This is a genomic window from Cerasicoccus sp. TK19100 (assembly GCF_027257155.1).
Classification (GTDB): domain Bacteria; phylum Verrucomicrobiota; class Verrucomicrobiia; order Opitutales; family Cerasicoccaceae; genus Cerasicoccus; species Cerasicoccus fimbriatus.
In genome coordinates, this window is record NZ_JAPWDU010000001.1 from 230,685 (window position 1) to 346,027 (window position 115,343).

General features: G+C 53.3%; 87 protein-coding genes and 2 tRNA genes (2 of these 89 cut by a window edge). 35 read left to right on the top strand and 54 right to left on the bottom strand.

Annotation, left to right across the window (positions count from 1 at the left end):
* Both O3S85_RS00935 and O3S85_RS00940 read left to right on the top strand, forming a co-directional pair.
* Positions 1-1,062: the 3' portion of a right-handed parallel beta-helix repeat-containing protein gene (locus O3S85_RS00935; protein ID WP_269537143.1), read on the top strand. Its footprint begins 1,044 nt before the window's first position; 1,062 of the gene's 2,106 nt are visible here — the last part of the coding sequence; the start codon falls outside the window, past its left edge; the stop codon is at positions 1,060-1,062.
* A 3-nt stretch (positions 1,063-1,065) separates the two neighbouring features.
* On the top strand, positions 1,066-2,778 hold the full coding sequence (locus tag O3S85_RS00940; protein ID WP_269537145.1) for a right-handed parallel beta-helix repeat-containing protein: 1,713 nt from the start codon (positions 1,066-1,068) through the stop codon (positions 2,776-2,778).
* A gap of 30 nt (positions 2,779-2,808) precedes the next feature.
* On the opposite strand, the gene O3S85_RS00945 is transcribed toward O3S85_RS00940, so the two are convergent.
* The 4 genes from O3S85_RS00945 to O3S85_RS00960 form a co-directional block, all read right to left on the bottom strand.
* Positions 2,809-4,491, bottom strand: coding sequence for a right-handed parallel beta-helix repeat-containing protein (locus O3S85_RS00945; RefSeq protein WP_269537146.1), 1,683 nt, complete (start codon positions 4,489-4,491; stop codon positions 2,809-2,811).
* A 211-nt stretch (positions 4,492-4,702) separates the two neighbouring features.
* Positions 4,703-5,380 carry a helix-turn-helix domain-containing protein gene (locus O3S85_RS00950; protein ID WP_269537147.1) on the bottom strand — a complete coding sequence of 226 codons (678 nt, stop codon included), beginning with the start codon at positions 5,378-5,380 and terminating at the stop codon, positions 4,703-4,705.
* A gap of 260 nt (positions 5,381-5,640) precedes the next feature.
* Positions 5,641-6,510: a PEP-CTERM sorting domain-containing protein gene (locus tag O3S85_RS00955; RefSeq protein ID WP_269537148.1), complete on the bottom strand. Its 870-nt coding sequence runs from the start codon at positions 6,508-6,510 to the stop codon at positions 5,641-5,643.
* 83 nt (positions 6,511-6,593) lie between these two features.
* The gene (locus tag O3S85_RS00960) at positions 6,594-7,265 is read right to left on the bottom strand and encodes a type II secretion system protein (protein ID WP_269537150.1); all 672 of its coding nucleotides are present in this window, start codon (positions 7,263-7,265) and stop codon (positions 6,594-6,596) included.
* Positions 7,266-7,554: 289 nt separating this feature from the next.
* Between O3S85_RS00960 and O3S85_RS00965 the strand changes: the two genes are divergently transcribed.
* Complete coding sequence (locus tag O3S85_RS00965; RefSeq protein WP_269537152.1) at positions 7,555-9,261, top strand: glycoside hydrolase family 16 protein; 1,707 nt, start codon at positions 7,555-7,557, stop codon at positions 9,259-9,261.
* A 174-nt stretch (positions 9,262-9,435) separates the two neighbouring features.
* On the opposite strand, the gene O3S85_RS00970 is transcribed toward O3S85_RS00965, so the two are convergent.
* From O3S85_RS00970 to O3S85_RS01015, 10 genes are all read right to left on the bottom strand, one after another.
* Complete coding sequence (locus O3S85_RS00970) at positions 9,436-11,502, bottom strand: golvesin C-terminal-like domain-containing protein (RefSeq protein ID WP_269537153.1); 2,067 nt, start codon at positions 11,500-11,502, stop codon at positions 9,436-9,438.
* A 1,937-nt stretch (positions 11,503-13,439) separates the two neighbouring features.
* Complete coding sequence (locus O3S85_RS00975) at positions 13,440-16,037, bottom strand: alpha-mannosidase (RefSeq protein ID WP_269537154.1); 2,598 nt, start codon at positions 16,035-16,037, stop codon at positions 13,440-13,442.
* Between the two features lie 643 nt (positions 16,038-16,680).
* Complete coding sequence (locus O3S85_RS00980; protein ID WP_269537155.1) at positions 16,681-17,400, bottom strand: hypothetical protein; 720 nt, start codon at positions 17,398-17,400, stop codon at positions 16,681-16,683.
* The gene (locus O3S85_RS00985; RefSeq protein ID WP_269537156.1) at positions 17,390-21,223 is read right to left on the bottom strand and encodes a hypothetical protein; all 3,834 of its coding nucleotides are present in this window, start codon (positions 21,221-21,223) and stop codon (positions 17,390-17,392) included. Before O3S85_RS00985 ends, O3S85_RS00980 begins: the two co-directional genes overlap by 11 nt.
* A gap of 229 nt (positions 21,224-21,452) precedes the next feature.
* A complete protein-coding gene (locus O3S85_RS00990) occupies positions 21,453-23,117 on the bottom strand; it encodes an alpha-amylase family glycosyl hydrolase (RefSeq protein WP_269537157.1) in 1,665 nt (554 codons plus the stop codon).
* A gap of 54 nt (positions 23,118-23,171) precedes the next feature.
* Positions 23,172-25,775 carry a VWA domain-containing protein gene (locus O3S85_RS00995; RefSeq protein WP_269537158.1) on the bottom strand — a complete coding sequence of 868 codons (2,604 nt, stop codon included), beginning with the start codon at positions 25,773-25,775 and terminating at the stop codon, positions 23,172-23,174.
* 95 nt (positions 25,776-25,870) lie between these two features.
* Entirely contained in the window at positions 25,871-26,830 is a 960-nt protein-coding gene (locus O3S85_RS01000) for a vWA domain-containing protein (RefSeq protein WP_269537159.1), read from the bottom strand.
* A complete protein-coding gene (locus O3S85_RS01005) occupies positions 26,827-27,375 on the bottom strand; it encodes a hypothetical protein (RefSeq protein WP_269537160.1) in 549 nt (182 codons plus the stop codon). The genes O3S85_RS01000 and O3S85_RS01005 overlap by 4 nt, the downstream gene beginning before the upstream one ends.
* 5 nt (positions 27,376-27,380) lie before the next feature.
* The gene (locus tag O3S85_RS01010) at positions 27,381-28,256 is read right to left on the bottom strand and encodes a DUF58 domain-containing protein (protein ID WP_269537161.1); all 876 of its coding nucleotides are present in this window, start codon (positions 28,254-28,256) and stop codon (positions 27,381-27,383) included.
* Positions 28,253-29,260: an AAA family ATPase gene (locus tag O3S85_RS01015; protein ID WP_269537162.1), complete on the bottom strand. Its 1,008-nt coding sequence runs from the start codon at positions 29,258-29,260 to the stop codon at positions 28,253-28,255. Before O3S85_RS01015 ends, O3S85_RS01010 begins: the two co-directional genes overlap by 4 nt.
* 151 nt (positions 29,261-29,411) lie before the next feature.
* Here O3S85_RS01015 and O3S85_RS01020 point away from each other — a divergent pair, with 151 nt between their 5' ends.
* Both O3S85_RS01020 and O3S85_RS01025 read left to right on the top strand, forming a co-directional pair.
* A complete protein-coding gene (locus O3S85_RS01020) occupies positions 29,412-32,558 on the top strand; it encodes a glycoside hydrolase family 2 TIM barrel-domain containing protein (RefSeq protein ID WP_269537164.1) in 3,147 nt (1,048 codons plus the stop codon).
* 187 nt (positions 32,559-32,745) lie between these two features.
* Positions 32,746-33,792 (top strand): LacI family DNA-binding transcriptional regulator, encoded by a 1,047-nt coding sequence (locus tag O3S85_RS01025; RefSeq protein ID WP_269537165.1) that lies wholly within the window; start codon positions 32,746-32,748, stop codon positions 33,790-33,792.
* A 63-nt stretch (positions 33,793-33,855) separates the two neighbouring features.
* Here O3S85_RS01025 and O3S85_RS01030 read toward each other — a convergent pair whose 3' ends face one another.
* From O3S85_RS01030 to O3S85_RS01045, 4 genes are all read right to left on the bottom strand, one after another.
* On the bottom strand, positions 33,856-35,775 hold the full coding sequence (locus O3S85_RS01030; RefSeq protein WP_269537166.1) for a glycoside hydrolase family 16 protein: 1,920 nt from the start codon (positions 35,773-35,775) through the stop codon (positions 33,856-33,858).
* Positions 35,776-35,973: 198 nt separating this feature from the next.
* Complete coding sequence (locus tag O3S85_RS01035; RefSeq protein WP_269537167.1) at positions 35,974-36,720, bottom strand: PEP-CTERM sorting domain-containing protein; 747 nt, start codon at positions 36,718-36,720, stop codon at positions 35,974-35,976.
* Positions 36,721-36,845: 125 nt separating this feature from the next.
* Positions 36,846-39,227, bottom strand: coding sequence for an FAD-dependent oxidoreductase (locus tag O3S85_RS01040; protein WP_269537168.1), 2,382 nt, complete (start codon positions 39,225-39,227; stop codon positions 36,846-36,848).
* 37 nt (positions 39,228-39,264) lie between these two features.
* Positions 39,265-41,166, bottom strand: a complete 1,902-nt coding sequence (locus O3S85_RS01045; RefSeq protein WP_269537169.1) for an FAD-dependent oxidoreductase — start codon at positions 41,164-41,166, stop codon at positions 39,265-39,267.
* 222 nt (positions 41,167-41,388) lie between these two features.
* Between O3S85_RS01045 and O3S85_RS01050 the strand changes: the two genes are divergently transcribed.
* The 4 genes from O3S85_RS01050 to O3S85_RS01065 all read left to right on the top strand — a co-directional run bounded on the left by O3S85_RS01050 (position 41,389) and on the right by O3S85_RS01065 (position 49,098).
* Entirely contained in the window at positions 41,389-43,203 is a 1,815-nt protein-coding gene (locus O3S85_RS01050; protein WP_269537170.1) for a sodium:solute symporter family transporter, read from the top strand.
* 9 nt (positions 43,204-43,212) lie between these two features.
* On the top strand, positions 43,213-46,533 hold the full coding sequence (locus O3S85_RS01055; RefSeq protein WP_269537171.1) for a sugar-binding protein: 3,321 nt from the start codon (positions 43,213-43,215) through the stop codon (positions 46,531-46,533).
* Between the two features lie 144 nt (positions 46,534-46,677).
* Positions 46,678-47,949, top strand: a complete 1,272-nt coding sequence (locus tag O3S85_RS01060; protein ID WP_269537172.1) for a glycoside hydrolase family 30 protein — start codon at positions 46,678-46,680, stop codon at positions 47,947-47,949.
* A 114-nt stretch (positions 47,950-48,063) separates the two neighbouring features.
* Entirely contained in the window at positions 48,064-49,098 is a 1,035-nt protein-coding gene (locus O3S85_RS01065) for a vWA domain-containing protein (protein WP_269537173.1), read from the top strand.
* Positions 49,099-49,988: 890 nt separating this feature from the next.
* On the opposite strand, the gene O3S85_RS01070 is transcribed toward O3S85_RS01065, so the two are convergent.
* Positions 49,989-50,555 carry a helix-turn-helix transcriptional regulator gene (locus O3S85_RS01070; RefSeq protein ID WP_269537174.1) on the bottom strand — a complete coding sequence of 189 codons (567 nt, stop codon included), beginning with the start codon at positions 50,553-50,555 and terminating at the stop codon, positions 49,989-49,991.
* Positions 50,556-50,820: 265 nt separating this feature from the next.
* Here O3S85_RS01070 and O3S85_RS01075 point away from each other — a divergent pair, with 265 nt between their 5' ends.
* The 8 genes from O3S85_RS01075 to O3S85_RS01110 all read left to right on the top strand — a co-directional run bounded on the left by O3S85_RS01075 (position 50,821) and on the right by O3S85_RS01110 (position 56,847).
* Complete coding sequence (locus tag O3S85_RS01075) at positions 50,821-51,048, top strand: hypothetical protein (protein ID WP_269537175.1); 228 nt, start codon at positions 50,821-50,823, stop codon at positions 51,046-51,048.
* A complete protein-coding gene (locus O3S85_RS01080; protein ID WP_269537176.1) occupies positions 51,049-51,312 on the top strand; it encodes a hypothetical protein in 264 nt (87 codons plus the stop codon).
* Positions 51,313-51,342: 30 nt separating this feature from the next.
* Complete coding sequence (locus O3S85_RS01085) at positions 51,343-51,810, top strand: hypothetical protein (RefSeq protein ID WP_269537177.1); 468 nt, start codon at positions 51,343-51,345, stop codon at positions 51,808-51,810.
* A complete protein-coding gene (locus O3S85_RS01090) occupies positions 51,807-52,262 on the top strand; it encodes a hypothetical protein (protein WP_269537178.1) in 456 nt (151 codons plus the stop codon). The genes O3S85_RS01085 and O3S85_RS01090 overlap by 4 nt, the downstream gene beginning before the upstream one ends.
* A gap of 103 nt (positions 52,263-52,365) precedes the next feature.
* Positions 52,366-54,918, top strand: coding sequence for a coiled-coil domain-containing protein (locus O3S85_RS01095; protein ID WP_269537179.1), 2,553 nt, complete (start codon positions 52,366-52,368; stop codon positions 54,916-54,918).
* A 55-nt stretch (positions 54,919-54,973) separates the two neighbouring features.
* A complete protein-coding gene (locus O3S85_RS01100; protein WP_269537180.1) occupies positions 54,974-55,564 on the top strand; it encodes a helix-turn-helix domain-containing protein in 591 nt (196 codons plus the stop codon).
* A gap of 95 nt (positions 55,565-55,659) precedes the next feature.
* Positions 55,660-56,109 carry a hypothetical protein gene (locus tag O3S85_RS01105; protein WP_269537181.1) on the top strand — a complete coding sequence of 150 codons (450 nt, stop codon included), beginning with the start codon at positions 55,660-55,662 and terminating at the stop codon, positions 56,107-56,109.
* Positions 56,110-56,334: 225 nt separating this feature from the next.
* Positions 56,335-56,847 (top strand): hypothetical protein, encoded by a 513-nt coding sequence (locus O3S85_RS01110; protein WP_269537182.1) that lies wholly within the window; start codon positions 56,335-56,337, stop codon positions 56,845-56,847.
* Positions 56,848-56,890: 43 nt separating this feature from the next.
* On the opposite strand, the gene O3S85_RS01115 is transcribed toward O3S85_RS01110, so the two are convergent.
* The 5 genes from O3S85_RS01115 to O3S85_RS01135 form a co-directional block, all read right to left on the bottom strand.
* Complete coding sequence (locus O3S85_RS01115; protein ID WP_269537183.1) at positions 56,891-57,433, bottom strand: hypothetical protein; 543 nt, start codon at positions 57,431-57,433, stop codon at positions 56,891-56,893.
* Positions 57,434-57,445: 12 nt separating this feature from the next.
* The gene (locus O3S85_RS01120; protein WP_269537184.1) at positions 57,446-57,589 is read right to left on the bottom strand and encodes a hypothetical protein; all 144 of its coding nucleotides are present in this window, start codon (positions 57,587-57,589) and stop codon (positions 57,446-57,448) included.
* Positions 57,590-57,867: 278 nt separating this feature from the next.
* Positions 57,868-59,052: a tyrosine-type recombinase/integrase gene (locus O3S85_RS01125; protein WP_269537185.1), complete on the bottom strand. Its 1,185-nt coding sequence runs from the start codon at positions 59,050-59,052 to the stop codon at positions 57,868-57,870.
* A complete protein-coding gene (locus tag O3S85_RS01130; protein WP_269537186.1) occupies positions 59,049-59,438 on the bottom strand; it encodes a DUF2513 domain-containing protein in 390 nt (129 codons plus the stop codon). Before O3S85_RS01130 ends, O3S85_RS01125 begins: the two co-directional genes overlap by 4 nt.
* A gap of 56 nt (positions 59,439-59,494) precedes the next feature.
* A tRNA-Pro gene (locus O3S85_RS01135) sits at positions 59,495-59,571 on the bottom strand.
* A gap of 115 nt (positions 59,572-59,686) precedes the next feature.
* Between O3S85_RS01135 and O3S85_RS01140 the strand changes: the two genes are divergently transcribed.
* The 3 genes from O3S85_RS01140 to O3S85_RS01150 all read left to right on the top strand — a co-directional run bounded on the left by O3S85_RS01140 (position 59,687) and on the right by O3S85_RS01150 (position 62,648).
* Positions 59,687-60,373, top strand: a complete 687-nt coding sequence (locus O3S85_RS01140; RefSeq protein WP_269537187.1) for an acyltransferase — start codon at positions 59,687-59,689, stop codon at positions 60,371-60,373.
* 76 nt (positions 60,374-60,449) lie between these two features.
* Positions 60,450-61,976, top strand: coding sequence for a sulfatase family protein (locus O3S85_RS01145; RefSeq protein ID WP_269537188.1), 1,527 nt, complete (start codon positions 60,450-60,452; stop codon positions 61,974-61,976).
* A gap of 3 nt (positions 61,977-61,979) precedes the next feature.
* Entirely contained in the window at positions 61,980-62,648 is a 669-nt protein-coding gene (locus O3S85_RS01150) for a 3'-5' exonuclease (RefSeq protein ID WP_269537189.1), read from the top strand.
* Positions 62,649-62,665: 17 nt separating this feature from the next.
* Here the strand turns inward: O3S85_RS01150 and gyrA are convergent, their stop codons facing one another.
* The 4 genes from gyrA to O3S85_RS01170 form a co-directional block, all read right to left on the bottom strand.
* On the bottom strand, positions 62,666-65,125 hold the full coding sequence (gene gyrA, locus O3S85_RS01155) for a DNA gyrase subunit A (RefSeq protein WP_269537190.1): 2,460 nt from the start codon (positions 65,123-65,125) through the stop codon (positions 62,666-62,668).
* A 102-nt stretch (positions 65,126-65,227) separates the two neighbouring features.
* Positions 65,228-67,735: a DNA topoisomerase (ATP-hydrolyzing) subunit B gene (gene gyrB, locus O3S85_RS01160; protein ID WP_269537192.1), complete on the bottom strand. Its 2,508-nt coding sequence runs from the start codon at positions 67,733-67,735 to the stop codon at positions 65,228-65,230.
* A gap of 194 nt (positions 67,736-67,929) precedes the next feature.
* The gene (locus tag O3S85_RS01165) at positions 67,930-68,127 is read right to left on the bottom strand and encodes a hypothetical protein (protein ID WP_269537193.1); all 198 of its coding nucleotides are present in this window, start codon (positions 68,125-68,127) and stop codon (positions 67,930-67,932) included.
* Positions 68,128-68,133: 6 nt separating this feature from the next.
* Complete coding sequence (locus tag O3S85_RS01170) at positions 68,134-68,961, bottom strand: mechanosensitive ion channel family protein (protein WP_269537194.1); 828 nt, start codon at positions 68,959-68,961, stop codon at positions 68,134-68,136.
* Between the two features lie 52 nt (positions 68,962-69,013).
* On the opposite strand from O3S85_RS01170, the gene O3S85_RS01175 reads away from it, so the two are divergent.
* Positions 69,014-69,427, top strand: coding sequence for an RrF2 family transcriptional regulator (locus O3S85_RS01175; RefSeq protein ID WP_269537196.1), 414 nt, complete (start codon positions 69,014-69,016; stop codon positions 69,425-69,427).
* Positions 69,428-69,738: 311 nt separating this feature from the next.
* Here O3S85_RS01175 and O3S85_RS01180 read toward each other — a convergent pair whose 3' ends face one another.
* Positions 69,739-70,203, bottom strand: coding sequence for a quercetin 2,3-dioxygenase (locus tag O3S85_RS01180; protein WP_269537197.1), 465 nt, complete (start codon positions 70,201-70,203; stop codon positions 69,739-69,741).
* Positions 70,204-70,286: 83 nt separating this feature from the next.
* Between O3S85_RS01180 and O3S85_RS01185 the strand changes: the two genes are divergently transcribed.
* Entirely contained in the window at positions 70,287-70,514 is a 228-nt protein-coding gene (locus O3S85_RS01185) for a hypothetical protein (protein ID WP_269537198.1), read from the top strand.
* Here the strand turns inward: O3S85_RS01185 and O3S85_RS01190 are convergent.
* The 8 genes from O3S85_RS01190 to O3S85_RS01225 all read right to left on the bottom strand — a co-directional run bounded on the left by O3S85_RS01190 (position 70,511) and on the right by O3S85_RS01225 (position 80,075).
* Entirely contained in the window at positions 70,511-71,326 is an 816-nt protein-coding gene (locus O3S85_RS01190) for a hypothetical protein (RefSeq protein ID WP_269537200.1), read from the bottom strand. The genes O3S85_RS01185 and O3S85_RS01190 overlap by 4 nt on opposite strands.
* Before the next feature lie 818 nt (positions 71,327-72,144).
* On the bottom strand, positions 72,145-73,944 hold the full coding sequence (locus O3S85_RS01195) for an assimilatory sulfite reductase (NADPH) flavoprotein subunit (RefSeq protein WP_269537201.1): 1,800 nt from the start codon (positions 73,942-73,944) through the stop codon (positions 72,145-72,147).
* 94 nt (positions 73,945-74,038) lie between these two features.
* Entirely contained in the window at positions 74,039-74,743 is a 705-nt protein-coding gene (locus tag O3S85_RS01200; protein WP_269537202.1) for a hypothetical protein, read from the bottom strand.
* Positions 74,744-74,768: 25 nt separating this feature from the next.
* Positions 74,769-75,194: an acyl-CoA thioesterase gene (locus O3S85_RS01205; protein ID WP_269537203.1), complete on the bottom strand. Its 426-nt coding sequence runs from the start codon at positions 75,192-75,194 to the stop codon at positions 74,769-74,771.
* Between the two features lie 276 nt (positions 75,195-75,470).
* Positions 75,471-76,688 (bottom strand): porin, encoded by a 1,218-nt coding sequence (locus O3S85_RS01210; protein ID WP_269537204.1) that lies wholly within the window; start codon positions 76,686-76,688, stop codon positions 75,471-75,473.
* Positions 76,689-76,691: 3 nt separating this feature from the next.
* Positions 76,692-78,467: an adenylate/guanylate cyclase domain-containing protein gene (locus O3S85_RS01215; RefSeq protein WP_269537205.1), complete on the bottom strand. Its 1,776-nt coding sequence runs from the start codon at positions 78,465-78,467 to the stop codon at positions 76,692-76,694.
* 3 nt (positions 78,468-78,470) lie between these two features.
* A complete protein-coding gene (locus tag O3S85_RS01220; protein WP_269537206.1) occupies positions 78,471-79,121 on the bottom strand; it encodes a hypothetical protein in 651 nt (216 codons plus the stop codon).
* A 42-nt stretch (positions 79,122-79,163) separates the two neighbouring features.
* Positions 79,164-80,075 carry a glutathione S-transferase family protein gene (locus O3S85_RS01225; RefSeq protein WP_269537207.1) on the bottom strand — a complete coding sequence of 304 codons (912 nt, stop codon included), beginning with the start codon at positions 80,073-80,075 and terminating at the stop codon, positions 79,164-79,166.
* A gap of 117 nt (positions 80,076-80,192) precedes the next feature.
* Here O3S85_RS01225 and O3S85_RS01230 point away from each other — a divergent pair, with 117 nt between their 5' ends.
* Positions 80,193-81,284, top strand: a complete 1,092-nt coding sequence (locus O3S85_RS01230; RefSeq protein ID WP_269537839.1) for a DUF481 domain-containing protein — start codon at positions 80,193-80,195, stop codon at positions 81,282-81,284.
* Positions 81,285-81,342: 58 nt separating this feature from the next.
* Here the strand turns inward: O3S85_RS01230 and O3S85_RS01235 are convergent, their stop codons facing one another.
* A complete protein-coding gene (locus O3S85_RS01235; RefSeq protein ID WP_269537208.1) occupies positions 81,343-83,379 on the bottom strand; it encodes a PEP-CTERM sorting domain-containing protein in 2,037 nt (678 codons plus the stop codon).
* Positions 83,380-83,670: 291 nt separating this feature from the next.
* Here O3S85_RS01235 and ilvD point away from each other — a divergent pair, with 291 nt between their 5' ends.
* The 4 genes from ilvD (at position 83,671) to O3S85_RS01255 (ending at position 90,047) form a co-directional block, all read left to right on the top strand.
* Positions 83,671-85,383 (top strand): dihydroxy-acid dehydratase, encoded by a 1,713-nt coding sequence (gene ilvD / locus O3S85_RS01240; RefSeq protein WP_269537209.1) that lies wholly within the window; start codon positions 83,671-83,673, stop codon positions 85,381-85,383.
* A 148-nt stretch (positions 85,384-85,531) separates the two neighbouring features.
* Positions 85,532-86,893, top strand: a complete 1,362-nt coding sequence (locus tag O3S85_RS01245) for a GH1 family beta-glucosidase (protein ID WP_269537210.1) — start codon at positions 85,532-85,534, stop codon at positions 86,891-86,893.
* A 21-nt stretch (positions 86,894-86,914) separates the two neighbouring features.
* Positions 86,915-88,606, top strand: a complete 1,692-nt coding sequence (locus O3S85_RS01250; RefSeq protein WP_269537211.1) for a hypothetical protein — start codon at positions 86,915-86,917, stop codon at positions 88,604-88,606.
* Between the two features lie 136 nt (positions 88,607-88,742).
* Positions 88,743-90,047, top strand: coding sequence for an amino acid permease (locus O3S85_RS01255; protein ID WP_269537212.1), 1,305 nt, complete (start codon positions 88,743-88,745; stop codon positions 90,045-90,047).
* On the opposite strand, the gene O3S85_RS01260 is transcribed toward O3S85_RS01255, so the two are convergent.
* Positions 90,044-90,841, bottom strand: coding sequence for a phytanoyl-CoA dioxygenase family protein (locus O3S85_RS01260; RefSeq protein ID WP_269537213.1), 798 nt, complete (start codon positions 90,839-90,841; stop codon positions 90,044-90,046). The two genes, O3S85_RS01255 and O3S85_RS01260, sit on opposite strands and share 4 nt — an antisense overlap.
* A 57-nt stretch (positions 90,842-90,898) precedes the next feature.
* On the opposite strand from O3S85_RS01260, the gene O3S85_RS01265 reads away from it, so the two are divergent.
* Positions 90,899-91,804 (top strand): AraC family transcriptional regulator, encoded by a 906-nt coding sequence (locus O3S85_RS01265; protein ID WP_269537214.1) that lies wholly within the window; start codon positions 90,899-90,901, stop codon positions 91,802-91,804.
* Here the strand turns inward: O3S85_RS01265 and O3S85_RS01270 are convergent.
* From O3S85_RS01270 to O3S85_RS01295, 6 genes are all read right to left on the bottom strand, one after another.
* Positions 91,749-92,744: a glycosyltransferase family 2 protein gene (locus O3S85_RS01270; protein WP_269537216.1), complete on the bottom strand. Its 996-nt coding sequence runs from the start codon at positions 92,742-92,744 to the stop codon at positions 91,749-91,751. The genes O3S85_RS01265 and O3S85_RS01270 overlap by 56 nt on opposite strands.
* A 7-nt stretch (positions 92,745-92,751) precedes the next feature.
* Positions 92,752-93,711: an AEC family transporter gene (locus O3S85_RS01275; protein WP_269537217.1), complete on the bottom strand. Its 960-nt coding sequence runs from the start codon at positions 93,709-93,711 to the stop codon at positions 92,752-92,754.
* A gap of 54 nt (positions 93,712-93,765) precedes the next feature.
* Positions 93,766-94,557: a peroxiredoxin-like family protein gene (locus O3S85_RS01280; protein ID WP_269537218.1), complete on the bottom strand. Its 792-nt coding sequence runs from the start codon at positions 94,555-94,557 to the stop codon at positions 93,766-93,768.
* Positions 94,558-94,596: 39 nt separating this feature from the next.
* Positions 94,597-95,754 carry a glycerate kinase gene (locus tag O3S85_RS01285; RefSeq protein WP_269537219.1) on the bottom strand — a complete coding sequence of 386 codons (1,158 nt, stop codon included), beginning with the start codon at positions 95,752-95,754 and terminating at the stop codon, positions 94,597-94,599.
* Between the two features lie 69 nt (positions 95,755-95,823).
* Complete coding sequence (locus O3S85_RS01290) at positions 95,824-96,897, bottom strand: response regulator (protein ID WP_269537220.1); 1,074 nt, start codon at positions 96,895-96,897, stop codon at positions 95,824-95,826.
* A 116-nt stretch (positions 96,898-97,013) separates the two neighbouring features.
* Entirely contained in the window at positions 97,014-98,384 is a 1,371-nt protein-coding gene (locus O3S85_RS01295) for an MFS transporter (RefSeq protein ID WP_269537221.1), read from the bottom strand.
* Between the two features lie 165 nt (positions 98,385-98,549).
* Between O3S85_RS01295 and O3S85_RS01300 the strand changes: the two genes are divergently transcribed.
* The gene (locus tag O3S85_RS01300; RefSeq protein ID WP_269537222.1) at positions 98,550-99,038 is read left to right on the top strand and encodes a hypothetical protein; all 489 of its coding nucleotides are present in this window, start codon (positions 98,550-98,552) and stop codon (positions 99,036-99,038) included.
* A 30-nt stretch (positions 99,039-99,068) separates the two neighbouring features.
* Here the strand turns inward: O3S85_RS01300 and O3S85_RS01305 are convergent, their stop codons facing one another.
* Positions 99,069-99,482 carry a response regulator gene (locus tag O3S85_RS01305; protein ID WP_269537223.1) on the bottom strand — a complete coding sequence of 138 codons (414 nt, stop codon included), beginning with the start codon at positions 99,480-99,482 and terminating at the stop codon, positions 99,069-99,071.
* 125 nt (positions 99,483-99,607) lie between these two features.
* On the opposite strand from O3S85_RS01305, the gene recF reads away from it, so the two are divergent.
* The 4 genes from recF to O3S85_RS01325 all read left to right on the top strand — a co-directional run bounded on the left by recF (position 99,608) and on the right by O3S85_RS01325 (position 104,022).
* The gene (recF, locus tag O3S85_RS01310) at positions 99,608-100,693 is read left to right on the top strand and encodes a DNA replication/repair protein RecF (protein WP_269537224.1); all 1,086 of its coding nucleotides are present in this window, start codon (positions 99,608-99,610) and stop codon (positions 100,691-100,693) included.
* A complete protein-coding gene (locus O3S85_RS01315) occupies positions 100,693-101,451 on the top strand; it encodes a sulfite exporter TauE/SafE family protein (RefSeq protein ID WP_269537225.1) in 759 nt (252 codons plus the stop codon). The genes recF and O3S85_RS01315 overlap by 1 nt, the downstream gene beginning before the upstream one ends.
* 60 nt (positions 101,452-101,511) lie before the next feature.
* Positions 101,512-101,585: transfer RNA gene (locus O3S85_RS01320), tRNA-Gln, on the top strand.
* Positions 101,586-101,862: 277 nt separating this feature from the next.
* Positions 101,863-104,022, top strand: coding sequence for a sulfatase family protein (locus O3S85_RS01325; protein WP_269537226.1), 2,160 nt, complete (start codon positions 101,863-101,865; stop codon positions 104,020-104,022).
* Positions 104,023-104,066: 44 nt separating this feature from the next.
* Here the strand turns inward: O3S85_RS01325 and argF are convergent, their stop codons facing one another.
* From argF to rplM, 7 genes are all read right to left on the bottom strand, one after another.
* Complete coding sequence (gene argF, locus O3S85_RS01330; RefSeq protein ID WP_269537227.1) at positions 104,067-104,996, bottom strand: ornithine carbamoyltransferase; 930 nt, start codon at positions 104,994-104,996, stop codon at positions 104,067-104,069.
* Positions 104,997-105,000: 4 nt separating this feature from the next.
* Entirely contained in the window at positions 105,001-106,197 is a 1,197-nt protein-coding gene (locus tag O3S85_RS01335) for an aspartate aminotransferase family protein (RefSeq protein WP_269537228.1), read from the bottom strand.
* Between the two features lie 10 nt (positions 106,198-106,207).
* A complete protein-coding gene (argB, locus tag O3S85_RS01340; protein WP_269537229.1) occupies positions 106,208-107,119 on the bottom strand; it encodes an acetylglutamate kinase in 912 nt (303 codons plus the stop codon).
* 9 nt (positions 107,120-107,128) lie between these two features.
* Positions 107,129-108,358: a bifunctional glutamate N-acetyltransferase/amino-acid acetyltransferase ArgJ gene (gene argJ / locus O3S85_RS01345; RefSeq protein WP_269537231.1), complete on the bottom strand. Its 1,230-nt coding sequence runs from the start codon at positions 108,356-108,358 to the stop codon at positions 107,129-107,131.
* Positions 108,359-108,366: 8 nt separating this feature from the next.
* The gene (gene argC, locus O3S85_RS01350; protein WP_269537232.1) at positions 108,367-109,404 is read right to left on the bottom strand and encodes an N-acetyl-gamma-glutamyl-phosphate reductase; all 1,038 of its coding nucleotides are present in this window, start codon (positions 109,402-109,404) and stop codon (positions 108,367-108,369) included.
* Positions 109,405-109,618: 214 nt separating this feature from the next.
* Entirely contained in the window at positions 109,619-110,020 is a 402-nt protein-coding gene (rpsI, locus tag O3S85_RS01355; protein WP_269537234.1) for a 30S ribosomal protein S9, read from the bottom strand.
* A 14-nt stretch (positions 110,021-110,034) separates the two neighbouring features.
* Positions 110,035-110,460, bottom strand: a complete 426-nt coding sequence (gene rplM, locus O3S85_RS01360) for a 50S ribosomal protein L13 (protein WP_269537237.1) — start codon at positions 110,458-110,460, stop codon at positions 110,035-110,037.
* Positions 110,461-110,713: 253 nt separating this feature from the next.
* Between rplM and O3S85_RS01365 the strand changes: the two genes are divergently transcribed.
* A complete protein-coding gene (locus O3S85_RS01365; protein WP_269537239.1) occupies positions 110,714-113,623 on the top strand; it encodes a hypothetical protein in 2,910 nt (969 codons plus the stop codon).
* On the opposite strand, the gene O3S85_RS01370 is transcribed toward O3S85_RS01365, so the two are convergent.
* Positions 113,620-114,399 (bottom strand): hypothetical protein, encoded by a 780-nt coding sequence (locus O3S85_RS01370; RefSeq protein ID WP_269537241.1) that lies wholly within the window; start codon positions 114,397-114,399, stop codon positions 113,620-113,622. The genes O3S85_RS01365 and O3S85_RS01370 overlap by 4 nt on opposite strands.
* Before the next feature lie 175 nt (positions 114,400-114,574).
* On the opposite strand from O3S85_RS01370, the gene O3S85_RS01375 reads away from it, so the two are divergent.
* Positions 114,575-115,343, top strand: partial view of a phosphoenolpyruvate carboxykinase (GTP) gene (locus tag O3S85_RS01375; RefSeq protein WP_269537242.1) — the 5' end (the start) only. 1,043 nt of this gene lie beyond the right edge of the window; only the first 769 of its 1,812 coding nucleotides appear in the window; its start codon is at positions 114,575-114,577; the stop codon falls past the right edge of the window.

Genomic DNA, 115,343 nt, shown 5'->3' on the forward strand with positions numbered 1-115,343 from the left:
TTCTTCAATCTAACCAATTATGGTGTTTCAGGCGGACATTATACGAGTTTTGAGAGCTCTGCGCTAAAGGTGCTGCATTGTCAGTCTCTGATTCCCGATGGCCAATGGTTTGGCGGCAATGCGGATGGGTTGCACGTGCGCTCAAGCGAAGTTGGCCCTTGGGTGGAGAAATGTAATTTTGAAGGTATAGGCGATGACGCCATTGCGATCTACGCCAAGGGCGTCTTTATTCTCAAGCAGGAATCGCCTACAGAGCTTCGGGTTGATCTTCAGTTTTGTAATTTGAAGGCTGGCCACTCGGTTCGCATTTTCAATCCACGCGATGGAACCACGGTTGTTGAGGAGGCGAAGGTCGACTCTATTGAGCTGCAAAACGCTGGTTCCGGCGGCGTTGAGAAGGAGCATTTTCTACTTACCTTGACTAAGCCGATCAAGCAGCAACTTGAAACCAATCGGTCGGACCCATTGCTCAACGATCAAATCTTTAGCCTCACTTTAGTGAACCGCGATTTCGCTGTGCGGAATAATCGTTTCTCCCGCATTCGTCGTTTTGGGACTGTCGTGCGTGCAATTAGTGGCGTTATCGAAAAAAATGACTACGCCTATATTTCCAATGTGCCGATTGTTCTACGCAACGAACCTGATCTTTGGCGCAATGGCCTGAGCAGTCAGGATATCTACATTCTGAACAATACGATATCTGATTCGGGCTTCGTTAGGGGCAGGGAAGGCAAAGGTCAAATCGAAGTAATTATGTACAAGATGGCCCACGCCTTGGCGGATGGCCGTGGGCATGAAAACATCCTTATATCTGGTAACCGAATCAATAACTGGCAGGAGTACGGTATATCCGTACAGAATGCTCGGAATGTTCAGATTTTGAATAACTTGCTGACGAGTGATTTGAACGACTTCGACAACGATCGCAGTCACTTTGGCATTTATGTGAATAATGCCGAAGAAGTCATAATTGAAGGAAACCGTATCAATGATTCCAGGCGACTAGATGCTGTGGTGGAAGTCAGTGAGAATACCGATAGAGTTATTATTAAGGAGAATTAAATCATGCCTAAGCTTATTGCTTTTCTTAGAGAGTTTCTTGTGTCACTGGCGCTTTTATCTGGCGCTTGCCTGGGTGCGGAGTCGACTGAGTTGCACGTCAGAGATTTTGGAGCGATTCCGAATGACCAGCTCAGTGACACAGCGGCGATACAAAAAGCCATCGAAGCGGCGATAGAGCAGAAAGCCGAACGGTTGATTTTTGAGCCGGGAACGTATCGTTTGTTGGAAGTCGTATCTGTGACGGGATACGGGCACGACAACTACTTGGTGATTAATGGTGCGAGGGATCTTGAGCTGCTTGGCGCAACGGATACGGCAGGGATGCCCGCCACCCGCTTGGAGAGGGCCATCACACTGAATAATGATTCAAAGCCGCCGATCCAATTGCGTATCCACGACGCCAAAGGATTAGCTTTAAGGAATTTTATTTTGAGCAATGATCCACCCATGGGCTCGACTGCGCGGGTGGTCGCCGTGGATAAGGAGAATGATACGGTCACGGTTGAAGTGCTGCCATCGTTGCCTGCCTACGACGGCATGCGAGCTGCTTCAGCTCATGCCTGGGAACAGGATTCCGGAACACTTAAGCGTTTCGGAGCTAGACCTTCGGAGGCGACACTCACGATTGGGCTAAATGTTCAGGCGTATTGGTCGGTTGTCCCTAATTCAGATGGCCGTTTGCTGAAGATGACGGGGCAGGGGTTCAGTGACTACCTTGAGCCGGGAGACTTGGTTAGCTGGCATCATAAATCGAGCGACGCGTTTAATCAGATCGAGATGATGTACTCGGAAGATGTTGTCCTGGAAAATATCAATCTTCCAAATGTCAGTAACGCTGGCATTCTGGCTGGATACAATCGCAATGTCACCCTGAGGCAGATGCGGTTTATGCCGGAAAATGGAAATCTGGCTGTTGGTGGTCGCGATGGCGTTCACTTCAGTAACACTGCTGGAGAGTTATTGGTCGAGGACTGTTATTTCAAGGGGTTACGCATGGACCCGCTCGTCATTCGTAAAAGCTTTGGCGTGATCAAGGAAGTGAAGTCGGATAGAGAAATTGTTATCGAAACCAATCTTAAGCCCGCTGGAAAAATCCCGGCAGGCGACGCGTTGCGGTTTTGGATTGGAGCGGAGCCACAGGATCGCAATGTAGCGAAGGTCGAGACGATCGGGGAGAAGCGCTATCTTTATCGTGTTGAAGGTGGATTGCCAGATGGCGTCGCTTCCGGAGATGTCATTAGTTTTCAGACTTATACCCTCGATAGAGGGATCATCCGCGACTGCGTTTTTGAAGGAAACTTTGGCAGTGCGATTGTGAATTTTGAAGAGAATGTCATCATCGAGGACTGTATTTTTCGGGATAACTCTTATCAGATCAAGCTAGGCGCAAACTATGTTTCCGGCGCTTTCGCGAGGAATATCGTTTTCCGCAATAACCTGTGTGAAGACGTTAGTTGGGTCGACATTGCGCGTCGCGGACAGCCGGCGATTTTGCTGATTCACTCACTGAATCGCTACTTTGAGAATCCCATGTATAATCAGCATATTGAAATTTACGGGAACACTTTCAAAAATCCTCATGGCTATCCTGATGCGGTGGCGATCGATGTCCGCAATGCTACGAACGTTCATATCTTTAACAACGTCTATGAGGGGTTTGAGCAGTCGGTGGCGGTTGATAAAAAATCTACTCGAGCTATTCGAGTGGATGATTAGTTTCTCGAAAAACGGCTAAAGGCTCAAAAATTAGGTTTCGTCGATATGGATTGAGCGCGTAGTGTCTTTATCGATCCGAACACGTTCATCAATATTCTCGTATTGATTATTCCAAATTCTCACATCGCGAGCGGTCATCAGTTGAATGCCAATGGTCGAGTTTCGAAAGTGGTTTTCCGTAATTTCAATGTCATGATTAAGCGGTAGGTCGAAGCCAAAGGAATGCACGCCGATGCAGCCTGCGGTTCCATACCTTGGGAAAAATCCGCAGTTATCGAATTCGCATTGTGCGATATGGATGTTCGTCGCATGGCCTCCCTCGGAGTGGGTTGGCATTTCCGCGCCCAGCAGCACTCCGGGGTTCATAATGTTCTGGTAGCGATTATTGAGAATGGTCAAGTTGTCATAGCGAGATAGATGACCGGCTCCCGCAATGTTCATGAACTCAGAATTTGTGCATGTGTATTGATCGGCTTCCCATCCGCGGGCAGAGCATATGGTGTCTTTTCGGACGAACTCAGGAATGGGACACGTGAACTGAACTCGATAGAGATGCCCTCTTGTTTCGTTCTCGACGACTGACTCCAACCTGGCGGATTTTACGATGCGAGTTTGTTGCGAGAGTTGATCATAAAACTCAATCACGCTGCCGGGCAGGATCGGCGCGTAGGTGTACTTGCAGAAGAAAATCGCTTCGTTCGCATCGATGTGACTCTGGAAGTGAAGCCAGTTGCTGTGCATGTTTTGCCCGTCCATACGTACGCCATGGACTTGAAAGTCATCCACGGTAATGCGTCCGCTGCACTTAAAGATTTTCCAAGCGTCCCGAGGACCGGTAAAAAGTCGGTGGCCATCGGGGCGAAAGTGAACAGCATTGGCTGTGATGTTTCGACAGCTTTCAGTAAGCATGCAGAAACCGTTGCTGTTGTAAGTGCGTAGATTCTGTAAATGAAGGTTATCGCATTGGCTGATGTAAATCTGGAAATCCGTTTTGGCTCCTTGATGCCATGAGAGGTATTCGCCGCAGTTAACCATAGCGTGCATGCGTGCATCGCTGATCTTCAAGCGGTCCTGGCCAGCAGATTTCCAGTTAGCGCTGGCACCTTGCCCGTAGGTGATGCTCTCGCCGGTGAGCTTTGCGCCATTGTCCGTGAAACGGTTAACGCAATACGCACCCATATTGTCCCAACTCGGGCAGCCCGGCAAGACTTCGACGATTATGGCGTCGTTTGTTTTTTGGGTTACCAGACCAGCGGAAGTAAAAGCTGGCTCGCGGGTGAACGCCAAGTTTTGCAGCCTTAGCTCAGGGCAGTGTTCACACCAGAGTATCGCCGGTAGAAAGTCATCGTTTTTTAAATCGTTCCAGCCGACCAGAGTGGTGGCTGGTTTCCCGGTTTGGTCGACGGCACCATGGAGGGTGAATGATGGCAAGTCATCGAGCAGGATGTGGCAGTCCTTTTTTTGTTCGATGTCACGGCTTCCGGCGTCGTGGATAATGCCGCCTGTTGCATGGGCGATGCTGCTCTTTAGAATGTAGCGTCCTGCTTCAAAATGTATGCGGGTAATGCCTGTCTCTTTCGCCTCCCTAACCGCCTGCCGTATTCCCGGCGCTGAATCAACGTCTCCTGGTCGCGTGTAGTGACTGATGTCGATATATGTAGGGCAGATTGTTTCTGAAGGGGCGGTCGTTGTAATCGGTTGCGATGTATCCATTGCACAAAAATTGCTATTATTGCACTATTGTATTTGCTTTATTAGCAAGACGTCAACCGGCAAATGCCAGTATTCTTGGCTGGGTAACCCTTATATGGGAGGGCCAGTGGTTGCTTTGATAAGCAGTTTTTGCCCCGTATTTACGACATTAATGGCGCAAGTATATTCCTTCGCGGTTTTAGAACTGCGCTAGTTGAGGGGGGGGGGCTCCTTAATAGATGGGCTTGTCGTGAGCCTTATTGGATTCAGAGCTAAGCTCTTGGAGAATTTCCTCTTTGCATTGTAGTAGACGAGGAAGATATTTTGAGACCGTCTTGGGCGATACCTTTGGCGAACTGAAGCCGATGGCCGCCATAAAATTAACTTCAATGCTAATCGCCAGCGTATTATCATGGATGGCGTATTCGCATTCACGAACTTCGGAAAGCTTTTCCTGTAGATGCTTTACTGAGTCAAATTTCGGGATATCCCGGCCCGTATATAATTCAACGACTGTCTCATCCGGGAGTAGGGCAAGCAGTGCAATGCCCAAGCCGGAAACTGTGGCTGGCCATACGTCCAGGCTGCTGATTGCGGTGGTAAGAGGCTCATCGGGCTTTGCGTGGTAAAGGAAGGAGACGGATCGATTCCACAGGAGTCCCATGGCGGTAGTCATATTTAGCTCATTGTGCAAGCTGGCCATCGGACCTATCGCTTTGTAGAAGCCCGAAGCATGCATGGTTTGTGTCGCTAACACAGGCACCGCGGGGCCGGCGGCGTATTTTCGCTTGTCTGTCCAGTGAAGCATACCGGATGCGGCTAAGGTCCTTAACAAGCGATGCACGCGAGTCGTTTCCATATTCAGCTCCGCAGCGACTTGGGCGACGCCCACCGGTTCGGAGCGGCTCAAAACCGCCTGGAGGCAGAGTATGCCATCGATGAGGCTTTTATTCGGCTGTTTGGGTAATGCGACCATCTTCTTTCGATCTATCTTTACGGGAATATGTCTTTTGGCAACGTCATCTCACGCTTTGTCTCGAGATCCTGCTTGGTGGGAGAGGATGGTTGTCTCCATCGAGTAAGATTAGCATGGGGAATCAAGTATCTCTGGAAAAACGATAAAAAGCCGCCCTGTGCAGGCGGCTTTGTCAAAGTAAAAATGGGCTCGTTTTAGCGGCGCCGACGGATGGTTGCAATGCCCAGAGTCAGGGCACCTAGCATCATTGCATAGGTCGCAGGTTCAGGGATGGTTGATCCAGTTACCTGGAAATAGGAGTCCGGGTCGTTGCTGAAAAGCAGATTATCGAGCTGCGCGTCATTGTTGCCGCCAACGGTTAGGCGGGTTAGGCCGGGGGTTACCGAGCTGGCAATGGAAGCGCCAGCAATGTCGGCTGTTCCCAGGTTGTCGACATCAGGGTTAGCCCAAATGTCGATCGTGTCGGTGTCGAAGTCCAGTCGAGCGAGAATTAGATTATTGCTATCGGCAACAATGACACTGCTGGCGGTGACCTGACTGTTTCCTCCCATGCCGTTGCCTGTGTAGTAAAGATTTCCATCGGAACCGGCACCTAGAATCATACCATTTCCAAGGGAAGCATTGAGGTTGGAGTTGTTAAAGGCAATGGCGGCGAAAGAGCCGCTACCAGCCGATGGCACATTAACGAGAAAAGATATCCAGGCCTCGCCGCTGTTTACCGTTGACTCAAGGTCGCGACCTACTGCGCGGCTGTTGGTTCCGGTGAATGGGCTGGCTGTTGACAGCTCAAACAGCACCTTGCGCGGGCCTGCTCCAGTGCTTTGCGGCCGATTGTAATTGGTGCCGCTTGGAGCGGAGAGATCATCGGAAATGACATCCACCAAAGTTGTAGAACCACTGTCCCAGACGCTGCCTCCTGCAAAGCCAGATCCCGTAGTGTTAGCGGGACTTGTGTTCAAGGTAGTGGGCACCGTGGAGACGCTATTGAAATCAGCAATTGTTGTGAAGCCGAAGCTAACGCTGGTCGACGCCAGTATGGAGAGGAGTGCTGGGGTGATTTTCATAGTATTTTGGTTTTTCGTGGATTAATTGATGGGTCTGTTATACGCGAATTGGGATGGTGAAAAGTGTTTGGGCAGCATGACGATCAGTAGGCGCGTTTTCCTTTCCAGAAAGGTCCGTGAATCTCTTCAACGCGTGGATCGTCGGGCATAATCTCTTCGACGTGGCCGTCGAGGAAAACGACATTGTTATGATCGTGACGCTCCAATGATTGGACCTGTGTTGGGAGCATAGCGGCAGTCATGCTGCTGGTTGTGTAGGTGTCTGAGAAAATTGCGGTTAGCGCTGGGTTTTCGATGATTGATATGGGGAGGTTCCACTTGTTTGGTTTATTACCGTTGTCGGTCTCGACTATTTGGATGTAGGCCAAGCGATCATTGATGGCGTATCCTCGGGCATTTATGACATCATGGTCCATTGATGGGCATTCAAAGACGGTGTTCATCAAGCCTTCCGGGAACGCCTCGCCGCTTTTAATTTCTGGCACGCTATCCGCGCGATTTGGGTAAATATAGGGGAAAAGGGTTTCGACGAAGGTGTAATCCAACTGCGGTAAGGTGGACTCGTTCTCCTGAACATAGCTTATGGTCGCAAGGCCAAGTTGGCGAAGGTTAGAGGCGCATTTTGTATTATGCGCCGAGTGTTTAATATTGCCAACGACTGGGATGAGGATGGCACCGAGGATTGCGATGATGGCAACCACGGTGAGTAATTCCACCAGCGTGAATCCTTGTTTAACTTCTTTGATTTGGGGCATTTTAAACGTAGAGGTTAACCGTTAAAGTAGAAACTAAATATTGCTATAATAGCAGATAATGGGCGTTGTCAATACTTCTTTCGAGGCTTTAGGTGTTTTACGGGAAGCGAGTAGCAATCTGTTCTCAAAATATATTCGCTTCTTCTATAGGTAAACATTCGTAGCGACGGATTAGCCGCTTTTGTGAAACAGATTTCTAAATATAATCTTGCTTTAATAGCAATATTAATTTCAATTTTATGTCATGACCCTTCCAAATGTTACCTCTCGAAGAGACCGCTTTAAGCTTATGATCCTGGGTGTCTCCATGCTCCTGCTTGGTGCCGCCTGTAGTAAAAATGAGTTGCCGCCAGTACCTCTTGCCAGTGCTCCACCTGATGCTGGTAGGGCAATGGACGCAGCGCTAGATGGAGCTGAGTCGACATCACCGCAACCGATCATTAATCCAACGGGGGAGGAGCTGGTTTTGGTGTTCGAAGATGATTTTAACACCGGAGAACTGGATCTCGATGTATGGGTGTCGCGTGAGTATGGTGAAGCGGGCATCAAAAATGACACGCTTCGCGGCCCTGAAAATCTGGAGGTCAAAGATGGCAATCTCTTGCTCCATGTTCGAAAGGAGGAGCGTGAACATAAAGGTAAGACTGCGCAATGGACTGCCGGTTATGTTTACATGCGTGAACCCCTGCCGCTCAACAGTTACGTTGAGGCACGCTTTAAGCCGGGTGACGCTAGCGGAGTTAATAACGCCTTCTGGCTAGCTTGTGTGAATGTGGATGGCGCGGGTGAGACGCGTGATAAGTACGAAATCGATATTGTTGAAACTCGTCGAGACACAGAGCTTGAGAATACGGGCCGCGGGCATCTTGCTTGGCACGACTGGAAAGGCTATCGATACATCTTTAACGAGGACGGCAAGCACAGCCATATCGCCCAGGGAACGAATATAAGACACACGTGGGATGATTACCATGTCTGGGGGCTCTGGTACGGTGAAGACGAGACCATCTTTACCTTCGATGGCAAAGAAGTCTGGCGCGGTAAATCACACTTTCAGTATGTCGACCAGTGGTGGACAGGGATTGGCAAATTTGATCGATGGCATCCTGATTATGAAAAGGAGGCCTATGGAAATCATGGTCAGGATGATTGGGTCTATCGTGGCGGCTATAATGGCGATAGAATGAAGGTCATCTTTAGCAACATTCCCTGGGATAGCCCTTGGACGCCGCTTACCGACGAGGCTGATGGCGATGTCATGTCGGTGGATTATCTGAGAATCTTTCGTCCGCGGCGGATGCTGAATCGTAAGCCGGAAGAGGTGGTTATTCTGGCGGATCAGCAGCGTGTCCAACTGATTGGGGATACGCAGCAGCTGTCATCCGATCTTGTTACGCTCGGAGAGGGCGCTTCGAGCGAATTTGATTTGGCAAAGCCTGTCGCTATCGAGGGGCGTCTTCCGCACTACTTTAGTTTGGAGGTCAAAAAAGAATCTCCGACGGACTTCTCAGTCCAATTCTATAATGCCATCAAGGCGATGACGCTCTCTGCCCGCGTTGATCGTGACAATGATCTGGCCATCGGTTTGCGTGACCGGCCTGTGGGCTGGGATAACAAGTCAGAGGATTTTAAGAGCTTGGCATCGACGAAGACTGCCTTTCCATCCTCTGAAAGCCAGACGCCGTTCTTCGGCAATGGTGAGGATTTTCTATTGGTGATCCGTGTGACTCCTGGCGCTGCAAATGAGCGGGATAGCGTCAGCATGATTGCTTATCCGCTACCGCTTCCGGCAGAAATCCAAGAGCCGTATTTTTATCCCAATATCGACGCCGAGGGTAACACCAACATGACGAACGGTTGGCCGATCAACCAGAAAAGACAAAGCAAGGCGATGCTGCATTCAGTTGCGGTCGTAAACAATGGGCCTGGTGAGATAACGATAGGGCAGTTTCGCTCGGGCAATAACTTCCACAGCGTCCTACCCAGCGGGCAATAGGAGGATACTTTTGAGACAGATATCATGCAGGTAAAGCGCGAGAGCCTCTGTCGGGATTTACTATTCAGCAATAGCGCTGTGGAAGACTGAATGTATTTAATTCTACCGGGGGGGTAGAACAAAAGGGTAGTTCTCCGGGCTTAGCATATGCTTCGCCCGGAGAACTTTTCTGCTTTATTGTTGAACAAAGCGTACGGCGTCGGCGCGTAAGTAGCCACCCTGTCCCTGATTGGAGATCGTGTAGGAGGCCTGGCCGGTATAGGGATAGGTTCCCAGGTAGCGCCACCCGCTGCCACCGGACGTGAAGTCGACGCTATACTGAGCCAGTGTGCTGTCGCTCTCGACAGAAATCAATGCGTTGGAGTCGGCATTGGCATGCTCGACCACATAGATGTAGACATCGTAATTGGATGACTTGGGCGCGATAAAGGTCCACTCAGCTTTTGCGCCGCTCCACCAGGCATAGCGGGTATTGGAGCCATTATAGCCTTGGAGTGAGCTGTTGTTGAAATTGCCCGAAACTTCGGAGTAGGTCGTCGTATTACGAGTATTATCGATGATTATTTCGTTGTTCGTGACGGTGTAGTTGCTTGCCGTCGAGGTGTCGAATTTCATTCCCTTGAAGACATTCTCAAAGGTGTTTCCATTGAGTGTGACGCCGTTGATGTGCGCCAGGTAGATGGAGGGAATAGACGCATCGTAGAGCTGATTGGTAAATAGATTATTTGAAATGACGGCATTTTGCAGACGATCTTCGGTGGCGACATTGTGTGCGTTGTAGAGGATAATGCTGCCAGCGGGTTGGCCCCATTTGCCTAGCCATCCACAGCTGTCGAATGTCGAATTCAAGATTTGGATGTTGTCACCGGTGATTCCTTCTGCGGCGTGTGCGCCCATATGAATCGCTTCAAACATGATTTTGCGGTGCGATGTGTTCTCGACGGTTACATCATTGGTCAGAAGGATCATTGAAGCTCCGGCAATGCTCTCGAAATTGCTGTCGGAAATATTGACAGAGCTAGGTGCCAGGCCGCCAACATGTAGATTGGTCCCGGGTTGGGCGAAGCTTGGTAGGTTGGCATTAAGCGTCACCGCATAGTAGCTTTCGTCATTTTGCATATCGTATTGATAAGCGTTGTTTACGTTGAGGTCGGTCCACTGTCCATTGGAGTCAACGAAAGTCAGGATGCTATTGGCGGCGATTGGTTGGCTAAAGGTGTTCATTTCCACGGCCATATTCAGGCTATTGGCACCAGTAATATTGAGAATTCTGGCGTAAGGAGTGCGAACGACCAAGCCATCCCAGCGAACGCCGGTGATGTCCAGGTTAGAGATATTCACTGCGCCGGTGCATCGCGAGATATGGATGCCGTCTCGTGGCCCAACTGGCAACTGATTACCTGAAGGTCGCATCGTGATGTCGGTCAAGGTGATGTCTGAGCAGGCACCGAAGATTATGGCCATGTTTACGGCATTGCGGATCGTCAGATTCTCGAACGTCACGCCATCAGTATTCACAGCTTGCAATTGGTGCTTCCCATCCCATCCGTAGTGCCAGGAAATGAATTCGCCTACTTCGATATCGTTGTAGAAATCGAGTCCGGTTGGATTGTTCAGGTCCATAATCCGGTTAGTTGCGTCATGGATGGTCCAATCACCCGGGGAAGTTGTGTAGGTCAGGCTTTCGACACCTTCTTTGAGGTCCTGTGTGTCAGGGTTCCAGGCATTGGCTGAATAGCAGGGCATGTCAGCATCCATTGGGAGCCCTGGGAATATCGCAACCCGAATGCCTTGAGTTCCATCGGAAAGGGTATATTTTTCCGTAATCTCTCCGGATGTACAAAGGTGGGGGGTGTTGTCGATGATGAAGTTTTTCAGAGTTATGTTACTGCCGTTATAAATATAAGCCGTGCGAGGAGGACTGGCCATTTCTTCAACCGTGAGATGGCGAAGTAGCGTGGTGTCGGGCCTCCCGGCGGAAGTCACTGCGCCTTGAAGGGTGACATTGTGCAGCGAGCTGATCTTTAAGTAACGATCTGGTTCCGGGTCTGGAGTGATGAGATCATAAACGCCTGGGGCAAAGATGATCGTATTGTTGTTTCCTTGAGCTATCGCGTCATTAATTGCCTTGGTGTCATCGATTCCGTCGTCTGGTATCGCGCCAAAGTTGCTAACATGCAGTTGCAGTGCGAAGAGGGGAATGCTGACTAACGAAGATACGAATAGGATTAATTTTTTCATTTTTTGTGGGTAGTTTTGCGATGGGGTTTGGTTTAGTTGGGGTTGTTAAGGCCATGGGATTGCTATTATAGAAATTGCGGGGCGTCAATAATAATTGCTTTAGTAGCAATTTGAATTGGGGTCTCATTGGCTAGAGCCTTACTCGCGAAGCATGCCTCTAATCGGATGAATGCAGGGATTACTGACTACTTTTCCCTATACTGCCTAAAATTCATCGACTTCATGAATGGATGGATTGCGACTTCCTCGCGGTAGCGCCAAAATTGATTATAATAGAAGGAAAAGTATTGCTGGCGAAGCCTTTGGTGCTTTCCGGTTCTCTGAATATTGGAACCGCATGAACAATCTGGGTCATTCGATCTGCATATAAACAGTTCGCCAGATTCTGGAACGTAACCGTATTGATCCAGCGCTAGGGCGTTGGAAAAAAAACGCGGTGGGCCGACTTCATTGCACGTCACAAAGATGTTTTTTGGGCTGCGATTTCTTCACTGTCGAAGCTTGGAACGGTTTTCATCTAGCAACCTATTATGTACTTTTTCTCATTCACCTGGAAAGTCGCCGGGTGATTTTCGGTGGCATGACTGAGCATCCAACTGGCGAATGCTGCGAGCAACAAGTCAGAGAACTGACTGGCTCCGATGGACCGCTTCACGGCCTTGGCCTCAGGGCTACCTCATTCATGATCGCGGAAGTAATTTTACCAGAGCATTTGGTAAGGTCTTTCGCAGTGTGGATATCCGAGCGATTAAGCTTCCGGCGCGTTCGCCGAACTGGAATGCCTTTGGCGAACGGTTTGTCCGATCGATCTAGCATGAATGCTTGAATCAGCTAATCCTGATCGGTGAAGGTTCCGTGCGCCGAGCGATTGAGCAGTATATTATGGAGCATTATCACTCAGAACGGAATCATCAAGGATTGGACAACAAGATTCCGTTTCCTTGCTTGGAGCATGAGCGATCGGTGAACGGCGAGGGTAGGGTGGTCAAGAGTTCCTGCTTGGGTGGACTGTTGAACTACTACCAGCGCCAAGTTGCGTAGTTTTTCTCTGCTTAGATTGCGCTTGAATAGTAAGCAAGTTGGCTCAGATTGCTTCTTATTGCTGTACGGATTCTGCTAAAATGCTTAATTTCGGCGGCGATTTGTAAGAGATGGCTGTCGAGGAATGATTTTTTGGATGAAAGTGTAGTGATTTACTAGAAGTCAGGCAATCTTCAGGCACCTATGGCTGTTGGGATTTGCGGTCTTTCTATCCCCCATGAATATCCAGGTATTACGGGCAGGAAAAAGCTAGGGTGCGGTTATTTATGGCATTAAATAACCATAATATTTTTCGCCTAGAAAATTTCATGCTGGAATATCAATTCTATAAGACGTTGCCAATCATGTAGTTTAGCATTGCTCGATGCTGGTGTGCGAAAGGGGGACTAACCCTAAGCAAAAGTTCGCAACTGATCCTTTATGGTCGGGCTGCGGAGATGTATTTCATAACCGTTTTGTACAAACTTTATCCCCTCAGGCGAGTCGATGGTGATCTATTTCATAACATCAACTCTAAGCCATTTTGTCGCAATTTCAGCTTTTCCCATCATCTGTGTCTGTTGTTGACTGAAGGTGAGGGCATTTTTTGTTCAAGGGGATATCGCGTGGATGGTCGCGCCAATAGCAATTTTGAGCCGAGAGCATTGGAGTTGAAAGATACGGCGGGCATGGTTGGTAATCCGGGACTGCGCCACGAGGAGGGCTAGGTGATTGGTCGTTCAGTTTAAAGCAGGCGAGATTAGCTCCTGAAAAACCTGTAGGGTTGGTTAGTCGAGGAGCTGTTCATGGCGCATATTTTACTTTGGCCCGGCAAGCAGTTGGCATGCTCTCGGCTATGGTTGGTCCGTAGATTCTTTTGAGTAAGTTCGGACGGGGTTCGATTCCCCATTTAGATATTACGTTTTGGCCACCAAGAGACTGATCACTTGGTAGGGACCGAAAGTAATGGCGCCTTTGCAGGGCTCTGGGGTCGTTTCGCTGAGATTGGTTAATGAAGTATTCCAGCCAGGCTGTGTCGTTACCTTAACTTGGCCGCGTTGGCCAGCGACTTCATGCAGGCGAAGAATGAAGCCTCCGTCGTCGGTGGGTTTAACCCAGCAGGGCACCAAGGTTTCGCCACCTTCCAGTGACTGAATCGCTGGCTCGATTGGAGTGCCTTTGTAGGAGAGCGGGGAAGTGAAGAGCGTCTCAGCTATCGAGGCTGGTTGCCGTTCACGGGAGAGCCCGGAATCATAGCGCCCCAAGGAGAGTTGTATGAAATGTTTGCCAATATCGCTATAGGGAGAGTCAATCGTTAGGCGCGTAAGGTGTGGTGGCCAAGCAAAGGCGTGGTTGTCAAACCCGGTTACCCGTGGACTCCTCACTAGGCTTATGCCTATTTGACCATTGCGCACAGTTGCGCCGTATTTGCTTTCTGTTACAGCGAACAAGCCTTCGCGTTCACCGTCGTCATACACGGCCAAGTGGCGGCTGAAGGGCACTTCCCACATGGCTTCGGCGGTCAGGCCATTGGGCGCCTGCGCGCGTTGCACCGAGCCAAACGGTCCGCCAAAGCGTGCATACGTGGCGGCATAAGCGGTTGGGACCAAGAGCTTGAGCAGCTTTTCCGGTTCCTGCCAATCGAGTTCGATTTCGAGGTGTAAGAGCGGACTGCCGGACTCAAGCAGGAACTTGACGGTCGCCTCACTTTTGTCGCCGATTTTGCGTTTGACGGCAAACCCAGATCGAGGTCCGTCATGGATTGTCGTGATGGCGGCCTTGCTTTTGCAGAGGTTTCCTTGGGACAGCACATGACGATCGATGTCCCATGCTTCAAAGTTTCCAGCTTTGTCTGCGTACAGCATGAGTTGGCCGAGGGGGCCAGTCAACGGAACAGTAACACCTTCCCATTCCAGTTTATCGACCCAGCCAAAGGCATTGAGATGAAAGCTCGCCAGACCGTTGGAGACGTTTCTACCTTTCACACGGACTGCATCTGGAATCTCCAGCGCCACGCTGTCGAGAGTTGAGCCCGACAAGGGCGGCAGGTTCACGTAGGTTTCTTTTTCATTTTCTGGATCGCGTACCCATTTGCGGACGGTGACCGCATGGGGGTTAAATAGGCAAGCCTGGCCTTTGCCGGACAAAGTTTTCTGGGCCTGCTTGAGTTGGTTCTCGGCGTGTCGGTCGAGTTCCGGCAATCCTTCCAGATAAACATCCCAGACAGAGCTGCCCGGAATGTAGTCATGGAACTGAGCAAAGATGAGCCGCTTCCAGGCCTCATGCATATTCCAGCGCGAGCCAGTGGCGGCTGCAACGGCTTCGGCGATTTGCATGGAGCGTTCCAGATTACGGAAGCTGCTCTTGAGGTTGCCATGCGTCGTAAAGGTGCCGCGGTGATATTCGAGATAGCACTCTCCCTGGTGCACCGGCAGACGGTCGCGAGCGGACTCCAGGTTCTGGAAAAACGCTTCGGGCTGGCCCCATTCTATCTTCGGCATACCCGGTAGTGAATCAAGACGACGAGCCCGCTCCAGCATCTCAGCGGTCGGACCACCCCCACCATCTCCGTAGCCAGTTGGCAGAAGGAAATCCTCATGAACATCCGCTTGTTGGTTGGCGTTCATGGGCGCCTTAATGTTATCGATGGTCATGTGGGTCACATAGCCAGACTCCTGCGTAACGTGTGCGAGAACCTCAGAGCCGTCGGGACTGCGCCAGATAAAGCTGCTGTAAGGAAACAGATTAATCGCGTTCCAGGTCATCTTAGTGGTGAAGAAAAAGTCCACCCCGGTCTGCTTCATGATTTGCGGCAGGCATGCAGCGTAGCCAAAGACATCCGGCAGCCATGTCAGCCGTGCCGGTTGGCCGTTGATTTCTAGAAAACCTTTTTGGCCAAGGACAAAGCTGCGGGCAAGGGCTTCGCCGCAGGCCATGGTCGTGTCCGACTCAACATACATGGCTCCTGTGGCCTCCCACTGATTTGAATCGATGCGCCCGAGGACGCGTTGGTATAGCTTGGGTTCGCGGCGCGCCACCGCTTCATAACTAGCAGGCTGACTATAAGCGAAGCGAAACTCAGGGTATTCTTCCATCAGCCGATCCATCGTCGCGAAAATGTTGACCGCTTTCAGCTCGCCCATACGCTCTGGCCATATCCAGACCAAGTCCAGGTGTGCATGGCCAGTAAGCACGCAGCGGGAAAAGGTCTTATCCATGCGGAATTGTTTGTAAACTTTAGCCAGCTGTTTTCGCATGGCTTTGAGGCCAGAGTTTTCCCAGACGGTCACGGCTGTATCCATTTCGCGGAGTAGACGTCGATATACCGGTGAAAACTTGTCTACAGGGGGCTGTTGTCCAGCCTCTTTGAGGGCGGTGCCGACCGCTGCATTTTCACGCATGCGCTGATCCAAGGCGAGGTCGAAAAGGCATTTGAGATCATTGTAAGCCTCCCAGGCCAAGTCGTTCCTCTCTTCGATGAATGCCCCCTCGAAATAACTGCCTTTCTCATCCATGCCATTGGCCTCGGGGTGCCAAATGGCGCTTTGAATGCAACTGGACTGTTCCAGACTACTTGCGTTCCCTTCGGTAGCCGACAATGGCGGTGAGCGACGTTGAAGCCGAAGTAGGGCTGGTCATTGAGGTAAAGCGTAGCTTCCCCTTGGTCCAGCCATGCGAGCCAGGTATTGCTGCCTGCAGTTTCCGGCAAAGTTACCTTACACCAACGTTGGTCAAATAACTTCCCCCAGAAAGAGCAATTGCTTACGGGGGTGAGTGGTAGTTTCTTCGCCTCCAGTAAGGGCATTTGCTCCGCTCTTGGTTTGCTTGCCTCTACCCGCACAGACTGGACGTTAATCCATATCTCAGCTTTTAACCGTTTGATTGCCGCGTTGATGCGGTTGGGGATCAGTTGTGGAAGGTGGTGTTCAGATAACATATTAGAAAGTAATTAAAATCTATTGCTTGGCATTGAGTGAAGCCCAGAGAACAATGAAAACGGTAACGACATATCTTTTGACGTAATGTTTTTGGTGTTCCCTTTACTTTGATGCCCTAATTTACGGCTTGGCATCTGCCTCCGGAGTGCTCGGCCAGAGCCTTCATATTCTACTAGAAGCCATGGGAGTTGAAGGCAGTAACATTTGACGCATGATCGATCTATTCAGTAGGGTTTGCAATAGTGTCTGTTATTACCAGCAGGCTCAGTGGCTTCGCTACAATCTCTTTCCCTTCATCTTCAGGTGCCGTAGCCAGGGAATTTGACTCGGCGATGAGGACGTTAACCCGTGTGGATGGGCGCACTCGGATGGCATTCATTGCTGCCAGTTTCCATCCCTCACTATTCTCCATTTCCAGAGCAATCTTAATGCCGACGCCTTTGCCCTCGGCTGAGACTGTGAGGGATTCACCGGCAGGTATAACTTGTGTATTGCCGTTCGTATTTAAAGCTAGTTTCCGATCAACAAGATTAACCAATCGCGCCTGTCGAGGACCAGGGGTGTCGGGGGCATCTGGAAGTGCAAGAGCCTCAAACCGTCCAGCCGAATTGCGCCAGACAACGACGAGATTTTTCATGGGTAAAGGCAGTAATTGCACTTCTGCAAATGGCACTTTTTTCGGCATACCTTTTTCATCCTCACGCTCGATATAAAACACCAGTTGCCCATCTCCATTTATAACTTGCTCGCTAGATAGGATTCCTCTCATCAAATCCATGCTAACGTATTCGTTGCCATTTTTATATAAGGCATCGGGTATCGGCATATTCCATGCAATCGCGCGAAAGCGATAGCCAGACTCTTGAGGCGCTGCCAATAGCAGTTGGTTAGCCCCTGAAGCAAGAGCGACAAGTAAGGTTATCAAAAGTTTAAACTTCATCGGGTGAGAGCCAGCGAATAGCCATGATTTGGAAACGTCGTCCGTAGTTCTGATTTTCCACTCCGGCATCAGACGGTAATACAGTTGGGCGGACAGAGTCATCGACATATTCCGGGATACGCTGCACGACAGCCTCGCACCAGGCGCGCCCCTCAATTTCATTGGTAAAAGGGTTTCTTACATCACCGTAGGTCCGGATTATAAAAGTATCGGATCGTGCTGAGAGGGCAGGGGCCAGCGATTCCAGAATGTCTGCTTGTGTCAGCCACCCAGGTGCACCCTGATAGCGTCCAATCCCGGAGCCTGTTCCCGTCGGCATCAGGGAATGGTCGACGTATATTTTAGCATTCTTATAAGGACTGAGTGGCGCCGCTTCGCGCAAAGGTTCATTGATGTCGGTTTGGTCAATTGCGCGTTGCAAGGCTCCAGATATACTCAAATCGCTAATTGGATCCCCGAAGTCAGCCGCAGGGGTAAGGACGCGATTTACAAACTGCCCGAGTGATAGAAATGGGCCACGTGCTTTTACTTGGGCCACAATGTTTGTAGCCAATGCATCGATTTGGTCGTCCGTTAAAGCGCGATAACCATCGTAGGTATTGTCTTTGCTGGCTACAGACTCACTCAAAACAGCCTGAGCTAGACCTGATTGCCTGATAGATCGAGCGAAGGGAGTCCAATCTGGATTCGGTGTTTCTGTCGGATTAGCGGCCAGACCACGCAATCCCGATAAAACTGCTTTCCAAGCTTCAACAGAGGTGGAATTGACATTGAAGCTGCCTTCGTTTTTCAAAAAAGCAGCGGGGGCGCGTCCATTTTCTCCAGGTAGTAAAGCACTGGGGTCTTGGATAAGGACTGAGGCGTCACTGGCTCGAAGCTCTCCCAGCGTGGGTGTGTCCATTACCCAGGTAAGGCGCTGATTTGCTGATAATGGTGCTGGACGAGAATCACTACCGCTTGCCGGACGTATGCCAGAGAAATAGAAAGAGTCCCATAAAGCAGCATTCAGCAAGTAGCTAATGTCGTAATACTGAATTAAATCGGTTTTGGGCAAATCCGGAACATAGCCGGGGTAGCGCATGCTGTCTCCCGGCTCGCTGTCACGATTATAGTAGCTGAATCTCTGGGCGCTCCAATTTTCATCAGGCTCCGTGCTGCTGTCTTCCCGCGGAACCATAAATGAATACCAGGAGTTGCCAACGGCATTACCTGTTTGCAGGCCCGTCGATAATGTTTCGTCATCCGCTGTAAGGTCTACATGTTGGAGCTGGCCAATGGAGAGGAAGGCAATTTCTTCAGGGGATTGTGCAGCAGGTTGATCCCGTAGAATAAGCTGCCCTGAAGGAGCAATACGAGTTGAGCCTTCTCCACCGATTTCTTCTTGTCCCCATGCTGCCTGAAGGGGATTAGAAGGATCAAAGTCGGTACTAAAGGCTGTCTCTGAGGTTAAATAGCGGTCTTGTCCTGTCACTGTAGATTCCCTTGAAGACTTGTACCTTTCGCTCGATGTGCCGTCATAATAACGTGGAGAGCTGGTCACGACTCCGGTGAGGTTTAGGCCGCCATACTGGGTGATTGTTGGTTTTGTCGAAAATGAACTTTGACCAAAATCCCGGTAGTAATGCACACCACTGATAGGCTCAGGAACTTGAGCGAAAATGTCTTTATAATACGTATATCTAGGCACTCCCGTGCTTCCTACATCATCAGTATTGCTGTTGCCGGCGGTAAACTGGGATAAGGGTGATTCCGGATTGTTGGGGAGCGTGAGAGTGAAATCTATCGTTGCACCGTAGGCGCCGCGCTGAGATGTTATATTCAGACTACCTCTATAAAAACCACCTGCTTCATAGCTCCACAGGTTTGGATCGTTTACATAATATGAATCGCAGTTTTCGGTATAATAAGTTGGAAAGGAGTCAGTCATTTCTTCTAGCGGAATCACCTTCATCGTAATCGATTTACCGTTTTCGATGATAGTTTCACTAGGTAATGTTGAGCCTTCTGCGATACGATAGGCTTTGGCTTCGCCTGGGGCAAGTTTGAGCTGATTTGGGGGTATTTGAAAATAAACCCGATCGAGCAATCCAGGATGAGAGGCATCGGGATCAATAGGAGCATTTGCTCCATAAGGCGCTCGAAACTTAAGTATGGGATAGTAGGCATGAAAAAAATGGCTGCTCTTGTAGGGACCCTGCAAATCTGCCTCGTCCTCCAAGGCAGGTGAGTGCTTACTACGCGTGCCTTGTTTGCGCTTAAATACACTGCTAATGTCGCGTATTTCCTCACCGTTAGCATCATAACCTTGAATGGGAGAAATATAGTTCAATATGAGGCCGAGTTCTTCTCCCCAAAAGCTGTTGTCATAACGAAAAGGATGATGGGCTATCCGCACGTTGAGCCCATTTGAGGCGACCAAGGGACGGCTATAGGGGTTACCAATAACGATGGTAAATGTAGTGGCAATTTTTGGTCCCTGCTCCACGGCAAACATGAGTCGTGTATCAAGTATGACCGGTGTGATGGCTGATTGAACAACGACAGGATCTGCATCGACATCGACCGCAGGGCGAACCTCCAGAGTAGTGGGCTCATTATACGCGGTTTGGTAGAATGACTTGACTTGATCCCATTTGGGTCCAAGCCGGGGGCTTAGATTTAAGCTGGTGTATCCAAGGCCCCCTTGGCTGGGCTCTTCTGAAAACAGCGAAGGTTTAGCCGCATAGCGACTGCCGGAAAACTCGGAGGTGGGTATTTCGCCATCAGGCAGGATATTGCGGCCGTCTAGAAAGGTATCTCCCGATTGGTCATCAAGATGGAAGCTGAGGTCACGACGCAGTCCGCCGAATTGAGTATCGGCCAAGACAGTGCTCGAATAGGGCGTATAGTCATGGAAGTGGCTCAGTATGCTCGTGGTTTCGACATTGGGCATTGCCAAATACAATGACTCCAGGGAGTGCGTTCGACCAATTGCCAAATAGGCTTCATCGGTTTCCGTGGCAGTGGCAATTGGGTAGTTGCTATCGCCGATTCCAGTCATACGCTCAATACCGTTGCGCTGGCTGGCAAGTAAACGATAGCGACTTTCACGGCTTTCTTTGGTGTTTTCTGCATCGGGGGTAACCTGTCCGATATAGGGGTCGGTAAGATTGAAGCGGGCTTTAACTCCCTCATCTCCCACCCACCAGGCATAACGGTTCGTGCTTGCTGTTACATCGTCTTGGCTGAACTCGACCAGTGGAGCTACGACGTAGCCGCTGACATCGTCTCCCACGCTTCCAGGCCCGACCAGCAGCTTCGCAGGCGCAGTGCCTAATTGCAGGTCGGCTTCTGCCCTCACAGAGCTATCTAGGGCGCCTCCTTCCACTTTGCTGACAGCAAGTGCGGGTGTATAGGTCTGGGGAATTGCACCTGAGGGAGATAGTATTCGGCCATTGGGGTTAACATCTATCTGGGCGCTATTTTCATTGCCGCTTACCAGCCAGCCCAGGAGGACCGATTCTGTCTGCTCTGTGAAGATCGAGATAGGCTCCTTTTTATGGCCCCATGCCCCCGTCCAGTAGCGAGTCCCATCGTTAACGTAGCCCAGTCCATTGTCCGCTGCATTCGCCTCCGTCAAAGCGGTTGCTTCTTCTCCTAGGCTTGCTGTGGCGGTTGTGCGTTGATCGGGGCCGGCCTTTTGTTGAAGCTGCCCGAGCGCAACATTCAGCGCAAAAAGGGCATTTTGGCGGGCCTGCTTTTCTTTTAAACTGACACTTGCTGTTTGGATTTCTACCTGAACCAGCATCGCCAGGGTAACAACCAGCATAAAGATGAATGCCATTAGGGTAATCGATACTATCAATGCGAAGCCTCCCTTTCGTTTCGAATAGAAGGGCAATGCAACTTTTGAAAATCTCTCCAAGCGTCTTCTCATTTCAGGGGTATCAACAACTCTATTATCGGCGGGGTATGCTTATGATGAACATCCCTACTACAGCTTATTTAGCAAGAAGGCTGCTGCTTTATATAAAGTTGAGGCAGCTTTAATCGATTTCTCTGTTGTTAAACCATTACTTCGAAATCTGAGCCAAGTCAGCCTCAAACTTTGGTGTATTCGTGACTAGCTGCACAGAAAATAAACCATAAGAAACGCTATCGCAGACTACTTCCACCTTATGCTCTTTCGGTGTTATCTGGATGCCACCTTCCCATAGACTGGAAATCTGACTAACATCCATCTCGAGACTGACACGAGTTGTTCTTTCGGCAGGGTTAATGACGACCATAATCGTCTCGTTTTCAGCCTTCCGCAAATAGATGAAAGGATAGAGGTTTTTCTCACCGTAGAGGACGATAAAGTCGGCTTCAGAGCCTAGAGCTGGGTGCTCACGACGCAGTTTTGCGAGCGCCCTGGTATGATTCAATAGTGAGTCTGTAGTTTTCTCCTGCTCAGCCACACTTGGTCTAGATGATGAGGCGTCCAGTGGCAGATAGAACAACTCTTCAGGGGCCGAAGAAAAGCCTGCCTTTTTAGTTCCGTCCCATTGCATGGGTGTTCGTGAACCTACCCGGCCAAATCCACCTTCCTTGGATGTTAAACCGGAGATATACCGCATACCGATTTCATCCCCGTAATAAAGATAGGGGATGCCTGGCATGGTCCAGAGGAAGGCATAAATGACTTTAAGCTCCTCGATGGTGCGATGACAGCTTATACGGGTTAGGTCGTGGTTACCCGTGGGGAGTGATATATAGCCGAAGTCACGCGTCTCCGTAAAGTGCTCAATGTAATGGGTGAGAAAGCGGGTTATATCACCTTTGCCTTCACGGTCAAAGAAGCTATGTCCATAGCGTGTCCCCGGGGTTAAAAAACAATCACGCTTCTTTTCGTCGCGGAAGAGTGAGTTGTAAGCCTCCGTATTGAAGTGAATCATGAAATCCAGGTGAAAGCCTGCTTGCAGCGCATGCTTGGGAAAGGACCACTCGGCAATGAGCACGCAGTCTGGATACTCCTGGTCGAACATAGCCCGGACATCCTGCCAAAATGCTATCGTTCCCTTCATTTCCGGGTCCGACTTGACCAGTGACGATGCCATGTCTACCCTAAAGCCATCTGCGCCTGCATCCATCCAAAAGCGCATGATATTTTTCATTTCTTCGCGGAGGGCCAGGACATCGGGATGATTGGTGGGAAGCTGCCAGGGCTTATCTGGGTCAGGCTCCTGAAAGCCATAATTAAGGGCTGGCTGAAAATGAAAATAATTAGGCATGTAAGCCGCATTTCGATCGCTGTAGCCGCGCACCAAAGGTGCGCCATTATGGCTTTCAGTCCAGACGCTGTCGGTCCAGATATACCAGTTAGAATATGCGTTCTGCTGGGGGCTGGCGGATGCCTGAAACCACGGATGCTGGACGGACGTGTGGCCAGCGACGAGGTCGAGTGTGACCTTCATCCCGCGCTTATGGGCCTCTTCAAAAAGGCGTAGCATATCATCATTGGTTCCGTAGCGCGGATCCACTTTGCGGAAATCGCTGACATCATAACCCGCGTCGCCAAATGGCGAGACGAAGCAGGGGTTTAGCCAGATTGCATTGCAGCCGAGTGATTGTATGTAATCGAGCTTTTGGATAACACCTGGGAGATCTCCAATCCCATCACCATTGGTATCCAGAAAACTTTGCGGATAAATTTCGTAGAAAATAGCGTCTTTTAGCCATTCGGGTCCCTTTTTCATATGTAACTGAGTTGGAGTTTAAATATAGTTATTAAAGTTCTTCGGAATATGCTCCTACCAATCGCGGCCATCGTCCGTGGCAGTTCGGGAAGATCCATTAGCGCCGTATTTTTTGCGAAGACTCGCGAAAGAGCCCATCTCCGGCGGGGGTGGTGCGCCTGCTTCGGAGCTAGGCTTTGGACTATTATTACCTGATGCATCAGGCGATTTCTCCGCTGAGGCTAGCTGCTCAGATAATCGCTTGTTTAGCTCTTCACGTAATGAAAGAAGCTGTTCCTCCGCTTTCGATTTTAATGCTTCGGATTGCTCTTCTTCATAACCTAAGGCTTCTGCGTTAGCGAATCCGCTGCTGGCTTTTTCCAAGTGGGTGATCGCTTCTTTAATCTGCTGGTCGGCCAAAGTTTCAGGATTAGCGGCCGTATCTTGAGCCTCACCCTCGGAATCCATGGCGTTGCTGGTGATTTGTTCAGCTTGAGCAAGCTCTTTAGTCGCCAAGTCGTGGAAACTTTCTCCCAGTTGAGGCTCAAGCTCAGCTAGCTGTTCGTTTGCGTGTTCGTTTTCCGGATTCACGCTGAGGGCCTTTTGATAGTTTTCGAGTGCTGTCTGTAATAGCACGGTTGCCATGGTTTCATTTTCCATACGCGCATATTCATCCGCTGCCCGGTCTCCACGATTGATGGCATCTTGCTCCATCTGCTGCAGAATCTCTTCGCGTAAGGGCTCGATTTCGGAATTCTCGGCTGTGAGAGATTCAGCGCGATCCAGCACTGGAAGTAATCGGTTAAGGTTATCGAAATCGCTTTTTTTCTCCAGAGTGCTCTCTACGGAATCGACCAGTCTCTCAGCTAACTTCTTCTTCGCCTCCAGCAATTGTTGCGCGAGCAGTTCATCTTCCGGCAGCAGGGCAAGGGCTTTTTCAAGCATCTCAATGGCCTTGGTTTGTTCGAAGTCTGCTTTGTTGCTATTCTTTTCCTTCCATAATGTTTCTGCGCGATTCTCCAGCTCCTGGGCCGATTCGATGAGATTCTTCGCATACTCCGTCGCAATTTTTTGCTTTAAAGAAATCGCTTCCTTGTTGTCCGGATCGCGCAGGAGCAGAGGGTTTATGGCTTGGAGAGCGAGACCGAAGCGAAAGTTTTGCTGAGTCCTGTCATTGGAGGCTAAACCGTAGCCAAGTTGCTCTCGTGCAGAGGAGATGGCGACGCTTTCAAAGCGCTTGTAGGTCTCCGTCCGGTTGTGCTCGACCTCCTTTTTCAGACTGCTATCGACTAACCTGTCATAAGTGCTCAGTGCTTCATCCAGCGCGGGAACCGCCCGATAGCCTTCGTTTTGCTCAGCCATCCGCACTTGGGCGTTACCGAGTTGAAAGCGCGCTTTTTCACGTATAGATTTATCGGGGCAGGCATAAAGGCGCGTGAACTGAAACGTCGCCTTATTGTAGTCTTTTTCTCGATAGGCAAGGACACCCAGATTATAAATCGCTTCCCAGTCTTGAGGGTTGGCCTCCAGCCTCTCCTGCATCTCTGCCTCGAGTGGAGAAGGTTGGTTTTCATTCACGGCGATTTCTTCGCCTCGTGCCACTGACACACAGATGACTGCCATCAGAATGAGCAGGAGAGGATTGCCCAAACTTTGGAGTCGATTACGTAATGGAGAGGGGCGTTTAGAATTTTGCATAGGGGCGCCATCTTCGTTAGAGGTTGTGTCCTGCGGAAGCATCACTGGCAGCGCATTCACAGGCTGTAAGGAATAGGCCTTTCTTGGTCGCAGGTAGGGCTCTGTTAGCAATAACAAAAGCCCTAAACCAAGGGGGATGGAAAACCACTCGTTGTACTCATCGGCAATGATTTGACGGGAGTTGAGCGCCAGCGGCCTTAGCTCTTCTCGATACAATGCCACGAGTGCATTGTCGGAATCATCCAAATGAGTATAGATGCCGCCTCCTTCCTGCGCCAGAGATTTGAGCATGGTTGCGTCCAATCGCGAGTAGACGATGCGTTTCATTTGATCGCGTTTTACTGGGCCGCCGACCTTTCCAGTGCTGTCGAGCATACGGACTTCACCTCCCTGCGCTGATCCGACGCCTACCGTGTAGGTTCTAAGCCCTTGCTCTTGATATGCTTTTTTCGCAGCGGAGATGCCATCTTCCTGCAACTGCTCCCCATCGGATATTATGATGAGTATGGGTGCCTCGACCTCTCTCTTAGAAAAGGACTCGGCGGCCAGCTCGATGGCTCGTTTGAAATTGGTGCCGCCTTGACTGACCGAGCGCGTCGTGGCTTTTCGGACCATTTTTTCAAAGATGGCTAAATCATGAGTTGGCGGGATTTGCACAAAGGCATCTCCGGCGAAGAGGATAAGGCCAACACGATCGCCCGCCAGCTCCTCACGCCAGGCGAGTAGCTTCTCCTTGGCCTGAGCCAGGCGATAGGGCTCCGCATCCTGCACCAACATACTTTGCGAGACATCCAGCGCAACATAAGCCTCGATGCCTAGCGAGGAGCCTTCCGCTTGCTTGGGCCCGGTTAAGGGGCGAGCCAGGGCAATGCAGAGAAGGGCCAGGCCCAGGCTCACCAGCAATGCCGAATAGACGCGGAAGCGCTCCATGCTCCACGGCAGGGCAGCTTGCTGCTCGCGGTGAGTCAAAAATGCCGCCATGCGTTTGCGCCGCGTTTTGCGACTCAGGGCATACAACCCGCCCCCGATTAGCAGGATAACCGGTATTGCCCAGAGCAAGTTTGGATGCAGAAATATCATGGGAGTCGGAGTAACAGGGTGTTGGCTAGACCGAATTCCACCAGCCCCACCAACAGGGCCAAGGTGGTGAGCCAAGGGAATAGCTGTGTGTGCAAGCGGTATTGCTTTTGCTCGATGCGGCTCTTCTCCATTTGGTCTATCTGACGGTAAATCCCCATAAGGGCAGAGCTGTCCGAGGCGGTGAAATGCTGCCCGCCCGTTTCATATGCGACCTGCTTCATCAGGCTTTCTTCGTTCTTCATTTTCAGCAGTTCACTCGTGCTGATGATACTCAGTGTGTGCACGCGTATGCCTTTTTTTCTGGCGAACTGTGCTGCTTCCAGGGGCGAGCGACCGGCGTTGTTGCCACCATCGGAGACGACGATCATGACGCGTGATTGCTCTGCGCTGTCCTTGAGGAGCTCGATGCCGCCAAACATACCTTCCCCAATGGCAGTGCCGCCTTGCGGGGTCGATTCCTGGAGCATTTCGGGAAGCCAGCCAGCGTCCAGGGTTAATGGACTGAGCAAAAACACTTTGCCGGCGAAGGCGATCATGCCCGTGCGGTCGTCGGGCCTTCCTTCGACGAATTCTCCCACTGCTTTGGTTAAGGCCTCCAGGCGAGTCACCTTTTTGCCCTCAAGCAAGAAGTCTTTATATTTCATTGAAGGAGATATGTCGCAAACAAGTGCCACATCGATACCGTATTTCTGCTGCTTTTCCGAACTATGCTCAGTGCGTGGCTGGGCGAGGGCAACGATGACAAGCACGGCGGCGAGCCAGCGGAATAGCATCAGGAGTTTACCCGGTCCGAACTTAGGCTTTTGTGCTGCGGCTGCCAGAAGGGCAGTGGACGAGTATTTGAGGGAGGTTCTGCGTCCCCTGCCACCTAATCTCCAGGCGAGAATGGGAAGAAGTAATAACAGCGATAATGCCCAAGGCTGCCCAAAGCTAAAACTGGATAACCACTCGCTCATGCCTGGCCTCCCGCGGTAGAGAGATTATCAGCTTTTGCTCCGGTGCGCTGGAACTCATAAACAAAGGTATAAGCCTGTTCGTGCAGTTCCAGCTTGCGCTCTTCAGCCAGGTCGTGCCGGGCAAATTTGGCGAGGTCACAGGTGAAAAGAAAATGCTGTAGACTCTCGCGTAGTGCTTCATTTAAACGGTCATCATAAACCATTTCGGCCATGAACTCCTCGGTCGACTGGTGTGCCGCGGGTATGGCGAAACGTTCCTCGATGAACACGCGTAAAATTTCTGAAACGCTCAGGGAAAATGCGTTTGAGGACATGGCCTGATAGCTCTCTTTTAATTCGGCTAGTCGCTTCATGGCGTCAATCGCAGGATTAACAGGCTTCTTCATCGTGGTGGGCCCAGGCATCGCATGGCGTTTGTGTAAATGCCAGTAGACCAACCCTGCTATGAAGATTATGGTTAAGCCGATGCCCGCGGCCCACCAGTTGGGGCCGTTACTCGTGCTGCTTTCCAGTAAGCTGGTATCTTCTATTAAATCTATCGGCATGGTTGTTAACGCTTGGCCAGGCGGCGGTCGAAAAAGCTGCGCAGCGTAACGTGATAATGCGTGCCAGCCTCAATCTCTAGATAGTCTGTTTGTGCGCGTTGCAGGCGTCGCTTTTGCGTCTCGAGCTTTTCCTCGATACTCCTTGTGAATCTTTTCCGGACCTTTGGGTCGTTGGTATTGATTTCCACAATTTGTCCGCTTTCGGAGTCTTCCAACTGGACCCAGCCGACGCGGGGAAGCACGCGCTCGCTGGCATCATAGGTCACGATAGCAATGGTATCATGGCGGATACCGCACATCTTCAGTGAGCTCTCGTAGCTGTCGTCCAGAAAGTCAGAAATAACAAAGACTACGCCTTTGCGGGTAAAAACCGTATTCACGTAATCTAGGCCTGCCTTAAGAGCCGTTTTCTTACTATTAGGCTCAAAGAAGAGAATCTCTCGGATAAGCCGAAAAACGTGCATACGCCCCTTACCTGGTGGGATGAATAGCTCGACTTCGTCTGTGCAAAGGACCAGAGCGATTCGGTCATTATTCTTCAGTGCGCTAAAAGCCAGCACGGAGGCAATTTCCGCTGCCAGTTCGCGCTTTGACTGTGGGCCAGACCCAAACTGACCTGAGGCACTGATATCCAGCACCAGCACCAGTGACAACTCCCGCTCTTCGCGGTAGCGGCGAACATGGGGAATGCCCGTGCGCGCCGTAACATTCCAATCAATGGCGCGCACCTCATCCCCGGCCTGGTATTCGCGGACTTCTTCAAAGTCGATGCCTCGCCCCTTAAACATGGAGTGGTAAGAGCCAGCCAGCATCTCCTCGGCCAGCTTGTTTGTTCTCAACTCAATCTGGCGGATACGTGTGAGGTATTCACGAGGGATCATGGCACCGGCACCTTATTCAGAATCCACTCTACGATTTGAGTTGCGGTTATGCCTTCTGCATCTGCTTCGTAGGTGCGAAGAATGCGGTGGCCCAGCACATCAAAGGCAATGCTGCGAACATCCAGAGGGGTGACATGGGCACGGCCTTCAATGAAGGCATGTGCACGCGAGGCCAAGGTAAGATTGATGGTTGCGCGAGGAGATGCGCCATAGCGAATCAGTCCGGTGAGTTTGGGATCAATCTTTTCCGGACGACGAGTTGCGGTAACCAGTTCGACGATGTAGCGCTTAATATTGTCATCGATGTAAATCTGGTCGGTAAGCTCCCTTAGCTGGACCAATGTCTCCATCGTCATGACGGGCTTCACTGCGACCTTCGGCTTAGAGCTAGCCATCATTTCCAGAATGCGTAGCTCTTCATCATTGGAGCCGTAATCCACCTCTACCTTCATCATGAAGCGGTCCACCTGTGCCTCAGGCAGCGGATAGGTGCCTTCCTGTTCTACCGGGTTTTGTGTCGCCAAAACGAGGAACGGCTCTGGCAGGCGGAAGCTTTCTTCACCAAGAGTTACTTGATGTTCCTGCATGGCCTCCAGCAGTGCGCTCTGGACTTTCGCAGGGGCGCGGTTGATTTCGTCCGCCAGGAGGAGGTTGGCGAAAACAGGGCCCTTTTTGGTGAAGTATTTATGCTCCTGTGGATTGTAGATGAGCGTTCCTACAATGTCGGAAGGTAACAAGTCCGGTGTGAACTGTATGCGGCTAAAGCTGGCCTGCAGGCAGCCTGCGAGCGCCTTGATCGTCGTTGTTTTTGCCAAGCCGGGAACACCTTCCAGGAGAACGTGGCCATTGCTAAGCAGGCCGATGAGAAGCCGGCGTATGAGGTACTCCTGACCTACTACCATGCCTTTCATTTCCTGTAAAATAGCAGGAATCCATTGAGACGCTTCTGCGATGCATTCTTCTAGATTGTCAGACTCTAGGGTATTACTTTGAGCATTTTCCATTAGGTAACTGAATTAAGCTAAACGTTTTAATAGGGTTTATGTTGATGTCAGAAGTGCTGGGAAGAGACAAGGGGCAGGGAGCTTTATATAAAGTCAGCTTGAAGTGGAAAAGATTTGCGACCCAAGCTCTTCTTAAATCGATTTCTCAATTGTGATAAAAGATACACTTTCGGTTGAACTGCTCCAAATCGGGGCACTCAAGACGTGGATTTCCCCGGAACTGACTTCAATCAACCGGCTACCCATGCGCTCAACTCTTTATCCCTTCGCTTCAGTGAATGAAGCTCGATTGGGAATACGCGAGGATTCGCCTTGGTTTAGGAGCTTAGACGGCGAGTGGGACTTCAAGCTGGTCGATTCGCCGGAGCAGGTGCAAGTTTCCGATCTCGCGCCAGATATCAACCGTTCATCCTGGGGAAGCGTGGTTGTTCCAGGGAACTGGAGCATGCAGGGCTACGGCAAGCCGCATTACTCCAATATCGTTATGCCGTTTTCCGATGAGCCGCCGTATGTTCCGGCAAATAATCCTACGGGTGTGCATGCACGTTGTTTTGAGATCCCATTGGAGTGGGAGGGACGGCGCATTATCTTGCACTTCGGCGGGGCTGAGAGCGTTTTATATGTTTACGTCAATGGACAGGCTGTGGGTATGGGAAAGGATTCACGGCTACCTTCAGAATTCGACGTCACCGAGTTCGTAAACGTCGGTGCTTCTAACACGGTTGTCGCGATTGTGGTCCAGTGGTCTGATGCTTCCTTTATCGAGGATCAGGACCAGTGGTGGCTCGGAGGGCTGCACCGCGAGGTATTCCTCTATTCGACTGACAGTGTTTACATCGCGGATGTTTTTGCCCAAGGAAATCTGATCAATGATTATAGGGACGGACATTTTAAGCTGACCGCCCGTATCGGCTTTCCACGCAAACCCCTGGATGGATATTCAGTGGAGGCGCAACTGCATGACCCCGATGGAAATGCGTTATTTGCTGAGCCATTGATATCTCCGGTGCCGATTGGCCCTCGTGATCGTTGGCCACGCATGGAAGTCAGTTTTGAAGAGCAGATCCATGCACCGCAAATGTGGTCAGCGGAATGCCCGCATTTATACTGCGTTGTCCTTACATTGAGAAATCCTTCTGGAAATGTCATTGAAGTAACCTCTACCAGGATAGGCTTCCGTTCCATCGAGGTTTGTGACCGCAAGTTACTCGTCAATGGCCAGCCTGTGCTCATCAACGGCATGAACCGCCATGACCATGATGATCGTCGAGGGAAGGGGCTCACCCGTGAAACCATGCGTCTGGATGCACTGCAGATGAAGCGGTTCAATGTGAACGCGGTGCGCTGCGCCCATTATCCCAATGACCCTTACTGGCTCGACCTCTGTGATGAGCTGGGCTTTTACGTTATCGACGAAGCCAATCTCGAGTCGCATGATTATTTTTTACAGCTTTGCCAGGATAGGCGTTACGCCGCTGCTTTTCTGGATCGTGCCGTGCGCATGGTAGAGCGCGACAAGAACCACGCTTCGATTATTCTCTGGTCTTTAGGCAACGAAAGCGGCTATGCCTACAATCATGACATCATGGCTGGCTGGATTCGCAGTTATGACCCAAGCCGGCCATTACATTACGAAGCGGCGCTATGGAATATTCCAGGCAAGCGAGTAGGGAAGCCGGAGCACGACTTGGCCTTGGGGGATCATGCGACCGATATCGTATGTCCGATGTATCCGACGCTTGAACGTCTTATCGCCTGGGCTACAGCGGAGAACCATCCCGACCGCAGGCGCCCGATGATCCTTTGCGAATACTCCCATGCGATGGGCAACAGCAATGGCTCACTGGCAGACTACTATGACCTTTTTGAGAAGTATCACGGGCTTCAAGGCGGCTTTATCTGGGAATGGATCGACCATGGAATTCACTGCAGTACTGATGATGGGCAAGACTACTGGGCCTATGGGGGAGATTTTGGCGACACGCCAAATGACCGTAATTTCTGCTGCGATGGCATTGTTTGGCCAGACCGTGCTCCGCACCCCGCATTGTTTGAGTTTAAGCATCTCGCCCAGCCAGTTAAAATGCTGAACTACAAGGATGGGCAACTGGCAGTTAAAAACTGTCAATACTTTGCCGGCCTCGAAAGATTCAAGGGTAGATGGCGCATTGCTGTTAACGGTAAAAACGTCGCCGAGGGTCAATTGCCCACGCTACAAACAAGACCTCAAACAGTTGAAATAGTACCCTTGGATTTGCCTGAATACACTCTTACCGCAGGAGATGAGGCATTCTTACATGTTTCTTTTGTCACTGCCGAGGATGCCGCTTGGGGGGATGCGGGTCATGTTGTTGCCTGGAACCAGATTCTACTGCAGAGGAAGCCAGCAGATCAGCGGCCAATAGCGAATACCCGTGATAGTCTTAACATTGAGGAAAAGGATTCCTGCATTACGGTAGCAAACACTCAAATAAGACTCTCAGTGAATCGTGGCACGGGTGTTATCTCAAATGTTTCGTGGCAGGGCAACGAGTTGGTTAGTCATGGGCCATGTTTGCAGATCTGGCGTGCGGCGACGGACAACGATGGCATTAAGGGCTGGACCGGCCAAGAGGACAAACCCTTGGGGCAATGGCTTAAAGCAGGTCTGAATGCGGTTAACCTGAAGCTTGTTCATGTAGAGGTAAACTATGTGGACGATGGTTGTGTTTTGATTGACCTCAGTCATACCGCTGCCTGCCTTGCCTCTGAGTCGGCCATAAGGCATCGACATCAATATCTGGTCCAACCTGATGGCCAAATCTACGTAAACAATGAATTCGATGTGGACTCTTCTTTACCTGCGTTGCCACGGCTTGGTGTCAGGTTAACACTGCCTGAATCTTTTGAGAATGTGCAGTGGTATGGTCGCGGTCCTTACGAAAATTACAGCGATCGCAAGCGCTCGGCCATGATAGATGCCTACAGCGATACCGTTTCTGGCCTCTATGTGCCGTATATCTTGCCACAGGAAAACGGTAACCATAGCGATGTTCGTCGTTTGAGTTTTTCCAATGGTGTAAACTCTATTACGATAGAAGGAGATCCGGCCTTTGAGTTCTCGGCAAGCCACTTTACGGCTGAGGATTTATTTGCGGCGTCTCATACGCACCAACTAAAGCCCAGAAGCGAAACGATTCTCAATCTTGACTTCATGCAGTCAGGTATTGGCACTGGCAGTTGTGGTCCAGTGACACGACCCGAGTATCAAGTTCACCCTGGTAGCTATAAATGGAGTTATCTACTAAAATTCTCATGACGGATAGAGGTCATGGGCTCATTGTTTATTCTGATATCAGTATTTTTATCTGAAGATCAGTAAAATCATTTCACAAATATTCGTTTGAAAGCATAGTGCAGGAGTAAGAATAGTCTTTTCGCTTTACATAAAGTATGCTGTGATTAGCTTATTCTATCCGGTGATCTAAACTTTAGCTGCGGGGAAGATGAAAAAAAACATAAGCTTGGGAGACATCGCACGCGAAGCTGGCGTGACCCGCTCGGCTGTGAGTTACGCTTTGCGTAATTCTCCGGGTGTCAGTGAGGCCACACGTAAACGGATACTCGATATTAGCGAGCGCCTCGGTTATCAGCCGGATGCCCGTATGGCGTCTTGGATGGCCAGTGTTAGAAACACCAAGAATAAAGGCTTACTGCCTATCGCCTGGCTGAATACGGAATACAATACGCCGAGCTGGCGTAAGCTTAATTATCTTTCCCCGTTTTACAAAGGCGCAGAGGAACGAGCCGATGTTATGGGCTATCGATTGGAGGAGATTTGGACCCATGCTCCAGGCATGAACGTTAAGAACATTTCACGCATTCTCTATCAGCGCGGTATTACGGGTGTAATCGTAACGTATCCCGCGGGCCGTTTTAACTTGGACTGGAACCTGTTTGCCGGGGTTGCGATTGGAGGGGGATTACTTTCACCGCGCCTTCATCGTGTTATGGCCGACCATTATCAAAATCTTCTAATCGCTTTGAAGATGCTTAAGCGACATGGATATAGGCGTGTGGGTATTTGTCTGGAAGAAGATGTGGATAAGTTTACTGCTCATGCTATTCGAGCTGCCGCTAATTATTTTTATACGACGAGTACCAAGGCGCACCGTGTTCCACCTCTATTCTACGTTCACAAGACTGACGAAGAGTGGCAAATCGCTAAGGAGGATATCGTCAAATGGATCAGAAAATTTAAACCAGAGGCAATCATTTGCCATAATTTTCGTATGCCAGAAGTGATCGCTGAAGCCGGTTTGCGCTTGCCCCAAGATGTAGGCTTGGTGCATCTGGCAACCGACGATGACGTGGAAGGATGGGCAGGTATTTCATCCAATAAGCGGGTTATTGGCGCTACAGCAATAGACTTGCTGGTCGGTATGATGCTTAATCGTCAGTTTGGTGTCCCGAAACATGCCGTCGATACCAGTATCATTGGCGAATGGCATGAAGGTAATACTCTGTTACTGCCCAATCCCGCCAAATCCTAATCGATTAAATTGGCTTTAGTTTTGATCTGCCTCACGGGACGGGAATATTGCCGATTCCCGTAGTTACTTGCTTTCAATAATTTGAATACCCGAAACTCCAGACCAGTTGCCTTTGAGCTTGTCCTTCCATTCGAGTGAAAAAGAGCGGGCTGTATTTCCTTTAAAGATAACAGTGTTCTCCTTTTCAACAGCATTCAAGGATTCAGCGTTTGAGGTGGTGTATTTACCCTTCGTCCAACTGACACGATAGAAATATGTGCCAATGCGGTCTACTTCTCCATCATCATGCGCGGTAATGCTTACAGAACCTGATCCGGTATTTACACCTGCATTGAAGTAAACATACACATTGTATTTCTCGTAGGGAACATCAGTGATTTTAAGCACCCCCTTGCCACGGAGGACTGCGGATTGAAGTGCGAGATCTCCTTTTTCAAATCCCCATTTTTCCGCTTTCTCCAACGTCCCCTCACTCGTTTTCCAGTAAGCTTTTGTATTAGGCAAGATGTCACCTTTTTCATTCTTCAATCCAGTGGATTCACCGCTTGAGCCTGTCAGGTTATTCCAATTTTGCTGGGAGACTCCGTTGGCACCTGCGATCCCTTTTTCTGAAAGCTTGGTGGAGTCTTCCCCGTCTATGGAAAAATTCAATCCTATACCCGATGTTTGAAGAGTAGGCGACGGGTCGAAATTTGGTTGATAACCTTTTTCCACGGGTTCCTTGGCATACACCCGCACATAGTCTACCCACATATCCGTACCTTCGTTGTAACGAGAAAGGTCTATTGGCCAGCGGCTGATACCGCTGATTGCATAGTTAATTAAAAAGTAATGTGGGAAGTCCCTTGATACATTATTCGTAGGGTGGCGAAAAACTTCGATATTATCAAAATAGTAAACGGTGTCTTCAAGACCAACGTAGACTGCATAAGTGTGAAAGGTGGTCGACCAGTAAGATTTCCCGCCCAGATTCATAATGTCCGGTCGTATGTGATGCTTCTTCTTCGGTTTGCCATTTTCATCCGTCTGCTTCCAGGCATGACTGACAATGGAATAGGAGGGATGATTCGGATTCCCTTTACCCAAGCCACCATAGCCTTCGATGATATCCAATTCATCCTGCTCTTTATTCAGACCGGGAGCCAATGTCCAAAATGCCGGCCAGGTGCCAATGGCGGATTGTGCGGTAAAACGGCATTCGAAGTAGCAAGGTGCTTTCGCCCAAATACCTTCAAAGTTTTTATTCACTGAAGCGATGATGCCTGTTCTGCCTTTGGGAGACTTGGCATCTTTGCGCGCTGCAATGCGCAGCCATGTGTCTCGCTGTTCAAATGGCTGGCCGTCAGCCATGGGGGAGGTAAACTTCCAGCCGCTGAAGTCCCCACCACCGGGCTTGTGCGCATGATAGGTGGTTCCTATGCCGTCACTGGATATGGATGGTTTTTCGTTGAAATCATCTTCAAAAACTAATTGTAGACCTTGGGCTGCCGGGGGGACTTGCTCGGGAATTCCTTGGTTCCACTTCACCCCATTGGTATTGAATAGCTGTAATTCAAAAATATCTTTCTTCCCGGAGTCATTACGCGCATAGATGCGTACGTTCATCGGCCCATAGGGGAAGTTATCGGCATTAAATTGGAATGTACCATTTCCTGACGCATCTAGCTCGATGCCATCAGGGGTCAAGTTGGCGTCTTTACCCCAAGGCTCTTCTGATTGCATTTCAGGCTGCTGCCAGCAATAAGCCGATGCCGAAGTCATGCCTTTGGCTTGGAACTTAACTGTTACAATACCTGATACATCAGAGCGTAATTCAGGTTCGGACACGCGAATGGCTTGCACCCAGTTTTCCGCACCTTCTTCTACATTTCCATAATTGAATTCTTGGTAGCCGTCTACCATTGCGGGTTTATCATTAGCTTGGGCAAATGATATTATAGGTAGGGCAATCAAAGCCGTTAATATGAGGTTATTTTTCATCATTTCGAAAGGGTATTGGATGTAGTAGTAGCATCCAATTAATAAAGCTTTTTACGAGTAGGTAGCTTTAAATTACGATTCCTACTTTCATGAAATGCTTATAAGCTATAGGGCTTCGTATTCTGGAAACCCCCATTCACAACCAAATCCAGCTTCAGCTGGATTTGGCTGCAAATTAAACGACTGTAGATGGTTATCGTGCTATGAACGGCACGCTTTCTTGCGACGTAAGAAGACTAAGCCGATTACGGCCAATCCTAATAGCGAAGTATAATAAGCGGGCTCTGGCACGGTAACCGGTGTGGCTTCGATATTTATATTGTCAAAGCGGTTGATTTGTACTGAATTATTGGTGCCGTTGTCATACACACGCACTTGAAAGGCGATTGAAGAAATGGAGTCGAAGGCGGAATCGCTGACATCCACGACAATATTTTGATAGTAAGGGCTCGACTGGTTTGCGGGTATGCTCACAGTCCCGTTGTTTAGGCCAGTATCCGTATTGCTTAGTGAAAGAACTGGGTTTCCTGAGCCAAAACCACCTACGCTCGACTGAATTACCAGATTGGTAGTGAATCCTACTGTGCCTGTAGTGGCTCCAAAATTCAGAGTGAAGCTATCTAAATCTAATACCTCGCCCGCATTGGCAGCCGAGAAGGTAAACTGGAAATAGTAGGAGTTGTCTAAAGCCGACTCCAATGTATCGCCGGTTGTAGTCCCGCCTCTAAGAAAGGCGTTATTTGAGCTGCTTGAGAATCCTATCTGACTGGTATCTCCGCCATTAAAAGAAAGGAAATTTGCTGCAGATACTGAGCTGGCATCGACGCCGGTTACGGTGGGTGCAGGGCTACCGCTGATGAATGGATAGCTTATAGTAGCCTGTGAGAATACTATGGAGGGTGTGCCAATCAAGGCACCCAAGACTAAGGCGATTTGTGTTTTATTCATATTTTGAGGAGTATGGGGTGGTTTTAAAATATATTTAGACTATATCAGGTAACTTGATTTTTAAGTGGAAGTGAGCTTTACATAAAGTTGATTTTTTCCCGTTGAAGAGCATTTTGCCTAATCTATCAGGAGTAGCATCGCACTTCATAAACTGCTGCAGAGGGATCGCCATTGGTTGATTGAACGACAATCTTAAGTTTATTGGTATTTACTGGTGTGTCCAGCTTATGTGACCTGTGCCGCTGATAATTGCCCTCTACTTCGACAATTGTCTCCCAACTATCATCGATTAGGGCCAATATCGTATAGTCTTTGGCGCATTGTGGGTCACGGTAAAGAGTGGGGGTCATGTGGTATTCCCTGAGCAAGTGGCCGGAAAAAGTCAGTATGATCGTCGAAATCGTCTGTGGCGCATCCCAGGCAAGCTCAATGTATTGCGGCAATGTTTCCTCTGGAGATGAGCGCCAAAGGTGCGTGGCATCATAAGGCCGTGATCTGCCACTAAGCACATTTTTAGCTTCGTAGCACCGTTGCGCTGGGCTAAGGCGAAATGCCATGGAAATCCCACAGCCATGCCGCCGAAGTTTTTTCTCGCTCATGGCGATTGCGGCCGTTTGGCCTGATTCTACAGCGGGGCTGGCATGCCAGGCAACTTCGGGGTTTTTCGTTAAAGTCAGCCTTATGAAGCCCTCTTTCAATTTTCCATTTTCTTTGGAAAGGTTGACCGTTATCGGCACCCATTGATTTTCACCGCTCGAAACTTTAATATTACCTTCACTAAGAATGTGGCCAGTGTCTGCCCGGTAATCCCATATAGAGTCTACTCCTTCAACTTTGTAGGTAATTTGCTGCTCTGATGCGGATTTATTGGATAAAAGGACTTCAATGGTGTTTAGTTCTTCAGAGCCCACTGCAATCCAGTGCGCCCGGTTTTGAATCAACTCATCAACGAGCTTGGCATTGGGGCTACCTTTGAGTCCATTACTTACATAAAAAGAATCAGGGCCTACGCCGCAATTGACTGCTTCGCTGCTGGCACTGGCCTGTGCCGCACGTGCCAAATCCAATGGGTCCGCATTGGTTATATTTGGCAGATAGCATCCGTCTCGCAACAAATCCTGCTGCACAAGCTCGATGCGTTTATCAGCTATTACTCCCAGCGAGGCATTCTCACGGATGGCTCGTGCAGCGGCGGTGCCACAGGCCTGGCCCATGAGCGCTGTCGTTCCCATCACGCGGACCGTTCCCAGGGCGGCATGGCTGGCTGAGACGTTTCGGCCAGCCATCATCAGATTATCCACGTCTTTTGATATACAAATATTGAGAGGAATACTGTAGGGCCCAACGTAACTCTTGGCCATGTATTCAGAGTCGGCATACTCGCTTGCGCTTGCTTCTTCACTGGTGGCGGCCAATAATCCACCCGGCGTATGCAAATCAATAAACCAGCCTCCGTAGGCGATCTCGTCCTTAAAGACAGTATTACTCTGGATCTCGTTTTCGGTTAAGAAATAGCGTCCAATGACTCGTCGGCTTTCCCGCTTTCCAGGGACTTGCCCGATCCAGTCCAGCGCGAAATTCTGAGCGATATCCTTGAGTTTGGGGTCGTGATTTTTTATCCAATCCCAGATGCCCAGGCAATGACGAGTCAGCTCATGGCGAATGTCTTCGGCTTCGTAGATTGTATGCCAGGGCACCCCGATTTCAATCCACCAGTAGCCGCAATTAATTTGATAGGGGATGCGTCCCTGCTCATAAAAATAAGCCGGATCTTCATGTTTAACGGCCCATGTCGGCGGCTGATAGGGGACTGGTCTCCCCATGTCTTTGGCTTTAAACATGATGGAATTCCCCATCGTGTCTTTGGAGGCCTTTAAAGGAGCATGTATCTCGCCAAACTCACTTTTCGACTCCGTGCCCATGCGCCATTCGCATCCGGCCTGGTCTGCCACCAGTGCATCACCAGTGCAATCGATGAATACTTTTCCTTTAATATAAAGCTCTACCTCGGCATTGGCCACATAAGCCACCACTGAGTCAATTTCTCGGCTGGAATTGCAGGCCTTGCGGAGTGTGTAACCTAAATCCTCTTCGTTGCTATTATGATTCTTCGCAAGGTCCGAACCACGTGAGCCATCTGCCATGATGACGTCTTTCACCGTGGTATTAAGATAGCAGGTCAGGTTTTCCGTTTCCACAGCCATGTCATAAAGCACCAAGTCCCACACGCTATTCGTCCAACCGTTTTCCATGATTTCCTCGTGGTTGCGGGCTCTCTCTTCGATAATAGCCTCCGACAAGATGCCAGATTCGCGGGCATAAGCATGGAACTGTGCCGCCCCATGGGTGGTGACGCGCACTTCGGATGAGCTATTACCGCCAAATACCGGACGGTCTTGGATAAGGCAAGTGGAGCTCCCATGCCGGGCGGCTGCAATCGCGGCGGAAAAGCCTGCTAGGCCACCTCCGCAAACGACTACATCATAGCTTTTGCTGTCCTTTTTCATTAAGAAAATCTCTTACGTTTGTCAGCTGAATTTCCGACTACCAGAGCAGGGCGGGGTCCTGAACATCATGATCCGCGTCTTGGTAGTCAGGCCATTTGCGTTCGATGGCGGCTTCAGGCCAGCCGATGCGGTCCATCAAGCACAGCATTTGATGCATGAGGTCCACTTTGCGGGAACCATGGTTGATCGTGTTGATATCGCGTAATACCGTTAGGTCTTTGCCTGCCTTCTTAACGGACTCGAGCACTTTGAGCATCATGGGTCGGTGGCGGCAGCAACTTTGGGGAAGATCGACACGCAAATGATGTGGATTTCCGGGCCAGATGCCAGTGAGAGCCAGTAGTTGCGCTGCCTCGAATGCAGGATGGTTTGTTGGTAAATCTTCATACCAGTATAGGGGTATTCCGACTTCCAGTAATCGCCTCTGAAACGCAAAAAGCTGTTTGCCCTTCAGGTGGGGATGGGAAGGCTTTTCCTCTAGACAGTAAGCCGCCAGCTCACCAGCAGCTTCACCGATAGCCCATTCTGTATTGTGCAGGCGGTAGGCTCCGTTGGAGATCTGAGTCACGCCTATGCCTTTATTGGCCACGGCAAAATTTTTAAGGTCAGGGCTGACCAGAGCCCCCAGGGGAATCTGATAGGGGCGGGTCATTTGCACCAGGCCACCGCCCCCAGCAGACCGATTGTGAATATCAATCATGTAAGCTCCAATGCCCACTGAATTGGGGAATTGGCGGGCACGGGCGGTCTGATTAAACTCCGTGGAGAGGTCATCCTCTACCACGACCTCGCAGGCTCGCAGTCGCCGGCCTTCTCGCACATAGGGAGCCTGTGCAATGCCGTCGGGTGTGCCTGTGGCTTCCGGCATGGGACGAATCTCCGGATAACCAAAACCGCCATCGTCGCGGGGCGCTTCAGTCTGGAGCCAGTACAGATACGCCAGACTGAGTTTGCGTGCCTGCTCCAGGTGTTTATGGCCTTCTGGATTATCTACGAAACCGCCCTCGCGATAATCGTTGCTGGAAACATTGATGACGGCTCGACTGGTGGCCAAAGCCGGATCATCAAAATTTTTATCATCGACCAAGCAACGATAATACCAAAAAGGAACGATGCGCTGTCCGGTAACCTTACTGAACTGCAGTTCGAAAAAGGTGCCTGGTTCTGCTTCGCGAGCGCCTAGATTGCCATAACCAAAAGGCTGTGTGTCGCGGAGCAATTCATAATCCTGAGGCTTATCGATCGTGAAATTACCTCCGGGGACAAACTCCACTGCGATACAATAGGTGAATGATTGAATTGCATTCTTATTGGCCTTCTCTGGTGCGTGTTTTTCGCCGAAAGTCTCCTTGGCTTCCTCGCCCAAACCATAATCCAGGTCAAGTAACGGATAGGTGTCACCCGTTTCTGTGCCATCTAGGAAAAAGTCACCTTTGAGTCTAACTATACGCGCTGGCTCATCCAGGCTTTCGCAATCAATGGATATGACTCGGTCTTGATCTCGCTCGGCGGTAACGGGTTTAAATCTCGGAAGGATCGTCAGCAGGCCCTTTTCAAGGCCCGGCGCGAGCATGTCCATGATTACCTTCAGGGCGACATGAGATTCTGCCGTGACGGGTGTGCAGGCCGCATTTCCAGCGCAGAGGTGAAGCTGAGATTCACCCAGGGGAGAAAGCTTGAAATTTTCTCGATAATAGTTGCGCAACCGCTCGCGAAAGTTCGCATAGCGGGCATTCATCTGCGTTTCGCCAACGGGATCGTAGAATTCATCCATGACGCAGAGGGCTTGGCTAGTCGCCTGCCCGCCGATCCAATGGAATTCATCGGTCATGACAACGCGAAGACCGCGTTCTAATAAAGCTAGGGCAGACGCGACGGCACCAAAACCGCCACCGACAATAACAACGTCGGCCATGTATTCGTTTTCAGGGACTTGCATAGGGATTATCGCAACAGAACCCGGATTTAGGCAACGACTTGCTTAATCCTGAGGTGTTTAAGCTGAATTTATCGGTGTCAATCTAGCTATCTTAACTGAGGCTTCAATATTCTGGTAGCTTTATATAAAGTAACCCAGTGATTGAAGCAAGCGGTTAGAATTCGGATAAGACTAAACGCTGCGTGACACATACTTCGCTACGCAGCTTTATCCCCTAGCTTCATGGTCTTATTTGATTCTTTTATTCTTGTTTCGGTGCTTGCGATCATTCTGGTGGCAGGCTCACTTTTTTCCAAGCGAGCGAGTAAGGACTCATCCTCTTTCATGCTCAGTGGACGAAACCTGCCTTGGTGGCTATCTGGCATGTCGCTTTCTGCCAATGATTTCAATGCGGATACGCCGATTCATAACTCACGCCGGGCAAGAGAGCTTGGTATTGAGGGAACGTGGCTATACTGGAAAATACCTTTCGGGCAATGTCTGGCCGCTATCTTCACGAAATGGGCGCGCCGTAGCGGTATTCAAACTCCGGTGGAGCTAATGCAGGCCCGCTATGGTGGTAAGATCGGTAAATTCATGAGAATTTGGAAGGTCTTCTATTCCACTTTTTTTCAAGGGAGTTTTGGATTGGCAGTAGGATTACTCGCATTCCAAAAGCTGGCGCGAGTATTAGTGGACTACCCTGACACCGCTCAATTTGTTGGCATCAATTGGAATCTGGATGTGCTCATCATGGTCGGGGCCGTCCTTGTGGCCCTGTCTTACTCTGTCACTTCCGGTTTGTGGGGGGTTGTGACTACGGATTTTATTGAATTCTTGGTGGCATTGAGTTGCACTTGGATTCTTACCTTTATCGTCCTCAATCACATTGGCGGCGGCGAGATACTTTATGAGCGTCTCACTGAAACCGTTGCCAGCACAGACAGTGGATTACTGGATTGGACTCCAACACTGACACTGGCATTGGTAATCTTTTTGTTTATTCAGCCGCTCGGCATCGCAGGAGAAGGTTGTACGAATCTTCGCATCCTGGCTACACGTGATGAGCGCCACGGGATGCTCGCCCAGCTCTGGCAACCCTTTAGCAATCTGACTCTTCGGAGCTGGCCCTGGTGGATTGCCGGGATGGCTTCGATCTATCTGGTAACCGATGTCGCTGACCCAGAGTTAGCCTATCCGGAAATGATTCAAAGGTTTATGCCTGTTGGATTGAAAGGCTTAATGGTGGCAGGCTTTGTTTGCGCCTTTATTTCTACCATTGATACTATTTTGCACACTTCCTCCTCCGTGTTTCTAAATGACTTCTATCGAGCGTATGTTAAGCCGGAAGCGAGCGAGAAACATTATGTTTTGGTGATGCGTATCGCCATTCTGATCTTTGCCGCTCTGGGGATCTTTCTGGCTACTCAAATGCAAAGTGTGCTGGGAGTTATCTTCTTCACATGGAAGGTCGGCGGTGCTATGGCAATTATGGCGGGTCTTCGCTGGATATGGCACCGGGTTAATGCCTGGTCCGAACTTTTTGTCATTATCTGCTCGCTACCAATCACCTTACTCATCGAGTTCGACAATCAGATTTTTCAGTGGTTGGGCTTTTCTCAAAGTCCGACAGACATGCTTGAGGCCTGGTTTGGGCTCTCTGCCGGGGCAAATGCGATGGAGGGTAGATGGGCCGTAGAATACATACTGGGCTTAGTCATCATCATGTCGATCGCCGTTCTATTAATGTATGTTGCGCCGAAAGACGATCCTCAGCATGTGGCCGAGTTTTACAAGAAGGCAAGGCCTTTAGGTTGGTGGAAACCGATCCAGAAAATCGCTGGTGTAGGCCCGGTGGATTCTTGGCGTGTCGATGGAGGTATATACTTATCTTCCTCGTTCGGTATCCTGCTTTCTACCTTGGGTGTTGGCATGGTCTTTTTTCATCAATGGCTGTATGCCGGTCTGCTTTTGGGGGCGGCAGCTATATTATTCGTAATTATGTTTAAGCTGATACCTCTCAGCGTTCATACAGAACTTGATGCTCCCTCCAAATAATTTTTGGCGATGAAAATATACATGCCGCACGCTTACGCGTTTCTGTTCGCGCTCTGCTCAATTATTAGGGCTTACGCAAGTAGTGAAGAATGGATACATTTCGAGGACTTCGAGGCAACGCAGAATATGGCGACTACACTGGAGAGTGTTGGAACGGTGAAAATTGCGCCAGATCGGGATGACACGGGACATGTTCTGGAATTGTCGAAAGATGAGAGTAACTTGCGAGAACCTGCCTCCGCCACGCTTCCAGCGTTTCCTGTCCAGCCCGGTAGCTTGGAGATTAGTTTTTCCGCTCAAAGCGATCTGACCTCGTGGGATAACTCCTACAACGGCATCCTTTATCTACAGTTTCTCACTGATACGGATGACCCTCTATCGACTTCCGAAGTGGGTGCATGGTTTAAAAACAACCCCTGGGAGCGAAATGAGCGAGAATTGGAAGTGCCTGAGGGAGCGGTGAAAGCACGCTTTATCGCAAAAATTAATAAGGAGACGCCGGGCTACTTTCGCTTGGACGACTTGGGCGTTAAATGGAAGGCCACCGAGAGACCGGCCGATGGTTTGCGGCGCATGATGTTCACCATGGAGCAGTTGGGTCACTTGCTCTATCCTGAAGATGCCCGGATCGCTGAAGTCGAAGTGTGGTCTGGCAAAGAACTGCCCAAGGAATTGACCAATATTGGATTTACCGTACGTGACTATTGGGGGGGCGAGCAGAATGTGCCAATCATCAATAGGCTTGAGCCCGATGGAATGATAGAAGAGGAAGGAATGTTCAAATACAAGACGCTGGTGGATTTATCGGATGTTTCCCTCGAAATCGGTCGCTACTACGAATTGCACGGGGAAATTCTTCGCGACGGCGCCGAGCCTTTCACCAACTATACGAGTTTTGCTATTCTGCCGGAGGCTGCCGCCAATTCCTATAAGCCTGAAGATATCCCCTTTACCAGCCGAACCTGGGACCAGCGGATGGTGGAAAGTCCACCACTGACGAAGCGGCTGGGTGTTCGCATTTGTAATGTAAGGGTAACTTTTGATCCAAGTAAAGAGGAGTTGAAAGCCTACTTGCTTAATGAGGTTCATGACCTCGATATGGCCTCAATACCCGGTCCCTCGCCTGCATGGTATGTCGAGCAGCGACAGCCAGGTTGGGAGAAGTTACTGGCAAATGACGGATTGCTCATTCGTGAAAAGGTTCAGGCGTTTTTTCAGGAGTACGGACACTTGCAGCCCATGGTATTTGTTCTTGGTAATGAACCTCATAATAAAGGTGAAGCTGTCGCACAAGATGTAGAAGCATACCGCATCGTCTATGAAGAGATAAAAAGGCATAACCCGGATATTACTGTGGTGGGCACATCCATTGGCACGAATGAAGAGTATTTCAAAGCAGGCTTTGGAAAATGGTGCGATGCCTATGATTTTCATTCCTACGAGAGCCCTGAAAATGTGCGTAAAATACTGGAGGTTTCCTATCCGGCGATGTTCGAAAAATATGGTCACTCGAAGCCGATCTGGTCAACGGAGCTAGGTATGAATAGTCAGGGGATGGCGCGTAGCGTTGTGGCCGGTTTGCTCTATAAAAACTTTGCCAACTTCTTTGCCGGGGGTGGGGCAAATGCATCCTGGTTTGGGCTTTTCTATCCGGACCCGGAGGGCAAAAACCACGACACCTTCGCCTGGGCTCATAATATTTTCGATTGTCGCTATAACAAATATGCGCCCAAGCTGGATGCGATAGCATACTATAATGCCGTTAATGGAATTGCGGTTAAAGAGTTTATTGAAGATCGAAAGTATGATCGGGATGAGCAATTGTTTCTCTTCCGCGACATGGAAGGGGCTTCATTGATCATTGCCTATTGCAATACCGGCGAACGCGATGTCCGCATTCCCTTGCCAGGGGCCAAGGATGCAGAAGTAATCCGCATCGATGGAACCCGAGATTCTCTTTCGTCCAATCAGAACGGGATTAGCCTAACCTTGAATGAGAGTCCAGTGCTGGTGTTTTATCAGGATGGGCCAGACAAATTGCCTGAGCATTTAGACATCGCCTCCGTTACGTTTGGCCAGATACCAGAGAGGATTGCTATTGATGGCACGAACACATTCGAAGTTTTGTTAAATGGGGCGAAGGCAGACACAGTGTCGCTCCAATTGCCTCCATTTTGGGAAGTCATCGATCGCAAGGCGGATGCAGAACGCATTCTCTATCGCGTTAAAGCCTACGAAGAGAGTACTGCGAAAGAAGCACGTATTGATTTGGTGATGAAGGATGCGAACGCCGCTCATCCTGGCGTATTGTTGTCCCGACTTATTCAACTGGAGAAGAGGCTATCACTGGAGCTCGAACCAATCCCTGCCGTTGATAAGCGTGGTCCGGCGATACGGTTGAAAATTACTAACAATAGCTCCAAGGAGCAAGTTATCGATTGGAATCTAAAAATTACAGGTGAGCAGACTCTGAAGAGCGGCGAATATACCCCAATTAAGGCGAGCCTGGTGTGCATTGCAGATACTGATTCAGGCACAATTCAAGTACCAGCAAGAGAGGTCGCTATTGTTGAGGTTGCGCTAGAGGGCGTACAGCCGTTGACCGTCTATCAGGTGAAAGCGAGTGTACAAGGTAGAGATGGGCAGTCCGCTTTTGAGACGAGACCGATGGCTGGATTTGTGCCCGTTTATAAGACTGGTAATCCTGTCACGATCGATGGGGCATTGGATGAATCCGCCTGGGAGCACGCGTCAGTTGAAGTGTTGGATCAATCTGACCAGTATTGCAGCTTAGTGCGGGAGGGGCGTGAATCCAATGCTTGGCAGGGACCACAAGATTTATCTGCAAAGATACGCTACTTGTGGGATGAGGATTTCCTGTATGTGTCTGTTCAAGTCACTGACGATATCGCTGGCCCTCTGAATTTTGCCGATAGCAATTTGTGGCGTATGGATGGCTTGCAATTCTTGGTCGACCCGGCACGTGGTCAACTAGAGAAGCCTGGCAAATATGAATACAGCATCAGTCGAGGCGCTAAGGGCGTTCAAGCCTGGTGTACGCTTTCTGCATCGTCGGATGTCCCGACTGGTCCCGTGTCCAGTATCCGCGCGGGAGTCCAGAGGGACCAAGATCAGTCCATGACAACTTATGAAATTGCGATACCTTGGCCCAGACTCGCGCCTTTTGAACCAAAGGCATACCGAGACCTTGGCTTAACGTTGATCATTAATGAGGATGATGGTAACGGCAGGGATGCCTTTATGACCTGGTTCGGTAATGCTCATAATAAGAACATAGACACTGTGGGGGACTTGGTTCTGCTGCCTTGATGCCGACTCTACTTCTTCGTTCTCAAACTATTCACATTTAAGTCAATGCCCATGAAACATTCCCTTGTTCCTAATTCTTGGCGAGCCTGGCTGACCTCTCCTGGTCCTTCTGCGCATCGGCTTACCGAGTTGTCTCCCATACCAATGCTCGAGCGTAACGGGTTTCAGCGCGAATCTGTATACTTGGATATAAATCAATCTTTTCAGGAAATTATTGGTTTCGGAGGAGCGATGACAGAAGCAGCAGCCGACACTTTGGCCAGACTTGCTGTTGAAAAGCAGGATTCTGTCCTGCGTGAATATTTTGATTCCGAAGTAGGGCATGGCTATTCGTTTTGCCGTGTCTCTATCAATAGCTGCGACTTCGCACTAAGTAACTACGCTTGCGCGGATTCTCCTGGTGACACCGAGCTGCTAAGTTTTAACATCGATCATGACAAGCAGCAGATTCTACCTTTTCTACGTCGTGCCTATGAGCTTTCAGGCGGTATGCTCAAAGTGCTTGCCTCGCCGTGGAGTCCACCGGCTTGGATGAAGACTAATGGAAAGATGAATCAGGGAGGGAAGCTCAAACCAGAGTTTAGAGAAGCTTGGGCGCTTCACTACGTGCGCTTTGTTCAGGCATATGCAGCGGCTGGAGTGCCCATTTGGGGCGTTACCGTTCAAAACGAACCTGATGCAACCCAAACCTGGGACTCATGTGTTTATTCTGCTGAGGAGGAGCGGGACTTTGTTCGCGATTACCTGGGGCCTGCGTTCGAAACCGCTGGTCTTGAGGTGAAGATAATCATTTGGGATCATAACCGCGATCAACTTGTCCATCGGGCGGGGGTAGTCTATTCTGATCCCGCAGCGAGTCGACACGTTTGGGGAACGGGATTCCATTGGTATGGACAAAACAAATTTGATAACGTGCGCCTGCACCATGACGCTTGGCCGGACAAGCATTTGATCTTCACTGAAGGTTGTCAGGAGTGTGGCACTCATCATGGTTCTTGGGATCTGGGAGAACGTTACGCTCGCTCAATCATTGCAGATATCAATAACTGGACTGAAGCTTGGATTGATTGGAACCTCCTGCTCAACGAATACGGAGGACCGAACCATGTGAGCAATTTCTGTAGTGCGCCATTGATTGCCGATAGAGCTACTGGCGTTGTACACCATGAGTCATCTTGGTATTATCTAGGTCATTTTTCACGTTTCATTCGGCCTGGAGCCAAGCGTATTTTGAGCGCCACAACAAGGGATGATCTTCACGCACTGGCAGCAAGAAATCCCGATGACTCAATTGCCGTCGTCCTGATGAATCCAGAGCGCATCCAAAGAACCATTTCAATCGAAACAGCGGATACAACGGCCACCATTGATATACCAGCACGCTCCATTCTAACCTGCTTGTGGCGACCTGCCTGACTTGTTGAGTTTACCTTCAAGCATTAGCCGCTCCTGTAGGGCCAAGCGACTATGTGTTTGAATTACGAATGAATTTAATGTAATTGATTAGTTCAGTGATACCCTTAAATCCCGATGCCAAAGAAACGAAAAGTTGTAAACTTACCCCTGGTTGAAATCATTCTAGCCAGTTTAATCATTCATATAGTTGGTCTGCTCATCTTAGGTGGAATTACTATTTATAATAAAATTGACGTGTCCGAACCAGAGCTAGAGGCACCGCCGATTTTGGAGTCCGTGACACCCCCAAAGCAAATTCCTGTACAGCTTGCAGACACGAAACCACCAGCGCCTTCAACCAAAGTTTTAGCGGTGAATCCGCAGTTGATGCCGCTTATGGAAATGGATTTTGATATGCCCGTGATTGAGCAGCGCTCCAGTGTCGCAGGGCGTGGTTTTGGTTCTGGAGCAGGTTTAGGTGGCGGTGTTGATCTTTCTAAACTGGCATTGGGCTTTAGTGGTATACAGGACAAAAGCGAAAGTGTCTGTTTCATCGTGGACTACTCACTCTCGATGAAGGATAAGATTAAAGGGAGCGAAGTGACGCGCTTTGAGCTGCTAAAAGAGCAGCTAGTTTCAAGTCTTTCCAGTATCGATGACCAAATGATGGTAAGTCTGATCTTCTTTTCTGGTCCGGCTTGGATTGCAGGACAGAATGAGAAAGCTGTGCGTGGTCAGTACAGCAACATTTCCAACGATTGGCACAGTCATCGTCCCAAGGACTTTGACTCATTGGCTAAACCGGAGTGGCGTCGCTTGGGCGGCGGTTATCGAAGCGAGCTCATAGACATTGTTCAAAACGAGAAAATGTCTGGCGGCACTGTTTGGCAGAATCCTCTGCGGTTGGCGCGTACGCTAAAGCCGGCGCCTGAAGTCATTTACTTCCTTACGGATGGCGCCACTAGCGAAGAGGATGTGGAAGAGACCTTGAAGCTCGTTGATGAGTGGAAAAAGGAAAACCGCGATTTACGTATCCATACCATTGCCTTGGGTGAACCAAAAGCAGCGAGCGCCATGAGGCGTATTGCAGGGCGCACCGGCGGCAAGTTTCGCCTGATCGAAACTTTGGATGACATTAAAAGAGTCGATAACAAACATGGTGACAGCTAAAATTTAATTTAGGGGCTGGCAAAGCTAAGGACAGAGGAGGAAGTATCGTCAATGACAGTCCGGTCAATAACGCTACTGCGCATTGTCTTTTCAACATGCTCTATGTCTTAGGCGCGGAGATGGATTCTACGGCCCAACCATTAGGCATCGTTGCAGAATCCTACCGCGCAAATGATATCGAAAATTTCGATACTGCCCGTTGCCGAATGCGCGTTGGAGTTGACGTTCAAGTTCACTTCTACACCACACACGCAAGCCGACGTCGTCTGGTCCGGTATTCTGCTACGAATTTGAACATGGCCGTATTGATTATCTCTTGGGCAAGAGTATTATCGGACATACGCACGATGGTCAGACCATTGACTATGGAGCCCCAATGAGTCCCCACTAAAGAAATGACGATTGTGCGCTCAAAGATCTCTCGTTCATTTGCAGTAGGATCATTGCTCAGCTGAATCCGCCCAAATGCATGCGCTTTACGTTGAAGCATTCCAAAGTTGAACAGTTATACCATTTCCTGAAGAGTGCGTGGTAAAAGAACTAGACTCAAACTTGGCCCCATCATTGTAGTGGACAAGCTAGATGAGCAAATACAGTTAGCACACGACTCTCATCCGTGCTATCGGAGCTTCTTCCTTGGATGGCAGAATGGCATCGATTCAGGAATAACCCGTGTCGATTCTGTAAACTCGACCCCCAGCATGCAGTAGGGGAGCAAGTTCTACGCTAAGCTCGCATTTAAATGGTCGGGCTGCAGGGATTCGAACCTTCTTTATGGCGGTTTTACAAGGGGCTGATATACTGCAAGTTATGGAATATTAGCGATTTGCGAATCTGCCAAAATTCGCGAAAATCGGTGAAATTTAGCAAGGGTAGGCGGAGTTTAGCACTTATTTATCACTCGTGAAGTTGCCACTTTGGTTCCAGTAGACTGATTTTAAGAGAGTTTCGGTCATGGACCCTTGTTTGGTCCCATCATTCGGAAAGCCCTCGCTGAAAAGTGTGTTTAGATAACTAAGAAAATTATCACCGCCTAGTAGCTCGATAAGATTATACTCCGTTGCAATACTTGATAGCGAATGTAGCACTGCGGCATACACTGCGAGACCTTGATTTGATTCGAAGCCCGCTTTGGTGATTTGTGTAGCAAGTGCTGAAACATTCTCATGCAAGGTTTTTAGGCTGTTGCTGTCTTTGCTGCTTTCCTCGATCCAAAGTTTATAACTTTCTTCAGAGTAAGGCCGGCCTCTCCAATCCTTTTCTAATAGTTTGATCTTACCTTTTTCAGACTGAACCCAAACGCCTAGATTTGCCTGGATGGCAAATGCCAAGCGTGGAGATAGGTCGAGACGGCCGCCCTCTATATGACGAATGGTCATTATGGATACACCTAGCTTGTCGGCTAAGTCGACCTGGGTTAGCCCGCATGCATTTCGAATGTTTTTGAGCACTTTCACTAGGTTTCAGTTCATGACGGTTATTTTTACTTTGACAAGCGCATATTTAACCGTCAGTTCATGACGGTATTATGGTTAAGCTCATTTCCGCAAAGCAGTTATCCGAAAGTGAAATATTCCCAGATGATCCGCGGCCATCGCCTGCAATGATCTCTGACATGGCCCGGCGCCGCCTAATTCCATCTGTAAAGTTGGGTCGTTACCGTTACTTCGACCCTCAAGAAGTCGAACAGCATATCAAAAGTAAGCTTACTGTCCGCGCTCGATGACCGATCCCCATCAAGAACTATTGGATGCGGCGCAGAAGCTGGGTGCTACCTTAGGCAAGCTGACACAGGCAACCCTCATCCACCTTGCAATGCCGTCGACCGAATCACGGCAGGAAGTCGTTATTCAGCAGGCTGACTTTCTCACCAGCTTCAAGGCCTACAACCAATCGGTTGAAACTCTCCAGGATGCAGAGGCCTCGATTAGCAAAAAGGAGCTAAATTAGATGTCAGGGAAATATCAGAAAATCGCTGATCTTGGTAATGAGGTTATTCAGTTATCTGCCAAGATCCAATCGGCAACCCGTGCTTTTGTCTTCGATCCATCAGAGGACACCGGGCAAGAGCTGAATCAGGTTCTAGCTGAATATGGGGAGCGGCTTGAGCAGTTTGAAAGTCAGTATGACCAGGCTCTGACAGTTAAAGTTGCTGAGACCCTGAAAGAGCAGGGGGAGTCAAGGGAAACCATTCGCAAAGCCTTTCGAGTATAGAACAAATAACCCGTATCACAAACAAACAAAATGAATATCGAAGAAAAACTGAAAGAGGCACTGACCGAGAATAACCGCTTGAGGGCAGCTATTGCCGCAGATCGAGTGAGTAATGGAGATACTCCCAAGCCTGCACGAAGCTTCAAAACTCTTACTGAAGCACAGGCGGAAATCACCTTGCTTCAAGAAGCGCTCTCTGAAGAGAAGATGGCCACTGAGAAGCTTAAGGCGATTTCATTTGCCTTGGGTATTTCTGAAGAAGCCGATATCAAGGCTATGAGTGCTGAAGAGGTTAAGGGATACCTTTCAAAAGCAATCGAGTCCAAGGCCAGTTCCCAAGCTCAGCAAATCTGTGCGCAGCAGGGGATTGACTATGAGCTACCCACCCACGCCAGTGAAAAGCCGACAAACTCTCAAGCAGAGCAACCGAAGGCATCTAACCCACGTGACCGCGCCGCCGCAGAGTTCACGAAACAAGTTAAAGCGATTCACCAATGAACCCGATAGCAAAATTATTCGATCCGAATAACCTCGCCGATGTGAAGGCTGCGAAGAAAAAACTTCAGAAGGCTGAGGAAGAAGCGCAGCAGGCGGAGCGTGCTGCGCAGGCACTTGAGCAAGAGTATGATGCATTAAGCTCTAGAGTCTCCGAGCTCGAAAAGGTGCATAACATTCTAGTTGATAACAAAGCTGAACTACAAAAGCGGCTGAATAGCATTCAAACCCTTAAAGGCTGTGCTTGGCGGAATGAATCGAATGCAACTCTTGGGTTTCATGTGCATAATGAAATCCTTGCTCAACGTTGCGGCATTATCGAGAGCATTTATACCAGAGCAGCAGCTTTACGAGATGCGCTTGAAGATGCTGACCATTACATTGCAGAGTCTGAGACTGAGCTATCAGACGCAAAAACCGAATTAAAGGAATTTCTTAGCAGGCATAAAAAGTGATTGTTCGATGGCATGTTGAGATTGATCGAGACACATAGGGCCCGCTTTCCGCCAATCGGAGGCGGGCCCTTCTACATGAAGCACACACAAAACTTTTCAGATTATGGCAACAAGCAGAGTAGATATTTTAATGAAAATGCGGGCTGATCTTAAAGAGATCAAACAACTGCAAAGAGAGGTCACTAATACCAATCAGCAATTCAAGTCCCTTAGCTCTGTTCTGCGTAGTGGCCTGGGCTTTGCTGGCTTGGTTGGAGGGATTGGCCTTACTACGGCCGGTATTACCAGCCTGATTCGAAGCTCAATTCAGCTCGGATCGAATCTTGATGACACAAGCAAGAAACTTGGTGTTTCAACCGATTTCCTACAGGGCTTCTCATTTGCCGCCCGGGAAACAGGTACCAGCACCAGAGCCGCAGAAATGGGCCTACAGCGCTTTATTCGGCGTCTGGCTGAAGCATCCACAGGCAAGGGTGAATTGCTGCCGATCTTGGAGCAATACAACATCCAGGTTCGCAACACTGATGGAGTCACCAGAAACGCAATTGACGTGCTCGGTGATCTTGCGGAAGTCATCAAATTTGCTGAGACGCCAGCAGAGCGATTGCGAATTGCTTTCAAGGCCTTTGATTCTGAGGGCGCCGGTCTGGTGAATGTCCTACGCGATGGCAAAGAAGGTTTCGACCGCTGGATTGAATCCGCAAAGGAAGCAGGGCAGGTAATGGACCAAGAAACGATTAAGCGGCTTGCAGAGGCAGAGAATGCCTTGGAGCGCTATCAAACTGACCTGACTATCATTGCGGGCAAGATCGTTGCATCCCTTCAACTTTCCGGCGAGCAGATGGGAGAGGCATACTCTCTGATTACAGATGGCAGCTTTGAGCAAGGCTGGATTCGCTTAAACCAAGCACTGGGACAGCTACCACAGGACTTCGGAGGCGTTCAAACGGCAACTGACGCAGCGACAGACGCAATGGCTGCACTCAACACAGAGACGCTCGTCACGATTGAGACGGCTGAGGAGGCCGCCAAGAAGCTCAAAGAGCTTGAGCGAGCTCAGGAGGGCCTTGCTAAGGCTCGTGAAGAGCTGAGCCAGATTCGCCGTTATGGTATGGAATCCCCCGGCCAGAGAGTCGACCGCCTACGCCGCTCTGCAATCATCGACACACTGAATGCTGATGTCCGCCGAAATTCCGGAAATGAAACTGAAGCCATCCGATTTGAAACCGAAGCAGCAGAAAAGCGGGCAGAGGCATTGAAGCTCGAACATCAGCTACTTGAGCAAAAGGAGCAGCTCACCGGAGAGTTTCGAAATGCCCAACTTGAAGAGCTTTCGACCGCACAGCAAATTCAGGTTGTCGAAAAGGAGTTGGTTGAAAATCAGCGCCAGGCCAAGTTGGCTATGGGGCTTGAGTCTGGCCAGCAGCTCGAACGTCTACTGTCTCTCGGCAAGCAACGTTTGGCGCTTGAGGGTAAATTGAAAGTCCTCAAGGAAGATGAGACTCGCGCAACGGACTCCCGAGTTCAGGCAGAAATTGACGTCACCCGTGAGCAGATTGAGCAGGTTCGCCAGCAAAAGGAATTGGCAGCGATCCGCGGCGACAATGGCACAATTGAAACCCTCATTGGCCAGGAGCAGAATCTCATTGATGAGCTGATTGGCAAGTATGGGGCTTTGCGTGACAGCATCGTTGAAACGGATCCTGCCGGGGCAGCAGCGCTGACAACCCGCATCGAGGGCTTGAAGGTCGAACGATATCGGGCAGGAGCCTCAAGCAACACTGGCGGGGTTACATTCGCTCAATCAGCTCAAGAGCAGTATTCCCGCTATCAGAACGAATACGGCGATTATGGAGTTAGCGCAATCGGCGGCGCCCGGGCGGCACTGCAGAACTATGTCGCAGATGTTGGCCAGCTTGGGCAGGTATTCAACCGCACGACTTCACAAATTGCCACAGGCATGGAAGGGTCGATTCAGCCCGCGCTCGATGGCCTGATTAATGGAACGCTGACTTGGGAAGATGCGCTAAGCCTGGTTGGTAGCTCGATGGTCACAACCCTTGTGCAGGCCTTCACAACGATGGTCACTCAAATGGTTGTGCAGTATATCGCTAATCAGATCCTCATGGCGACAAGCGCAAGTGCCACTCAAACGGCGCTAGCAACTCAGATGGCAGCTTTGGGGGCTGCAGTGAATGCCTCATGGGCCCCGGCTGCAACCTCTGCCAGTATCGCAACCTATGGAAGTGCTGCAGGTATTGGGTCTGCTGCATATCTCGCTTCGCTGGCCTCGACCGTAGCAGCAGCAAGCGCAGTGCAAGGAGCCGGCGCCATAGACATTGGCGGATTCTTTGGCGGCTTCCGTGAGCGTGGCGGGCCGGTAGAAGCTGGCGTGCCCTACATCGTAGGTGAAAAGCGCCCTGAAGTCTTTGTTCCAAATGTGCCAGGCAACATCGTTCCTTCACTGAGTGAGTTTGTTACTGACTACAGTGGTGGTGGCAGTGGCACCTCGACCAATGGAAAGCCAAGTGAAACGAACATTGCTCTGATTGGCATGGAGTCAGAAATGCGCCGTTTCATGGAATCTGCTAAGGGGCAACGAATTGTTTTGGATGCGATGAACCGCAACCGCACACGCATGGGCGTATTTGGCTAATAATGAAGGCTGCCCGTCGCCAACGTTAGCAGCCTTCAAAGTATCTCAATCGATAATGGATGATGTGTTAAAAGAGCAGATCGGGTCAAGGGGCAACTATACCATGACGCCCAATGATTTGATCTCGAACCCAAAGCTAAGCCCCAAGTCTAAAGTGGTTTGGCAGTATATGGCGTCTAAACCTGCCAACTGGCAATTTAGTGCACAGCGCATATCGAAGGCCATAGGCATAGGTCGTAAGGCTGTCTTGGGTGCCATTGCTGAGCTTAAAGAGTATGGCTGGCTTGACTCCCAAAGATGCGGCGACGGCAGAGTAAATTATGTGCTTCAATACCCCCAATCCCAAAAAGGGACTGTGGATGTCCAAAACGCCACGGTGCCAAAAAGCCACGGTGCCAAAACGGGACCGCTAAGTAATATAGATGTAGAAGTAAAAAAGAATCAGAATAAGAGCGCCTTCGGCGCTTGGCGGCAAAGAGAAGCGAGGGTAGATTATAAGACTGTAGATATAGTGGATGTAGCAGAGCCTGAAGACTGGAGAGCAATAGCCAAGAAGCTTTACCCGAATGAGAAGGCTATAGACAAATACAGTAACTGGAATGACACCCCATACTGGCTTAAAGAAGAAATCATAGGTGCAGCCTAAAAAGGAATCTATTAGGCTTACAGCAGCTACGCAGGTTCCTCGAAAGAGCGTTATTTTCTCACGACACTTAATTTTTCAAAAAACCACACAAAGCAATGAAGACAGCAGATAGCATGAATCAAGCAGTGGCCCTAAGCCAGGGACTGTTCACGAAGTTAGACCTTCAGGAGTTGAAAGAATCCGGTTGTCCTGGATTCCGTTCAAACCGGGTTTACCTGCAAGAGGTAGTCGATGACGTTTTTCTTACGAATCGATCATCAGCCATTCGAAACAAGCTGAAAGATCGACTTCAGCTTATCAGTGTTGATGCCTTAATGTATGAAAAGCTGCAGTGCCTTTGTGAGGGTGTCTCAGGCTTTCAGAAGGCCGCTAGAATTGAGCAAGAGCTTGAGCGCCGCTCAGGGACGCCAGAGCCTTCCGAAGACGCCCAGACGCTTTTTGCTGAGATCGACCAACAAGCAAAGGCGCTGGCTGCGCAGATCGAAAAGCTAGACCAGTTGCTTCAACAGGTCTACAAGGTAACAGAGGGAGAGGTTTCATTGTAGCAGTAAGCTTATTCCTGTTGACTTTGATCACGTACTGAGTGAATGATTTTTACATGGCCGTGATAAGCCTACCAGAATCGAATGAACGAGACACTGAACTTGACCCCGCGTCAGACGGGGGAGGGCCTACTCGTTCGGGCCCAATTATCACCCCCCGTCGGCGGGGTCTCTCCATGTCAGTAGAGGCCGTGATAAGCCAAGGCTGGCAGCAACAGAAAGAACGAAATGAATGTTACCGCCGACAAAGTCCGCCCAGGTAGAAAGACGAAATTAATGTCCCTGTCATCTGGAGGGATGACGTGGGTTCGAGTTAAGCCCCCGATAACACCAAACACAGAGGAAATGCTGATTATTGCTAAAGGGCTAAAGCGTGAGCTTTTGGCGATTATTGAGCCAGCTTTTGATGTTATGCCAGGATTGTGCCTTCGGGCGCTTAAAAATCTTTTACGGGATCCACAGGCCCTACAGGAGGCCAGTCAAAGGCGCTTTGATTTAACTTTGGCTGATATTTTGGCAAATGGCTGGGGCTATGGTGGAGAGATTTCAGATGAGGATACTGAGGAAAGTATTGGTATGCATCATCAATCAAGATGCTACAATGCAATGCAGGATGCTTTGCCTCTGCTCTTGCTGATAGATAAGTTGCCTTTTGAGGTCATCGAAGCCGAAGCAGCAATCACATGGAATGAGAATCACCCTATGATGGAGCCAAAGAAAATTTGGCAATCGGAAGTCTAGGAAGCTCTTCTAAATGGATTCTCGAGCCCGGTTCGCCGGGCTTTTATATTACAAGAACGAAGAGGGCAATTGCTGCAATCAGCAGGTGGAGGAATGTTAAATAAACCTGAATGCAAAATACATTGATCATTCCCTTCTCTGACAAAAAGGGGTCGGATAATCCCTTTAGGTAGTTCTTCTTCATCGTAGACTTTAGCGGTCCCCAAAATGGAGAAATCAACTCTTCCCCTAGCTCTTGTGGGGATATGCTAATGTTATTAAGGGAAATTTGACCTTGTTGAGATTGAAGGCCTGCCTGGATCGATTCAAGGCTTCGAACCCTTGCGCCTATCGAAAGACAGGAAATGTGAGCTCCGAAGCCAAACATCAATGAGAATACCAGCAGCGAAATTGACCATTTAAGCGAAGCAGTTCCTGCGAGCTCAATGATTGCAGGCGTATTTGAAAGGATGATTGCTATCATCGCTGCAACGCCAGATAGAGTCCACTTCGTATAGCCCTCGATGCTGGTGTTGTTTTTTGCGATAGTTATCCAAAAGAAGGATAGTAGCTGGCCCTCGTGGCTGTTCTTCTGGATGTTTGCCATACTTGAAATTGTTTATATATCGCAAAATTGAGAATCGACCGTGCTGGGAAGGTTGGAGAGGACGCTTATGTAGAAATCGTTCAGAATGTAGTTGTAGGTTTTATCGTCCAGTCGATCAACTGTCTCAGACTTGGGGACGATATTTACAACTTTCATTTTATTGATCGATTGGAGTCCTTTGGTTTGTTGCATGAAAAAAAGTGTGCTCATTGGTCTTTTGTCACCATCTTCGCATGTATAAACAAAGTATGGTTCCGTGATTGTGGAATCAGCGTTCACCCTGTCTTCTGCCTCATGATCGCGGTCCCAGCCATTATGCAGAAAGTTATCCATCATTTGGATCACTGTATCTATTGGGAGTTTGGAGGTGAGAACAATGCTTCGCTTAGTAGACATACCTTGTGTCTGATATAAACAGCTAGGGAAGTCCAGTACTAAGCGGAAATGGAAATGATCTTATTTCCTTTAGTTGGTAGTATATTCCAAAACTCCGCGGCTTCCTCTTCGGTTTTAACGTCTAGGTAGTGATCGCGGATCACGTCCGTTGAGTTGCCTGCCTGAAGACTCACCCGGCCAACGTCGCCTGTTTTGGCCAGGAGCATTGAGCAGAAGGTATGGCGCATGATGTCTTTGCCCAGCTCAAAGCGCTTGGCCAGGTGCTGACGCATACGCCGGCAGTTGCCCGGTAGGATAGGGTAGTGCTTTGGCGGAAATCGCTCTAGCCAGGCTTTCAGGTTTGGCTGAATGTCCACCATGCGCTTTTCATCGACCTTCGACACTGAGGCCGGAACATGGATGCGACCGCCTTCCATCGAAATATGCTCAGGCTGTAGCTTGGTGATTTCGCCGTGGTTGTAGTCGGGCCGGATCCCCGCAAAGAGGCAGAGGGCTATGTGAGGCACCATTACGCCGTCTTTGTAGCTCTGGACGTATTCCATGAGCTTGGCGGCTTCGGAGGCCGTCAACGTCGAGGCCTCGCCCTTGTTGCGGTTGACCTCGCGCTTGCCGTAATGCTTGAGCTTGTCGGTGGGGTTGGCGCCCGCCCATTTCTCATCAATGAAATACTGCCAGAGCTTCCGCAGATAGGAGCGGCGATTGTTCCACGTCTTGAGCGCCGAATCCCGGCCGATGTAGTCGCCAAGGTCTAGATCGGTAATATCGCCAATGTTCTTGTCGGTGAAATGGGCTTTGAGGCGATTCAGTTCAACCTCTGTGTTGCGGTAGTGGATAGCCGACAGCGTGCCGCGGTTCTTTTCCTCGAATCTGACAAGCAGGTAGGCGTCTACGGCTTCGCTCAGAGGCTTGTGGACAAGATCATGGTGGTTGTGCTCCAGAAAGAAGGATACGGCCTCTGTGAGGCTTTTGCCGGTCCCGTCCAAGAGTTGATAGGCGGCGTATGCTTCCTTGTGCTGATCCTCATTCAGCTTTGATGGCACCGTGTGCAGCTTTACTTCGCTGTTCTGGCGCCTGAGCTCGTATGTCGATCGCTCGGCGTAGGCTTCATCCTTGGACTGGAATTTCTTCCGGACTTGGCGCCCGTCAATAGTGCCTGAAAGCAAATAGCCTTTGTTCCCAGATGGGTATTTGAAAGTCTTTACCTTGAATGGCTTGGAGTTCACAGGTCGAATCCCAGTTTCTCTTTGGCCTGTTGTTTGATGTAGGCTGTAGCTAAGTCCTTGATGATCTCAATAGACCAACCTCCAATTTGAGAGGCCCCGCTTTTGGTCTTCTCCCAGATGCCTTTGTCTCGGATGCTGTCTAAGAGGTCATGCCCAGCCCAAGTCATTCTTTCGCAATTCGCAATAAGAGTGGTATCTTCGAGTTCATCCACTGGCCCAATGGCATAACCTGCTTCGATCAAAAGAGCCATATGGTAATATTGTTCTTCCTCAGTCCAGTTGCTGAGATGCTCAACATCACTTAAGATGGACTCAATTGGCTCGTTATCCCGGTCATGTTCCAGGCATAGGAGGATAGACCGAATCAGATCCCAATCACGTTTCATAGATGCCAGAATGATAAGTCATTTATCACTCGTCAACCGCTATCCCGCATGGATATTGGTCGGGCTGCAGGGATTCGAACCCTGGACCTCGTCGTCCCGAACGACGCGCGCTACCAGACTGCGCTACAGCCCGTAATTGGGAAAACGATGCTTTTCCCGAAATATGAAGCTACTGGCAAGAAGAAATTTAGTTTTTTGAAGGCCGAGGATGGCTCGACACTTCGCGACAAGCTTGGCAAGTTACTCGCATGATTGCCTCTGATGTTATTACCCTGCCTGAAACTCTGGAACACTTCGCTAAGTGGTTTTCGCCGGACGACGCGCCGTGGGCGTGGATTCCGCGTATTGAGGAAGCACTGAGCAAGTTTAGCTGGCTCCTGGCGCAGGGGCACAGTGCCATACCCGCAGGCATGCACATCAAGGGGAAGGTGTATATTCATCCGACCGTCAAACTGCCACCGACTGCGGTCATTGAAGGGCCGACTTGGATTGGGCCCGGCACGGAAATTCGCCCCAATGCCTACATCCGCGGCAAGGTCATTATTGGCGCGAACTGCGTGATCGGCAACTCGTGCGAACTGAAAAATTGCCTGGTGCTGGATGGCGCGCAGGTGCCGCATTTTAATTATGTGGGTGATTCGGTTTTGGGGCAGGGCGCACACTTGGGTGCGGGGGTGATCTTGGCGAATCTCCGCCTTGACCAAGCCAGCGTTCCAGTTCGTTTGCCCAGTGGTACGGTGGATAGCGGTTTGCGCAAGTTTGGTGCGATATTTGGCGACCACGCGGAGGCGGGGTGTAATGCCGTCATCCAACCGGGGACTATCTTGGGGCGCAAGGCGATTGTCATGCCGAGCATGTCTTTTGGTGGCTACTTGCCGGATGGAAAAATGGTCTATGCTAAAACCGAGACGCGAATTATCGACCGGCGCTTCTGAGTAATTCAATATTTTGAATTTGTTTATCGGGCACTACGGCTTGACGTAGTTTCTGAGATTGTTCTGAATTAGTCAGATGTCCGCCCCCAATATTCTCTTCATCACGAGTGACCAGCAGCACTGGAACACGATCGGGAAAAACTTTCCCGAGGTTAAAACACCGAACCTGGATCGGTTAGCGAACGAAGGAACGCTATTTACGCGCGCCTATTGCCCGAACCCGACGTGCACGCCTACGCGCGCGTCTCTAATTACGGGTCAGTATGCCAGCCAGCATGGTGCTTGGGCGCTGGGGACAAAGCTGCCCGAAGACAAGACCACCATTGGCGAACTGCTGCAAGGGCAGGGCTACGACTCTGCTTTGATTGGCAAGGCGCATTTTCAACCGCTGTTGAGCACGGAAGAATATCCCTCGCTGGAATCCTATCCACTGCTGCGCGATTTGGATTTTTGGCGCGGTTTCAACGGGCCGTTCTATGGGTTCAACCATGTGGAGCTGGCGCGTAATCACGCGGACGAGACTCACGTTGGCCAACACTACGCGGTCTGGATGGAGGACAAGGGCCTGAAGGATTGGGCGCAGCATTTCCAAAGTAAATGGGGTGAGTTTAATTTCGTTGAGCCACCAACTTCCAGCCAGGAGCACGTGTGGTCGATCCCAGAGGAGTATCATTACGATGCCTGGATCGCCGAGCGTTCCATTGCGCGCATGGAGAAGTGTCGCGAGGAAGGAAAGCCGTTCTTCACCTGGGCAAGTTTCTTCGATCCGCATCCGCCATATCTTGTGCCGGAGCCATGGGCATCCATGTATGACCCGAAGGACGTGACCGTGCCGCAGGCGCAACCCGGCGAGCACGATGATAGCCCGCCCTACATCCAGCTAACCCAAACGGAGAATCCCGATTTCGGCTATCCGCCCGGGGAGGATTTTGCCAACCACGGCATGGGCAGCCACTTGCAGGATAAGGAGTCGCTTGCCAAGGATATCGCCGTTTACTACGGTATGGTCAGCATGATGGACCACTACATTGGCAAGCTGCTGGACTACCTCGACGAGACCGGTCAGCGTGAGAACACCCTGATTGTTTTCACCACCGACCACGGGCATTTCTATGGTCACCACGGGCTCAATGCCAAGGGGCCGTTCCATTACGAAGACGAGATTCGTGTGCCGATGATTGCGCGGTGGCCCGGTAAAATTCCGGCCGGCGTCGAAAGCTCTGCATTGCAAAGCTTGGTCGATATCCCCGTCTCCTTTCTCAAGGCAACGGGGACGCGGGTGCCCAATGATTGGCAAGGCGTGGACCAGCTGCCGGTCTGGCAGGGCGAGCAGGAGAGCGCACGCGACCACTGCATCGTAGAATTCCGCCAGCAGCCGACGTGTATTCACCTGAAGACCTACGTCAACGAACGCTACAAGATCACGGTTTACTACAACCAGAGCTACGGCGAAATCTACGACTTGCAGGAGGACCCGGGCGAAATCAAAAATCTGTGGGACGTTCCCGAGGCCGCCTCGCTCAAGATGGAGCTGCTGCAAAAGCTGATCCATGCTGAGCTGGGCAAGGAGCCGATGTGGATGCCTCGCATTGCTGGTGCCTGATTTATGGGGCACTGGGCCGACATCCCGATTTACGTGATCGACTTCGAGGGCGCTGGGAAAACCGGCGTCATCGAATATGGGGTGGTCGAGCTATTGCATGGCGAAATTAAGTCGACCCATACCCGGCTTTGCGCGCCGCTGGATGCCATCAGCCAGCAGGACACGCGGCTGCATGGCATTGCGCAAAAAGATGTGACCGGCTGCGCGCCGTTTGCCGATGAGTGGCAGCGCTTCACGGAGTGGCGCGGACAGGGGGCGTTTGCGGCGCACCATGCCAGCGTCGAGCAGGGGCTGCTCAAGCAGCAGTGGAGTTACCCGCCCGCATCGACTGACTATCTGAACAGCGGCAAAGTTGCCGACTGGGGGCCGTGGATTGATACCCGCCGCCTGTACGAGGCCCTTTATCCTGGGCTGGAGAGCTATAAGCTCGGCGATCTGATCGAACGCTTTGCATTGCAAAGTAAGTTGGTGGAACTGGGCGATGCTCACTGCCCGGATGCCCGCCGCAAGGCCCACTGTGCGCTTTACGATGCGTTGGCCTCGGCTCTGCTTTTGCTCCGCATTGGCGCGGAGCCAGGCTTTGAAGCGATGACGATGAAGTGGCTGCTCGAGCACAGCCTTTCAACTGAGCAAAAAAAACAGGCCGCCCGGCAGGGCGACCTGTTTGAGTAATTCGTTACGCGGGGGGATTATTCCTCGCCGCCTTCTTCGCTGTCGCCGTCTTCGGTTTTATCTTCGACTTCGACGACCTTGCACAGGCCAACGAGCTTGTCTCCCTCGGCGAGGTTGATCAGGCGAACGCCCTGCGTGGTGCGGCCGATGACGCGGACATCCTTCACGGGGCTGCGAACGGCCTGGCCGCCCACGGTGAACATCATGATCTCGTCATTTTCATGCACGCTAAGTGCGCCGGCGACCTTGGATGCGGTTTTGAGCGCGATGATGCCCGAGCCGCCGCGGCTTTGCGTGCGGTATTCCGAGTATTCGGTGCGTTTGCCGATGCCGTTTTCGCCCGCGATCAGGAGAGTGGCATTCTCGTCGACCACTTCGATGGCCTTCACGGCGTCGTCGGCCTTCTTCAGGGTGACGCCCTTGACGCCGCGGGTAGCGCGGCCCTGGTCGCGGAGGTCGGTCTCCTGGAAGCGGATGGACATGCCTTCGCGGGTGACGATGACCAGTTCGTTCTCGCCATTGGTCAGCTTGCTGCCGATCAGTTCGTCGTCGTCGTCGATCTTGATGCCGATCGTGCCGCCCTTGCGGTAGTTTTGGTATTCCGCGAGGTTGGTCTTTTTGACAATGCCCTTCTTGGTGCACATGACGAGGTGGTTCGATTCGTCGAACTCCTTAATGCAGATCATCGAGGCGATGCGTTCGTCTTTCTGCATTTGCAGAACGTTGACGATCGAGCGGCCCTTGGACGTGCGGGTGCCTTCGGGAATCTCGTAAACCTTCTCCACATACACGCGGCCATTATTCATGAAGAACATGATGTAGTCGTGCGTCGATGCGGTGAAGAGATGCTCCACAAAGTCGTCGTCGTGCTGGCCGCTACCTATGACCCCCTTACCGCCACGCTTCTGCGAACGGTAGCTGCTAACGGGCGTGCGTTTGATGAAGCCCTGGTGGGAAATCGTGATGATGCAGCCTTCGTTGGCGATGACGTCTTCCATGCGGAACTCGCCTTCGGCCGCCAAGAGCTGAGTGCGGCGTGGGCTCTCAAACTTCGTAACGAGTTCGTTTAGCTCGTCCTTGATGACGCCGAGAAGGATGGATTCGTTGTCGAGAATCGAGCGGTAGTATTCGATTTTCTGCATGATCTCGCGGTATTCCTCTTCGATCTTATCGCGCTCCATACCGGTGAGCTGGTAGAGGCGCAGGTCGAGGATCGCGTTGGTCTGGCGCTCGGAGAGGGGATACTTCTCCATGAGTCGCTCACGGGCTTCGTCGCGGTTTTTGGAAGCGCGGATAATCTTAACGATGTCGTCGAGATTGAGCAGTGCGATCTTGTAACCTTCGAGAATGTGCGCGCGGTCTTCGGCCTTGCGGAGTAGATACTGCGTGCGGCGGTAGATGACGTCGCGTCGGTGCTCGATGTAGCACTCGAGCATTTCCTTGATGTTCATCTGCTTCGGGCGACGTTGGTCCAGCGCGAGCAGGATGACGCCGAATGACGACTCAAATGGCGTGTGCTTGGCGATCTTGTTGATCACCACGCGGCCCGGTTCGCCACGCTTGAGCTCGATGACGATGCGAGTGTTTTCGTCGGACTCGTCGCGCAGGTCGCTGACTTCGTCGAGCACCTTGTCGTGGACGAGGTCGGCGATTTTGGTAACGAGGTTCGCGCGGTTGACGTTGTAAGGAATCTCCGTGATGACGATCTGTTCCTTGCCGTTCTTGAGCTCTTCGGTGTGCGCAGTGCCCTTGACGCGGACAATGCCTCGGCCCGTGCGCATGTATTGCTCAATGCCGTTGCGTCCGGCAATGGCACCACCGGTCGGGAAGTCAGGGCCGGGGAGCACCTTCATCACCTCGTCGACGTCACAGTTCGGATTGTCGATGATGAGGTTGATCGCGGCACCCAGCTCGGAAAGATTGTGCGGCGGGATATTGGTTGTCATGCCGACCGCGATGCCGGTGGAGCCGTTCATCAGCAGGTTGGGCAAACCACAGGGGACAACGGAAGGCTCAGTCGTTTCTTCGTTGTAGTTCGGGACGAAGTCGACGGTCTCCTTGTCGATGTCGCGCATCAGCTCTTCGGCGATGGCGGCCAGGCGGCTTTCGGTGTAACGATAAGCAGCGGGTGGGTCACCGTCGATCGAGCCGAAGTTACCCTGCGGGTCGATCAGCGGGTAACGCATCACCCAGTGTTGGCCCATGCGGACGAGGGCGTCGTAAACGGATTGGTCACCGTGCGGGTGGTATTTACCCAGCACTTCACCAACGACGGCGGCGCACTTTTTATGGGCTCGGTTATGCGCGAGACCAATCTGGTTCATCGCGTAGAGGATGCGGCGCTGAACGGGCTTCAGGCCGTCGCGGGCGTCTGGCAGCGCGCGGGAGACAATGACGGACATCGAGTAGTCGATGTAGGCCGTCTCCATGATCTCAGTGATCGAGCGGGCTTCGAGGCGTTCTTTATCAGTATACATGGGATTTGGAAAAATTATGAATTATGAATTCAGAAGTATGAATACCGAACTACGTATGGCTTGCCGCCATTTCATAATTCATAACTCATACTTCATAATTAACTACACGTCCAGATAGCTGGTGTTCAGCGCGTTGTCCTCGATGAAGGCGCGGCGTGAGGGGACGTCTTCGCCCATGAGCATGGAGAAGGTTTCGTCGGCCTTGGCGGCGTCGGTCACATCGACCTTGAGCAGGCGGCGCTTTTCCGGGTCCATCGTGGTCTCGTAAAGCTGCTTCGGGTTCATCTCACCCAGACCCTTATAACGCTGCATGGTCAGACCGTTGCGGCCGAACTCGCGGATCGCCGTTACGAGCTCAAGGATGGTGTGCATCTCGCGCACGTTCTCCTTTTTCTGGCCCTTGTTTTCGGTAAGGGTGTAGCGCGGCTCCTCGGTCGGGGTGAAGGTGGAAAGCTCCAGGCCGGTCTTGGTCAGCTCGCGCAGGATCTTGGAAATCTGTGAGGCTTCAAAGATTTCGTGGATAGTCAGGCGTTGCTGCACGGTGACACCGTTGAGCTCGGTTTCGCGAACGACCATGCCGGAGAACATGTCTTCGGTGATGTCCTGTTCGACGTAGAAGCGGCTGCGCGCCTCGTCGTCCTTCAGGAAGATGAATTCTTCCTGATTGCCCGTGCGAATGCGCGCCATGTATTTCGGCAAGTCGTAGGTGGCCGAATCGTGCTCGTCGAGGAACTGGTAGGCCGGGCAACCGTAGCGGGTAACGCCGCGGAGTAGGTGCTCCATACGGGAGAGTGTTTCGACCATCTTGTCGACCTTGCTGGCCGGGAATTCGTGGCCGTCGCGCAGACGGGTGAGGACCACGTCCTCGCTGCCCAGCTCGAGCAGGATGCGGTTCATTTCCGCGTCGTTATCCACGTATTGCTCGCGCTTCTTGCGCTTGATCTTATAGAGCGGCGGTTGCGCGATATAGACGTAGCCGGCTTCCACGAGTGGGCGCATGAAGCGGTAGAAGAACGTCAGGTAAAGCGTCATTATGTGCGAGCCGTCGACGTCCGCGTCCGCCATCATGATGATCTTGTGATAGCGGGTTTTGGAGATGTCGAACGCGCCGTCGCCATCGGCACCAATGCCCGTGCCGAGCGCGGTGATGAGCAGGCGGATATTCTTGTTGTTGAGCATCTTGTCGAGGCGTGCCTTCTCCACGTTCAGCGGCTTGCCGAAGAGCGGAAGGATGGCCTGGTAACGACGGTCGCGGCCCTGCTTGGCGGAACCACCTGCAGAGTCACCCTCAACAATAAAGATTTCGCACAAGGACGGATCCTTCTCGGAGCAGTCGGCCAAATTGCCGGGCAGGCCGCCGCCGCTCATCACACTCTTACGAACGGTTTCGCGGGCCTTACGGGCGGCTTCACGGGCGCGAGCGGCGCTGGCGCACTTGTCGACGATGCGCTTGGCTTCCTTCGGATTTTGGTCGAAGTAAAGCTTCAGCTTGTCGCCCATGACCCGCTGGACGACGCCGTCAACTTCCTGGTTGAGCAGCTTGTCCTTGGTCTGGTTGTTAAAGCTCGGGTTGAAGAGCTTCACCGAAATGACCGCCGTGAGGCCTTCGCGGACGTCGTCACCGGAGATCTTCGGGTCCTTGTCCTTCACCAGTTTGTTGGCGTTGGCGTAGGTGTTGACGGCGCGGGTGAGGGCGGTGCGGAAACCGGAGAGGTGGGTGCCGCCGTCGCCGTTGAAAATGGAGTTCGCGTAAGGGTAAATTGCCTCGTTATAGGAGTCGTTGTATTGGAGCGCGACGTCGACCGTGATCACGTCTTCAGGCTCGTCGTCCTTGGGGGCGATTTCACCGGTAAACTGAACGGGCTCGGGCGTCAGCGTTTGCTTGCTGCGGTTGAGCCAGGTAACGTATTGCGCGGCACCTTGGTCGAACTTGAAGGTCTCGCCGCGTTCGTCGCGCTCGTCCTTGAAGTTGATGATGATGCCTGGGTTCAGGAACGCCAGTTCGCGGAGGCGCTTGGCCAGAATGTCATATTTATATTCGTGCTCGGTGACGAAGATTTCCAGGTCGCGGAGGAAGGTAATCTTCGTGCCGGTCTTCTGGGTCTTACCGACTACGTGGAGCTCTTCCGTTACGGCACCGCGGGAGAAGGAAATCTTGTGGATTTCGCCTTCGCGGCGAACTTCGGCTTCCATCCACTCCGAAACAGCGTTCACGCAGCTGGCACCCACGCCATGGAGACCGCCGGACACCTTGTAGCCGCCCTGGCCGAACTTACCACCCGCGTGGAGGTCGGTCAGCACGAGTTCGACGCCGGACTTGCCGTGCTTGGTCATTTTGACCGGAATGCCGCGACCGTCGTCTTCCACTGAGCAGGAGCCGTCGTTGTGGATGGTAACGTCGATTTGCGTGCAGAAGCCAGCGAGGTGTTCGTCGACGGAGTTGTCGACAATTTCAAAAACGCAGTGGTGTAACGCGCCGCCGTTGGTCACGTCACCGATATACATACCTGGGCGCTTACGAACGGCTTCAAGCCCTTCCAGCTTACTCAGAGAGTCTTCGGTGTATTCGGTGGGCGTTTTCTTGTTGGATTCGGAGTTTTTAGATGCCATAAAATCTGTAGATTAGTAAGAACTTTTCGGGGTAACGCCAACTAAAAAAACGGCTATTTCCGCCACTAAATGTAGTTTTTTGACGCTTTGAGCGCACTACATCTAGCGGTTTCAGTCCGGAAATGGCGACTTATTCACAATGCTGGGCAGTGGGTTTGCATTTCTATTAAAAAAAGTCTCCCAACAGCGCTTGTTTATAAGTCCTTCACGCAGCGTTTTTTCCGAATGTTTAGCGCGTCAAAAACGGTGTTCTGCGTGTCGTTTTTCGAGCTGGAGGGCGGTGCTTCGTCACCGCCGCTAGCATCCTGCTGGGCCGATAGATTTGCCAATTGGGCAAATGCTGACTCCAGCGCGGCGGCGGTGACGAAGCACCGCCCTCCATGGTGCGTCACGGCCAATTAGGATTTCTTCATCGTGACATCCAACTGCGGGAACGGGATGTCGGCGCAGCCCTTGACGGCGGCGTAAACGGCGCGGTTCACCTGAAAGCGGGTGGCGTGGTAGGTCTTGGTCGGGACCCAGCAGCGGTAGCCGATATTGACAGACGAATCCGCAAACTCATCGATGCCGGCCTGGGGCGGCGTCTCGGTGCTGACGTCAGGAATGCTCTTCATGGCCTCTACGACCGCCGCAATGGCCTTATCGGGGTCGCTGTCATAGGAGATACCGATCACGCCCTCCACGATACGATTCTCGCGGGAATTCACGAAGATCTCGCCCATGATCTGTTTGTTGGGGATCGTGATGACCTCGCCGTCCTCGTTCTCGAGCTGGGTGTAGGCGAGGCTGATGTCCTTGACCTGGCCAAATTGCCCCTGAACGGTCAGGGTGTTACCGACCACGAACGGGCGCGTCAGGATGATCATCAGCCCGGCACCGTAGTTGGAGATTGGCGCCTGGAAAGCCAAGGAGGCGCCGAACGCACCAGCGCCGATCATCGCGACCAGCGGGGCTATGTTGTAAAATTTGGCGAAGGCGAACAGGAACGCCATCGTGAGGATGAGCAGCTTCACCAAGCCGGCGACAAACTTGGCCAGCGTGATGTCGGTACCGCGCTTTTCAAAGCGTTTCATCAGGAATGCGTGCAGCCATTTGGACACGTAAAACCCGATGACTAAGACGATGACTGCCGAGGCAATCTTGGCGCCGTTTTCAAGCAGAAAGGCGACGATCAATTCGGTGGTTTTGCTGAGCTGTTCGATTTCGCTGTCGAGTGGTGTAGCCATAGTGAGCGCTTTTCGTTGCCAAAGTTAGGTAACTCACTCAACTTTGGCAACGTTGAAGCTATCATTAAAAGTCGAATATGCCCTGCGCGTCCTTGCTCAGCTTGGCCGCTATCACGGAAGCCCGAAGCTGGCTCACATCGAGGACCTCGCTGAAGCCGAGGAAGTGCCCTCGAATTACCTGGTGCAAATCTTAAACGAGCTGCGCAATGGCGGCGTGATCAATAGCCGCCGTGGCAAGCAGGGGGGCTATGCACTGGCCAAAGAGCCGGAAGCGATCTCGCTGTTTGACGTGATGATGGTCATCGACCCGGGCTTGTTCTCCAACTCGCCGTCACGGGCCGGTCAATCCGGCCCCCTCGTGGCGGAGTCGCTGAACAAGATCGGTGCCGCCTTCGAAGCGCGCGCCAAGGAAATCACCATCCGCGACCTCATGCCCCGCGACGCCGGGCCGATGTATTATATTTAGGCGACGCTTTCTGTTCGGCAAGATGTGGAGCCTGACCTGCCATGAGCTTGTCGATGGGGGTCCCTCGCAGGCATGTTTCATCTCGTTGGTAAAGGTAGCGCGGAGCGTCCCCGCTCCGCAAGAATTGAGGTGAACGTTCGAAGGTTCCTATCAAGGTTTGGTTGCGCCCATGTCCTCAAGCGAACTCATGTTGCTGATTGGCGCTGCTTGCGGAGCGGGGACGCTCCGCGCTACCTTGCTCAGAGGCAATGCTGTGCCCGTAGGGATAACGTGCGCTACCTTGCTCAGAGGCAATCGTTACGCGTCGTCCGCTACTCCACCACCTTCATGTGGTAATCGCCGGCAATGGCGATGGCGGACTGGATCATCGCGTCGGTGACGGGGGGAGGCGTCGGGTTGGCGTCGGTGATCTCCTCGCCAATGCGCATCAGGAATTGCTCGAAGCCGGCGGGGACCAGGAATACGAGCGCCTTGACCACGTCATCGCTTTCATTTGCCCAGGCATGCGTCACGCCTTTGGGGACGGCCACGTAGCTGCCCGGTCCGGCGACGATGTGCTCATTGCCCACGCTGACGGTCAACTGCCCCTCGACCACGTAAAACATTTCGTCTTCGGCCAGGTGCTGATGGGGTGGGGTGCCCGAGCCGGGGTTGACGTTCATTTCGAGCAGCGCATGCGCACCGTTGGTTTCCGCGCCGGTTGACTTAAAAGAGTATCGGTCGCCCCATACCCAGAAATCACGTCCGAGCCCGGACGGCAGAATGATTGGTTGCATAGAGTGTGTATTGTGCGCTGCCATCCCAGCAATTTTCACCGCAATGACAACGCCGATTCACTGGGGGAAATTCCCATGGCTGCTTGGCACTAGGCGCTTGTGGATCGAACGTCCGGCATCAGCCCAATGCGTCCGGCAAGATTGAACTGGCGCTTACCCAAGGCCCAAACAACGACAAAGACACCGGCTTCATCTACCTCGGAGCAATGACCCTCACCGCCGTCCCGGAACCCGGAACCTGGGTCTTGTTTGCCGGCGCGATTGCGCTGGCCTCGTCGTATGGCATAGGGGGGTTGAATGGTGCGATTTAGTTCGCCCTGTCGAACTGTAAGATGAGTCCATCTTCTGTTGCAATCACCTTCATTTTGCAGCCTGCAGCTTGAGCAATATGTTCGAAAGCATCGTAGGGAGGTACGTTTTTCTCGGTATACCCTGAAACTGTCTGACTGCCGCAGTCGTTTAGATAGCTAAACTCAATATTTAACAACCCAATCATTTTTTCCAAGTCTTCGCGCTCGGTAGTATACTCGAACATGACTTTGTAAGTCCACTCGACTGCTTCTTTTAATGACATATCCGGTAGTTTTACATCAGGGAAATTGTAGACTGCACCATCATCGCCCAACAGTCGTTTTAAAAACCAGATTCGATTATCTCGAACCTTTCGATCTACTATAATTCCTGAGTCGACCCGTAATAGCATATCTCGCGCGTAAATACTCGAATATCCCATATGAACATAGTTCAATAACTCGCCTTCGGGTATCGATAGGAGGCCGGAATACCATTCAGCGAAAACAGGTTCGTCCCCTTGTTCTGGCCATATCTCAGTTAACGGCATGACTTTGTCTTGGTCAAAATTTTGAATTTTTTCCAAGTATAGCTTGTTGTTCGTTATCTTCCAGGTCGCAATATATCCACGCCAGCAAGCGCTGCATTCACCCTCTTGAAAATACTCCAGAAAATCGGTTCTTTCACCGGTCCATTCGAACCATTGATTGAGAGGGTTTGTCCTGATGCCTCTCTCTTCTCCATTAAGGATCAGAATATCGGGGACTTGACCTGTCCCGAAGACGTTTTGGCAGTGTAGAAGGACGGTAATTATTACGGCGCAAAATTTCATGTTATCAGGCCAACGGTATAATTGAACGCATCGAAGGACTATGGCCGGATGGGTTGGGGTGACTCATGTGACGAGTTTGGTCCCTAAGCTATATCTGGTCAAGGAATCATGTTGATTAATCGTATTGAATACTAATTCAGTGGATTGTGCCTTATCGAGAACCTGCTGATGCCTTGTTTCCGGTAGATACGCCATTGGCGGTTTTCGCACAAACATCCACTTGGTCCTGCCCCAACCATACCCTTGTTTCTGCCGCAAACAACCACTTGTTCGTGACCAAACCCTTACCACGTACGTGCCGAAGCGTCGGCGATGCTCCGGAGAAGTGTCGGCGACGCTTCGTGCTACAGTCGGCGACGCTTGGTCGCGCAGTCGGCGATACTTAAGCGCCTCGGGGATCGTCTGGCGCGCCGACTTTTACGTCCGTAATACTGTCAGAAAACCGGCGTGGAGGCCACAACAAAACGGATATTTTTCATGCTGAAGGCGCGCATTTCCGTAGCACAGGCGTCCCGCCTGTGTCCCGATTTCCAACTGTCTGAAACCACACAGGCGGGACGCCTGTGCTACGGAACGCGGCCACTCCAGCGCGGTGGTTTGGCTGGCCTCCCTTGAGCGAAGTCGAATGGAGACTCGGCCTACTATTTGGGCAGCTTGATTCAAATTCCGTCAGCATGGGGTGCGGCGCGGGGACGCGCCTGCGCTACCTTAGTCAGATAGAGTCGCGCCTAATGAATGCGATGCTTGTTACATGCTTACAAAAAAACGGCCGAACACATCGTCCGGCCGCTCTTTAATTTTTAATTTTCTCTTTAATCTCAGTAAACGTCCCGCTGGTAACGCTTGTCCTTTTGGAGCTGCTTGACGGTTGCTTCCGCGGCGTCGCGGGAGAGACCACCGTGCTGCTCGTGGATCGTGATCAGGGCTTCGTTGACGTCGTGCGCCATGCGGGAGGCGTCGCCGCAGACGTAGAAATGTGCGCCGTCCTGGAGCCAGGCGTAGATGTCTTTGCCCTGCTCGATCATGCGCTGTTGCACGTAGATCTTCTCGGGCTGGTCGCGGGAGAAGGCGGTGCTAAGCTTGGTCAGGATGCCGTCCTTGAGGTAGTCCTGCCATTCGAGCTGGTAGAGGAAATCGTAGGAGAAGCGCTGGTCGCCGAAGAAGAGCCAGTTCTTGCCCTTAGCGCCGTCGGCAGCGCGGTCTTCCACGAAGGAGCGGAACGGCGCGATGCCGGTGCCGGGACCCACCATGATGATCGGCGTGTCGCTGCTGCCGGGGAGCTTGAAGTTCTTGTTGTGGTGGGTGTATACCGGAAGGGTTTCGCCCACGGCCACGCGGTCGGCCAGGTAAGTCGAGGCAACGCCCTTGCGCGCGCGGCCATAAGCGTCGTAGCGGACGGCGGCCACGGTCAGGTGGACCTCGTCCGGGTGCGCCTTCATGCTGGAGGCGATGGAGTAAAGACGCGGCGGCATCTTACGCAGCAGGCCGACAAAGTCCTTCGCCGGCAGGCCGATTGGGTAATCCGCAAGCAGGTCGCAGATTTGGCGGCCCCAGAGGTAATTCTGCAGCTTTTCCTTGTCGCCAAGGAGAGCGGTGAGCTCGTCGCTCTTGGCCAGGTCGTTGTATTTCTTAACGATGTTCTTCGTGAGCCCGGTGATGTCGTAATACTGGGTAAGGACTTCGTTAAGCGGGCCTTCGCTGCCGTCGGGCGCTGGGACGGTGTCATCTGCCTTGAACTTGCCGGACTGGATGACGTGGTCAACATCGTCAGCGCAGTTGGTCGGGATGACGGCCAGGGCGTCGCCAGCTTCGTAGCTGAGACCACTGCCGGCGAGTGACAGCTCGAGGTGGATGGTTTCCTTGATCGAGCCGCGACCGTTGAGCAGCACGCGTTCCTTGAGCTCGGACGGGAAGGGGTTCTTCTTGCCGTATTCGATGGCCGGAGCGGTGGGCGCGAGGGAGGCACTGGCACTATTGCCTGCGGGAGCCGCGGCAGGTGCGGCGAGTTCGCTCAGGTCGTGCAGCGCGCCGTCTAGCCACTTCTGGAACGGGCCCTCGTAGTCGAGGTCGCAATCGGTGCGTGGGTGGAAGCGCTTGGCCCCGAGCTTTTCGAGGCGCTCGTCAAAGTCTTTACCGGTCTGGCAGAACTTCTCGTAGGCGGTGTCACCGAGCGAGAGCACGGAGAAACGTGCGCCTTCGAGCTTGGGAGCCTTGTCGCCCATGACGAACTCGTAGAACGGCACGGCGCGGTCGGGCGGCTCACCGTCGCCCCAGGTGCTGCAGATGACGAGGAGGTTCTTTTCCTTGGCAAAATCAGCCGTCTTGTAGTCGCCCATGTCGACGGTCTTCGGCTTGAAGCCTTTGGCGGCGGCAGCCTTTTTGGCGCGGCTGGCGAGCTCCTCGGCGTTGCCGCTCTCAGTGCCGTAAAGGATGGTCAGCGGGATGCTGGCTGGCGCGGTGTTGGCGGCAGGCGCAGCGGCGGGAGCGCCGGAAGCGGATTGGGCGCCCGCCAGGAAGCCGCTCAACCACGTGGTCTGCTGATCGCTAAGGGTCGGCAGAATCTGATTGAGCGAGCTGCGTTGCGGTTCGCTGAAGGGTGCGTGTTGCGGGATTTTCATTTTCGCGAAAACAGCCTAGTAATGACCCTCGCAGGGGTGAGTTCAAGTCTTACTTCACCAGAATTAGCGACGCTGATCGAGGCCGTGAGCGCTGCTAACGGATGTCCGAGGGCTGTTGCGGCTCCAAGAGACGCAGTGACTTCAGCTGAAACTTCTTGCCGCTGTAGATGCGCAGCATGCGGGGCAGGGTGCGGCGGTCACACCACCACATGAACCAGAAACCGGCAATGGTCACTGCCAGCGGTAGCAGGATCATGAATTGCTCGGTCTTGGCGGCGTGCTTGCTTGCGGCGATGGCGATCTGAACGATTGTCCAGATAATCCCACCAATGCCCGCCAGCAGGCCGACGATTTTCCCCGTAACGTAGCCGCCGCGCTTGAGTTGCCAGAATTTCACCTGATCATCGGGAAGTCGGTGGATCGTGGTGTATTCGATTTCGGCGGTGCGCTTGCGCTGGCCAAAGAGGCCGATCAGCAAGCCCAGTGGCCCGAGAAACATCAAGGCCAGCGCCTCGCCGCCGGTGGGCTGGTTGGTGTGCTTCAGCTTCCAGGTGGCGTGGGCGTATTGGCCGTGGGGCTCAGTGGCGGCTTCGATTTCGGAGACCTGCACCGCGGTGTCGGCAAAGATATTGAGCGCCCAAATTTGGTTCTTTTGATACTTCTTCTCCAGGTGGGGCATCAGCTTGCCGCGGGTCAGCAGCTCGGCGCGCTCGGCAAACTGCTCCTCCTCCCGCAGGGCGGCTTCGTCGATCACCTGTTGCGGTAGGTCGGGCTGTGCGTATTGGTTGGGCGCATTCATTCTGGCAATGCAAAGTTGCGATAAACTATCCGTTTTCCAGCACGGGATAGCAAGCCCGGACTATCTCGGGAATTGCGATGGGGCGGCCGGTGTCTTCGTCAATGTAAACCCAGTCGGTCTCGCCCCGGGCGATGAGCGCACCGTCGGCCACGCGGTGAAATTGATAACGCCGCCGTGAACGCACCTTGGTCGCGTCGAAGATCCAGGTGCGGGCAGTGATGACGTCGTCCAGGTAAGCGGGCTTGAGATACTCAATGTGGTGCGCCCGGGCGACCCAAGTGCCGCCGGCTTGCTCCATCGCCGCGTAGCCGCCGCAGGCGCGGGAGTGCGCAATGGCGACGTCCTGCATCCACTGCACATAGACGACGTTATTAACGTGGTTCTGCCGGTCGATCATGTCGGCCGTCACCGGGAAAGTGTGCGAGAACGCGCCTTGTGCGTCAATGGGCATGTGGAAATTGAAGCGATGGGTTGAGCGCCAGCAATATGATTTTTTAAACCACGAAGGACACGAAGAGCACGAAGCTGATATGGCGCGATTTTAACAGGAAGATCGGGAAGAACGGGAAGCAAATTGATAACCGGATGATTCACGCGCAGGAACAAATGATGTTTTAGAAAAATCACTTGGGGTCTTTGGGTCTTAGCGTGAGTTTAAAATTGTTGCCTCTAGGTCCTTCGTGCTCTTCGTGTCCTTCGTGGTTAAAAAACTGCGTCCTAACTTGCCTTAAAACTTAATCACTAGCTCGCCGGCGATCTGGTTTTCGCCGTCTTGGAAGTTGGCGAATTGGTATTGATATTGATACTGCACCTTGATCAGCGCGTGGCGGTTGAACTTGTAGCCAAGGGCGGCTTCGGCGCGGAGGACGTCGTAGTCCCAGCGTTGTTTGCCTGCGGGGGTGTCGATCTTGTTGTAAAACTGCATGCCGTAGCGCAGGGCACCGTAGAGCTGGGGCGTGATCTTGTATTTGCCCTCGACGTAGTAGCTGTAGATCTGCGCGGGGTCGCTGACGTTGGGCACGTCAAACTCGGAGAACAGCGCCTCGGCCCAGACTTGCCACGGGCCACTGGCCCAGGTGGCGTCGAGGCCAACGGTTACCTGGTCGTAGTCGCCCACGTGGGTGCCGACGGGCAGGGTGGCCTGCGTGCTGTCTTTTAAATACGCGCCAAACGCGCCGGACAGGCCAACGTTCCACTCGGCAACGGGCGTCCAGCCAAGGCGGCCGGTGAAGGTCGGGTCGCTCCAGTCGTAGTCGTCCCAAACCGGCGGGCGTGAGGAGAGGGCTCGGTTGGTGCCGGACACGGCGAGATCGAAGTCGCGCCAGCTCGCAAAGCCCGCTGCGCCCTGCGTGTAAACCGGCCCCCAGATGATGGGAATCCACGTGTGGCCGTTGATGTTGGCGTTGCGGCGGTTGGCAAAGGCGGTCGCGTTGGGCGGGGCGACGTTGTCGGTGACGCTGGTCGCCTGATCGTAGGCCAGTGGCGGGGAGATAAAGGGGTTGTCCCACGCGCTTTGCCGCGGCACGTAGTTGCCAAAAATCGTCGCAAACCGACCGACGCGCACATCGAAATGCCCGGGCGCGATGGCCGCGTCGATAAACAGCTCGTCGATGCGGACAGAGTTATTGGAGTAACCCGGGTCGATGCCGTCGTCCCAGCGAAACTTGATCGAGCCGGACAGGCGTTCGCCGAGCCAGGCATCAGCCTCCAGCGTTAACCGCGGGCTGAAGAGCGTGTGGTCCGTCGGTGGATTGGGGAACACGAAGCCAACCGGTTCCTGATTAAAATAGTAGCCCGAAATTTCCACCGAGCCACCACCTTGAATAGCAAACACGCCGTCCTCTGTTTCGTAGAAGAGGTTGTTGCTCAGGTAGTCCAGCGGCTCGAAAAGGTTGGTCGCCGAGAGGCTGGCGCAGGCGAGGAGAAGTGGCGTGTAGCGAAGCATTGGTTATTCCACAGAGATGACTTTGAAAACGGGCACCGGGTCCTTAAAGCCTTTGAGCTGGACGCTGTCAATGCGTTCGACGACGGCGGTCGGGGGGAGGCGGTTGCGGATGGCTTCGTCGATGATGACTTCGCCCGGGCCAGCCTTGGAGCACAGGCGTGCGGCGAGGTTTACGCGGTCGCCCAGCACCGTGTAGTTGCGGCGGGTGTCCGAGCCCATGCGCCCGGCGATGACCTCGCCCGCGCCAATGCCGACGCCGATGTTAATCACGCGGTCTCCGGCTGCATTAAGCTGCGCGCGGACGGCGCACATGGCCAGGCCGCAGCGCACGGCGTTGACCCAGTCGTCGCCGTAGGCATGGGGCGCGCCGAAGAGCACCATGATCTCGTCGCCCACGTATTTATCGACGACGCCCTGATGCTCGGAAGCGAGGTCGGACATGACGCCCATGTGGCCGTTGACCAGCTCCACGACGTCACGCGGGTCCATGCCATCGGTCAGCGGCGTGAAGCCGCGGATGTCGCAAAACAGTGTCGCCACTTCGCGGGCTTCGCCGCCGAGCTCAATCTTGCCCGCGAGCATTTCGTCGGCCACGGCGGGATCGGTGACCATGTTGAGCACCTGGTGAATTTTCTCCTTCTGCGCGAGCTCGTCTGCGGCGCTTTTGATCGCCGTGGAAAGTTGGCCCAGTTCGTCTTTGCCGGGCGGCGGGTTGACGTCGAACTCACCGTGCCCGATCTGCCGCATGACGCCGACTAATTTTTCAATACGACTCGCGAAGCTTTGCGATACAAAGTAACTGAGCGCCAGCCCGAATAAAAGCGCCGCGCCGAGGAACCACACTGCAAGCTGACGAATGCGCTCGACCAGCGCCTCCAGCCCAGCGAGCGAATAGAGCTGCACGCGCCAGGCCCCGGGCATGCCCACGGTGGATTCGAGCTGGTAGGTGAAGACCAGGTAATTGACCCTGTCGAGGCGATACTCCGGCAGCGCGCCGCCGTGGTGGTTGGCGATGATGCGCGCGATGTCGGGATCGGCGCTGTCGGGGATCGACTGCGAGAAAAGATGCCCATCGGCGAAGATGCCGCTCTCGATGGTCTCGCTTTCGGTGTCGAGCATGTCGCTGCCGAGGTATTGCCCCAGTGCGATCCAGCCAACGAAGTTGTGGTCGCTGATCTCGCCGCCGAGGTAAACGGGCGCGACGAGCACCTCGTAAAGGCTGGGCTCATCGGGTGTGGGGAAACTCACGTAGCCGAGGCTGAAATAGTGGTCGAGGTCGGCGTCTGCTGGGGGCATCACCAGACAAGTCTCCAAGAGGCGGGCAACTTGCACTTCGCTCACGCCAGCGACTTGACCGGCGTTGTTCTCGGTGGGGATTTGCATATTCCCCTCGGCATCGAAGAGGCGGAAAAAGGCGTCACCCATGCCACCGGTTTCCGAGCGTAGGGAGGACTCCAGTTCCACGCTGAAGTCGAGATACGCGCGGTCGGCAGCACCGGACATCAGCGCGGCTTGCGGGCGCACGGCATACTGCGAGGCGGTGATGATGTTTTGCTCCAACTTGCCGCGGCGCAGGTTGAATTGCTTTTCAAAGGACTTGATCTGGTCGTCGAAGCGGTCCTCAACAAACTCGCGGTAGGCGGCGTTGAAGCGCGCCTGGACAAGCATCAGCAGGCCGAGCGTCACTACGGCCACGATGCTGAGGATGGCGATCGTTAGCCGGAAGCTGAAGCGGTGCCAAAGCGGTGGGCGGGAGAAGGTGGCGTCGGCGTCCGGCATACGTTACTCGCCCGGCGCGGCGGGTTGCACGGTCAGCGTTTCCTGGTCGGCGGGGACGGAGATTTGCTGGTGGCTGGTCTTGCCCGGGCCATACCAGACGACCAACTCGTATTCGCCAGCGGGGACGTTTTCCAGTGCGAAAGTGCCGTCGGTGCCCGCTGTGGTGAAGACTGGCGTGTCGAGCACGAGAATCGTTGAACGCATGTGACGGTGAATCTCGCAGAAAACAGCGATCTCGCCCGGCTCCTCGAAGACGACGGTGCCCGGCTCTTCGCCTTTGCGATAGCGGCCGAGGTCGAAGCTTTTTTCGGGCGAATAGGAAAAGACATTGTGGAACGTTTCGTCCTCATTGGGGAAGACGACCATCGCGCCCTTGGTGACGGGCATCACGCTGACCTCAAACTGTAGGCCACGCTGAATCAGCTCGGAGGTCTTCGGCACGTTGTCCCACATTGCCTGCGGAAAATCGCCCAGCAGGTAGACGACGGCCATCGACTCGGGCGGGGCGGCTGGTTGCTCGGCGGCACCGCGCTGGTAGCGGTTGGAGGAGCGCTTGGCGCTGGGCAGCTCGTCCACGTCGATCTCGCCGTTGATGGTGGCGGCGTGGACGGAGATTGCGCAAAGGCAGGCGAGTGGGAGCAGCAGTTTTTTCATGGCATGGTTCGTCGACGAGTGGCGGCAAACCTGACGCGTTTCCTACTCGCGGATGACGGTTTGTGGTCCGCGGGGCACGATCTGCGTCGGGTTGATGTCGTCGTGAGTCACGTAGTAATGGCGCTTTATATGATCGAAATTCACCGTCTCGGCAATACCTGGTTCGCGGTAAAGCCGCTCCATGTAGGCTTGGAGATTCGGGTAGTCGATGATGCGGCGGATGTTGCACTTGAAATGCCCGTGGTAGACGGCGTCAAATCGGATCAGCGTACAAAATAGCCGCCAGTCCGTTTCCACAATGCGCTCGCCAAAGAGGAACGGACCGCCCTGGGCAAGGCGGTCTTCGAGCTTATCGAGTGCATCAAACAGGGCGATGACAGCCTCGTCGTAGGCGGGTTGCTTGTCGGCGAAGCCCGCGCGGTAAACACCGTTGTTGACATTTTCGTAAATCATTTCGCTGAGCGCGTCTTGCTCGTCGCGAATGGACTCCGGGAAGAGGTCGACGGGGTGCTTGGCCAGCGGGCGAAAGGCGTCAGCCCACATGCGGCAGATGTCGTCCTCGGAGTTGTTAACGATGCGGCGGGTCTGCTTATCCCACAGCACGGGCACCGTTACGCGGCCCTTGAAGTCGGGGTTAGAGAGTCGGTAGGCCTCGGATAAAAACTGAAAGCCCTCGGCCTCATCCGGCCCATGGCCGTCGCCCTCGCGAAAGGCCCAACCGGTGTCATCGGTGCGAATCGGGTCTGCGACGCTGATGCCTACGGCGTGCTCCAGCCCCATCAGCCGCAGCGTGATCCAGCTACGGTGCGCCCAGGGGCAAGCCTTGCAAATGTAGAGTTGATAACGGCCGGCCTCGGGTGGAAATTCGCCGCCAGGCTTTACCCATTGGCGGAACTCGTCTTCCTGTCGTTCGAATGAGCCGTCTTCGGAGGTTTCTTCGGAAAATTGCGCCATGGCTCAAGCCTGTGCAGGAGCGGGATTTCTGCAACCGGGAAATGGACTTTAACGCGAAGAGGGAATCGACGTTTGACACACCCGCTAGAGACGTTTCGATCTGCCATCGTGGGACGGATGATTCAGAATATTTTGCGTGGCGGAGCTGTTTTGGTGGCTCCGGTATTGCTCGCGCCTTTTGTATTGGCCGAGGATAAAAGCGAGAACTGGATGCCGCCGGGTGCTAAGGACGACACGAAGTTTGACTGGATCGAGCTGACTTCCGGGGAATGGCTCAAGGGCGAGTTTTCCCACATGTACGATGACTCGGTCGAGTTCGACAGCGACATTCTGGGCGATCTCGACATCGATTGGAGCGACATTAAGCAAATTCGCTTCCGGCAGCCCATGGGAGTCCGTTTGGATAACCGCACGGTCCACCGGGGGAAAGTCGTTATGGTCGACGGTGTCATCACCTTCGAAGATACCGGTGAAACCGCGCCACGAAAAGAAGTGGTGTCGATCACGCCAGTTTATAAAAATGAATGGGACCGCTGGGAACTGGAGGGCAAGCTCGGGCTTGACTTCCAAACCGGCAATACGGACGAGACCCGCTACACGGCGAATTTTGAGGCCGTCCGCCGCACCGTCAGCACGCGCTGGAAGTCTGACTATCTCGGAAACTACACAAAGACCGATGGTTCCGAGTCGGCCAACAATCATCGGGCAAGCACGGAGTTTGACTACTTTTTTGATGAGCGCCTGTTTATCCGGGTGATCAACGTGGAGTTCTACCGCGATAAATTTCAGAACTTGGATGTGCAGCTAACGGCCGGTGCCGGTATTGGTTACAAGGTGATCGACAGCAAGGACTTCGATTGGGAAGTTCAGGCAGGTCCGGCCTACCAGTATAATCAGTATTCACAGGTGCAGCCCGGGGAGAGTCGCACTGCGCAAAGCCCGGCCGCAATCTTCTCGACCACGCTGGATTGGGACATTACGGATGATCTGGAGTACAAGCTCAGCTACCAGGGGATCCTGACCAATGCAGAATCAGGGCTGTTTACGCAGCACGTTGTCACTTCACTGGAGTATGAGCTGACCTCGATTTTCGACGTATTCGTCATGTTGCAAATGGACCGCGTGCAGAATCCCAAGCAGCTCAGCGACGGTTCGACGCCTGAGAAGAGCGACGTCACGCTTTCCTTCGGCTTGGGCGTGGATATTTAAAAAGCCGTGCTTCCACATGGAAAGCACGGCTTTGAAATTGTTTAGTGAGACCGAGGTTTTACTTGCGGCGACGAATGATGCAGTAGCCGAGGCCAGCCAAACCCGCGAGTAAGGCCCAGGTGCCCGGCTCGGGAACCAGTGCTGCCTGCCAGACCGTTTCATCCGAACCGCCAAGATAAACTGCGCTGAAGGCAAAGAGCGGGTTGCTGCTATCGATGACTTGGCCGGAGAAGGTGTTCCAACTGGAGGTCAAGTCGCCCAGGCCGACAAAGCCCGCAATGTTTTGGCCATCGGTTAGCGTCAAACCGGTGTTCAAATCGAGCGTGGCACCGGTTTCAAGAAGAAGGCTGGCTACCTCAACATTGGCTTCACCCAAGTTGGCGTCGAGGTAGCTGTTCTCGCGAACATTCAGGGCACCGGCGATCAGCTTTTCCCCGATCTTGTCGATATTGGGATCACTAACGAACGGATTATCGTTCAGGAATTCATTGACGAGCTTGATGTGTGACGTGTCACCTGCATCAACGCCAATGTTGAAGGTCGCGACAGACCACGTTTGCGCTTGAACGCCGGTCGTCGAGGAGGCGTCGCCCACTTCCCAGGTTTTAGACTCCGCACCATCGCCACCCGTCATGGTCAAGGTGGAGGTGCTCAGGTTGTAGTTGTTGCTGGAACCCTTGGCCGCCACGGTGTGCACGATCCAACTGCCGCCGAGGGTTACGTTAGCGCCGTTTGCGCCGCCATCGAGGCCGATATTTGTGTTTACATCTCCGCCGCCTGGCAAGCGGTAGGCGTCACCTGTCATGAGCACATCGCCGCCAATGGAAACATTACTGTTTTCCATAAAGAGCTTCAGATTTCGCCCTGCCTGTGATGATGACGATAGGTCTTCCAGGAGAATGCCTTTGGAAATGTCCAGTGTGAAGCCCTGGGTGTAGAAGTTCTGGGAGTCCGTTTGCTGGGTGCCGATAGACGCGACTTGGCGAAGCGCAAAACCGTAGTCAGAGTCATAGGCTTCGCCGAGCTCATTAAACAGCACGGCGCTGCCGATAAGGCTGACGTCGTCATTCATCTTGATGGCTTGAACGCGCGCGACCGTGTTGGTGTCGCCTTGGGATTGCAAGCTGCCGTAGGTGCCGCCGTGGAGCTGCATTGCAGTGGCGAGTGACGAGCTCTGAGAGGTGCTGTAGAGCTTGATGTCCAGCTCACCGAGGTTATCGAGGCGACCGCCATCAATGGAGCCGACGATGAATTTGCCGGAGTTGCCACTTGAGCCGGTGGAGCCCGTCATGCTTACAAAAGCCGTTTCTTCGGCGGTCCAGGTTTGGTCACTGCGCACATTGAGATGGACCAGCCCGAGACCGATGGTGCCGGAGGTGCGGTTGTTGGGCGATTCTAGGTTAATCGTGCCGCCAACATTGGTGAAGTTCCAGCTTGGGTTTTCAATCAGCGCGGCATCTTCAGTTGCCTTGCCCCCGTTAATGGATTGGGAAAGGCTGTTGTCTGGCGTTGCAAAGGTAAAGCTGCTTCCCGTGAAGTTAAACGCGGTGCCCGCGACGCCAGTGCCCGCGCCCAGGTTGAACCAGGCCCAACCGGGCGCTTGCCCTGTAGTTGTCCATGAGGTGATGTCCAGCGTGACGCCGGAGGCTTGGGTGCCGACTCGAAAACGGTCATTCTGTTGGCCGGAGCCCCCGCCGGAGCCATATCCGGAGAAGCTGAAACCATCAGTCAGCGTCAAACTTTTGTCGAGATACAGGTCCATCTCCTGCGCCCAGCTGTTGGGGTCGACGTTACTGTTAAACGTCAGGCCGCTGGGGTTAAAGTTTGTGTCCGCCGCGCTGATAAACAGGTCACCTTTGAAGGTGTTCGTCTGGTCGAGCCCTGAATAATTGAATATCGCGGTGTCGCCGGTGGTGGGAACCGTGCCCGAGTCCCAGTTGGCTCCGTCATTAATGTCGGTAGCGAGGCTTTCGGCTGTGGAGTTTAGGCCGATCCAAGCGACGTCAGCGGCAAAAGCCGAAGCGGTGGCAAAACAAGTTATAATTGCTGCTGGCATTAAGCCACGCCAGAAGAGTGATGGGGGTATGTTAGTCATAGATGGAAACAGGGGGTTAAGCCTATGTTGAAGGCTAATGTATCGTTGATCCATCCTGTAATTGCAATGAAAAATATCCTGTTAGGCGTTTTGAATTACGATTATTGATACTGCCGCAGCCGAAATTAAGTTGGGTTTATATGCTGTTAGGGGGGCTCGATAAATCATCAGGGCCAATGTTAGCCAGACGGATGTGATCCATGACGTAGGCTGGCTCATTGTTTGTTTGGGCAAGCGCATTGAAATTTTGACTCGCCTCGCCAGCGCGGGTTTTCGCATGCTGGTCGGGCTATGGCTTTAGAAAACTCCCGCAAACACTCCTCGATCGTTGTTGATGGCACGGACCGCGCTGCGGCCCGCGCAATGCTGCGCGCTGTCGGCTTCGAAGACGAGGACTTTAAGAAGCCGCAGGTTGCGGTGGCTAGCTCGCCCAGTGACATGACTCCGTGCAATGTCCACCTCGGCGAACTGTCTGAGTACGCCCGTAAGGGAATTGACGCGGCTGGCGGCAAGCCGGTCTCCTTCAACACCATTACCGTCACCGACGGCATCAGCATGGGCACGAAGGGTATGCGCTACTCCCTCGTCTCGCGCGATGTGATTGCGGACTCCATCGAAACCGCCGTTGCGGCGGAGGGCTTTGACGGCCTCGTGGCCATCGGTGGCTGCGACAAAAATATGCCCGGTTGCATGATCGCCATTGCGCGGTTGAACCGCCCGGCAGTCTTTGTTTACGGCGGTACCATTTTGCCGGGCTTCCTGCCTTCCGACGAGAAGGAGTGCAACCCGATGGACGTTGTTTCCGTTTTTGAAGCCGTGGGCAAGCACGCCAAGGGTGAACTGACCGACGAGCAACTCAAGGAAGTTGAAAAATACGCCATCCCCGGCCCGGGCTCCTGTGGTGGTATGTATACGGCCAACACCATGGCCAGCGCGATCGAAGCGCTCGGCATGAGCCTTCCCGGCAGCAGCGCGCAAGTCGCCATCGGTGAAGCCAAGCGCAAGGACTGCGAGAACGCCGGTGCTGCCGTTTGCAACATGTTGGAGAAGGGCATCAAGCCGCGCGATATCATGACGCGCGAGGCTTTCATTAACTCGATTACCACCTGTCTCGCGCTCGGCGGTTCCACGAATTTAATCCTCCACATGCTCGCCATCGCGCACAGCGCAGAGGTCGAGCTGACCATCGACGACTTCAAGGAAATCGGCGAACGCATTCCGCTGTTGGCCGATATGAAGCCCTACGGTCGCTACAGCATGAGTCACCTGATCCGCATCGGCGGTATCCGCCCGATGATGAAGATGCTCCTCGACCGTGGCCTCCTGCATGGTGATTGCCTGACCGTGACTGGTGAGACCGTTGCCGAAAGTCTCAAGGACGTGAAGCCCTATGGCAGCTACCCGGACGAGCAGGACATCATCCGCCCGTGGGATCAGCCAATGAAGTCCACCACGCACTTGCGCATCCTGCGCGGCAACCTGTGCCCCGGCGGCGCAGTGGGTAAGATCACCGGTAAGGAAGGCACGTATTTCAAGGGCGTGGCCAAGGTTTACGAAGGTGAAGAAGAAGCATTAGTCGGCATTTTGAAGGGTGACGTCGTCAGCGGCGATGTGGTCGTGATACGCAACGAAGGCCCCGTTGGTGGCCCGGGCATGCGCGAAATGCTTTCCCCGACTTCCGCGGTGGCCGGCCGCGGCCTGATCAAGGAAGTGGCGCTCATTACCGACGGACGTTTTTCCGGCGGCAGCCATGGCTTTGACGTGGGTCACATCACGCCGGAAGCCGCAAAGGGCGGCCCGATCGGCATCGTGAAGAACGGCGACCTCATCGAGATCGACGCCGTGAAGAACACGATGAACCTCCTCATCGACGATGCGGAATACGACGCTCGCATGAAGGCCTATAAACCAGCTCCGCCCCGGGAAACACGTGGTGTCTTGGCCAAGTATGCCAAGCTCGTCGCGACCGCTTCCGAAGGTGCTGTAACTGATAAGAACCTGTAAGCGCAAATCGATCCCTGGACACTGGAGGGCGACGCTCCGTCGTCGCCGCCATGTATGAGTGGTATTTGCACAATGTGCAAATCTATCGGTCCAGCAGGATGCTGGCGATGACGGAGCATCGCCCTCCATTTTTAAAATTCCTGATCCAATGAGTAACGAAAATTTCATCTGGGGCGTCGCGACTGCCGCCCATCAAATCGAAGGTGCCTGGCTCGAAGGCGGCAAAGGCCTCAACACGTGGGATGTGTTTTCGCACACTCCGGGCAAGATCGCCAATGGCGACACCTCCGCGGTTGCTTGCGACCACTACCACCGCTACGAGGAGGACATCGAGTTGATGGCGCAACTTGGCGTGAAGGGTTATCGCTTTTCGATCGCCTGGTCCCGCATCTTGCCGCAGGGCAAGGGCGCGGTAAACGAAGAGGGCATCGCGTTTTATAACAAGCTGATCGACGGCTTGCTCGCCAAGGGGATCACCCCGTTCATCACGCTTTACCACTGGGACTTGCCCGCCACGCTTCAGTTTGAAAACGATGGTTGGCTGAGCTATGAGACTGCCGAGTATTTTGCCGAATATGCGGATGTTTGCTTTAAGGCATTTGGCGACCGCGTGAAGCATTGGATGACCTTCAACGAAAACTGGTGCTCCGCCGTTCTCGGCCACGGCATTGGTTGTTTTGCGCCGGGTCGCGTTTCGCGCACCGAGCCTTACATCGCCGCGCACAACCTTTGCCTCGCGCACGGCCTCACGGTGCAGAAGTTCCGCCAGGGTGACTGGGGTGTGATCGGCATCGCGAACAATTGCGACTTCCGCGAGCCGCTGACCGATAAGCCGGAAGACAAGGCTGCCGCGCAAGAAGCGCTGGAGTTTTTCTATGGCTGGCTGACCGATCCCGTCGTCTTCGGCGAATACCCGGCAATCATGGTCGAGCGTCTGGGTGACCGTCTGCCGAAGTTTACCCCCGAGCAAAAAGAAATGCTCAAGGGCTCATGTGACTTCCTTGGACTCAACCACTACACGACACACTTTGCATCGCGTGAAAAGCCGACGGCAAACCTCGTCGGTGGGGACGAAGGCAATGGCGGCATTGATGAAGATCAGCAGGTGTTCCTGAGCCGTGATCCCGACTGGCTGCAAACGAGCAATGGCTGGTTCGTCGTGCCGTGGGGCATTCGTAAAATGCTCAACTGGGTATACGAACGCTACAACCAGCTGCCTATTTATGTGACCGAAAACGGCTGCTGCGTCGCCGACAACGACGAGAAGTCCGCGATCAGTGACGGCTTCCGTGCGGACTTTATCCGCGGCTACACGGAAGCCGTCGTGCAGGCACGCGAGGAAGACGGCGTGGATGTGCGCGGTTATTTTGGCTGGACGTTGATGGACAACTTCGAGTGGGCCAAGGGTTATGAAATGCGCTTTGGCATGATCTTCTGCAACTTTGATACGCTCGAGCGCACGCCAAAGGAATCCTACTACGCCTATCAGGAAATTATCCGCAACCGATAGACGCCGAACCCCATCTCCCCCATGAAGCGATCGGAAATCTACGCCGCAATTGCCGATAAGCTCGGCCCTACCTGCAATGCATCGATCGACGATGCTGGTTATCAGCGAATCGACGAAAGCCATGGCAAGCTCTCGGATGGCAACATCTATTACTGCATTGGCGAGATGTATCGCGTGCGTGGAGTGCAGCCCGGGGATTTGCTCGGGCGCGACTATGTGCAAATCGCGCATGCGTTGATTTCCCGCTGGGAAGAGATGGACACGCTCAAGGGTTGTTTTGCCGCAATGGGTTTGGCCATGCTCGGGCCCGACTCGCCCGAGCACCCCATCCTCGGGAAACTTTGCGATGCAAAGCGTGCTAAAGTGGAGAAGACGCTGCGCGTGACCCGTGCCTTCCCGCACAATTGGGAAGTCTTCAATGCGAGCCTTCGCATGGGTCGTTCGGTCTTGTGGGGAGACGACCCGGCCCTGGTGCTTCCGCATCTGGATAAGCTCGTGAAGAAATATGAAGTCTCGGGCTACTTCGACGACTCGGCCAACAGTGGTGACTACAATAACTACGGGCTTATGACGATTAACTTCGCGCTGCGATTGTCCGAGTTTTTACCCGTCGATCATGTTGTGCGCCGTGAAGTCGAGGCGCAGTTCAAGGTGCACGCGATGCGTTATTTTGAATTGCTCAAGAGCTTTATCGGTCCGCAGGGTGAAGGCTGGCTCTTTGGCCGGAGTAGTGGAGTGCTCGGGCAATTGCAGTGTATCTCGTATCTGGAACAGCTGTTGAGCAAGGGATGGTTTTCAGCGGAGGATGCCGCCTGGTCTCGCCGCGCATGTCGCGAACTAACGCAATACATGCAGGATGTTTTCTGGGATGAGGGAGGGCAATGGTTCCTCTTTCGCGATGAGAATCGCCAGTGCTATAACTATCGCACCACGCTGCCAATGACGTGGGACCTGTGGCGCTACTTCCTCCAGCTTGAGAACTATGCGCGCATTGATGAGGCGTTGCCGCAAAACGAGCTGGAAACTTTGCCATGCAAAGCTGACTGCCGTGAAATTATCACGAGTGTCGAGCGTCGAACTACGTATTTAGTCTGGAGTGATGACCACATGAAATGGCAAATGCCAATCATGGGCGGCCCCACTACTATGGCTGGCGATAGCTTGCCGCGGCCTTACCTGCCAGGACTGTTCGAGTGGGTGACGGGCAATGACGTTGTGCCTGCGCTTTGTCCGGAGTTTCAAATTGGTGAGGAAAAAGGCTGGCCCGCGTGGTGGCCGAAGTCGACGAAGTTGCAGGCCGAAGGCGATAACTGGCGTTACACGGTCAAATATGCGAAGCTCTGTGGAAGGCATGGCGAGGCCTTGGGTTGGCCAGTATCTGTTCGCGTGGAGTACCACTTTGGCACCGGGTTCTTTGAACGAATCGACCACCTGGAAGTTAGTGGCGAGATTGAGTTCGATAGCGTTCGCTTGGAGATCCTGCAAGGTGCACCACACCCGAAGGCACAGCGATATCCCAAAGTATACCAGATCAACTCTGCGATGCAAAGTAATCTGCCTGGTTTGACCGTCGAGGAAGTGGATGTGAGCGCCGATCCGCGTTACCGAAATTACTTTTCGCACCCAGCCAAGAGCTATGTGCTCAGCGGCGAGAAAGTAACGCTGGTGCCAGGCTCCTATACGATCGAGAGCCGGATTAGCTGGAGTATTTAGCTGCTAACTGCGTTTGGGCAAGCCGCACCATTCGTTGAGCGGGCGATCCGCGTTGACATACTACCCAAGCTCAGACTTTGGTCCGTATTCTGCTTGCGGAGGCTGTCGTTGCTGAACAGTTTGGTGACGCCTCTGCATGCACGTTTCCGGAAATAAAAAACTCGGCCTCTTCATGGCCACGATGCTGGTGACCGTAAATATGGTCGGCACCGGCATCTTCCTATTGCCCGTTACGATGGCGGGCATTGGTAGCATTTCGATCTGGGGCTGGCTTGTGGCTGCGCTAGGAGCAGGGGCGATCGGGCTGATGTTCGCCTATCTCGGAGCGACTGATCCGCAGCCCGGCGGACCGTATGCCTACGCGCGCTCGACGTTTGGGCCATATTTGGGTTTTCAAACCAACTACGTTTACTGGACTGCGAATCTGGTCGGTAACATCGCCGTTGCGACGACGGTGACCAGCTACTTCACCTTGTTCATCCCGGCGCTGAAATCCCAATGGGTGGGCGCGGGTTTCACGGTGCTGATTATTTGGGTGGCGACGGTTTGTAATATTATCGGCCCGCGCTTCGTGGGGATTGTTACGGGGTGGAGCACGGCGCTGGCGATTATACCGCTGTCCTGCGTGGCGTTGTTTGGCTGGTTTTGGTTTGATGTAGAAACATTTCTCAGTGGCTGGAATCCCCATGATAAGGCTCCAATGGCGGCGCTGACGACGAGTGCGACTTTTGCTCTTTGGGCGTTTATCGGGATCGAAAGCGCCTCGGTGGCCTCGGGGGTCATTGAGAATCCGAAGCGCAATGTGCCGCTGGCAACCCTGCTGGGTTTGCTAATCGCGACCGTGCTTTACGTGAGTACCTGCACGGTGCTGATGGGAATCATCCCCGCCGAGGAGCTCGCCAAAAGTGATGCGCCGTTCAGCGTCGCGGTGCAGAAATGTGTTGGGGTTATCGGTGCGACCGTGATTGGCATTGCGGCGATTTTGAAGGCCAGTGGCTCACTGGTGGGGTGGACGCTTACCATCGCGCAATCGGCGGAGTCCGCCGCGAAAGATGGCATTTTTCCGCGTGTATACGGGCGCGCGAATCGACATGGCGTGCCCGTGTGGAACTTCGTGATATCGGCTGCCCTGATGACGGCAATTGTCTTGCTGACCGCTTCGCCCTCACTGACCGAGCAGTTTAACAAGATCATCGACACGGCGATTATTTTAACGCTGCTGCCGTATTTATATTCCGCCGTTGCGTTCTTGATCAGCTGTCGCGCAAGAGCATTTCACGGATGGCGTCGGGTTGGGGCCTGGGTCGTGACTTTTGTGGCGATGGCTTACTGTATGTTTGCGTTGGTGGGTTCGGAGAACGAGCTGGTACACAACGCGATGTTTTTGCTTTTCCTGAGTGTGCCGATTTACCTGGCGTTTTTGCCGCGCAGATCGGACTAGATTTCGGGGAAGAACTCGGCGTTGTCGAGGCGGTCGCCGACGGATAAATTGAGTGAGTCCGTCAAGACATGGCGGCCGGCTTTTCCTTTTAAAGTCGTGTCGTAAACCGTATCGCGATCCATGAAAATTGCGACATGAGCAATGCGGTATTCGTCGGTGTCGTTGGCGTTTGCCATATGAGGGCACAGGCCATGGTGGAATGTGCAATCCCCGGCGCGAAGCGGCACGGTGATCTTGGTGGCGTATTCTAAATCCGGTGCGACAGAGAACAGCTTGCGGGAGTCGTTTAGGTTTTGCATGGCCAAGTCCGTCCGCCGATGAGCACCCGGAATGAAGGACATGCAGCCTCGGCGTTCGGGCACGTCGATGAGTGCCATCCAGCACGAAAGAGGGTTCGGGCTTTGGGCATGTGGCCAGAAGGGCTGGTCCTGGTGCCAGGCTGAGATCTTTCCGTTGTGTGGATCTTTGGCTAGCACGTGATCGTGCCAGAGCCGGAGAGGGACGCCGGCGAGAGCTTTAGCCGCAGCAGTCACGTTTGGGTGAAGCGTGAGGGACTTCATGATCTCGCTTTCACGCCAGGCGTTGACGGTCTGGTTGAGGATGTTTCGGTAGGCCCCGTCTTTGGATTTTTCGGGTGAGTTTTCTACAGCGATACGCAGTGTCTCGGCATGGTAGAACTCGACTTCATCAGTAGTCAGGATGCCTTCAATTTTCACGAAGCCGTTTTCGCGATAGAACGCAATTTGTTCTGAGGTTACATCAATGGGCTTGGGCTGTGGAAGAGTAGTTTTCATAATGCCGTATATTAGCAAACGCTTTAGATTCACGCTTGAATGTTTGGGGGATATTCATTGTATATTTCCGATGTGATGCAGGCGATGCATACGGTAACTCAGGAGGAAGTCCGGCTGTCTAAACGACATCCAGTCAAAGTGGCGGGCATCTCGGGAATTCGTCATGATGTGGCACCGCATGATCATGAGTTTTACGAAGTGGTGTTGATTCGCAGTGGTCGCGCGACGCACATGACCAGCGATGGTGAGCGCCCGTTGGGGAGGGGGGATTTATTGGTCGTTTCACCGGGGCAAGTGCACGCAATTTCGAGTCCGCGCAATTTGTCTCTCTTCAATGTGTATTACCTTTCGGAGTGGCTGCTGCAGGATTTCCTCTTGCGCGATGTAGCGCCGCAACTGAGTTTGCTGTTTTTGGGCCAACACCTTTTCCCGGACCGATCTTATGCACTGCCGATCCACGTCAATTTGCCGTCGGACTGTTGTCAGCAGGTCACGGGCGAGCTGCAGTTATTGGCCCGGCTGTCAGGCTTGGAATCGCCCAATGCCTTGCTGATGAAGGCTTCGCTAATCAAGGCCTTTGCCTGGATTGTGGACTCGCTGCCGGAAGGCATTCAAGTGGATCATGAGTTTATCCAGCATGCGCTGGTGCAGCATTTAATTAGCTGCGTTGATCGCGCGCTGGACGACGGCGCTCCCGGTAATGTCGCGAACTGGGCGGAGCGTGTGAACTACTCGGCCGATCATTTTTGTCGGCGGATTCGTGCGCTCACGGGGGAGTCGCCCAATGCCTTTTACCAGAGGCGTCGCTTGCAGCGTGCGGTGGCGGCCCTGGTGCACGGGCAGGAATCGGTTAGCGAGATTGCGCATCGATTAGGGTTTACTGACAGCGCGCACTTTTGCCGGGTCTTCAAGGCGTCGTATCAACTGTCGCCTTCGGCTTATCGTGACCGTTTTCCGGGGTAGCCAATTTCAATGCCCGCAGTAGGCCAAGTGGAAGGCCAGTGAGAATAACTCCTGCGATGGGCTTTAGTGAAAATCGCTGACCGAGTGCGGCGAAAAAACGCTCTCTTGCGGGGCGGCGCATCCCGAAGTAGAGGCGGTCTTTGCCCGTTAAAAACAGTGCACTGGCTAGCTGTGCCCGCAGATAGCGTTGGTGCTCCGGGAACGCGTTCAATGTAAGCAACTGGGAAAATATATAGACGAGGTTGTCGTTTTTATCGGGGCTACGTCGGCCGGTTTCCATTTGCGAATGCACGCGGTATCGCGTGAGGCGTTGGGGCACGTAGTGGATTGCTTTGCCAGTAGCGGTCAGCAGACAGCTGATCCAGAAATCATAGGCTCCGGCTACATCATTCGTCAGCCGCTTCCAATCGATGGCATCCTTGCGAAAGGCCGAGGCCATGGCCAGCGGAACCCCATTGTGGACGAGCGTAAACGTCGCGGCGTCGGCGACCTTGCCTTCCGGTTTGTTATGGCGATGGTATTGCTGGGTATTCGCCTCGGTTTGCTCTGGATCAACGACGCTATGCTCGTCCATGATCCAATGGTCGCTAAAGCACAGGACACAGTTTTTATCCGCCACCATTGGCGGAATCACGCCCGCGAGAAAGCCCGGCTCCCAGGCATCGTCATCATTCAGGATCGCCACGTATTGGCCGGAGCTTTGGCTGACCGCTTTTAGGATGCTGCCGACGATGCCGATGTTTTCGCGGTTGGCAATGTAAGTGATCTTGCCGCTTTGGATGTGAGGCGCGCAGATATCCCGGGCGGCGGCAAACCCGGAGTCATCGACGACGATTATTTCGCAATCCGGCCAGGTTTGCTCTAGCGCGCTGTTCAACGCTTCCGGCAAATACTCGGTCCGTTTATAAACGGTTAAAATGACTGTGACCCGCTCGCTCATTTTAAGGCTAATTCCAGCCGTTCCAAATGAGGCCGACTTGAATCCAAAGGGGGATGGTGACGAGGCTTAGTAAGCACGTTGGCACCACTGTTCGCAATGCTATATCGGTGCGTCCGCCATATACGCTGGCCAACACAACCGGGAATACGCCACATGGCATCGTGGCATGGACGAGTGCGGCTTCACGCAACGGCTGCGGTGCGGGAATGAGCAAATACACGGACATCAGGATTAGCGGCATCACCGCCAGCCGCGTAATGCAGGCACCGATGGCTACCGAAGGGCGGGTGAAAATCGGTTCGCGCGACATCAGGTCGGCAATGGTGGCACCGATCATGATCAAGCCGATCGGGATGGCGCAGCGGCCAAAGAGTTCGAGGCTTTCGGTTAGGAATCCTGGGATCATTTCGGTGAGCCCCAACAGATTTACCGGGATCGCGAGGATGATCGCCATAAGCGGCGGTGAGATAATGCGCTTAAGACTATTGCGGTTAAATTCCCCGCTGATGATCAGCACGCCCACGCTCCACATGGCCAGCTCTACGCCCACGCTAACCACGAGCAGCACGCCGGTGGTATTCATGCCGAAGAGTGGCTCGCAAACCGGGATCGCAAAATAACCGTAGTTATAAATACCGCCCGTAAAGCTGAAGCTGCGGCGTTCGTCGTTGCGCTTCATGCCGAAGAGCGGGGCCATGCCGTAGAAGACCGCGTAGCCGATCATGACGAACACAAAGCCCGTTAAAACCGCGCTAACGATCAGGCCCTCGGTGCGCAGAGATTCGTTTTTGGAAACGACGGAAAAAAGAAACGAGGGGTAGAGGATGTTGACGACCAGCTTAAGCAAGGTCTTCTCGCCCGCGTTAGTAATCCAATCGATCCGACGCGCAATCCCCCCCGCGCCCAACATGAAGAACACCGGCAGAATGGCAAAAAACAGATCCGTAAAACCGAGCAAGCCACTCACCCTGTGCAGGGATGAGTGGCTGTCGAAGTTATTTTTAAAACTGTGGTATGGGTCTTAGCTCGCTGGAGTCGTCTCGGGCAGGGCCTGGACGGCTTCGAGGATGTCGGCTGGTTCAGCGCGTTCCTTGTAGTCCGGACTCACGAAATCCCAGGCGATCGTGCCATCGGTGTTGATGACATAGGCCACCGTGAGAGGCAGCTCCTTGGAGTCGCTGCCGTTGTACTCGGACAGCTTCAGGCGGTCTTCGAGGATGCGGTGTGTGTCGTCATCGAGCGTGTAAACAATGCCGTAGTCCTTGGCGACGAGGTTGCCCTGGTCGCTGAGTACGATGAACTGCAGTTCGTTCTTCTCTTCGGTGGAAAGTGAGTTGTCTGGCGTCTCGGGGCTGATGGCGACGAGCTGCGCACCGGCTTCCTTGAGCTGCGGGAGAATGCCCTGCATGGCGCGGAGCTGCAGGTTGCAGTAGGGGCACCATCCGCCGCGATACCATACGACGACGACCGGGCCTTCCTGGAGCAAGTTAGACAGGGTGACGTCCTTGCCCTCAGCACTGGGTAGCGTGAAATCGGGGGCGGTGTCGCCCGTGCGCTTGGCGGTATCGACGACGCCAGAGGCCGAGACGTGCTCGATGCCTTTCTTGAAGGTTTGCTTCAGCGGCTCAGGTGCGGTTTGGGCGAAGTTGTCTGCGCGTGCGTCGAGATCCTTTTGCAGGCTCGGCACGGATGTTACTTTGTTTTCCGCAGAGCAACAGTCGTCGGCAAATACTTTTCCGCTGAGGAAAGTCAGTCCAACGGCTGCGATGGCAGCAAATTTAATGGCAAGGCAAGGAGTGCATTTGATGGTCATATGCGTAGATGTCGGCCCAGATGCCGTAACCTTGCAACTTTACTGGGAGAAAACTTCAAAAACTTTCTTGGCCAGTAGTTTTTTGCCGTCGGCAATGGAGCGCTCGCGCGTGTAGTTGGATGGGGCAAGGACGTTGCCCGTGGCTTTGGCGGGTAGCTGGAGGCCGCTCTCGATGATGCCGGCCATGACTTTTGCGGGCTTTCCCTGGCGGGCGGCCTCTTTTAAAATCGAGCCGGGGCCTTTGCCCTGAAGCGAAGAGGAATCAAAGCGACCCTCGCCGGTGACGATGAGGTCGGCATCGGCAATTTTCTTCTTCAAATCGAGCCAGGCTTCCACGAGGTCAAAGCCGGGCACAAGCTGGGCATCGCAGGCCACGCTGAGCCCAAAGGTAATGCCGCCAGCAGCGCCAGCTCCTGGCTGCATCATCTCGGTGCGGTCTTTGTTGAAGAACGAACAGAGTTTTTTAGCCATCTCGCCAAAGCCCTTTTCGAAGCTGGTCATGTCGCCCGGTGTCAGGCCTTTCTGCGGGCCATAAACGGTGACGGCACCATTGGGCCCGAGGAGCGGGTTTTGCACGTCGCAGGCGATATAAATGGGAGGGATGTGCGGCCAGATTTCTCCACGAATACGGGAGACCTGTCCCCAGTCGCGCGGGACGACGTGGTCCATCATGTCCATTTTCTCGTCGAGCAGCTCCAGGCCAATGGCTTCCAGCGCACCCATGCCGAGGTCAATCGTGGCGCTGCCGCCAACGCCAAGGATGATTGCGCTGGCCCCGGCATCGGCGGCCTCGGCGATGAGTTGGCCGGTGCCAAACGACGTGGCAATCCACGGATCGCGTGCGGCCTCGGGGATGGCTTCCAGGCCGCTGGCTTGGGCCATTTCGATAATGGCGATTTTGCCGAAAGAGGGCAGGCCGAGCATTTTCTTAACTGCAGCCGGGACCTTGGTGGCCTCCACGTAGCCCATTTCGGCGCGCATGGGTTCTAGCTGGGGGCCAATGATCGGCTTGGAAACGATCTCACCATAGAGCGCGCGGGTAAGGATTTTGCAAAAGCCTTCGCCACCGTCAGCCAGTGGGGCTACAGTGACTTCCCAACTGGGATGGGCCTTAAGCAGCGCCTCCTGCGCAATGGCGCAGGCCTCGAAGGCGTTCATGGAGTCTTTAAATTTGTCGAATGCGAACAGAATATGCATGGCGTAGTGGGTCCGTTTTGTAGGGGGGAGTAAACGGGCTACAAACAGCGACTTCGACCGGGGCGTTTCTTATTCATCCTCTTTGTCGCCAAAAAGGATGGTTTCGCTTTGGGCCAAAAATTGCTCGCGAGCTTTAATGAGCTTCTCGGTCTTGGCGAGGGATTTTTCCCGCGCAACCAGCTCTTCTTCCTTCTCCTTGATCTGGGCACGCATGTTTTCCAACTCGCTGAGCTCTTCGGGGGAGAGGCCTTCTCCGCCGCCACCACCCGAGCCACCGCCTTGCTTTTGGAGGTCTTCGCGCATTTGTTCCAGCTCGGTCTCGATCTCCTGGAGGCGCTGACCTTTCTCGAAAAGGCTTTCCTCGCTCTCCTGCAGGAACAGCTCGCGCTCCTGAATGTTGGTCTCCATGGTCTGGAGTTCGTTTTCCTTCAGTTCCAGCTCTTCCTTGAGGCGTTGTAGCTCGGCCTGGGCTTCCGCGGACAGTCCGCCTCCGCCTTGCTCCTTCTCGGCGCTTTTGAGAGCGTCCATGCGTTCCCGCATGACGTTCTCCATCGTCTTCATTGCGCCTTCTTTCAGCTCCAGTTCGGTGAGCTTGTTTTTCAATTCCTTGTCCTGCTGCTTACGCTGGGTCAGCTCGTTGCGGACCATCTCCAGCTCGGCAGCGAGTTGCTCATTTTGCGCCTTGGTGTCCTCGTAGGAGTCCAGCTCGGCTTTGAGGCGCTGCATTTCGTCGACCAGTTCCGGGTTGGCACCATCGGCGGTGGCGACTTGCAAGCGCTGTTGGCGCTCTTGCACCCCACGCTGCACGGTAGCGATCAGCTCGTCTTCGTCGTAGGGCTTTTCGATGTAATCGTAGGCACCCAAGCGCAAAGCCTTGAGCACAAAATCGCGGGATTCGGCGGCTGTCATCATGACGACGACGACGCGCTCATCCATCCTCTTGAGTTCGGAGAAAAGCTCCAAGCCGGACATGCCGGGCATTTCAATATCCGTCAGCACCAGGTCGATGGTGTTGTTGCAGAACACTTTAACAGCTTCTTCTCCCGAGAGAGCGTGCAATAGGTCGATACCGGTGTCCTCAAAAACGAGGTCGAGCATTTCGTGCACGCCTTCTATGTCGTCAACTATCAGTACCTGAGCCATAGCAGATTCAATCGTAGTGCAAACACTAGGAAAACCTTCCCCCAGACGGCAAGCGTTATGATGAATCCCTTTTCACTGAAAATTTGGGGACCTACTTCCCGGGCAGTGCCTGGGCCCTATTTCTTCCGCTTAATAATCGGCGAGACGAAGTTGGCGTTAGCCAGGAAATTGAGACCCTGTATCTGCAGCATCTGGCGGACGGTCCGCATCGTACCCATGAGCGAGCCCTCGGCGTAAGTTTCCGGCTCTTTGATGCGGCGCAGGATGAACAGGCCAAGCAGCAGTGCAGTCGGCCCGACGGCGAAGCCAATGCGGTAAACGGTCAATGTCGACCAGCCCATGTCGTCGCTGATCTCGATGAGCTGTCCGGCGATCATTGGGGCGATCGCGGAGGCAACGGATGTCACGGCCATATTGGCACTGATCGCAGCCGTGCGCCCCGTCTCCGGCATGACTTTAAACAGCAGATTGAACAGTCCCAGTAAGTAGGCGTTGCCCACGATGCCGCCACAGATCCACATGAAGTAAAGCAGCCAGGAGATACTCGGTGTGAGAATGCACCAGAGGTAATTTTGCACCTGCCAGATGATCATGGAAAGGATCATCACCGGGATGCACCCGTGGCGGTCAATCACCTTGCCCCACAAGGGCAGTGTGAGGGCCCCGGAAAGCGTCGCCAGGATGTTGATCAGGGCAAACTGCCACGGCGCAATGCTCAGGTGCTCATAGACAAAACGCGGGATGAAGGGCCCTGTTAGGCTCATCCAGAAACCGCACCAGCTGCCGAAAATCACCAGCAGGATGAACTTCTTGTGATGGCGGAGGTTCTTCAGGTCTTTCAGCCAGCCATCGGTCTTGAGCATGCCCTCCGATTCGGGTGGCGTGACGATTATATGTTGGTAAAGCAGCGAGAAAAACCGGCAAAGTATCGCCACGATGATCAGTGACTGATAGGCCCAGATCGAGTCGGAATACCAGTTGAGCATGCCCATCGACACAAGCAGGAAGCAAATGGTGACAATGCTGATCAGGCGGTTGCGATTGGCAAAATAGCTGCCGCGCACCTTACTGGGCGTCCACTGCTGCACCCAGGCCGTCCAGCCAACGCCGATCAGCGACTGCGTCAGCGAAGCCAGCCCGAAGAAAATCAGAAACAGCTGACCGGCGGCCTTGGGGTCATCGGGTGGCAGGTAACCGAGCACAGCGGCCATTACGGCCCACAGACCGAGATTCATCCATCCGGGCGCCAGGGCGAGGTCGCGCGAAGTCAGGAATTTGCCCACGATCGGGGTCAGCACGATCTGGAGCGCATTACTCCAGGCGGGCAGGGACGCGATCACGCCATAGACGACGGGCGAGATTTCGTAATAAAGCGTTAGTAGGGCGGAAATGATAAAGCCGGCCGGCAGGCACAGTAAAATCCAAGGCGTCGCCAGCAAGCCCTCGAGTATGCCCAAGCGCAAGTTCCGTTGCTCCGTGGTTTCCATGGTGTCACCCGATGACAATTTTGCCAAACGCGTCAAGCCTCATGCCGTCTCCTCCCTCAGAAAAATACCACGGGTAATGAAGATCATTACGATCATTGAGCTATCGGGGGTGGAGATCGCGGCGGGAAGTTATATGACTAAGCATAACCCATAACTTGTTGCGCCATGATAAAAAAGATGATGCTTTTGGCCGCATTGTGCGGTCTGTTGATGAACGGGTTGGCCACGGTCTCCCTTGCCCAAAGTGACGTAAACCCCAACACCGTAACCAGCCAGAAGCTGCAAAGCATCCGCATTCCGCAGCTAAAGTTTGAAAACGCGCCATTGGGCGAGGTGCTCAATTACATTTCCAAGCAGTCGCTTGAGGAAGACCCCGGCCCCGTCGTGACTGGCGTTGAGTTTATCTATATGCCGCCCAAGGAAAATGCTCCCAATCTCACCATCTCACTACGCAATATCAAGGTAGGCACCGCGCTGGACATCATTTGCGCCAAGACGGGGATGCAGTGGGACTATAATCAAGGCCTGATCGTCGTGAAGCCCGGCAAAAACGACAGCAATTTGACCTCGCCCAGCCAGCCCATGAAGACCGAGGTATTCGATTTCAGCCGCCAAATGGTCAACCGCGCGAAGTATAGTAACTCCACTGACTAACCGCGAGGAAGGCGTTTGCCTGGCCCTTGCCTATTCCTGAATCTTATTCAGGACGTCTTCGCTGAAATAGAAGGTCTCGCCGTCGGCGATTGCCTGGATGGCTTTGGCGAGTTCGCCAATACCGGAAGCCTTGCTGACGAAGCCATCGGCATGGCCGTGGTTGGCGAGGCGAATCGTCTCAGGAGTTACCCGTCCCGTGTAGATAATGATCTTGGTCTCGGGAATCTTCATCTTCAGCAGGTGAAGGATTTCCAGACCGTTTACTTCCGGGATGCCTACATCGGCAACGACCAGGTCGGGCTTGAGCTCCAGGCATTTTTGCATCGCTTCAGAGCCATCGGCAGAGATGCCCAGCAGTTCCATGTCGGGCATTTCGCTGGTGATAAATCTCTCCAGCAAGGTCTTCAACATGTCGTTATCTTCGATTATATAAAGTGTCTTCATCGGAGGTATGTGTATTAGACTATAAGTGTAATCTGGAGCATGTCCATGCTTCATCTCTATTCTCGCTTAGATATCACTAACATACTGTTTGCTTTACCGGGCACCATCAACAGGTTGGTTGCTGAATGAATTTGCTGCGCCTGCACGCTGAGAATTTCCGCAACATTCCTCTGGCCGCTGTCGGGCTGGAGGCGGACAGCGTATTCCTGCTCGGGGCCAATGGGCAGGGTAAAAGCAACTTGCTGGAGGCCGCAGGCCTGGTGACGGCGGCGCGGTCGTTTCGCACCACGGAGACGCGGCCACTCATTCGGCAAAACCAACCGCAGGGGCGCGTCTTTTTTAAAGTCCGGCACGAGCACCGTGGCGAAACGGAGATCACGCTGACGCTCGCCAGCGGTGCCAAGCAGATCGAAGTCGACGGCGAGAAAATTACCCGGCTGGCGGACTTTATCGGGCAATTTCCCACGGTCGTTTTTTCGGCGGAGGATATTCAGCTACTGCGCGGTTCGCCGGGCCTGCGTCGCCGCGCGCTCGACCTCACCCTGGCCGCGACTGACCCAGATTATTTCAAGGCGCTCTCGCGCTACACGCGGGCGCTGCGCGATCGCAATAAATTGCTCAAAGACGAGGCGCCGACCGCTTCGCGGCGTCCGTTTGAGCGCTTGCTGGCCGAAGAAGCGGTCAAGTTGATTGCGGCGAGAAGCCAAGGGGTGAAGCAGTTGTCGGCGTCGCTGGTCGAGTGTTACTCGGAGCTTTGCGGGGTAGATGAGTCACCAGCCCTGCAATACAAGGTCGATTGCCAGGCAGCGACCACGGAGGATTTTTTGAAAACACTGGAGCAGCAGCAGCGCCGCGACGAGGCCATGGGCTCCACACAAAAGGGGCCGCACCGTGATGATCTGGCTTTTAAGCTGAAAGGCCGTTCGGCGCGGGATTTTGCGTCCGACGGGCAGCAGCGCGGTCTTGTGGTAGCACTTCGGTTGGCGCAGCTGCGTTACTTTCAGTCACGGACGGGCTTGGCTCCGGTGGTGCTGGCGGACGACGTGTTAGGCGAACTGGACCCCGTAAGGCGCGCAGGCTTTTGGCGCGCGGTGGGGCCAGATTTGCAGGTCATCGCCACCGGCACCGAGCCGCCCGTCGGCGATGCGCGGCAATGGAAAATCATTCACGTCGAAGGCGGCGCTTTCGACGAAGCAAAGGGGGAGGCCTAGTGGAGTTTCTCGGCATCGGCTGGCAGGATTGGTTGTTTGCAGCCTTGGGAGCGGCCTTAATAGGTCTGTCTAAGGGCGGGCTTCCGGGCGCGGGCAACGTCAGTATTTGGATTTTTGCGGAGGTCTTTGGGGCCAAGGAATCGGTGGGCTACCTGCTGCCGGTGTTGGTCTGCGGTGACACGGTGGCGATCATCATCTACCGCCGTAATGCGGACTGGGGGCACGTTTGGCGGCTATTCCCACCGATGGCAATTGGTGTGTTGGCCGGATGGCTGCTGTTTCACCAGATTCCGGCGCAGGAGTTTCGCGTCGTCATGGGGTGCCTGCTACTGATGATGACCGCGCTGCACTTTGGCCGCAAGTGGATGCTGCGCAAACAACAGGCCGGTGAGGACAAGGTGCCACACGCCAAGTGGTTCATCTGGAGCACGGGCGTGGGCGGTGGCTTGGCCACAATGCTCGCCAATGCCGCGGGCCCGGTGGCGGCGTTTTACCTGATGGCGGTGCGGCTGCCGAAGTTTGCCTTTATCGGGACCTCTGCCTGGCTGTTTTTCATGATCAACCTGTTCAAGATGCCCTTTCAGGCGCAACTGGGCACGGTGAATGTCACCTCGATCCCGATTAGTCTGACGCTGGGCGTGGTCGCGGCACTGGCCTGCTTGGTGGCTCCAAGGATCGTGAAGTATATTCCGCAAAGGCAATTTGAGTGGTTGGTCTGGGCGGTAATCGTCTTTGCCGGGGTGCGATTAATATTTTAAAAATCTTTCGATCCATGCTTGACGAGCCTCTGCTCAGATGTAGTTTACAGCGCTTACGTTAGGCCCATGGTGTAATGGTAGCACAGAGGTTTTTGGTACCTTTAGTTGGGGTTCGAGTCCCTGTGGGCCTGCCATAAAAGCAAAGCTTTTAAAAACGAGATGCGGTGCATCTCACGCGGTTAAGTAACCGCACGTCCGCCAAAGGGACGAGAAACCCCAAGGGGTTTGACGAAGCGGAAGAGCGATCATGGGCCGATAGGTGTGCATAATGAGTCTCTCAGAGTTTACCTATAAGCTTGTACTCAAAACTTGGATCTGTATTAAGTAAATGATTGTGCATGAAGCTTTGCGCCTAATATGTGCACTATTTTCTTTTATATTCCAGATTAGTCATACATAGTAATCAAGTATATGAATATAGGGTTGGGGTTGTTTTATTTTCAGCAATGGTATGTTCGCAAAATGATATGCGCTTTTCTTTTGCTGTTCTTCGCTGCGGGTAGCCTTTTGGCTGATGCTCGACCGAATTTTGTCATATTCCTAAGTGATGACCAGTTGGAGTATGAATATGGTTTTTTGAATCCAGAAATCGTGGCAACGCCAGCGATAGACAGATTAAGGGCTGAGGGCGTATATTTTGAGAACTTTTATTTGAATGCCTCTGTCTGTTCAAGCAGTCGATATAGTATCTATTCCGGGAATTATCCTAATCGCGGCATTTTTGGCAGTAACACTATCCATCGCTACAATCAGCGTCGATTGGCGTTCGCAAGTTTGATTCAGAAAGGTTCACCTTCAGTGGGGGCCGTGCTTCAGGCCGCTGGCTATCGCACTGGTTTCGTTGGAAAATCGGATGGCTACGCTCGCAATGGTTCATATCGATTGACTTCAACGGCTGACCGCAGAGATCCTCTATTACAAGCGGATTTAGCTCACGATCAGGTAGTGCTACAAGATGCAATCAAAGCGCATGGTTATGACTTTGCCGCTGCTCTTTATCGGGGGAATGTCATTAGCGGGAGCCCACATAATATGGAATGGGTTACGAGTGCGGCGCTTGATTTTTTGAATGAACCCGGGGATGAACCTTTCTTTCTGGCGATCAATTCAACCTTGGTCCACAGTCCATTTGGTTTGGTGAACCATCTATCTGGCGATCCGAGTAATACCGATGGTGGATTGTTGAGTGATTCAGCTGTAAATTACATTGCCGCTAGCATGACTCCACGAACTGAAATCAAAGAGAGTTATGAACAGCTTGGCCTCTCGGATGCTCATCTTCCCCTGTATTGGATGGATGACGCAGTCCGCGCAGTATATGATCACTTGGATGAATTGGGAAAGTTAGATAATACCTATTTCATCTTTCTTACGGATAATGGCGGGGCTTTACCGCAGGATGGGAAAGGCGATATCTACGAAGAAGGTATGCACGTGCCTCTTATAATCAGAGGGCCGGGAATCCCTGCTGGAGCGACTTCTGGTGCACTCTTATCGGCTGTCGATATATCCGCGACCATCTATGATCTTGCAGAAGTTGATACTGCGGATTGGCCTATCATTGATGGTATCTCGTTTCGCAATAGCCTTGATGGCGTAACACCCGCGAGATCATGGGTTTTTATGGAAATGGGCGTCACGCGCGCTCTAGTGTCTGCTGATAGGTATAAATACATACATTTTGCGATTACTTATGATATTCTAGAGCAGAATGCAGATGGTGTGATTGATCCGCACGCCGCATTGCCCCATGACCCAACTAAGCCAGATATTGCTTTTTATACTCACTTTGGTGCTCAAACTGCATTTGCACCGACCCTTTCCTCATGGGGGGGAGCGTGGATAAACCATCCGCATTACTTTGATCGTGAGCAGCTCTATGACCTGGCTTACGATGAGGCGGAAACCATTAATTTGATCGGTACATATCCTGAATTAGATCAACAGTTTCGCCTAATCCTAGCCGAGCTTTCCGATTCATTGGAAGGTACCTATCCGGGCTTTAAATATGAGTTGGAGATAAATGATCAGGGGCAGGTTGTCGGCGGTCCCATTCCGAGCGGTGGAATTCCAGCCCAATGGCCCGCGTTATTTGAGCTAGCGGCAGGTTCTGCATATCCTGCTTCAGAGACCGTGATTTCCGGGGGGGATGTTAACGCTGAATATAAAGTCTCGGCAGATCTTCAGGATCGAGGTCTAGTTGTTGGAATGAGTGATGGGAAACTGGTATTGCTACCGAACTACCATCTTTGGCTAAAATCTGGTGGTCTCATTCCTGACGAAGTTGGAGATGATTTGCTGATTCAGTATGCAACCAATGAGGCATTCAATCTATCAGCCACGGGCATTGCTATTATTTCCGATGCCGATACTCCTCTTCATCTGAAATATCGAGCTCTTAGGCCCGAGCTCAATTATGTGCTTGAGTATTCTAGCGAGCTTGATGGGGATTGGATGGAAGTTAATGCAGGAGACATTTTCGACGAGGGTAATATGAAACGTATGTTGCTTGGTAGTGACGTAGGAAAAATCCCCAGCTTTTACCGTCTAAGTGTAGATAGACGCTTCTAATAAAAGATCTGTTTAGAGTTTTTCTGATCGCCAGCCTTGCCCAGCTAAGCCGTCAGCACGGTCAGAATCGCTTTTTGCACGTGGAGGCGGTTTTCGGCTTCGTCAAAAACAATGGAGGCCGGGCTGTTGTAAACGTCTTCGCTGACTTCCTCGCCCAGGTGTGCGGGGAGGCAGTGCATGAAGAGCGCGTCCGGCTTGGCGGCGGCCATTACATCGGCATTGACTTGATAGGGTTGGAGGAGCTTCAGGCGTGATTCCTTTTCCTCTTCGGCCCCCATGCTGACCCACACGTCGGTGTAAACCACGTCAGCATCTTTCGCTGCCTTGAGCGGGTCCGTGGTGAACTGGTCCGTGAGCGGCTTGCCTTGTGATGCAAGGTCGTCGATGACGGCTTGCCCTGGCGCGAGTTCTTGCGGTCCGCCCAGTGCGATGTCGATGCCCAGGTGTGCGCCAGCGAGAAGCCAGGAGTTGGCCATGTTGCAATTGGTGTCGCCGAGGAAGGCGATCTTGCGGCCTTGGACGCTGGCCAGGTAGTTGTCGCCGTCAGCGTATTTTTCCGCCGCGGTAAAGATGTCCGTAAGGATCTGGCACGGGTGCGAATAGTCGGAGAGGGCGTTGATGATCGGCATCGTGCCGTGCTCGGCAAATTGCTCGAGCAGCTCGTGCTCGTAGCACCGGATCACCATGCCGTGCAGGTAGCGCGAAAGCACCTTGGCGGTGTCGGCCACGGATTCGCCGCGCGAGATCTGCGTATTGCTCGCGCTGAGGATCAGCGGGTGCGCGCCGAGTTCATGCAAACCGACCTCGAACGACACACGCGTCCGCGTGCTATTCTTATAAAAGAGCATGCCCCAGCTTTGCCCAGCGAGGGTCTTGGGGGTGGCGGCGCGCTCGCGCTTGTATTGGGCAGCCAGCTTAAAGACCTCGTTAATTTCATCGTTGGTGAGGTCGGTGACTTTCAGGAAATGCTTCATCGTTTTACAGCTCGGAGAATACTTTGAACAGGATATCGGTCGCGGCCTGGAGGTCTTCCTCGGACGCGATCAGGGGAGGTAATAAACGTAGCACATTGCCGCCGGCGGGGATGGCCACAAGGCCCGCTTCCCGCAGCTTCACGACAATGGGCCGCGGATCGGTTTTCAGTGCGAGACCGACCATGTAACCCCGGCCCCGGACTTCGTCCACGAGGTTCGGGTAAGACCGGATCAGCGTCTGCAGCCGGGCAATCCAAGGCTCGGAATTTTTCTTAACATTGCTGAGCAGGTCTTCGTCTTCGATGACGTCGAGCGTGGCCAGTGCCGCCGTGCAGGCTAGGGGGCCGCCGCCAAAGGTCGTGCCGTGCGAGCCCGGCGTAAACAGCCCGGCATGCGCCTCGGCAATCCAGACTGCACCCATGGGGAAGCCGCCGCCAAGGCCCTTGGCCATGCCGATGGCGTCCGGTTGGATACCCGCTTCTTCAAAGGCAAAGAACGTGCCCGTCCGCGCGATGCCGCATTGGACTTCGTCAATCAGCAGGAGCAGATTGTTGTCGTCGCACAGTTTACGCAGGCCCTGGAGGAACTCCGGTGTGCACGGTTGGATGCCGCCTTCGCCCTGGATGGACTCGACCATGATGGCCGCGGTCTGATCATCGATCTTGTCTGCAAAGCTGTTCAAGTCGTTGAGCTTGCCGTGGGCAAAGCCGTCGAGCATCGGACGGAAGCCGCCTTGAATTTTCTCCTGAGGAGTCGCTGCCATGCCGCCAAAGGTCCGGCCGTGAAAGGCGTTCTCAGCGGTGATTACTTTGTAACGCAAAGCTTCCTGGCCGTCGGACAGCTTCCGGCCATGGAGGCGCGCGAGCTTGAGCAGGGCCTCGTTGGCTTCGGCACCGCTATTGCAGAAAAAGGCTTTGCCCGGGCCGGCTTTTTTCACGAGGCGCTCGGCGAGGAGGCCCTGTGATTCGTGCGCATACAGGTTGCTGATGTGCGCGAGCTGGGCGGTCTGCTTTTGCACGGCGTCTACCCAATGCGGGTGGCAATGGCCGATGTTGGTCACGGCGATACCGGAGCCAAAGTCGAGCAGGCGGCGGTTGGAATCGTCATACACATAGACGCCTTCACCCCGCACAAAGGTGGTGCTGGGCGGGCCGTAATTACCAAGAACGTATTGTTCGTAAAGTGAAGTTGCTGTGGTCATCGGGGTGAGATTAACGATTCACGATTTCGGTGCCGATGCCCCGATCCGTGAAGATTTCCAAAAGAATGCTGTGTGGTTGCCGGCCATCGACGAAGTGGACGCGATGGACGCCGTTGTGGAGCGCGTTGACTGCGCTGTCGACCTTGGGGATCATGCCCTTGCCAATGGTGCCGTTGGTCTTGAGGCCGGCGACTTCGTCCACGTGGAGCGTGGAGATGAGCGAACTTGGGTCGTTGGGATCGCTGAGCAGGCCGGGCACGTCGGACATGTAAACCAATCGTCGGGCGCGCAGGGCTCCGGCGACGGCGGCGGCGGCCACGTCGGCATTGGTGTTGTGGGGCTGGTCGCTGTCGTCAACAGCAACGGGCGAAATAATCGGCGTGTAGCCGTCGGTCAGGGCCTTCTTGATGAGCTTGGCCTTCACGAACTTAATGGAGCCCACGAAGCCGAGGTCGATATCGTTGCCATCGGCGTCCTGGGAGAGCATCTTTTCGCAGTTGAAAACGGAGTTGCCGGGGATGCCCAGCGGGCGTCCGTTCTTTTGCTGAATGAGCTCGCAAATGTCGAGGTTGACCTGGCCGTTGAGCACCTTGTCGACGATTTTCACCGCCTCGGCATCGGTTACGCGCAGGCCGTTCTTGAAGATCGGTTCGAGGCCGGCTTCTTCCATGCCGCGGGTGATGGCCTTGCCGCCACCATGGACGACGACCACCTTGATCCCGACAGCGGCGAGGAACACGATGTCCGTGGCGACCCGCATGCGGGTGTCCGGATCGGGGTCATCCATGAAGCTGCCGCCGTATTTCACGACGAAGATCGAGCCGCGGAAGCGCTGAATATAGGGGAGCGCTTCCAACAAGACCTGGGCCTTGGTGGTGATGTCGATTTCGTCGATGGTGGGTGTTGCAGGTTGGGCAGCCATGAGGTTCAGTTATTCGGATTTGTTAAAGTCAACGTAGCCGGTCGAGAGGTCCGTCGAAAGCAATTCGTAGGCCCCTTCGCCGACATTTAAATTTAGGGTGATGGAAAATTCTTTTTTGGCGACGATGTCCTTCCACGTTGCGAGATTGTCATCTTGCGGCGTGCCCTGGAGCAGGGCGGGGACGTCGTTGTAAAATAGGTCGACCTTGGCTTCGACGAGGCCGACCCGGGCGTAGCCCGCGGCGTCCATTAGTCGGCCCCAGTTGGGGTCGCTGCCAAACCAGGAAGTCTTGACCAGCAACGAGTTGCCAATCGCCCGCGCCACCTTCTCGGCGGCTTGATCGGACGGGGCACCCTTAATGTAAAGCCGGACAAACTTGGTGACCCGCTCGCCGTCGCCGACGATTTTCTCCGCCAGTTTCCGGCAGACAATGCTCACGGCCTCCTGGAAAAGCTCGAGCAGTTCGGGCTGGTCTTCGGTGACTTCGATGCCGCTCACGCCGTTGGCAAAAAGCAGCACCGTGTCATTGGTGCTCATGTCGCCATCGACGGTGATCTGGTTGAAAGACGTTTTATTGGCAGTCGAGAGCACCTGCTGAAGCAGTGGCTTGGCGACGGCAGCGTCGGTCGTGACAAAGGCAAGCATCGTGGCCATGTTGGGCTCGATCATGCCCGCCCCCTTGCCCATGCCGGACACGGTGATGGTCTGTCCCTGCCAGTCAAACCGCGTGGTGACGGTCTTCGGCTTGGTGTCGGACGTGAGGATCGCGTAGGCAGCCTTTTCACTTTGCGCCGCAGAGTCTTCCAGCGCGGAACCCGCTTCAGCAATGCCTTTCCGCAGGTTGGTCATGGGCATCTGCCGACCAATCCGTCCCGTCGAGCAAACGAAGAATGAGCCCGCTGGCGCGCCGGACGCTTGCTCGGCGAGGGTGACCATTTCCTTGGCGTCGGCCATGCCTTGCGCGCCGGTGCAGGCGTTGGCGTTGCCGCTGTTGGCGACGAAACCGTGGATCGGAGCGCCGCTCTTTAAAATCTCCATGTCGAGGACGACGGGTGCCGCCTTGACGTCATTCGTAGTGAAAACACCCGCGGCAGTGCACGGCGTTTTGGAATAAACCAGTGCTAGGTCGAGCCGCTCCTTGCCGTTGTTGCGTACGTCGCAGGCGATGCCCGCAGTGCTGAAGCCGGGCGTGTCGCCGAGGCCAGGGGAGGGGTTGGTAATTTGGATGGCGTCGCTCATGGTCGGATTTAGAAAAGGCCGGCGGTTTCGGGGAAACCAAGCCAGAGATTCATGAGTTGCACGGCCTGGCCACTGGCACCTTTGAGGAGATTGTCCTCGGCGCTCGTGATGACCACGTTGCCGGTCCGCGCGTCGTAGGCGGCGGAGAAATCGATCCGCGACGTGCCGGTCACGTGGGCGGTGTCGGGCGTCTTGCCGCTGGGCAGCAGGGAGACGAGGGGCCGATCGCCATAGGCTTTTTCCCACTCGGCGTAGATGGCCTCAATGCCGGCTTGCTTCGCCTTGGCGACGATGGTCGTGGCAATGCCCCGCTTCATTGGGACGAGGTGTGGCGTAAATTGAATGACGACGCCTTCGCCCGCGGCGGCGCTGAGCTGCTCTTCGATTTCGGAGAGATGCCGGTGCTTCGGCACGCCGTAGGCCTTGGCGGACTCGTTCCGCTCGCAGTAAATGTAGTCTTCGGAAACCTTCTTGCCTGCGCCGCTGACGCCGCTCATTGCGTTGACGATGATGCTGTCTTTTTCAACGAGTCCGGCCTTGAGTAAAGGAGCCAGCGGGGTGATGACGCTCGTCGGGTAGCAACCCGGGCAGGCGATCATTTTGGCGTTTTCCCAACCGCTGCCATGCACCTCGGGAATGACGTAGGCGGCGTCTTTAAGTAGTTCCGGCGCAGGGTGTTCCGCACCATAAAACTCCTTGTAGGTCTCGGTCGAGCTGAGCCGGAAGTCAGCGCTCAGGTCGAGCACCTTCTTGCCTGCGGCAACGAGGGCCTCCGCATATTCGGCGGCAACGCCGTGGGGGAGGGCCAGGAAAAAGACGTCGATATCGTCCCGCGCGGCGAGGGCCTGGGGATCGGATTCCGTGAATGCAAAGTCATTGGGCAGCAGGCCCCGGAACCGCGGCATGACTTCCACCACCGGTTTTCCCGCGAGCGACCGGGAGGTCACAGCGGTGAGGTTGGCGTGGGGATGCCCGGCGATGAGCCGCACGAGCTCTTCACCGGAGTATCCGGCGGCGCCGACGATGCCTACATTGACTGGTTTCATAGCGGTGGTGGTGGTAGTGGGAAATTGTCAGTGGTCGATGGTCAGTTATCAATTATCAGTTGGATATGTGTAAAAAATGAAAATCGAAAACTGACCATTGAAAATTGATGATTGAAAAATCTTCGTAACGAACGGTCGTGAAAACGCAAAAACCCTCCTAGGCAACGGCCACAGAAGGGTTTCGAAAGTAGAAGTGAACCTTCGCGGAGTTGCGTTAGCGCTTGGAGAACTGGAAACGCTTGCGAGCGCCGGGTTGACCGGACTTCTTACGTTCCTTCATGCGCGGATCACGGGTGATCAGACCAGCCTTCTTGAGGACGGGGCGAAGCTCGGGATTGAACTTCTGCAGGGCGCGGGCAATGCCGTGTGCCATGGCACCGGTTTGACCGGTTGGGCCACCGCCTTCAACGCGGATGAACACGTCGAAGTCTGCCTTGGTTTCGGTGATGTCGAGCGGGCGGGCAACGCCGCGCTGCATCATTTCCGAGTAGCAGTAATCTTCGAATTCACGATCGTTGATCGTGATCTTGCCGGAGCCGCCCGGAGTCAGGCGAACGCGGGCGGAAGAGGTCTTGCGACGGCCAACGGCGGTGTAAACTGTCTGAGTTTCGGTCATGGTAGGTAACTAAATTACTTGCTGAGCGGTTGCGGGTTTTGCGCTTCGTGCGGGTGCTCCGAGCCGGCGTAAACCTTGAGCTTGCTCATCATGTGGCGAGCCAGCTTGTTGCGGGGGAGCATGCCCTTGACGGCATTTTCAATTAAGAAAGCTGGCTTGTTCGCGCGGAAGTGCGCGACATTGCGGCGGTATTCATTACCGACCCAGCCAGTGTGGAACATGTATTGTTTGTCCTCTTCCTTACGGCCGGTCAGCTTGACCTTCTCGGCGTTGATTACGACGACATAGTCGCCAGCATCGACGTGCGGCGTGTAGGTAGGCTTATTGCGGCCACGGAGGATATTGGCAATCTCCACAGCGATACGGCCAAGGACTTTGCCCTCGGCATCTACGAGCACCCACTTCTTGTCGGCGTCTGGTTTTGCTAAAGTTGTCTTCATCGAAAATAGGGAAAAGCGGAGAAAGTAGGCTAACAGCCCTCTCTGTCAACCACTTTTCCGGGCGAATTTGCAGTATTTTTAGCCTGTGCCGGTTCGCGGCGGGATTCAGGTCAAAGACTGATGCATGACGCAGTCGCGCGCGTGTGTAAAGGGTATGTTTGTTTTATTGGCAAAATCAGACCCGAATTGACCGTCCACATACCGCATGCATGATCATGGCCATTCTCCCGTAGTTAATTTCGCAACAGTCGCCATGCCACTTGCTTTGAAGAAAATTGTGTCCGCCCGTCTCTCCTGGGTCGCCGGTTGTGTTTGTCTGGCGACTCCGCTCTTGCAAGGGAACCCGCCGCCCACGGAGTGGCAGATCATTACGCCGGTAGGGGCTGGGGCGGTGACTGGTGGTTTGTATTTTCCGCTACAGAATGCCTTTGACGGTGCGCCGACCTGGGATGGCGGGGCCGCCGTGGTCGGTGGAACCGGTGGGGCCAACTCCGCACCCGGCTACAATGACCGCTACGGTTACATCGATTTTGGGCCCGACTACGACGAGGTCCACATAATGGAGACGTGGACACGTTACCGGAGCTATTCTGGCGGAAGTCATCCGGGCTACGTCGAAATGTGGTGGGATGACGACATTGATGCGGCGAATGATGATGGCGTTTCTGAAGATCGTCTCAATTTTAACAACGGGCAGGGGGTGCCCAATGTCGGCTCGGAAATTTGGTTCCGCGACAAGCGCATTAACGAGCTAGGTGGGGTGATTCCGCAGCGACGATACCTGATCATCAAGTCGTCGTCGACTTATGCCGACCGTGCGCGCGAATACGCTATCGTTGGGTTTATCTATGACGGGCTCGTGCCGCCGGCATACGCCAACCTACCTCAGTTGACGCTGAGCAATGACGAGTTGGAGGAGAACGGCCCTTGGGAGGAGCTCGTGGGGACGCTCTCGCTGTCCGGTGGCGAGCCCGGCGAAATCTACACCGTGCAGTTCGACAACACCATTGGTGACAACCGATACTTCCGGCTGGACGGGACGGACCTCTGGGGCACACGCTCTTTTGATTACGAATCGCAGGCGGGCTACAACCTGGAGTTCGACGTGGTCGACAGCGGTGGCGGCGTGACGGATATTCAACTGGAAGTGCGCATCCTCGACCGCACGGGTAAATGGGACGCCAATGGAGTGGCTGACGCCGAGGTCGCCGCGGCTTATCCGGAGGTGAACGAGGGCGATTTCATTATCTGGAGCGCCACGGATTCCTCCGGCCCGCATATCTATTATAATAGCGGCATTGAGCTGACGACTCCGAACAAGCTCCTGATCAAGGCCGGCATTTACGACTCGATCAGCCTGAATCTGGCCGATGTTAACGGAACGAATGCCGACAACCGCGTACCGATTACGAACTTTCTGGGGCAGGTTTACGCGAACTCATTTGCCTTGCGCAATGGGCAGTATTGGCGGCTGACGGGGCAGTACGATGCCGCCAACGGCCTCGGTCATGCGGATTTCCCCGGCTGCGACACAGCGGTGAGTTCGGTCGATTTCGGGTTTTCGCATCAGCGCTTTGGCATCTGGGTGTCCAAGGAGTGGGAGAACGAGAGCGGGAGCATGGTCTATGTGAACGGGCAGGCCTATGGTTGGGAAATTGACCACATCGAGGTGTCCGACGGCGGTTTTGCGGGCATGCTGCTCAAGCAGGATAGCGGTTCGTTCGACATGAACGAGGTTTACCTGCACCATCTATATATACACGACACCGGCTCGGAGGGTATCTACCTCGGTTCGACGCAGGGTGACCCGCAGCACATGTTTCACGATTTGACGGTGGAAAATTGCCTGATCGTGCGCACCGGCACCGAGGCGCTCCAGCTTGGCCAGCTCGGGGCCAATTGTCTGATCCGCAATAATGTGCTCTGGGGCGCGCTGGACTGGATGTCGCCGTTTCAGCGTTATCAGGATAACACGGTGCAGGTCGGCACGCGGCAGGGCGGGGTTACCTTCTCGGGCAACGTGCTCTTGGGCGCTGCGGGTAATTTTTACAACGTGTCCAATGCCCCGCGCGGCGACATCACGCCCAACGGCGATCCCTTCGTCTTCGAGAATAATGTCCACTGGGCGAGCCGCAGTGGCAGCGGCGGTTATCAGTTTGCGAACACCGATGGCGTGACGCCGTGGATCTGGCGCAACAACTTCTTTGGCGGCTTTGAGTTCACCTACGACTTGGTGATCCCGTCATCGTGGAACACCGGCAGCATCCACCTGATCCCGACTGCGAGTGTGGACGTGACCGTCGAAAATACGGTTTATGACGCCACCCGCAGCAGCGCCTACCTGCGTTGGGCCAGTGGCACGGCCAACATCATTGCGAGTAACAACGTGCAAAAGACAGTGCTGCCGCCTGCGTTCCGCGACTTCCTGGGCTTGGGCGCGCGGGAGGACTTTCTGCGCTGGAACCGTTGGTCGGCCACGATTGGCGAGGACAGCGGTTTCCCCTCAAATGGCACCAACAAGGGTGACCCGATTACCTACGCGGTGGGCGACATCGTGCAGCATTTTCATAATGGGCAGACGCGCTTTTATCGCTGTCTGCAGGAGCACACCCTGCAAGAGCCGCCCGCAGACGGCAATGCATACTGGGAACTGCTGACCTGGACCAATGGCGAGCGTGAGCAATACATTCCGCCGGATGATGCGCGCCTCGTGCCGGGCAGTATTTATGATCAGCTAGGCATGGGCCTCGGCGGTGATGACGATTACGACACTGATGTCGATGGCCTGCCCGCCAGCTGGGAGCGCGAACACGGCCTCAATGACGCCATCCCGACCGCTGCCAATGGCCCGGATGGCAACCCGGACGGCGACGCTTTTTCCAACTGGGATGAATTCCTGGCTGGCACCGATCCCATGCGCGCGGACCTGCCGCTCGCGCTGGCTATTAATATGGCTCCAGGCACTTTTCAGGTTAATTGGACGCCGCCCGCCGGGCGTGTCTGGAAGCTGCAAAGTAGCGAGGACTTAATCGAATGGGACGACCTGACCAGCTACGCGCAGGGCGGGGCGGTCCCGGTAAACGAAACGGGACCCGTTTCCGGATCCCGTCTGTTAATTCGTGCGGTGGTTGAGGAAGAGTCCGTCCTCGATCTGTTGCCTTAGCTGCCGGGTTGCTGCGGCGCGTTTTCCTGCGCGTAGCGGCCGACTGACTTGAACAGTGTGTCTAGGAAGGAGCCCACGGTCAGCACGAGCTGCTGGAGCTCGTCCTTGGAGAAGTTTACTTTTTCGCCTTCGCGAAGCACCTTGCGCTGGTCAACCAGGCGGGCCTGGCCGGGCTGGCCTTCGGCGGGCTGCTGCATGATTTCGACAGTCTTCAGGTCGAAGCCGAGCTCGCCCTGGTCGTCGAGGTGGGCCTGCTGAATGACGCCCTGGTGCTGCATCATGGCCTGGATCGCAAAGCCGATGGAGATGATGGTGTCTTCCAGCTCGCAGAGGATGCCGTAGTTTTCCTCAAGGGTGTTAAACTTGGCGTCGACCTGGGCCTGGGCAAAAGCCTGCTGGGCCTGCTGCACCTGCTGCTGCGCTTCCGGAGTCTGGCCGTGATCCTTCTGCGCCTTGATGGCGGCGAGGAACATGTGGTAGTTATTCAGGCCGGCGATGCAGAGGTTGATCATGTCACCGAGCACGTTGCGCATCATGATGTCGGCGGCAAAGGCCTGCATCTGCTCGAAGTTCTGGTGCGCCGGCGGGGCGGGCATCATCTTCGTCGCGTGGGTGCGGGTGTTGTAGGCCTCTTCGGTAATGCAGTCGTGTGCAGCGAGGTTGAAGGACAGCATATCGTAGTGACGCTGCAATCCGCCCATCAGCTGCTGGGCCATTTGTTGAAGATTGATTTGGCGGGGTTGGCCGCCCGGTTGGTTGGGTTGCTCGGGATTCATGTGAAAAGTTTAACTATCGGGTCGTCGGTAGCGTCGGGCAAGATTTTCTTCGCCTAATGCCATCTAACATTTGGGTGACAGAGCCAGAATGTGCATTTTCCAAACAAAGGGGTTGTTTCACGCGGCAGCTTGTTTCAGCATCGTCGCGAACTTAGCAACCACACTGATCACTATAATGCCCTCGAAATCAGCAAACTCGGAACCGAAGACTAACCACAAGGCCCTGCTCAAGTGGGTCGATAAAATGATCGCCATGTGCCAGCCGGACAGCGTCCACTGGTGCAGCGGATCGCAGGAGGAGGCGGATGCGCTCTTCGCCGAAATGATCGAAAAGGGCTGCTGTATTAAGCTCAATGAGGAAAAACGCCCGAACAGCTACCTGTTCCGCTCCGACCCGCGCGACGTGGCCCGCGTCGAATCCCGCACCTTCATTTGCTCGTTTAACAAAAACGACGCTGGCCCGACCAACAACTGGGAAGAGCCGCGCAAGATGCGCCGCAAGATGAAGACGCTTTTCGACGGCTGCATGAAGGGCCGCACGATGTATGTTATCCCGTTTTCGATGGGCCCGATCGGTGGTCCGATATCGCAGATCGGCGTGCAGGTGTCGGACTCGCCCTACGTGGTGGTCAATATGCGCATCATGGCGCGCATGGGTGACGCCGCGCTGGAAGCCCTGGGCAAAGACGGCTTTTTCGTGCCGTGCCTGCACTCCGTGGGTATGCCGCTGCAGCCCGGCCAAAAGGACGTCGCTTGGCCGTGTGATCCGGACAACACTCACATCGTTCATTTCCCGGAAGAGCGCACCATTGTTTCCTACGGCTCCGGCTACGGCGGCAATGCGTTGCTCGGCAAAAAGTGCTTTGCGCTCCGCATCGCGTCCACCATGGCGCGCGACGAAGGTTGGCTGGCCGAGCACATGCTGATCCTTGGCGTCGAGGAGC

What these genes read in the sequence shown, in the direction of transcription:
- O3S85_RS00940 (WP_269537145.1), top strand. Translation starts at nt 1,066, where the DNA reads ATGCCTAAGCTTATTGCTTTTCTTAGAGAGTTTCTTGTGTCACTGGCG.
- O3S85_RS00945 (WP_269537146.1), bottom strand. Translation starts at nt 4,491, where the DNA reads ATGGATACATCGCAACCGATTACAACGACCGCCCCTTCAGAAACAATC.
- O3S85_RS00955 (WP_269537148.1), bottom strand. Translation starts at nt 6,510, where the DNA reads ATGAAAATCACCCCAGCACTCCTCTCCATACTGGCGTCGACCAGCGTT.
- O3S85_RS00960 (WP_269537150.1), bottom strand. Translation starts at nt 7,265, where the DNA reads ATGCCCCAAATCAAAGAAGTTAAACAAGGATTCACGCTGGTGGAATTA.
- O3S85_RS00965 (WP_269537152.1), top strand. Translation starts at nt 7,555, where the DNA reads ATGATCCTGGGTGTCTCCATGCTCCTGCTTGGTGCCGCCTGTAGTAAA.
- O3S85_RS00970 (WP_269537153.1), bottom strand. Translation starts at nt 11,502, where the DNA reads ATGAAAAAATTAATCCTATTCGTATCTTCGTTAGTCAGCATTCCCCTC.
- O3S85_RS00975 (WP_269537154.1), bottom strand. Translation starts at nt 16,037, where the DNA reads ATGGATGAGAAAGGCAGTTATTTCGAGGGGGCATTCATCGAAGAGAGG.
- O3S85_RS00980 (WP_269537155.1), bottom strand. Translation starts at nt 17,400, where the DNA reads ATGAAGTTTAAACTTTTGATAACCTTACTTGTCGCTCTTGCTTCAGGG.
- O3S85_RS00985 (WP_269537156.1), bottom strand. Translation starts at nt 21,223, where the DNA reads ATGGCATTCATCTTTATGCTGGTTGTTACCCTGGCGATGCTGGTTCAG.
- O3S85_RS00990 (WP_269537157.1), bottom strand. Translation starts at nt 23,117, where the DNA reads ATGAAAAAGGGACCCGAATGGCTAAAAGACGCTATTTTCTACGAAATT.
- O3S85_RS00995 (WP_269537158.1), bottom strand. Translation starts at nt 25,775, where the DNA reads ATGGCGGCATTTTTGACTCACCGCGAGCAGCAAGCTGCCCTGCCGTGG.
- O3S85_RS01000 (WP_269537159.1), bottom strand. Translation starts at nt 26,830, where the DNA reads ATGAGCGAGTGGTTATCCAGTTTTAGCTTTGGGCAGCCTTGGGCATTA.
- O3S85_RS01005 (WP_269537160.1), bottom strand. Translation starts at nt 27,375, where the DNA reads ATGCCGATAGATTTAATAGAAGATACCAGCTTACTGGAAAGCAGCACG.
- O3S85_RS01010 (WP_269537161.1), bottom strand. Translation starts at nt 28,256, where the DNA reads ATGATCCCTCGTGAATACCTCACACGTATCCGCCAGATTGAGTTGAGA.
- O3S85_RS01015 (WP_269537162.1), bottom strand. Translation starts at nt 29,260, where the DNA reads ATGGAAAATGCTCAAAGTAATACCCTAGAGTCTGACAATCTAGAAGAA.
- O3S85_RS01025 (WP_269537165.1), top strand. Translation starts at nt 32,746, where the DNA reads ATGAAAAAAAACATAAGCTTGGGAGACATCGCACGCGAAGCTGGCGTG.
- O3S85_RS01030 (WP_269537166.1), bottom strand. Translation starts at nt 35,775, where the DNA reads ATGATGAAAAATAACCTCATATTAACGGCTTTGATTGCCCTACCTATA.
- O3S85_RS01035 (WP_269537167.1), bottom strand. Translation starts at nt 36,720, where the DNA reads ATGAATAAAACACAAATCGCCTTAGTCTTGGGTGCCTTGATTGGCACA.
- O3S85_RS01040 (WP_269537168.1), bottom strand. Translation starts at nt 39,227, where the DNA reads ATGAAAAAGGACAGCAAAAGCTATGATGTAGTCGTTTGCGGAGGTGGC.
- O3S85_RS01045 (WP_269537169.1), bottom strand. Translation starts at nt 41,166, where the DNA reads ATGCAAGTCCCTGAAAACGAATACATGGCCGACGTTGTTATTGTCGGT.
- O3S85_RS01050 (WP_269537170.1), top strand. Translation starts at nt 41,389, where the DNA reads ATGGTCTTATTTGATTCTTTTATTCTTGTTTCGGTGCTTGCGATCATT.
- O3S85_RS01055 (WP_269537171.1), top strand. Translation starts at nt 43,213, where the DNA reads ATGAAAATATACATGCCGCACGCTTACGCGTTTCTGTTCGCGCTCTGC.
- O3S85_RS01060 (WP_269537172.1), top strand. Translation starts at nt 46,678, where the DNA reads ATGCTCGAGCGTAACGGGTTTCAGCGCGAATCTGTATACTTGGATATA.
- O3S85_RS01065 (WP_269537173.1), top strand. Translation starts at nt 48,064, where the DNA reads ATGCCAAAGAAACGAAAAGTTGTAAACTTACCCCTGGTTGAAATCATT.
- O3S85_RS01075 (WP_269537175.1), top strand. Translation starts at nt 50,821, where the DNA reads ATGACCGATCCCCATCAAGAACTATTGGATGCGGCGCAGAAGCTGGGT.
- O3S85_RS01080 (WP_269537176.1), top strand. Translation starts at nt 51,049, where the DNA reads ATGTCAGGGAAATATCAGAAAATCGCTGATCTTGGTAATGAGGTTATT.
- O3S85_RS01085 (WP_269537177.1), top strand. Translation starts at nt 51,343, where the DNA reads ATGAATATCGAAGAAAAACTGAAAGAGGCACTGACCGAGAATAACCGC.
- O3S85_RS01090 (WP_269537178.1), top strand. Translation starts at nt 51,807, where the DNA reads ATGAACCCGATAGCAAAATTATTCGATCCGAATAACCTCGCCGATGTG.
- O3S85_RS01095 (WP_269537179.1), top strand. Translation starts at nt 52,366, where the DNA reads ATGGCAACAAGCAGAGTAGATATTTTAATGAAAATGCGGGCTGATCTT.
- O3S85_RS01100 (WP_269537180.1), top strand. Translation starts at nt 54,974, where the DNA reads ATGGATGATGTGTTAAAAGAGCAGATCGGGTCAAGGGGCAACTATACC.
- O3S85_RS01105 (WP_269537181.1), top strand. Translation starts at nt 55,660, where the DNA reads ATGAAGACAGCAGATAGCATGAATCAAGCAGTGGCCCTAAGCCAGGGA.
- O3S85_RS01110 (WP_269537182.1), top strand. Translation starts at nt 56,335, where the DNA reads ATGAATGTTACCGCCGACAAAGTCCGCCCAGGTAGAAAGACGAAATTA.
- O3S85_RS01115 (WP_269537183.1), bottom strand. Translation starts at nt 57,433, where the DNA reads ATGGCAAACATCCAGAAGAACAGCCACGAGGGCCAGCTACTATCCTTC.
- O3S85_RS01120 (WP_269537184.1), bottom strand. Translation starts at nt 57,589, where the DNA reads ATGAAAGTTGTAAATATCGTCCCCAAGTCTGAGACAGTTGATCGACTG.
- O3S85_RS01130 (WP_269537186.1), bottom strand. Translation starts at nt 59,438, where the DNA reads ATGAAACGTGATTGGGATCTGATTCGGTCTATCCTCCTATGCCTGGAA.
- O3S85_RS01140 (WP_269537187.1), top strand. Translation starts at nt 59,687, where the DNA reads ATGATTGCCTCTGATGTTATTACCCTGCCTGAAACTCTGGAACACTTC.
- O3S85_RS01145 (WP_269537188.1), top strand. Translation starts at nt 60,450, where the DNA reads ATGTCCGCCCCCAATATTCTCTTCATCACGAGTGACCAGCAGCACTGG.
- O3S85_RS01150 (WP_269537189.1), top strand. Translation starts at nt 61,980, where the DNA reads ATGGGGCACTGGGCCGACATCCCGATTTACGTGATCGACTTCGAGGGC.
- gyrA (WP_269537190.1), bottom strand. Translation starts at nt 65,125, where the DNA reads ATGTATACTGATAAAGAACGCCTCGAAGCCCGCTCGATCACTGAGATC.
- gyrB (WP_269537192.1), bottom strand. Translation starts at nt 67,735, where the DNA reads ATGGCATCTAAAAACTCCGAATCCAACAAGAAAACGCCCACCGAATAC.
- O3S85_RS01170 (WP_269537194.1), bottom strand. Translation starts at nt 68,961, where the DNA reads ATGGCTACACCACTCGACAGCGAAATCGAACAGCTCAGCAAAACCACC.
- O3S85_RS01180 (WP_269537197.1), bottom strand. Translation starts at nt 70,203, where the DNA reads ATGCAACCAATCATTCTGCCGTCCGGGCTCGGACGTGATTTCTGGGTA.
- O3S85_RS01190 (WP_269537200.1), bottom strand. Translation starts at nt 71,326, where the DNA reads ATGAAATTTTGCGCCGTAATAATTACCGTCCTTCTACACTGCCAAAAC.
- O3S85_RS01195 (WP_269537201.1), bottom strand. Translation starts at nt 73,944, where the DNA reads ATGAAAATCCCGCAACACGCACCCTTCAGCGAACCGCAACGCAGCTCG.
- O3S85_RS01200 (WP_269537202.1), bottom strand. Translation starts at nt 74,743, where the DNA reads ATGAATGCGCCCAACCAATACGCACAGCCCGACCTACCGCAACAGGTG.
- O3S85_RS01205 (WP_269537203.1), bottom strand. Translation starts at nt 75,194, where the DNA reads ATGCCCATTGACGCACAAGGCGCGTTCTCGCACACTTTCCCGGTGACG.
- O3S85_RS01210 (WP_269537204.1), bottom strand. Translation starts at nt 76,688, where the DNA reads ATGCTTCGCTACACGCCACTTCTCCTCGCCTGCGCCAGCCTCTCGGCG.
- O3S85_RS01215 (WP_269537205.1), bottom strand. Translation starts at nt 78,467, where the DNA reads ATGCCGGACGCCGACGCCACCTTCTCCCGCCCACCGCTTTGGCACCGC.
- O3S85_RS01220 (WP_269537206.1), bottom strand. Translation starts at nt 79,121, where the DNA reads ATGAAAAAACTGCTGCTCCCACTCGCCTGCCTTTGCGCAATCTCCGTC.
- O3S85_RS01225 (WP_269537207.1), bottom strand. Translation starts at nt 80,075, where the DNA reads ATGGCGCAATTTTCCGAAGAAACCTCCGAAGACGGCTCATTCGAACGA.
- O3S85_RS01230 (WP_269537839.1), top strand. Translation starts at nt 80,193, where the DNA reads ATGATTCAGAATATTTTGCGTGGCGGAGCTGTTTTGGTGGCTCCGGTA.
- O3S85_RS01235 (WP_269537208.1), bottom strand. Translation starts at nt 83,379, where the DNA reads ATGACTAACATACCCCCATCACTCTTCTGGCGTGGCTTAATGCCAGCA.
- ilvD (WP_269537209.1), top strand. Translation starts at nt 83,671, where the DNA reads ATGGCTTTAGAAAACTCCCGCAAACACTCCTCGATCGTTGTTGATGGC.
- O3S85_RS01245 (WP_269537210.1), top strand. Translation starts at nt 85,532, where the DNA reads ATGAGTAACGAAAATTTCATCTGGGGCGTCGCGACTGCCGCCCATCAA.
- O3S85_RS01250 (WP_269537211.1), top strand. Translation starts at nt 86,915, where the DNA reads ATGAAGCGATCGGAAATCTACGCCGCAATTGCCGATAAGCTCGGCCCT.
- O3S85_RS01255 (WP_269537212.1), top strand. Translation starts at nt 88,743, where the DNA reads ATGCACGTTTCCGGAAATAAAAAACTCGGCCTCTTCATGGCCACGATG.
- O3S85_RS01260 (WP_269537213.1), bottom strand. Translation starts at nt 90,841, where the DNA reads ATGAAAACTACTCTTCCACAGCCCAAGCCCATTGATGTAACCTCAGAA.
- O3S85_RS01270 (WP_269537216.1), bottom strand. Translation starts at nt 92,744, where the DNA reads ATGAGCGAGCGGGTCACAGTCATTTTAACCGTTTATAAACGGACCGAG.
- O3S85_RS01280 (WP_269537218.1), bottom strand. Translation starts at nt 94,557, where the DNA reads ATGACCATCAAATGCACTCCTTGCCTTGCCATTAAATTTGCTGCCATC.
- O3S85_RS01285 (WP_269537219.1), bottom strand. Translation starts at nt 95,754, where the DNA reads ATGCATATTCTGTTCGCATTCGACAAATTTAAAGACTCCATGAACGCC.
- O3S85_RS01290 (WP_269537220.1), bottom strand. Translation starts at nt 96,897, where the DNA reads ATGGCTCAGGTACTGATAGTTGACGACATAGAAGGCGTGCACGAAATG.
- O3S85_RS01295 (WP_269537221.1), bottom strand. Translation starts at nt 98,384, where the DNA reads ATGGAAACCACGGAGCAACGGAACTTGCGCTTGGGCATACTCGAGGGC.
- O3S85_RS01300 (WP_269537222.1), top strand. Translation starts at nt 98,550, where the DNA reads ATGATAAAAAAGATGATGCTTTTGGCCGCATTGTGCGGTCTGTTGATG.
- O3S85_RS01305 (WP_269537223.1), bottom strand. Translation starts at nt 99,482, where the DNA reads ATGAAGACACTTTATATAATCGAAGATAACGACATGTTGAAGACCTTG.
- recF (WP_269537224.1), top strand. Translation starts at nt 99,608, where the DNA reads ATGAATTTGCTGCGCCTGCACGCTGAGAATTTCCGCAACATTCCTCTG.
- O3S85_RS01325 (WP_269537226.1), top strand. Translation starts at nt 101,863, where the DNA reads ATGAATATAGGGTTGGGGTTGTTTTATTTTCAGCAATGGTATGTTCGC.
- argF (WP_269537227.1), bottom strand. Translation starts at nt 104,996, where the DNA reads ATGAAGCATTTCCTGAAAGTCACCGACCTCACCAACGATGAAATTAAC.
- O3S85_RS01335 (WP_269537228.1), bottom strand. Translation starts at nt 106,197, where the DNA reads ATGACCACAGCAACTTCACTTTACGAACAATACGTTCTTGGTAATTAC.
- argB (WP_269537229.1), bottom strand. Translation starts at nt 107,119, where the DNA reads ATGGCTGCCCAACCTGCAACACCCACCATCGACGAAATCGACATCACC.
- argJ (WP_269537231.1), bottom strand. Translation starts at nt 108,358, where the DNA reads ATGAGCGACGCCATCCAAATTACCAACCCCTCCCCTGGCCTCGGCGAC.
- argC (WP_269537232.1), bottom strand. Translation starts at nt 109,404, where the DNA reads ATGAAACCAGTCAATGTAGGCATCGTCGGCGCCGCCGGATACTCCGGT.
- rpsI (WP_269537234.1), bottom strand. Translation starts at nt 110,020, where the DNA reads ATGACCGAAACTCAGACAGTTTACACCGCCGTTGGCCGTCGCAAGACC.
- rplM (WP_269537237.1), bottom strand. Translation starts at nt 110,460, where the DNA reads ATGAAGACAACTTTAGCAAAACCAGACGCCGACAAGAAGTGGGTGCTC.
- O3S85_RS01365 (WP_269537239.1), top strand. Translation starts at nt 110,714, where the DNA reads ATGCCACTTGCTTTGAAGAAAATTGTGTCCGCCCGTCTCTCCTGGGTC.
- O3S85_RS01370 (WP_269537241.1), bottom strand. Translation starts at nt 114,399, where the DNA reads ATGAATCCCGAGCAACCCAACCAACCGGGCGGCCAACCCCGCCAAATC.